Source organism: Streptomyces sp. NPDC001070 (assembly GCF_053598835.1).
In genome coordinates this window covers 1-106,547 of the sequence record NZ_JBSFLB010000032.1, presented here as the reverse complement: position 1 = coordinate 106,547, position 106,547 = coordinate 1, and the positions used below count along the sequence as shown (strand labels likewise).

Below are 106,547 nucleotides of genomic sequence, written 5' to 3'. Positions count from 1 at the left end.
GAACACCGTCGTGCCGGTCTCCAGCGGCACGTTCAGGTTGTCGGTGAGGTTGTCGCTGATCAGGGTGCCGACGACGCTGATCAGCGCCACGGCCGCCCAGTACACGCCCGGCCGGTACGCCCGGGTGCGGAACTGCGCCACGAGCACCCCGGCAAGCAGCACGCTCATCAGCAGCGACACCCCGGTCACGCCCAGGCCCAGCTTCTCGTTCAGCAGGTCCGCCGCCGTCTCGCCGACGGTCGTGCACAGCACCTTGATCACCCAGAAGTACACGGTGACCTCGGGCACCTTGTTCCAGCGGATACGGCGCTCCGAGCCGAAATCGGCATAGCCAGGAGTCTCCGCCGTCTCAGTAGTCCTGGGCCCGAGGCCCGACGCTGCCACGGGGAACCTGAACGCATCCTGATTACCGGCCAGTCGTACGGGCACGGGCGCATTCCATGACAGAGCATCCCAGGCATGCCTGGCCATACCCCGCCTGTGCCGCAGGAGCCCACCGCAACCTGGCTGCGCCGGCGTCTGGGACGCGCCGTCGTCGTCGCCTACGCGGCCGCCGCGGCCGTGCCCGAGCCGGGCCGCTGGCTGCGCCGGGCACACGGTCTTCCCCTCCCGGGCGCCGGGCTGCGTTGGGACGTTCCCGAGGCGCTCCTGTGCCTGATCTTGTTCACGGCCGGCCTTCAGGTGCCCCTGCGCGTACTGGGCAGCCGTCTGCTCCGGCCCACCGCCTTGCTTGCGGGGGTCGTGCTACACCTGGGCGTCCCGCTGCTGGTGATTCCGTTGCTGGCGTATGCCCTGCACCGCACGCCGGACAGCGACGGTGGCAGCGGCATGCTTGCCGCGATGATCCTGATCGCGGCGATGCCGGTCGCGGCGGGTGCCACGGTGTGGACCGCCCGGGGCGCGGGCGACCAGGCGGTGATGGTGGGCATCGTGCTCGCGTCCACCCTGGTCAGCCCCTTCACGATCCCGGTGACCATCAAGGTCCTGTCGCCCCTGCTCCGCGGCGATTATGCGGGCACGCTGTCCCGGGCGGCACACGTCGCGGGAAACGGCTTCGCCGTCACCTCCGTGCTGCTGCCTTGCGGTGTGGGCATCGCGTGCGCGGTTCTGCTGCCTGCCGGTGTGCTGCGACGCCTCATCGACGCGGTGCTCCCCGCCTCGCTGACCGGCTCGGTGCTCCTCACCTACGTCAACGCCAGCGGCGCTCTGGGCTCCTTCTTCGCCCACCCACGGCCGCTGCTGCTCGTCGCGGCCCTGCTCGTGGCGGCGGCAGGCTGCGCCCTGTCGTTCACCGTGGGCCGGACCGCTGCGCGCCTGCTGCGCCTCGACCCGGGTGCCCGGTCCTCGCTCACGTTGGCCTGCGGGATGAACAACAGCAGCGCGAGCGCCGTCCTGATCGCCACCGCGCTACCCGACCGGCCGCACCTGCTGCTGCCGGTCCTCGCCTACGGTCTGCTGCAGAAAGCCGCCGCCGACCGGGTGATGCGCACCCGTCCATCACGCGAAGAAGGGCACAGGCCGCCGAAATCCCGCAGCGGTGTCCCGGCAGGCCGGCCCTGATCGGAGCGTACACACGAGGTGGTTCCGCCGTGCTACGGCCCCGTCGCTGATCGGCCGCGACGTTGCCACTGCAGGCGGGTCTGCTGCTACCGCTGCTGTGGCGGCGGAAGCGGTCAGCGCCCGCGTTCGCGGCGGTCATGGCGGTGTTCGTGGTCCGGTGGGCCCTCGGCGCGGCGCTGCGCACGGACGTCGCCCTGCCCGTCGCCCTGTACAGTCTGCCTCGACCATCGGCGGCTGATGGGCCCACTCGGCGCGGAAGACCTCGCGGATCCGGTCGGCCTTGGCCTCGATGCCACGCTTTCGGCCGGCTCGCTTGAGCGCTGCCTGGATCTGCGTGCGGCTCAGCCACGCGGCTTGCGAGGGTGTGGGGGCGAGTTTGAGCAGATCGCGAGCTTCGGGTCGGCAGAGGCCGTTCTGCCAGGTGGCGAAGGCGTCCAGGGCGGACGGGAAGTACTCGCGCAGCAGGGATCGGAGCTGGTTGGAGTTCTGCTGCCGGTTCCACGTGGCGTTCTGCTGAGCGCGGGCCAGAACCGCGATTGCGCGGGCAAGGTCGCTGTCCTGCGGCAAGGGCCGGTGGGCGTGCATGTCGGAGCGCAGGATGTTCGCCGCGCACCCCGCTGCTGGGCGAACTCGACGCGCTTGAAGACCATGGCCAGGACGGTGGCGCGGGAGCCGGCCCCTCGATCGGATTCGTAGTCCGCGGGCGGCCCTGAGCGCGAGCGGCGGTCCGTACCCGGGGAGGGTACGGACCGCCTGACTCACTGATCTTTGTGCTCCGCGCTCAGGCTCGGAGCATGAGTCCGGCCGTCATCGGCGGAGTGCCCTGAGTGCCTGACGCACCAAGGTCGCACGGTCGGCCGCGGAGGTTACATGCTCGAGGCCGAAGCCCAGCAGCACGGTGTCGTCCGTGACGACCGCGCCCTGCGTCAGCGGGCCGGTGCGCGCCCAGTCCCGCTGGGCGGGCGGGCTGCCCACGGGCGGACCGGAGACGTTCCAGGGGCCGAGGGAGGTCTCGAAGCCCTCGGTCTCGGTGACCGTGCCGCCGATGACCAGGGAAGTCTCGTCGGCCTGGACGCCCTGGCCGCCGGAGCCCGGGTCGGTGACGTAGCTGAGCGAGACCTCGACCTTCTTGCCCGCGTAGGCGCTCAGGTCGAAGTTCACCTGCTGCCAGCCCTGGGAGGAGCCCGTGAAGCTGTTCCACGCGCCCGAGGTGCCGGTCGCCGTGCAGCCGTCCGTGCCCGGGGTCAGGTAGTGCGTCAGCCACGGGTGCTCACCGATGTAGAACCCGGCCTCGCACTCAGTGGGCACGGTGGTGCGGGTGGCGCCGCCCGCCTCGGGGAGCGTGGTCCAGTCGTCGGCGCCGACGGTGTGGATCTCCAGGATCGCGTTGTCGTAGCCGGGCTCGGTGCTCCACAGGAGACGGGAGCGGAGGGTAGGCGAGTCGGCCGCGCTCACACCGCTCAGGTCGATCGTCCGGGTGAGCCGGTTGTAGGCGTCGTCGGTGTGGACCGCGGCCGCCATGTAGGAGCCCGCGTAGGGCGCGTCGGAGGCGACGGACCCCGTGTACCGGCCGGCTCCCTTGCTCGCGAACTGCGGGTACGTGGCGGGCGCGAGCCAGTCGGAGGTCACCCGGTAGGTGCCCGCCGTGTCCAGCGGGTTGCCGGTGGCGGCACCGAGCGGACCGCTGAAGCCGGCCAGCGCGCCGGTGCCGGCGAATCCGGTCGCCCCGGCCGTCGACGTGCGCGAGTACGCGCCCAAGTAGTACTGGCTGAAGTCGTTCGACGGCGTGCCGTCGGCCAGGGCCACGTTGCCGCCCGCCCGCTCGCCCGCCTCGATCAGCTTGCCGCCCTCGTTGAGGTAGGCGCGCAGCTCGAGCTGGGTGGGGTTGCCTGGCAGTGCCGCGCCCGTGTAGTGCACGACGGTGCGGAAGTGCCCGAGGACGCCGAGCGCGTCGGGCGCGCCCTGCGTGGCGACGTCCCAGACGGCCGCGCGGTGGCCGTTGGCCTTCAGGGCGTCGACGTACGCCTTGGTCTGGGTGGCGGCTGCGCCTTCCTCGGCGACGACGAGGGTGTCCGCCGAGGGGCGGTCGGCGACGGTGTAGGTGAAGTGGTCGCTGGAGACCTTCTTGCCGCTCTTGGTCTGGCCGGTGAACCACACCTCGACCTTGTCGCCGGCGTCTCCGTCGCGTACCGTCGCGCGGTACTCGTCGAAGTAGAGGTTGTCCTCGCCGCCGTAGGTCTCGCCGCCCCGCCAGGAGCGCAGTGACTCGTCCTTGGTGCGGCCGCCGTTGACCCGGTAGTTGAGTTCCTTGTCGCGCAGCGACTTGCGGGCGACGACCGACACCTGCTGGTCGTGGCCACGCGCGTAGGAGGTGGTGAAGGACCCCGGGGTGAAGTCGGCGGCGTCCAGGCCCACGGAGGAGACGGGGACGTCGGGGTGGGCAGCCGTCTCGGCCACGGAGAGCGCGAAGGGGATGTTCTTCGCGAACTCATCCTGGATCAGCTTCTCGTCGTCGGGGAAGTTGAACCCGGACTGGCAGTCGGAGGCCACCCACTGGTCGTTCGGGTCGATGTCGGACGCCGTCTGGCACGTCGACATCTCGGGTGTGAACATCGCCAGGCCGTTGACGTTGGACGCGTGGCCGTCCGCCTCGCCGTTGGTGGTGTAGAGCTCCGAGGAGACCTGGGGGTGGTAGCCGGGGATCGCGGAGTTGTCCGGTGTGCCGGCCAGGGCCTTGTAGAGGACGTCGTCGGGGGTGTCCGTGGCCACCTGCCAGCCGACTCCATAGAGCAGCAGTTCGGCGGCTGAGTGGTAGTTGATGCCGTAGGTGAAGCCGATGCGCTTCTCGAAGGCGTCCAGCGCCCGCGTCTCCGGCTCGGAGTTCGGGCCGGCGCCGCGGTAGGTCTCGCTGGCCGGGTTGGGCGAGGAGCCCTCGTTGTCGTAGCCCCACTTGTAGGCGAAGTTGCGGTTGAGGTCGACGCCGTCGCCGGCGGTGATGACGCCGTCGCCGTTGTTGTCCCGCAGGTTCTTCCGCCACAGGCGGGTGTCGTCGCTCTGGAAGGTGTAGTCGTAGCCGTCCGGGTTCGCGGATATCAGGAACCAGAGCTCAGTGGAGTCGACGAGCTTCTTGATCCGCTTGTCGGTGCGGTAGTTGTCGAGGTAGTAGTGCATGAGCCGGCGGGTCATCTCCGGCGTGATCCACTCCCGTGCGTGCTGGTTGGACATGTACAGCACGGCGGGCTTCGAGCCGTCCTTGGACCTCGCCGCGTCCTTGGTGAGTTTGAGGGCGAGGATGTCCTGCCCGCGCGTCGTCTTGCCGATCGAGACGACCTTCGTCAGGCCGGGGTTCGCGCGGCCGGTGGCGAGGATCTCCTCCTTGATGCCGCCCTTGCCGCTGTACGGGCGGAACACCTTCTCGGCCGCGTTCTGCACGCGTGCCTCGGCCTTGGCCCCGAGCGTGTGCTCGGTGAGCCGTACGCCCTTGCTCTCCAGCTCCTCCGCCTGCTTGCCGGTGAGGTACACCTCGACCGCGGCCGTACCCTGCGCCGTCGGGCGCTCGCTCAGCTCGTGCGCGTCCTGGCCGGCCTCGAGCAGCAACGGGATCTGATTTTGCGTCACTTCCGCGCGGTACACCTTGACGGTGTCCGCTTCGGTGGCGGTCGAGCCCGCGCCGCGGGCCTGGGCCATGGGTGCCACCGTCGCACTGCACAGGATGAGGGCGCCGACTGCAGCGATCGTTAAGGATCTGATTCTCACGAGCATCCCTTCACGTCGTTCCAGGACAGAGGGGCCAATCCCATAAGAAGTCGGGGCATCAGTCAAGATGCGGGGAAAGACACGTCTCGGGGGCCGGTGTGTCGCCGGGGGGACATTTCCCGTCCGGTGTTGATGAATTCGGACGCGATTGCCCGAAAGCGGGGTGATGAAGCAGGGGAATTACATGATCGCCGTGAACGCGGTTTGACATAGGCCGCCTGCACTTCTCGGTAGCCTGCTATCCGCAGGAATACGCCGTTCCGCGTTCGCGGTGAGCCGATACCCCCTTCCCGTCGGGCCCGGCGGACTCAACGGCGAGAGCAAGGAGCTCCGTCAGCTCCGGTGGTCTTCAAGGAGGACCCGGGCATCTCCAGCCGCCGATCGCAGCACACAGCGACCTGCTCGTCCAGGTCGCTGCTGTTCGTTCCGGCCAACTGCCCCGTATCGATGGGGTGCTGGCGACGCCACATATAGATCGTCTGGTCGCCGATGCCAAGGAGCCTGGTGACGTCGGCGACCTTCCTTCCGGATGCGACGGGATCGAGGACCTTGCAACGGAATTCGGGCGGATAGGTGCGGGGCATCACGGCCTCCGAAGCTGCTGGATGGTCAATGGTCCAGCACCCGAATCCATCAGTGCCGGGACGGACCAGGTGAGGCCCGCCATGCGTTGATTGAGGAGATGCGAACGGCTCTGCGGCGATCATGACAAGCATGGTCAGGGGGCGGCGGCGTTTGAACCCGCAACCGCTCCGTCCGGAAGGCTGGAGCAGATCCTTCTTTCGTCGCTGGGCTGGCGGGCAGAACTCGACGCTCTCGGCATGCGCGGTAGGGGGTGTGTAGGGCGAACACGGCTCGGCCGTGCATTTGCCGCATGATCCTCTTGGTTCGCGTGTTGACGCCCTCGGTGCGCCCGTTGTGATGGGGCCGGGTGAGGCCGGCGTTGACCGCGGCGCGGTCGAGTTCGAGCCCGTTCGCGAATGCGTGCGGATGAGGAAGGCCGGAGGTGTGGACGGCTGCGAGCCATCTGGTGAGCTTGGCGTCGTTGCCGACAGCGGGAGTGAGGAGCTTCGCGAACTCTCGGATGAGACACACGAGTTCGGTCATTTCGGGGCATGCGGCGGTGACTTCTCCCAGGAGTTGGGTGTCCTTGTCCCGCAGATCGTCGGGGCGGGTGAGGAGAAGGCGGGCGAGCCGGCGCGGGGTGGTAACGGGCCGGTCGCCCTCGGCACGGCCCTGGGTGATGTAGCGGTAGAGGAGGTTGAAACTGCCGGGACAACCCTGTTCCTGGATTTCACGGAAGAGCTGTTTCGCGGGGTCGGCTGCCCGGCGTTCGCGCAGGTGGTTGCGGTAGGGGTCGACCAGGGTGGGCCGGTAGCGGGGCGCCCGCCGCAGGGCCTGGGGTTCGCGGGTGCGTGCGCAGCGTTTGACGGTGTTGAGCGACAAGTTCAGGCGTCGGGCACACTCGAGCAGGCCCACACCTTTGTTCAACAGGTCGTGGATCTGGTGCCAGCCTTCGCGTGTTGTCTGTTCGTGGACGCCGGCCGGGGGGGCGGGTTGGCGATTGCCCAGCATGAGCTGTGGGAGCGGACCTCGCTCAGGGTCTTGTCGCAGAGGTTCTTCCATAGATGCCACCGGTCGCTGACCTGCACTGCGCCGGGCAGGGCCCGGCGGACGGCTTCGCCATAGGCGCCGGAGCCGTCCGGCCCGGCAACGGCAACGCCGCGGCGGGAAGTGGCACGTCGCCGGTGACGCTGTCGGCGAAGGTCGGCGAAGGTCGGCGAAGGTCGGCGCGGTCGGGCGGCTCGCGGCCGCCACGGGTGCCGTGGTGGTCGACGTCGCCGTGCCCGCCGCCGACGGGCCCGCGCTGGCCGCGCAGATGGCCACCGGCCACGTCGCCCTGGTCGTGGTCGCCCGGGTTGGTTCGTGATGGCGGTCATCGCGCTGGGTGGAGGCTTCGGCGCGCCCGGTGTCACGACCACTGCGATGGCTCTGCTGCTGACCTGGCCGCTGGAGAGCGGGCATCGGCTGGTCCTGCCCGGCCTGTACGACCCGGCGCACGCGTCGTCGATGAGTCCGGTGTGGAAGCCGCTGTCGGCGGCGATGTTCGCCGGGATCGAAGCCCACGCCCATGACGTGCTGGTCGACCGCGAGCCCGTCCACGGCGCCGCAGGCGGCGCCCGGGACTGTCAGCTCAGCGCACGCTGCCGTGACCGTATGGGGGCCGTAGGGCTGCGGTGGCTGCGGGGGCGGTTGTTCGATGGGCGTCATCCCCTGCAGGGGCCGGCCGTGGATCGAGCTGCCGCCGTAGCCTGGCGTCGTGAGCACCGACCGGCCTGCCGAGCGTGACGCGGAACCCGCGCCGCCGTGGGACCCGGCCCGCAAGCCCGAGCCGCCCCGTCAGTCTTACGACCGGTTGGAGCGTCCGAGCCTCAGCATCCGTGTGGGCGGGGAATGGCGGCGGGCTGAGGTGATGCAGCGGGAGAACTGGCCGGACGGCCGGGTCCGGCTGCTCTGCTGGGTCTACCTGCCGAACGATTCGGAGGGCATGGCTTGGCGCATCCGCTCGTACTGGTGGGATCGGGCAGCGATGCGGTTCGTCCAGCCCCAGCGGTAGGGAGCTGTCAGACCCCCGATTTACGATCCGGTCATGGCCGACATCACCGTCTGAATCCCTCGCTGATCTGCAGCGTTCCTTTGATGCAGCCCGGAAGGCGGTCCGGGATCATCACTGTGCCACGGGTCCGGTGCTGGAGTGGACGAAGGAGCAGCGGGCCGAGGGTGACGCACTGCAGGCGCGCTGGGGTGAGGTCGCGGCCGAGCTTCGGACAGCCATTGAGGAGTCCGGACTCGAGGCCGAGCACGGCGCGTATGAGTGGGGGCGCGCGTTGCGGCGGGCGGCGTACGGCGAGGACTACAACGGAGAGTAGCCGGAACGAGTGCGGGCCGAGGGCCGGCTGTCGTACAGGTATCAGGCCGGCTGAGCAGACCACGCAGGCGGTGGTCTGGTCGTTGTGGTTGAGCGGCGTCCGTCCGGATCCGGTCCTGGCAGGTCGACGCGCGGCATGAGCGCCGCTGGAGCGCGTGTGGCAGAGCAAGCCCCGCCGGATCATTCAGGCCATGGGGAGTTGCCCCAGGGGGCCCTTCGTCGGCCTGTGCCGCGAGAACGGCTGCGACTTCGGCATCGGTGAAACAGGCGCCCTGCCAGATGTCCGGGCGGGCAACGGGCTGCAGGGTGACGTCGGTGCCGTATCGGCGGGCCGCCTCGAATCCGGCATACGTGCGCGCGGTGCGCGGCCACGCGCAGGCCGGATGTGCACGCTGCGGGCCGTGACCCGATTGGGTGTGGTGAGGCTGCAGGAAGGCCAGATTCGCTGTTCGATGGGCGGCAACGGTCTGGCGCGGCCCCCGACGCACCGGACCCGCGTGCCTCGTGCCGCGCAGGACAGGACGGACAAGAGTGACGATCAGCGCATGAGCGGCTGAGGGCCGGGCAGGTGGTGCACCCGTGGCAGGCGAGACGGGCCCGGCGGACCTGGACGCGGTGGCCGATGAGCTGTACGGACTGCCGCCGGCGGAGTTCACCGCGGCTCGCAATCGCTACGCGCAGGCCGCGAAGAAGGCCGGTGACCGGGCCCTGTCCGACCAGATCGCAGCCCTGCGCAAGCCCACCGTGTCGGCCTGGGCCAGCAACCTGCTGGCCCGGGAGCGGCAGGAAGAGGTCGGGCCGTTGCAGCAGCTGGGGGAGGCGTTGCGGCGGGCGCACCGGGAGCTGGACGGGGAGCAGCTGCGGCGGCTGAACCGGCAGCAGCGGGAGCTGGTGTATGCGCTGTCCCGGCAGGCCAAGCAGCTCGCCGCGGAGGCCGGTCAGCCGCTGAGCGACCAGACGGTGCGGGAGGTGGAGGAGACACTGCACGCCGTGTTGGCGGATCCCGAAGCCGGGGAGGCCTTCGCGGAGGGTCGGCTGACCAAGCAGCTGGCGGCGACCGTAGACCTCACCGGCCAGCCCACCATCGCCACCGGCAAGACTCGCCCGCGGCCCGCCCCGGTCCGCGACCTGCCCCGCCGCCCGGCGAAGAAGAAGATGCCCGCGCGGGGTCGTGCCGCGGAACAGGCCGCCGAGGCTGCCCGCGATGAGGAGCGGGCGCGCAGCGAGGCGGAGCTGCAGCGCCGGCGCGAAGAGGTGGAGCAGGCCGAGCGGCAGGCCCGCGAGGCGGAGCAGGAGGCTCAGGCCAGGGACGAGGACGCCGCGGCGGCGCAGGAGGACCTGGACGCGGCGGACCGGGAACGCGATGCGGCGCAGGCGCGGCTGGATGAGCTGCGAGAGCAGGTCAAAAGCGCCGAGAAGGCCGTCCGGGCGGCCCGTGAGAGCCAGGATCAGGCGCGGCTCCGGCTGCGCGACGCCGCCCGCGCGGCGCAGGGCGCGCGCCGCCATGCCCAGCAGGCAGCCGCGCACGCCGACCAGCTGGCCGACCGGCTCGACCAGGACTTTTGACCGGGCCCGTGGGCAGGGCGACCAGGTGAGAAGGACCGAGGAGGCGAGCGTGACGGCCAGGCCGATCTGGTCGGGCGTGGTGAGCTTCGGGCTGGTGACGGTGCCGGTGTCGCTGTTCACCGCGACCGAGGACCGCACCAGCCACTTCCACCAACTGCAGCGCGGCACCTCCGACCGGGTGCGCAATCAGCGGGTGAACGAACGCACGAGCAAGGAAGTCGGGCGTGCCGGATCTGGTACACGGCCCCGGCTTGTCCGAGGCCGCCGATCCCGGCCTGACCAGGCGCCAGCGCGGCGCTCTGGTGCGCAGACTGGCACAGCAGGAGCACATCGACGCCGACGGTCGGCCCTTCCGGATCAGCCGGTGGGCGTTGGACCGCTCTGAAGATCGCCGGGCGCCCCGACCAGCTGTTCACCGAACGCGCTGACTTTGATCCACACGACCTCGCGCGGCTACCTGCGGGCGGTCAACAACCTGTCCCTGCAGGGCCTGGTCGCCGCGTTCGCCACCGGCAACAACCTCGTCGACGAGGCCGCCGCCAGCGCGTCCGTGAGCGAGGTGGTCGGGGACTGAACCACCCGCTGAGCCTCCCAGGATGGACAACGAGGACAGCAGCTGGCCTGAATTCCTCCTACGGTCGGTCCATGACCACCTCGTCGCAAAACCCAGCCCCGTACCTTCCAGACGAGCACGGCGAGCTGCTGCATGCACTCGCGGAACAGCGGGCGTTACTGCTGATCACCATGCGCGACATCACCGACGCCCAGGCCGCAGAGCATACGACGGTGAGCGAGCTCACCCTGGGCGGCATTCTCAAGCACCTCACCCGGGGTGAGCAGGTCTGGACGCAGATCATGGTCAAGGGAGACGGAGAACTGCCGGAGGGCATGCTCGACTTGGACCAGTACCGCATGGTCGAAGGCGAGACGCTCGCTGCGCTGCTGGAGCAGTACACCGCCGCCGCCCAGAGGACCGAGGAGTCCGTGGCCGCCCTGCCGGACCTCGGCCAGAGCGTTCCCCTTCCCAGGACCCCATGGTCCCCACCAGAGACCATCCACTGGTCTGCACGCCGGATCCTGCTGCACTTGATCAGGGAGACAGCCCAGCATGCCGGACACGCGGACATCATCCGGGAAGCACTCGATGGGGCCAATACCACCGCTCAACGGTGACCGCCTATAGCTGACGATCTCAAGGAGTCCCAACGCAACCGGCACCTTGCCGAAGAAAACGACACCTTGCCGGCAGCCGCCCCGCCGGGATCCCCACCGGCGGGGCTTCGCCGTCGCAGTTCATCGGCATCGTGAACGCCGCCTTCGTCGGCATTTTCAATGTCGGGCAACAGTACGCGCCCCGTCGTGGCAGGTGATGAGGAGGTCGTCCGCGCGGATGGTGAGCTGGTACGGGCCGTTCCCTGGGCGAAGTCGCCGAAGGTGCGGGAGATCCCGGAGCGGGCGCTGCGCTCGCCGAGGTCGTGCAGGGCGACTTCCAGGGCCATGGCGCGGGCGATGCCGGCGACGGCGCCGGGGCAGGTGGCTTCCGGTCCGATCGTGGCCTGCTCGCGGGCGCAGGTGTCCAGGGGCTTCCGCGAACGCGCTCCACGTGGAGTACGGACCGGGGAGGGCGCGTAGATCGTGTCGAAGACGGCCGCCCGGGCGGCGCGGGCCACGGCGTCGCGGCGGTCCTCGGCTTCGGGGGTGTCGGTGGGGCCGGTGTACTGGCTCCTGTCCATGACAGGGGTGCTCCGTTCGGTGGCAGGGAAGTGGGGCGGGGTGGTCAGGGCTGCGGGGGGCGCCGGTATCGCTTCGGGGTCCGGGTCCGGTAGCACGGGAACACCTCGGACGGGAACCGGTCGGCGCCGGCTGCGCGCCGCATCAGGTGCTGGAGGTGGTGCCCGTCCAGCCACTTGGGTCGGGGGCAGGAACGGCCGTAGGCGGCGCTGCGCCATGTGGTGGCCTCAGCCATGCCGCCGCGCTGGATGGCGGGTCGCTGGGCCCGTTCGGGCCACTCGCCGCGCAGCACTTCTGAGACAGCGTACGGGAATCGGCGTCGCATGAGCGGCGTGAGCGAGCGGGCAAGTCGGGTGCGGGTGGCGTGCATCGTGCGGCTTGACGGGCTGGGCGTCAGCGCCAGCGAAGTTCGGGTGGGGGCCCCGCGTGTCGACGAGCGCGGTTCGTTTGTGACACTCGTCCCCATGACCAACAGCAACGCCCTTGACTTCACTCAGATCGCTGACCCGCACGAGATCACTGACGAGTTGAAGCAGACCCTCGTGGAATGCTGGACCGAGGTGAGCAATGCGGGTGGGGCGGCCGGGTTCCCCTTTCCGCCGGTGGACGCCGCCGAGGTCACCGCGGTCCTTGACCGCATCATCGAGAAGCTTGCCCCAACGACCAGCCGCCTTCTGATCGCCCTGGCCGATGGCACCGTCGCGGGCTGGCTGAACATCCGCTGCGACCCCCACCCGCCCGTCGCGCACTGGGGCACGATCCACCACCTGCAAACCCGTCTCGGCGTCCGGGGCCAGGGGATCGGCGCGGCATTGATGAGCCGGGTCCGTGAGGTCGCCCGCGACGAGATGGGCCTGGAGCAGCTGCACCTTGCCGCCCGCGGTGGTGTCGGTCTCGAAGAGTTCTATGGCCGACTCGGCTGGAAGGAGATCGGCAGGTGGCCCGGCGCTCTGCGGCTGGCCTCCGGCGACGATCGCGATGAGGTCCTCATGGTGTTGTCGCCTTTGTGACACCCAGCAACCTGATCTTGGCCCAGGTGGGGCACGACGGCAGGGACAGCAAGGTTGTCATGCCGAGAGGGGCTGCGTGCGCTCGACGAGCTGTCCGCGTTCGAAGCGGGCTCCGGCGCGGACGACGGCCACGAGGTGAGGTGAGCTCACGGCCCGCCAGCGGGCCCGGGCGGACTCGACGAGCTTGAAGACCATGGCCAAGGCGGCGGCAGCGCAGCCGGCACCTCGGGTGACCTTGGTCCGCAAGCGGACAGTGGCGAAGGTCGACTCAATCGGGTTCATCGGGTTCGTTGTGCGCAAGTGGATCCAGTGCTCGGCGGGAAAGTCGTAGAACGCCAGCAGTTCGTCGACGTCGTCGGTGACAGCCTTGGGGAACTTCGCGCCGTAGCTCTTCTCGAACGCGGCGACGGCCTTGAGCGCGTGGTCGCGATTCTCGGCGTTGTAGATCTCCTGCAGGGCCTTCTTCGCGCCGGGCTGAGCGGACTTCGGCAGGGCGTTCGCTCGGCCCAGGAGTCGGCGGACTCGCGGTAGCCACCGTTCACGGCGATCAGCTCTTTCGTGCCGTCCGGGCGGACGCCCATCAGCACCAGCACGCACGACTTCGCCCCCCTCAGACGTAGGCGCAGGTGGATGCCGTCGGCCCAGACGTAGACGTAGTCGCTGGCGGACAGATCGCGCTCACCGAACGCCTTGTGGGGGTGCGGGCCCGGGCTCCCGGCTGGGTGTGGCGGCCTTTCGGCGGCGACGTGGAGGGAGGGAAGGCAGCGGGGGGATCGGCTTGGACGGCGGTGAGGCCGCTGAACAGGCAGGTTTGGACGGCCGCCGGGCGCAGCTGGGCAACCGGGGCCGCCTGCTGCAGGTGGCGGGCGGCGGTCCACCGCGCCCACTCCTGCCGGACGCCCCGCAGCCCCTCGATGAGGAGATGGCCGGCGGCCACGTCGTGCACGGTGCCGCCGAGCCACAGCCACAGCCACACCTCGCTCTTGGGCAGTCCGGGCCGGGTAATCATGGCGAGATGGTGGATGTCGCCCCAGCCGGGGTGCAGTCCGCCGGGCCGGACCCACGTCCAGATGCCCGGGCGGATCTCGCCGGGCCCGGCCGGGGTGTGCCGGTACGGGGGCTGCTGGCGGCGGGCCCGCCGGGGCCTGGCCGGGTAGTAGTGGCTCGGTGGGTAGTGCGGTAGGCGGCCCTTGGCGGCATCGGCTGCGCGGGCGGCGACGGCCTCGGCTGCGGTGTGGCAGCGCGGGCCCGGGTGCCAACGGCGGGGGCCACGCCTCTCCCACCAGGTGGGGCTGCCGCAACCGCACTGGCCGGGCGTCAGGTACGAGGCGACGGTCTCGCACGGCCAAGGCGCCGCGCAGGGGACCCATCGCGATCTGCGCCCCGCCGGCAGGCCGGATCGCCGAGGTCACCACCGGCCGAGGCGTCGTCCCACTCGGCTGACTCGCCTCTCGGGGCATCAGCCGTCCGCTGGGGACTTCCCGCGTCCACCAGCGGGGAGATCAACTGTGCGTGAGCGGGTAGCTACGACTGTCCCTTGACACTCCTGACGCGACGGCGGTTCCCTCCAAGACGTGGCGTCGCCCGATCGAACGAGTTTGAAATCCGCAGGCCGCGTCACACGCGCCCGATCCACCGCGCCCGAACACGCGTACAGGAATTGCTCCTGGAGCAGACCGTAACGGCGCCCGATCCGGCGCGTTTCTAGAGCACCAGTACTACTTCGCCGCCCATCCGGAGGACGCCGTGCATGCCGTGCCCACCCCGCTCCCCAACTTCTCGGATTCGAACATCAAACTCGTCCCCCTGGCCCGTACACATGGCATTGATCTCTTCCCCCGGCCAACGTCCCGATCCGAGGTGGGCAGCATGAGGGGATCCACCGATCCAGCAGCCGACAGCATCCCCGGCCGCGGACTACACCCCTGCCACCTGCCTCAGCGGTCACCCCGTCCCGGACGGACCACCACGCCCATGCCCGCCCAGGAGATGACGCAGCGGCAGACCCTCACGGCGTCCACGTGCACGCCTGGTCGGCCCCGGATCGCGAGTACGGCCGCCATGAGCAAGGCCGCAGCCACCGCCACGCCCACCTGACCCCGGCCCGCACGGCACTTGTCGTGGTCGACATGGTCCTGTGCTTCGACGGACCCTCCTTTCGCGGCACTGAGAGCCGGCCGCGCCGGCGTGGATGCTGTGGCGCTCGCCCATCCGTCACGTGGAGCCGCACTCCGTCACCGCCCCGATCCCGCTTGCGAGCACACCGCCGAAAAAGCACGGGGGTGATGACCACCGGTCTCCACCGACCCCGCCCGTAGAAGTCCGCTTCCTGGTCATGAAAGGTGCTGACATGCCCCCCACCCCCCGCGACATCAGCAACCTGGTACAGGTCTACCTCGCCATCCATCCCGCCGAACACGAGGGCTTGCAGCCGCTGCTGGCGTCGCTCGATGCCGCGCAGGGGGATTCCGCGGGGAGCGCGACGTTACCCGGGCACATCACGTGCGGCGCCGTGGTGATCGACCGCAACCGGCGCGTCCTGCACGTCCGCCGACAATCGGACGGCCTGGCCCAGATCCCAGGAGGCCTCGTCGAGGCCGGCGACCGCACCCTGCTCGAGACGGCGCTGCGCAACGTGCGAGAGGCGGCCGGTCTCGAGCCCGGCGACCTGTGCCTGACCCCGCACCTTCGCAGCACCCCGCTCGACATCGACGTTCACGCTGTGGATCTCGGCCTCACCGCAGACGAGCCGGCGAGCCGGCACGTCGACGTGCGATGGGACCAGGCCCTGGCGCACCCACGGGCCGGCGGCACAGCAACTCTTCACCGACAAGGGAGCCACCTGTGGAATTCACGCGGACCCAATGGTCCCAGCACTTCACCGACGGCCGCGGATTCCGACGGCTGGCAGACCGGGAGAAGCAGCTGATCCTCGAACACGTGCCGGCTCCCACCGGCGGACGGGCGCTCGACGCCGGCTGTGGAACCGGTGAGCTGGCCGCGTTCCTGGCATCGCTCGGCTACGCCGTCGACGGCGTCGACTTCGCCGAGGGCGCCCTTGCACGAGCACGCTCGGAGCACGCCGGGGTGGCGGGGGTGCGCTGGCTGTGCCTGGACATCGAGCACGATGACCTGACTGATCTGGCCCAGGGCGGCTATGACCTGATCACCCTGCGGCTGGCCGTCGCCTTCATCCGCGATCGCACCCGTGTCCTGCGGCACCTGGCCGCGCGACTACGGGAGGGCGGGGCCCTGGTGATCATCACCCCCGTCGCCTCCCGCACTGCGGAGGACCGGCGGCACATCGCCCTGGACGACGACGAGCTCAGCCTGCTCACCGCCGGCTTCCACCAGGCCGAGCGGTTCGACGCCGAAAGCCTGGCGGTGCTGGTACTGCGCGGCCCGGGCGGGTCGTTCACCACGGTGGAGAAGGGCCGGCCCGAGCCGCAGGCGGTGTTCGGCGCTGCGGCAGTCGTCACCGACTCGTCCGGCCGGGTCCTCCTCGGCCGCTCCACTCACGGGATGTGGGAACTTCCCGGCGGCCGGATCGAATCCGGTGAGTGCGCGCCGGCCGCAGCCGTCCGGGAACTGACGGAAGAGACGGGGCTGACGGCGCGGGCCGAAGACGCCCACGTCCTCGCGGTCCTGCACGACGACCGCATGGATGTACGCCGCGTCACCGCCGTGGTCCGCGTCACCGCCTGGGAGGGCGAGCCCGGCCTGCCCGAGCCGCACCGCTTCTCCCGCTGGGAATGGCACGACCTGCACACCCTGGCCACGCTGGGGGGAATCTTCACACCCTCCGCCCAGGCCCTGAACGCCGTGTGGCCAGGGGTCCTCCCCACGGCGCCGCCCGTCCACTCCTACCCGTGCGCCTCCGCCGTCCCGCCCGTCCCCGGAGAGCCGGTCCAGGCCGCCCGCCTGCGCGCGCGGATGGCGCACACCGTGACCGAGGACGGCTGGGCCCCCTCCGCGCACATCCAAGCCGCACTGCGCGTAGTTCCCCGCCACCGGTTCGTGCCCGAGACCCCACTGGAGACGGCCTACGACGACAACCTCGCCGTGGTGACGGTCCGCGACCGCGCACAGACCGCGCTCAGCTCTGTCTCGGCCCCCTGGCTGCAGGCCGACATGGCCGAACAGCTCCACCTCAAACCAGGCATGGTCGTCCTCGAAGTCGGCTCCGGCGGGTACAACGCGGAACTCCTCGCGCACGTCCTCGGGGACCACGGTCGGGTGGTCACCGTCGACATCGACCCGTACGTGGTGCACCGCACGCAGCGGCTGTGCGCGGAGGCCGGCAGCGGCCGAGTCACCGCCGTCCTGGGCGACGGCAATCTCGGCGCGCCCGACCACATCCCGGCGGGCGGATTCGGCGGCGTGATCATCACCCACAACGCCGGAGACATCGCCCCTGCCTGGCGACAGCAACTCGCCGACGGGGGCCGCCTGGTCGTGCCGCTGGAGATGGGCGGCTACACCCGCTCCATCACTTTCGTCCGGCACGGTGAAGTCCTGCACGCCCAGCACTGGACGTACTGCGGGTTCGTGCGAGATCGCGGAGCCGCAGCACGCACCGCCCCGGCCGCATCCCTGGCCGACGGGGTCACCATCCGGTGGGAAGATGGCCGCCCCGGCGACACCCTCGGACTCCAGGACGCACTGCACGGGCCACGGCACGAACGCGCCACAGGCGTCGTTCTCCCCGGCCAGTGCAGCTTCGAGACGCTGCAGCTCTACGCCGCGACCACCTTGCAAGGCTTCTGCCGGCTGACCGCTCCGAAGGGGTCCACGCTGGTCGCGCAGCACGATGCCCCCGCAACCGTGGCCGACGGCTCCGTCGCGTACCTGACCACCATCAAAGTCCACGATGCACCCAACCCCGCCGACCGCCGCCACGAATTCCACGTCCACGCCTACGGCGCGGCAGCCCCAGACCTTGCCGAACGGTTCGCCCAGTGCGTGCGGGAATGGCAGCAGCACGTACGCGAGACCGGACACCCGCCCATGACCGCCCACCCTGCCGGAACCCCAAACGACCAGCTGCCACCCGGGGACGTGCTCGACAAACCCGCCTCCCGGCTCGTCTTCCAATGGCCGGGCCGTACCCCGTCCCGGACAGGGGCCCCGCTCCCCGCAGGCGGCCAGCGTCCCTGACACCAACAAGCCGACCGCCGCAAGCCCCGACCGCATACCAGGACCGCCGAAATCCGGCCGCCGCCACCCGGTCGCGGCGAAGCACGCCGCCGCGCACCCTGACGTCGACGTCACACCGCTGACCACCGGGCGCCGTCTACGGATGGCTGCGCACCGTCTCCGCCCTGTCCGGCCCGGCGGCCGACGTGGCCGTGTGGCTCCGCTTACCCGCCGGCGCTGCCATCGCCCGAGCCATCCGACGCGAGGGCCGCCCCTGCGCTGCAGAGCAGCACGCGTTTTTGCGTCACGTCCACGACGTCTACGGCCCGACGGCAGCAGGCTCAGCATCGCGCCGTCGCCGTAGTGCAGACTGCCACCGAACCCGGAGATCACGACGACGTCGCCGATCCCCCACAGCGTGACGGCAGGGTGACGACGATGGTCGAAATTGGCTCTGCCCGGAGTTCGGTGAATCTCAAGGAAGAGAATGGGATGACGCCACTCGGCTTCCAAAGGCTCCAGCAGCGTGTGAAGGAACTGTCGGGCCAGCAGCGACATGCTGACGCATACTGCCTCATTACCGAGAAGGGGCCGCAGTTCCCCGACCACGAATCGGACGTCTACTACCTGCGGTCCTGTGCGGCCGCACGGATGGGTAGAGCTGACCTCGCGGTGACGCTCATCCGAGAAGCCTTGTCGCAAGGTCACTGGTACGGCGAAGTGTTGCTGCGTCGATCGCCATCCTGGGAGCCCTTGCAAGGCAGGGCCGACTTCGAGGATGTGGCACGTGAAAGCCTTGCCCGGCAGCGAGCGGCCTCGGTGCCGTCACGCTGTTTGGCCGTGGGCGAAGAGGTCGGGTCGGAGCCGTACCGCGCTGTCATGGCTTTGCACGGCAACGGCGGGAGCGCCCGGGAATCTTTGAGCGGTTGGCGGAAGGTCGCGCAGGAAGGCCGGTTGCTGGTGGCAGTCCGGTCGTCGCAGTGGATCGCGCGGGACCGCGCTGTCTGGGACGACGAGGACGAGGCGTTGCGCGATGTCCGAGAGCAGTACGTGACACTGACAGCCGAGCGCGAGTTGGACTTGGATCAGCTGGTCATCGCTGGGTTCTCGATGGGTGCCGAAACCGCTTTGCGCATGGCGCTCGGCGGGACTGTTCCGGCTCGTGGGTTCGTCCTGCTGGGGATGGCCGGCCCGCGTACTGCCGACCCCGAGTCCTGGCTACCGTTCATTGAGACGCGGCGCCGAAGCGGTCTTCCGCTTCGTGGCTACCTCTTGGTCGGCGCGGACGACGACGGTGGTGTGCGATGCGAGAAGCTGAGCCGACTCGCCGCCTTCCTCACATCACACGAGGTCCCCTGCGGACTGGAGGTTCTGCCGGGACTCGGCCACGAATACCCAGGAGACTTTCTTCCCAACATCAGGCGGGCGCTTGCCTTCATCGGCTCGGACGACAAAGGACACCTGACAGCCGCGGCACCATCTTGGCCGCCGGCGCCACCGGCTGATTCGTAGGGCGCAGACCTGGAGCCGGTGGCCCCAGTTGGGGAGCGCGTCGAGACATCCGCCGCCAGGGCCCTGGTTGTCCGGGCCCGCGGGCACTTCCCGAACGAGGCCGCCGCATTGAAGTGCGTCTGCATGACCGCCATGAGCCTGGACCCCCACCGGTGCGACCGCAGACGCTGGACCGTGCGCTGGAAGCCCGCCCTGCAAGCCTTCGACGGCCGCCGCTCCCCCGGCCGCCGACAACCCACACCACCCGAGTCACACGTTCGACGGACAGACCCGTCCGGCGGATCATGGCCGGGGTGTGGCAGGCCACACCCCAAGTGGATGGCGGACCGCAGTGACCGGGTGAGCGCCGGTGCGAAATGGTCGTCCGCATGACAACAACGTCACAACCCACCAGCACGCACGGACAATCCCGATCCGCGGGTATCCCCGGTCGCGCATTCGCTGTGCTCGCCGCTCTTGCCGTGGCCCTCGTCCCGGCTTTCGTCTTCGCCCCCGGCCCATTGGCGGCGGGCATGTCCGGTGGCGGCTTCGGCGACCAGCGTCACCTCATCGACAGCCTCTCCGCGTCGTTCGTCGGCTACTGGAAATCCGGCGACCGGAACTTTTCCTCGGGCTTGCAGAGGGTTGTTGATTACTGGCTCCATTACCACGTGGTCAAGGCCGTGATCGCTGCGACCCTGCTGGCCGTGCTGACAACGCTCGGCGTTCTGCTCTGGAAAGCCTTTCTGCGGGCCGGCGGGCTCGGAGCGGGACGTAGGGCCGCTCTCGCGACGGCCGGGGTCGTCGTCACAGCACTCGCTCTGGTCTCGTTGGCGGCGGTCATGGCCACCGTCCAGGGTGCGATCGCGCCCTTCTCATCACTGCTGTCGATGCTACCGATGCACGCGTCCCACGGAGAACTCGCCGATACGCTCGATCAGGTCAGGCAGCACCTGGCCGACTACCCGAACGCCGGTGACCGAACTCCGCCTGCCATCGAAGTGATGGTCAGCGACTTCTCCCTGTACCACGCGGTGACAGCCGTGACCGCCACGATGGTGGCGGTCGTCCTCATCGGCATGAGCGTGGTGTCGTGGAGGCGGTTTGCCAGGACAGGGGCGTCCGACAGGCGAAACAGGCGCGTGTTCAGGTCGTTCGGTCTTCTCTGGGCCTTGTTGTCGCTGCCCTTCATCGTTCTCGCGGTGGCGAACGTATCCGTCGCTGCCGACCCGGCGCCGGCGCTCCTTGCCTTCTTCAAGGGCGGATGGTGATGGGTGGTCAGGCATTGAGGTAGGCGAGGACCGCGAGCACCCGGCGGTGCTGGGCGTCGTCGGGCGGGAGGCCGAGCTTCGCGAAGACATTGCCGATGTGCTTCTCCACCGCGCTGTTGGAGAGCACCAGCCGCCGGGCAATCGCCGAGTTGGAATGGCCCTCGGCCATCAGCGCCAGCAACTGCCTCTCACGCGCGGTCAGCACGCCCAGCGGGTCGCCCCGGCGCTGTCCGGCCAGCAACTGGGCGACGACCTGCGGGTCGAGCACCGTCGCACCACGGGCGACGCGGTCCAGGGCGTCCAGGAACTCCTCGACCTTGGCGACCCGGTCCTTCAGCAGATAGCCGACAGCGCCGGATCCGTCCGCGAGCAGGTCGGCGGCGTAGGACACCTCCACGTACTGGCTGAGCACCAGCATCGGGGAGCCGGGCAACTGTCCGCGGGCGGTGATCGCCGCCCGCAGACCCTCGTCCGTATGCGTCGGCGGCATCCGCACATCGACGACCGACACGTCCGGGCGGTGCGCGAGCACCGCCTCGACCAGGGCCGGGCCGTCACCCACCGCCGCCACCACCTCGTGACCGTCCTCAGCAAGCAGGCGGACCAGACCCTCGCGCAGCAGCACCGCGTCATCGGCGACGACGATCCGCAGCGGATCCCGGGCCGCGGGAGCCGACTGTGCTCCACGTCGTATTTCAGGGGTTGTTCCGTCCGAGGTCAGCGACATGGCAGCTCCGCGGTGACCGTCGTCGGGCCGTCCTCGGGACTGTCGACTCGCAGGCTGCCGCCGACCGCGTGCACCCGGTCGGCCAGCCCCTGCAGCCCGTGTCCCTTGGCCAAGGCCGCGCCGCCCACCCCGTCGTCCGTCACCCAGACCCGCAGGGCTCCCTCGGCGTGGCGCATTCCGACCGTGCACCGGCGGGCGTGACTGTGCTTGGCCACGTTCGTCAGCGCCTCGGCGACCACGAAATACGCGGCCGTCTCGACGGCGGCGTCCAGCCGACGGCTGAGGGGACCAGCGTCGAGCTCGGCGGGGACGACGCAGCGCGCGGCCAGAGAGGAGAGCGCCTCCCGCAGCCCTCGGTCGGTCAGGATCGGCGGGGCGATGCCTCGTGACAGGGCCCGCAGCTCGTCCAGCGCCTGCTGAGTCTGGACGACCGCGTCGGCGAGTGCGACCCGGACGAGTTCCGGATCGCGGTCGAAGTGATGCTGTGCGCGTCCCAGTTCCATCGCCAGACGGACCAACTGCTGTTGGGGGCCGTCGTGGATGTCGCGTTCGAGCCGACGCAGAGCAGCCGCCTCAGCCGTCACCACTGCGACGACCTGCGCGCGGGCGGTATCGCGCTCCTGCTCAAGTCCACTGATCCTGCGGTGCAACGCGGACATGTTGGACAGCAGCGCCTGCCCGAGACCGGCCTGGGCCGCGACGCATACCCGGGTCACCAGCGGGAGGGTGAACAGAAGCAGCACGGCGAGTGTGATCGCGAAGGCGAGCCGCTCGTCCGGCGACGTCAGCCCCAGGCTCAAGGCGATGTGGGACTGGTCGCTGCCCGCGTACAGGGTCATGGGCCGCAGCGACCCGGGCGTGACCTGGTTGCGCAGGGGGTACGTGGCGGTCGCTGCTCCCGCGAACCACCACAGCGCCGTCACCACCGTCGTGATCAGTACGACGGGGAGCACCGTCACCGCGTGCGCCAAGTCGAGCCACAGCCCAGGGTCGGCCGCGTCGGCTGACTCCTTCGACCTCGGCCGCCAGCCGGTTTCCCGTGCCCCGTCGGCCCGGGAACGCACCTGGCCGATCCGCCACCACTCCAGGTCCCCGGGCCACCGCGCCAGCATCAGAGCCCGGGCCGCGACGGGCGACCCGCTCGGCAACAACGAACCGACCATGCCGACGCACAGGCCGCCGACCACCAGCAGCAGACCGGCACCGGCGCTCAACGGCGCGGTAAGGAGATACAGCGATTCCACGAGCGTGCGACGCCCGACGCGAACGATGAACCCAGCGCTTGGCGGCCACCGACCCGCGACCGCGGAAGGCAATGACTCGACCATTGCCCCAGCATAATGTCGCTGCGGCCCGGGCTTTCCCGATGCCCGCCGGCGTCAACCGCGAGGACCTGCAGGCCGTGCCGGATCGACATCGGTCCTGGGCGCTGCCCACCTTGGCCACCTGCGCGGTGAGCAGGCCGCGCCAGCGGGGGGCCTCGGCGTGAAGCCGATCAGCCCTACCAGGGTCGTTCCCGCGCCCACTCGGACGTAGTCGAATCTGTCCGAACACGATGCGCAGGGGATGGTCTGATCACTCCGAAACTCAGCGAGTCACCACCGGGCCCTGGGGGCCGTCCGCCCTTCGGGCCGGGCGAGCGAGACCCGGGGCGCGGAGCCGGCGACACGGCCCGGAGAAGGAGACAAGCCCCGCCGCTTCGCTGCGGCGGGGGCCTTTGTCATGCGCGGGCGACGGTGGGCGTCGTGGCTGTCAGTGGACAGGGGCGGGCATTGCCGTGGCTGTTGCGTCATCGGGGGTGCTGTTGTGCTGGGGGCGGGGGGCGTTGACCGCCGTCAGGGAGACCAGCGCAGCCAGGAGGAGGAAGGCGACGGCCCACCAGTACGCGGTGCCGAATCCGTGTACGAGGGCGACGTCGGTGACCGTGTGGCTGTGTCCGTGGGTGGCCAGGTAGGCGGTGGTGGAGCCGGCGGCAATGGTGTTGAGCAGGGCCGTGCCGACCGAGCCGCCGACCTGCTGGGAGGTGCCGACCATGGCGGAGGCGACACCTGCGTCCTGGGCGGCGACGCCGTGGGTGCCCAGGCTCATGGCGGGCATGAAGGCGGTGCCGATGCCGAGGCCGGTGACGGTCTCGGCGATGGCCAGCAGGCCGTAGGGGCTGTCCGCCTGCAGCAGGGCAAGCAGCAGGACGCCGACCGCGGTGACGAGGTAACCTCCGGACATCAACAGGCCGGGCCGCACCTTGGCCGACAGGCGGGTGCCGAGGACCATGGAGCCGAAGGCCTGTGCGGCTCCCAGCGGCACGAACGCGAGGCCGGCCGTGACCGGGGAGTAGCCCTTCACCAGCTGCAGGTAGTAGCTGAGGAACAGGAACATGCCGAACATGCTCATCACCGCCAGGCCCACCGAGACGTAGGCTCCGGCCCTGTTGCGCTCGGTCAGCACGTGCAGCGGGAGAAGCGGCGACTTGCTCTTTCCTTCGACGATCAGGAAGGCCAGCAGCAGCACCACCGCCGCGATGAGCATGGTGACGGTCAGGCCAGAGGTCCAGCTGCGGCTTTCGGCCTCGGAGAAGCCGAAGACCAGGGCGACCAGTCCGAGCGTGGCGAGGATCGCACCTGGGACATCGATGCGGCTGGGCTTGCCCTCGACGGGGATGTCGCGCACCACGGTGAGCGCGCCTACGATGCCGACGGCAGCGATCGGGATGTTGACGAGCATCGACCAGCGCCAGTTCAGGTACTCGGTGAGCACTCCGCCGAGAAGCAGTCCCAACACGCCGCCGGCGGTGGCGATGGCGCCGTAGATGCCGAACGCCTTGGCGCGTTCCTTGGCGTCGGTGAAGGTCAGGGAGATCAGGGCGAGGGCCACCGGGGCGAGCAGTGCGCCGAAGACGCCCTGTCCGGCCCGGGCGATCAGGAGGACACCCAGGTTGCCCGCGGCGCCGCCCAGTGCGGAGGCCAGCGCGAAGCCGATCAGGCCGATGGTGAAGGCCCGCTTGCGGCCCAGGAGATCACCCAGGCGGCCACCGAGGATGAGCAGGCCGCCGAAGGCCAGGCCGTAGGCGGTGATGACCCACTGGCGGCCGCCGTCGGAGAAGTGCAGCGCTTCCTGGGCGGAGGGCAGCGCGATATTCATGATCGCGGAATCCAGGAAGACCATCAGCTGGGCGATCGAGATGAACCCCAGCGCCGCCCAGCGGCGAGGGTTCGGACGGGCATGGAGGGGTGTCGCAGACATGGAAAAGCGGTTCCTCATGGATGTGCGGAGCGTCAGGCTCCAGAAGGAGACAACTGTTGCGAGCTTTGGGCAGGGGCTTCAGAACTCGAGTACGAGGCGGCCCCGGACTCCGCCGGCCTCGAGCAGGCGGTGGGCCTCGGCGGCCTGTTCGGCTGCGAAGGTGCGGGCGACGCGCAGGGTGAGCCGGCCGGCTTCGGTCTGGGAGCGAAGGCGGTCGAGCCGGCTGCGGTCGCCCAGGTAATCCGGCACGAACGCCATGTGCAGACGCAATGACCGGCGGTGCCTCTCGCCGGGGCTGAGGGCTCGGGGTCCTTCGCCGAGGAGGGTGACGATGACACCGCCGTCAACGACGACCGGGGCCATCGCAGCGGATCCGAGCACCGCACCGTCCACCAGACCCTGCACGCCCTCCGGTACGGCCCGCAGAATGTGCCGGACGGCATCGGCCCCGCGGGGCACCACGATGTCGGCACCGAGCGACCGCACCAGCTCTTCGTCGGCTGACGAGGCGTCCGCAACGACCTTGAGGCCATCTGCCTTGGCGAGCTGGGTCGTGTAGCCGCCGACCGCCCCGGCGGCACCGGTGACTGCAAGTGTCTGCCCGGGCGACAGCCCGGCCAGGTCGAGCGCGAGTCGCGCTGTCAGGCCGTTCATGGGCAGGGTTGCCGCTTCGGCATGGGTCGTTCCCCGCGGCGCGCGGGCGACCTGGTGCGCGGGAACAACAAGGTATTCGGCGTAGGCGCCGCCCTCGGGACGTGTCGGCACGGCCATCGCCATTACGCGGTCTCCCAGGCGCAGGTCGGTGGCCGTGCCGCTGCCGATCTCGTCCAGCACCCCGGCTGCTTCCATGCCCGGGACGTACGGGGGCGCGGAGGACGTGGCCCCGAGGGAACCGTTTCGCAGATAGCGGTCACCGGGGTTCACCGTGGCGGCGTGCACCCGAAGGCGCACGTGACCGGGGCCGGCGTGCGGTTCGGGCACCTCGAAGACCCGCAGGGCTTCCGGCCCGCCGAATCGCGACACTCCAACAGCCTTCATCATCGACCTCTTGTATCGACCGAACAGTAAAGATTTTGGGGATGGGCAGGCCGTCCCCGGCCTGAGGCCCGGTCAGCCGAAGTTCTGCGCGACCCCTTCGGCCGAGGCGCTTTCGATGACATCCATGAGCCGGTGACGGGTGTGGGCGTAGGCGAAGCCCGGGACGGTGTGGGTGCCTCGGCGGAGGTCCCGCGCCAGGTTGCTGTAGAGCGCGGCAACGTTCCTGGCGGGCCCGGTGAGTTCTGCGGGGATGTCGGTGAGGTATTCGGCGGGTACTTCGAGCGTGGCCACCGCGGTGTCCTCGCCGAAGGCAGCCTGGAGCGTCAGGTCGGTGACCTGGATGTTGCCCCATGGGGCGGTCAGGACGATGTCGCCGTCGGTGCCGTTGATCTCCCAGCGGAAGTTGTCCCCGCGGGAGGTGCCGCCGCGGTAGAAGATCGAGGCTGCCGCGCCGTTCTCGAGGGTCCCTATGAGGGCGATCTGGTCCGGGGAGGTCACGGGGATGACGGCGTTGCCGTTGTCGACGACGGTGACTTCCTTGCGGCCGACGACGAGGTTGGCCGAGAGCCGGCGGAATTCCCCGAGGGTTACATTGAACGCATCGATGGCGTGCAGGGCGGCGCCTGACAAGGGCGTTGCCCCCTGGGTGCGGTCGAACCAATACGCGTGCGCCTGGGTGGTTTCCGGGCCCCAGACCATGCCGGAGCCGACCAGGGTGGTGCCGATGACGCGGCCTATCCGGCCGTCCTCGATCAGCCGGCGGACGTAGCGGAGTTCCGGGTGGTAGCGGCCCTGGAGGCCGATGACGGTGCGCACGCCGGCTGCCTCGGCCCGCCGGACCAGGTCGGCGGCCTCCGCCTCGTTCAGCGCGAGCGGCCATTCGCTGTAGACGGTCTTGCCCGCGTCGACGGCCGCGGTAATGAGCTCCCGGTGGTAGGGGACCTTGACCGCCACCACGACAATGTCGACTCCGGGGTGGGCGATGAGGTCGGCGTGGTTGTCGAAAGCCGCCTCGACACCGAACTCCTTGGCGGCCGCCTCAGCGGACTCACGGCGGCTGGTGCTGATGGCCCGCAACTCGTAGCCGGGCAACGCCTTGAGGGCGGGAACGTGGCTGATGGAGGCCCAGCCTCCCTGGCTTGCGCCGATGATTCCAACACCGATGGTGCTCATACGGTTTACTCCTGGTGGTGATGACCTGCGGGGTTTGCGGGGGCTGAAGTGCCTCTGCGTGGCCGGCACGAACCCGGAGGCGTACCGGGTCCGTGAAGCCGGAAAGGGCGACCGCTACTTCTGCGCGGGGGACTTGAGGGGCAGATTGGGCACGTCGTCCACCCGGAACCGGGACAGAACGGTGCTGGAGATGTACCAGTGCCCCTTCACCCGCTTGTAGGTCTCGTGGTACTCGCCGTAACCGTGGAAGCCGGACTTGTAGGGAGAGCCCGGCGGGAAGCTGACGTAGTCCTCCATCGCCCAGATGCCCGTGGCAGTGTCGCCGTGGACCTCGATCTCCGGCAGGAATCCCTGATGCGCGGTCGGCGCGTTGCCGAGCAGGGCCGCCGTGGTCTCCGCCATCTCCTTGCCGCTGCTGTACTTCGCGCCGACGTCGATCGTGGGGTGGGCTGTGAAGAGTCCGGCCAGCTTTGACCACTGCTTGGTGTCGATGTAGCGGAAGTAGCGCGCCTTCAGCTGGTGGATCTCCTCGATGTCAGCCAGCCGCTGCACCGTGGCCGCGTCTCCCGCGGCACGAGCCTGCGTGGCATGCGCCCCGGTGACCGCACTCGCGGTGGGGGAGGTCAACGCGACCGCGCCCGCGCCTCCGGCCACCAGCAGTGCAGCCGCGGCGGCCGCTCCGGCCACCCGGGAACGCCAGGCGGGACACCTGCGGGGCTCCTGCTCATCCATGATCGTGTTCCTTTCAACGCTGTATCCATCTGCCGGTATGGCGGGTCTCGTGATCGCGCGCCTCAGGTCATTCGCCGCCAAGAGCCACGGGAAGCAGCCGAGGACGCTTCGCGGGCAGTGGCAGGCGCGCTTTCCCCAGTGAACCTCAAGTGGAACGGCAGGTCAAAAAAAATCTGTCCGACGATGGTCACATCGAAGCAAAATATCCGTACCAGTCGTTCCAGATAGCGGGTAAGGACGTGCGCGGATGCGCTGACCAGGCCGAATGAGCGTGCAGAGGGTCGGTCGGAGGCGAGCTTCGAGGTTGGGGCTGGGCCGGGCGCGTGCCGTGGCAGGCATTGATCGAACCCAGCACCGCAGCCTGCCGCCTGAGCAGTGCATCTCGACGCGCCGAGTAGGGTGACACCTCGCGCCAGCGACATGACGCCGCAGGCACAGCAGGTGAACGACTCGTCGGGCAGGCCTGCCATCGCGGCTGCGCATGATCACAACGACCCGCCGCGATAGCCCCGGTCAGCGGCATCCACTTCTGTCCACAGGTCGGCAACGGCCGAAACAGCCGACGCAGACGGCGATCAGGCCGCACTCTGCAGAGTGGACAGTCCCCGACCGGGCTCTCGGCGCCGACGCCAGTGGACGCTACCGGCTTGCCCCAGCTCCCGAGCCTTCGATCACTGGACTCGGCTTCCCGACGCCGCCCGACCGGCCCGCTCCGGACCTCAGACCCAGCACGCCGTGCCGGCACTTCCCTTTACGGCGGACAGGGCGCAACCGCTCAACGCGTGCCACGCCACCTGGCCCTGCCGGACAGTCCCGCCGGCAGGAAGCGGGGTGCGTGTCAGTCGAGAGCGTCAAGGGTGGTCTCGACGACTGCCATCAAGGAATCGCGGTCGGGGTCGATGGCTCCCATGACTCTCAGGCCGTGCATGGTCACAACCAGGTATCGGGCCACGTCTCGGGCATCGCGCTTGCCCGACACCTGTCCGTTGGCCTGAGCCTCCGCAACGACCTGGCCGAGCGCTTCCATCAGTGCCTCGGTCGTTGACTGCACGTGGGTAGCGACCTGCGGATCGCTTGCGATTCGCTCCATGGCGGCGCCTACGATCAGGCAGGCTCGCCTCCTGCCGTCACGGACGATGTCGTCCACCACTGAGACCAAGACCTCACGGAGCAAATCACGACCGGCCGCACCCTCTCGCAGGACGTCGACCAGCGGGAGGGCGTATTGCTTCCGGTAGAGGTCCATGGCCGCCAGGTACAGGCCCTCCTTGTTGCCGAAAGCCGCGTACAAGGAGCCGCGGCCTACGCCGGTGGCGTCAACCAGGTCCTGTACCGATGTACCTTCGTAGCCCTTGCGGCGGAAGGCGTTCATCGCCGCCTCTACAGCGCTTTCGGTGTCGAACTCCCTGACGCGTCCCATGAGCCCAGCCTAACGCACACTGGAACGAACAGTACAGATTCCTGCGCGCCCGACGACCGCCGGCAGCCGGGACACTGAAGGTGGGCCGACATCGCCCCCTCCCGGCTTCGCACCTTCGCGCAGGCAGCGCCAACCGGGACGTCGCCCCCTTCGACACAGCGGCGGCCCGACTCCCTGCCGATTCTGTTCAGCCCCTGCGCCAGTACGCACAAGCTCCACACGAAGGTCACGCGCGGCGCCGGCAGCCCGGCCGCGGCCCTGGCGATGGTGTTCAAGCTGGTGGAGTCCGCCCAGGCCCGCCGGCGCGCGATCACCCGGCGCTCACCTGGTACCCCTGGTCCGTGCCGGCTCCAGGTTCACCAACGGTGTCCTGGTCGAGCGCGATGAGCGGCGGCTTGAATGCGCAGACGGCTGCAGCCCTCCGGCGCTACATCAAGTCGCTGATCACTGGGTGCTCTGATGAGGCAGGGCAGGTGAAAATACGCATGGTCTCGTCTCCGCCCAGTCTCACATCCGTGGGTGATCGACGCCGCAGGCGGCTGTCCACGGGCCCGTCCAGGAATCCGGTCGGGGCCCAACTGGCCGTGCCGCCGTCCCACTCGCTGCTGGCCACGGCCGCGACGAACCGCATCTCGCTGCCGCACGAGTGGCACCGCACCGGACCGAAATAGCCCTGGTAGTTCCAGGGCTCGTGACCGCCGAGCTTCCAGCCCGGAGCTGTGGAGAGCTCCCAGCGGAACCGGGGTTCGTAGTCTTCCGGATCATCGGTGGCGTCACTGAAGGTGGCCATCTCCCACTCCTCGACCCGCTCCTCGAACTCTTCGCCCAGGACGCCGGGGTGCGGATACTCGGTGACCGGCTCCGGGCGAAGCAGACACGGTGACGGCAGATAGCCGGGCTTCCCGACGACCAGGGGCTCCGGTGGCGTCGAGAAGCCGCCCGTGAGGTCGCGGCTGTTGCGGTAGTGGACGTGAACGAACGGACCGGCGATGCCGTTGTAGGGCACCGTCGCGTCGTCGTAGTGGTGCTGGAACGGGCACCACAGGATCTGCAGGACATCCCTGTCGTGCGGGAAGCCGTCGTACCAGGGCACGTTGCGCGCGTACACCTGCATGACCGGAAGCATGGGCCACGCGGTGTCCCCGGGGATCTCGTCCCAGGTGATCTCGCCGAGGCGGACGAACGCCGTCGCTGACCGTTCACCACGGACGTTGCCGGGTCGATGCGGCGGGCGGTGCTTGAAGTGGTGACCGCCGGGGCAGGTCGGCCACGCCTCGTTCGCCGGCCAAGCCAGTGGCCCACCGACCGAACTGTCGTGCGGCCCTGGGCGAGCCGGCTCGGGATGCAATCGGACCGCTGTCCTCGCGTGGCCGGCAAGCTCAGGGAAGACCGAGAGGACGTCCAACGGACGAGGCGGAGTCGCCGGAGCGTTCATCGATGCCGCCTCTGCCGCTGAACAGTGGCCCTGCCGCCCACGGGGGCGTGCGGAGCGATGGATCTCTCGGTCACGCGCCGCATCCTACGATCCCCGCCCCGCTCAAGACAGGCTTGGGTCCGCTCCCGCGCTGCCCTTCCCCCGGGATGACGTCAAGGGCCTGCTTGCCGAAGCGGCCGATGCACGGGCGGTGTACGGCCGGACTTGATCCACACCCTCCCGTGGTGCGGGACAGTGGCGGGAAACCACCGGGCCCGCCGAGGAGGGCGCGGACGAAGGGAAGGAGCACGCAGGCATGCAGGGACTGCCGGGACCGCAGGAGATCGACCTCGCACCGTGGGACGCCCGGCACGCCTTCCCGTCGCCCGGCGACGTCGAGGCCGAGCTCGCCCGCATCGCCGAAGACCGCCCGCGCTGCCGCCTGCGGCACCTCGGCCTCTCTCGCGGCGGCCGGCCGCTGAGCATGCTGACCGTCCCCGGCGGCCCGCGGCAGGTGCTGGTCGTCGGCGGCCCGCACCCCAACGAGCCCACCGGGCACCTGACGATCCTCGCCCTGGCCCGCCTCCTCACCCGCACCAGCACCTGGACCACCACGATCGGCTGCACCTGGCACCTGCTGGGCTGCATCGACCCCGACGGAGCCGCCCTCAACGACCACTGGACCAGCCGGCCGCTGGACCTGGACCGCTACCACCGCCACTTCTACCGGCCGCCCATGGCCGGGCAGCCGGAGTGGACGTTCCCCGCGTCCGGCTGGGACCGGCCGCTGCCGGAGACCACGATCCTGCTTCAGCTGCTGTCCACCGTGCGGCCGCAGGTCTACATCGACTTGCACAACGCGGACTTCGGCGGAGCGTTCTTCGTGATGAACCGCCCGCACCCGGCGCTGTCGACGGCGCTGCGCGACGCTGCCGCCCGGCACCGCATCCCGCTGAGCCACGAAGGGATCGACACCGTCGGCTGGGCCAAGGACGGCCCGGCCGTGCACGTCATGCCGCCCGTCCAGGAGATGGTCATCACCCGGCCCGGCACGGACGGGCCCTCCCACGGCGCGAGCAGCCTGCACCACCTCCCGCCCGGCGCGATCGGCGTCATACCCGAGGTCCCGCTGTGGCCGGCCCGTACCCTGCCCACCCCGTACACCGGCGGCCCGGACGGCACCGGCTACGCCGGGATGATGCGGCGCGCCGCCAACACCCTCCACGAACGCGCCCGACTCCTCGAGGGATACCTGGACCGGGCGCTCCCCCACCTGCCGGGCGACGCGGCGGTGTTCACCGACGCCGCCGCCGACACCCTGCGCGCGGCCACCGGCTGCGCGATGCTGTGGCACTCCATGGCCGACGGTGCGGTCACCCGCGGCCAGTACGCGGCCGCCGACGACGGCGCCGTCTCCTTCCCGCCGCGCGCCGCCGGGATGCTGCTGCGCGCCACCGCCACCGTTCCCGCCGCCGCCCGCCCGGCGCGGCTGGAGGCCGAACACGCCGCGCTCACCGAGAGCTTCGCCGACTGGATCAAGGACCTGCAGGCGACGGCTCCCGCCCCGCACCCGCTCGAAGCTGTGGTCGGCCTGCAGACCACCACCGCCCTCACCGCCGCCGCCATCGGCCCCTGACCTGCGACAGCACCCGGCCTGCGACGGTCTCCCCCGCGGAGACACCAGCCAGCGCCGAGCGTGGTGTGCGTCGGACTTTCGGCCGGAGTTGCCGTTTCCCGCCTCTGCCGCCGCTTGGGGGTGAACCTGCAATCCCTGGAGGAACGCAATGAGTCCATCGCCAAGCCTCACCCGCCTGGTTCTCTACGTCGGTATCACCGACCAGGCCCCACCGCCCGACGAGTGCTCAGAGAACGTTAAGTCCGTTTCTGGCAGCGGCCTCGTCCGGGTTGGGCGAGGAAGCCTTGGCGGGTGAGGCGTCCGAGGCGGCTGCGGAGTCCGCGCTTGCGCCCCGACACTTCTTGTTGGCATCCAGCCCCGTCGTGGCCTTCGGGACACCGGCGGCCGCGCGAACGGACTGGGTGTCGATGAGCACGAAGGACGGGTCTTCTCATCGGCGGGCCTTCTCCCGCACCTGACAGCGCAGGAGTTCGGAGATCCGCTGGTCAAGCCCGTCCTCGCGCCACAACGTGAAGTAGTAGAACACCGCCGACCAGTTCGGCAAGTCTTGAGGCAGGTAGCACCACTGACAGCCTGTCCGGTTCTGGTAGAAGATCGCCGGTCGCCGACCGTGTCACCCGGTCCTGCTTCCAGCCCGTGATCACCGGCTCGATCAACGCCCATTGCGCATCCGACAAGTCGCTGGGGTAGGGCTCTCTGTCCATGCCCGGCATCCCGCCATGGACATGCGCAGCAGATGGCTTGCGTAACGATCAGTACCACGATCGAGCGATCACAAATCGAGAAAGACGGGCTTAACGTCGTCTGATGCCTCGTATGACGCGGCAAGCTCCACCGCCGTCCGTAGCAGGCGGGCGGGCGTGCGAAGATCCAACGGTCGGATACGCGCACTTCGAAGGACGGCTATGTTCGCGATTTCTCTGGGGGACGGGGCCGAGCTGCGGCCTTTGGAGCCGTGGCGGGCCGAGGAGTTCCTGGCGCATATGGACCGGGGCCGGGACTTCGTCGGTCAGCACATGGAGCTGCCCGACCTCGTCTCAGACCTCGACTCCGCCCGCGGCTATCTCCAGCTTTACGCCGACAAGGCAGCCACCGACACCGGCCGACTGTACGGAATCTGGCTCGACGGCACCCTCGTGGGTGGCGTCTCCTTCCCGAAATTCGACGCCGCCGCCGGCATCTGCGAGGCAGGCTGCTGGCTGGAGCCTGCCGCCACAGGCCGGGGCCTGGTCGGACGTGCGGTACGGCACATCATCGACTGGGCATTCAACGAACGCGGCATCCACCGTGTGCAGTGGCTGGCGTCGCCGAAGAACACACCCAGCATCAACGTCGCCAAGCGGCTCGGCATGACCCGTGAGGGCGTCCTGCGCGAAACCTACCTCTACCGGGGCGTCCGCCACGACGCCGAGGTCTGGTCGGTGCTGGCACGGGAATGGCAGGGCTTGGGCAGCTGAGCAGCCCTTCCCCGGGTTCGACGTGATTCGGGGGCTCTGGAGGCCATGGTGGGGTAAAGCGGCACCCGGAGTCCATCACCACGCGGGGCCCCGACCACCCGTGGTCGGGGCCCTGTCGCTGCCGTGCCGCTCGCTACCGCACGTCGACGTAGTCGCCGCCTGCGGAGACGGCCGGGGTAGTGCTCGTTCCAGCGAAGCTGAAGCGCCAGTAGCCGTCAGTGGAGGCGGTGACCGTGGTCTTGAGGGCGCCGGTCGACGACGACTTGATCGTCTTGATCGTCGTGTAGGTGGTGGTGCCCTTCTTGCGGAACTGCAGCCTCACCGGTTGGCTCCCGTAGCCCGCGTAGGCCTTCGTGTCCGACTGCCAGTTCGCCTGGCTCAGGGTCCCGGTGATGGTGAGCGTCCTGCCCTTGGCGATCGGCTCCGGGGAGGCGTTCGCGGTGAGCTTGGAGTGGCGCTGCACAAGGACGCTCTTGGCGGCGTGCAGGTCTGTATGACTGGTGCCGTCCTTCGACCAGGCCCAGGCGGCGGCCTTCCAGGTGCCCGCGAGGGAGTTGAGTCCCAGGGTGGAGCGCGGCCAGATGTACGCCAGGTGCGTCTCGCAGACCGAGGTGGTGGCGGACTGCGCGGTGCAGGTGGCGGGCCAGGTACCGAAGAGGACGCCGTCGGGTGCGTCGTATGAGCCGTGGTACAGGAACAGGTCGCCCTCGGCGATGCCCGCGGGGTCGGTGGCGGTGAAGGTCGCCTTGAACTCCTGGAGCTCGGCCGCGGTGAGGACCACCGGCTTGCCACCGTTGATCACCAGGTTGGAGATCTTCGTCGTGCCGGCCTGCTCGTCCCCCTGGACGGCCGGTCCGCCGAAGGCGCGGATCACGGTGCGGCTGACGCTGCCGCCTTCGTCGTTGGCGGCCGTGGCGCGCAGCGAGACGTATGCCGCGGTGGCCGGGACGGTCAGCGTGGCGGAGGTGCCGGTGTCGGTGGTGGTGAGCGGGAGCGGGGTCCAGGTGGTTCCGTCGTCCGTGGAGTACTCCAGGGCGGTGACTGTCGCCGCTGCCTCGGAGCTGCGGGTCGCCACGGTCACGTCCACGGTCACCGGGGCCGTGCCGGCAGCGTTGCGGGCGTTCAGCTCGGATACGGCGAAGGAGGTGTCGATCAGCGGCAGCACGTGGGAGGTGCTGGTTCCGGTGGAGGTGAAGGTCCATTCGTTGCGCACCAGCGTGGACAGGCGGGAGTAGCCGTTCCTGCGGGTGACGGTGTGTTCCAGCCGGTACACGGCGGTGCTGCTCGGGACGGTCGCGGACAGGCCGGAATACGGCGACAGGCCGTCGGCCGAGGCGAGGGTCTGCCCGCCAGAGGTCAGCTTGTAGGAGGACGTCGAGCGGCCGTCGGTCCCGGGGTTGCCCGCCGCGTCGCTCATGGTCAGTGACTCGCTCAGACTCATCTTCGTGGAACTGCGGCTGGAGCGGTTGCCTGATGTGCCGGGGCCGAAGGGGGCCGTGCCGACGGTGGGGCCGGCTGTGGTGGTGCCTGCGGCCAGCGTGCGGTCGGGCAGGCTGAGGTAGTGGTCGCCGGTGCCGTAGTTGACCAGACGCAAATAGGAGATGCCAGGGGTGACGTACTCGGTGGTGGTCGCCGCGGTCTTCACCCAGTCACCAATGAAAACGCCGGTCCATTCGCCGGTGTCCGGCACGGTTTCCAGAAGCGCCCGCACGGCGACGCCCTGCGCGCGGATCGGGGTGGTGGCCTTGGCCAGGCTCGCCGTGCTCACCGACACGATCGGCGAGGAGGGCACGGTGTTCTTGAAGGAGTGCGTCAGGTCGTACCGGTACGGGCTGGGCGCGGAGGCGGAGGACCCCTTCTTCGTCAGCACCTCATGGATGCGCAACGCCGGCCCGGTGACCGAGAAGGGCGTGGTGTACACCTTGTCCATGCCGCGGCCCGCGAAGCCCGCCAAGTCACCGCCGGGAAGCGACATCCACACCGCGGCCGCAGCGCGGCTGGCGGTGGTGTCGTCGGTCCTGATGGCGGTCTCCTTGGCCAGGCTCTGGTCAAGGCGCACCGTCAGACCGGCTGTCGTCACGGTGAACGCGCGGGCAAGGAGGTAGCTGGGCTGTCCGTAGTCGGCATGCAGGGCAACGGCGAAGTAGTTGCCCGGCGGAAGGCTGGCGGTGGCATCCGGGCCGTAGCCGTCGTCGGTCACCGGAACGTAGGCCCAGTTGGCACGATTCCACAGGCCGAGCGTTTTGGTCGTGACGTTCGCGTTGGTGATGGTGAACTTCACCGGGTAGGTCGTCGTCGCCTGGACCGCCGTCATGGTCGCAAGCGACGGCGCCTCGGCAACGCGCATCCGCGTCTCGGCAGCAGGCCGCTGCCGGCCCACCGGACGAACGCTGAGCGAGCCGCCGCTTGAGGTGATGGCGTACTGTCCCGCGCCTTGGCCATTCCGCTGGGTGATGTCGAGATGCTTGCCATCGACCAGTGCCACACGCTCGCCGGTCGCCAACCGGGCGATATCCCGAGCATCTTTGCTCTGCACGACCGTGCCGACCACGCCACGGCGCTGCGCGGATTCGGATCCCGCGGCCGACTCGGCGCCGACGCCCGAGACGACCAGTGCCGATGCCACGGCCACGACACCCGCCAGGGCTGTCAGCCTCACCACGCGGAGTGTCCGGTGTCTTCCGCGACCCGTTTTCACGGTAGGCAACATCTGCGCCCTCCCCCTGTGATCCCTCGAGCTCGTCCTAACGCGAGCCCGTCGGCGACACCCTAGGACCGCTCAGTCAAGGAACCCACGTCGGGGTCTTGTTGGAATGCGCGGCCCGGCCCACCGGGCGAGTGGCATGGGCCGCTGTGACGAGCGCGCCGTCAAGTGGGCGCTGCTGAGCAGGCAATGGATGGGGCGCCAGGCCGGCGGGGTGCGGTTCGCATGGATTCGCTGGGGTCGAAGGTGGGACCTCGCTCGCCGGTGTGACCCGTGGCGGTCGGGCCGGCACCGTGGCGAACGCCGCCGGAGGCCTTGCGGGAACACCCAGTGCCGCGGGGGAAGCCTGCCTTCGCCCCGCGTTCCGTGGTGCCTTCCCGCGAGAGCCCGACGCCACCCGGCGGGACCCGGCCGCGGCGGCGGCTCACATTGTGTCCGGCGGACGATCGACTTCCGCCGGTTCGCCAGGAGCTGACCGGTTTTGACTGGAAGTCGCCTTCCACGGCTCTCCGAAACCGGACAGCATCGTGGGCTGTGACTCCGGCGTCGGAGATCACATTCATGGGCCGTCAGGGGGACTGAACGGGGAACCCGGCCCACCACCCGAGGGGGAAATTGTCATGCATATGATCAAGCGTGCGTCCGCGATCCTGCTGTCCGCCGTCGCGCTCGGCAGCGTCGTCGTCCTCGCTCCGAACGCGCAGGCCGCCGCGACCTCCTGTTACGGCAGCGCCAAGTCCTACTCCAAGCCGGCCGGTGACCGGTGGTTCCCGAACAACGGGCAGACCCGGCTCACCACGACTAGCAACTGCAACGACATCAACATCAAGCCCAACACGACGACGAGCATCGCGGTCTGCTTCTACCCGTCCTCGGGCGCGGCCTACTGCCAGTCCGCCTTCAAGACCGCCCCGGCGGGCCAGTGGACGGTGGTGGCGACGGACGTCAAGGACGGCACGCGCTTCGTGTTCGACTTCGGAAACACCACGGCGAACTCCGGCGTGTGGGCCGGCTGACCCCAACGCCCCGGACCCGTAGCCGCGGCCGCAGGTCTTCGTACCGGCCCCGGCCCCGCCAGGCGCTCCGTGCCGCCGCTCCGAGCAGCGGCGGCACGGGGCGGCGGCGAGGGCGGGGCCGGGGCCGAAGTTCATGCGTATCTCCCGCTCCGCAGCTCCGCGTCGGCCAGGGCCTTCCGGCACGGAAGCGAAGTTCCACGGCGCCTATGAGCAACTCCGCCACGTCGCCGACCTGGGACAGCCGACCAGCGCTACCACCAGACGGGGAGCGGCGAGTAACCGAGCTCAGGCCGTAGACGGCCGGCCCTCGACAGGAGCGGACCGCTTGCCCAGGTTTCGCCAGCCTATGGCGCCCACAATAGGGAAAACGACCATGATGACCAGCCAGCCCGCCTTGGGCAGCATTCGAATGTGCGCCGCGGGGGTCCTGATGCAGTCGACCAGGGCATAGACGTACAACGCCGCGACTATTACGTAAATCGCATAGACCAGCACTGACGTCATCAGGTCACCTCACGTGCAAGGGCGGCTGCCCGCTTGTGTGCGGCACGGCCTGGCCCCACTGTCCGGTCATATTAACGGGTATCTCAAAGAGCTGAAGAAACCCTCAGACGGCCTACGGCCACGAAGGAAAGCCGAGGCCCGGGGAGCGGAGGCCTTCACTTCGGCACAGCCGGTCGGCGGCGCCGCCGACCGCGGTTTGCAGCAGTTGGCAAGCCGCGCCGTGTGTATGTCCCCAGTGCATGGCGGCGCGCCCGTAGCCGCGGCCGCGGTGCTCGCGCAACACGCCGGAGTACTGGGGCATGAGCCGGCGGGCGCCGACGGCGTCCGGCCGAATGCCCATGGGGCCGATCGCGCCCGCCACGCGCCCCTCGCGGACGGCGACGAGGACCGGACCCACCGTGCCGGCGGGCATCCGGCGGTGCACGAACACGGCCCGTCGGCGACCATGCGCTCAGCGAAGGCCGCGACGTCGGCGCGCACCGGCCCGGGGCAGAAGACAGCGCAACGCCCGTTTCGTGTACGTGGTCACCGCTCGGCTCGCGCCCAACCGGAGGCGGACGGTTCAGGACCGGTGAGCCGAGATCCGGCTGGAGCCCGGCGCCGTCCCGAGCCGGGCGGCCGCGAGGTCGTTCGCGGTCGCGAGCGGCGTCCGGTCGGCACGCTCGGCGTCCGTGAGGATCCGGGCGAGCGCGGTTCCGATACCGTGCACCCGGTTGATCGCCTCGTGGTGCCCGATGCCCTCGATCTCGCGGGCGAGTGCGTAGATCACGCCTCCGGCGTTGGCCACGAAATCGGGGGCCCAGAGGATGTCCCGTCTCCTGAGGTCCTCGGCGACGTCGTCGGTGACGAGTTGATTGTTCGCCGGCCCGACGATCGCAGCGCAGCGCAGCCGGGGAACCACGGCGCCGTGCAGGATGCCGCCGACCGCGGCCGGAACGAGGATCTCGGTGTCGGTGGTGATCGCCTCCCCTGGTTCGACCCATTCCGCGCCGAGTTCCTCGGCCAGCGCCTCTTTGCGATCATCCACATCGGACACCTTGAGCTCCGCGCCCTCCTCCGCGATGCTCCGGGCCAGTCGCTCGCCGACCGCGCCGAGCCCGCTGACGGCGATCCGCCGCCCGGCCAGCGACGCGGTGCCGAACCGGTGTGCCGACACCGCGCGCAGCGCGGCCAGCACCCCGGTCGCGGTCGGCGCCGCGGGAGATCCGGAGCCGCCGTGGGACGTCGGTAGGCACAGGGCGTGCGAGGTGCGTTCCCGCACCACCACCATGTCCTCGGCCGAGGTGCCGACGTCGGGCCCGGTGCTGTACCTGCCGCCGAACTCCGCGACCAGGTCGCCGACGTCGAGCAGCACCGCGCGCCGGTCGACGCGTGCGGGATCGGTGTCCTCGTCCAGTGCGATCACGGTCTTCCCGCCGCCGTGGGCGAGACCGGCCGCGGCGCACTTGTAGCTCATCGCCTCCGACAGCCGCAGCGCGTCGGTCAGTCCGTCCTGCCAGCGGCGGTATGCCCGCATCCGGCACCCGCCCACCGCCGGGCCGAGCGCCGTCGAGTGCACCGCGACGATGAGCGTCGCGCCGGATCGCGGCCCGCGGCGGATGACCAACCACTCGTGCCCGAGCGGGTCCTGCTTCGCTGCGACGTTCTGCATCCGTCTGCCCTTCGTGTCGTGGCGGCCCCGCACCCTCGGCACGGGATCCGCCACAGCATCCGGGCCGCCGCACCGCGCCGCATCGTCGGGCGCGCACAACACCGCGTCGGAACTTGTGCGGAACAGACGATCCACACCCGCGGGTGTGGGTCCACGGCACCCCGGCGGGGCCGGAGGCAACCGCCCCGGACCCGTGCCCGCGGATCCGGCCCCTTGGGCCCCGGCGACGAACACGGGGCGTCCGTCTGGTGGCCGTCGACGAAGACGGCCGGGGCGTGCCGGCTGGATGCTCCTCCGCATCCCTCACCGCCATGGTGGGCTGCTGGAGGCTCCTCATGAGACTGCACGGAACCAAGACAGCGGTGTTGTGCGCGATCGCACTCGCCGCCACGGCCTGCTCCGCAGGGGCCTCCGGCCCCGGTGGCGACGGACGGGGCGCCTATGTCCGCGACGGGACGTTCACGACGACCCTTGCGCAGGACCCGGGCAAAATCGACCCGTATCACACCGTGGTCGCCGCGGCCAACGACCTCCTGTCCTTCGCCTACGACCCGCTGGTGGTCCTGGACGACAAGGGGAACCCGGTCCCGGGCATCGCGACCAAGTGGGACGTCACCCCTTCGTCGGTCACCCTGACCCTCCGGAAGGGCGTCACGTGCTCCGACGGCTCGCCGGTGACCCCCAGCGTCGTCAGCAAGGACCTGGAGTACCTGAAGGACCCCAAGGCCGCCTCGCCGCTGCTGGGCATCGTCCTGCCGAGCACGGACTACACCACCAGGGCCGACGACGCCGCGGGCACCGTCACCATCACCACCGGCAAGCCCGACGGCCTGCTGCTCCAGTCGCTGTCCGCCTTCTACGTGGTGTGCGGCAGCGGCACGGCCGACCCCACCGCACTCGCCAGGAAGACCAGCGGATCGGGCCCGTACAGGCTGACCGAGGCCGTCCCCAACGACCACTACACGCTGGTCCGCCGTGACGAGTACGCCTGGGGGCCGGGCGGCGCCCGGATCAATGTGCCCGGGGCACCGCGGAAGGTCGTCCTGAAGGTCGTCGGCAACGACACCACCGCGGCCAACCTCCTCACCAGCGGCGGCCTCAACGGCGGCGTCGTCAACGGCCCCGACCGGGAGCGGCTGCTGCGCACCATGAAGGAGTACCGCTTCGAGGACGGCGGGATCCTGGCGGTGTTCAACCAGCACCAGGGCCACCCCGGTGCCGACCCCGTGGTGCGCAAGGCGCTCACGCAGGCTCTGGACCGCGGGCAGATCGCCGCCGTGCTCACCGGCCGGCAGGGCAAGATCGGTGACACCACGATGGGCGTGCCGCCGCTGATCTGCGACGACTCCGATGCCGCGGCGGGCATCCCGGCGTTCGACGAGGCAGCCGCGGCCGCCGCGCTGGACGCGGCCGGCTGGTCCAAGGGCGCGGACGGGATCAGGGCGAAGGGCGGCACCCGTCTGAGCCTCACCGCGATGTACGCCTCCGACCGGCCGAACCTTTCGGCGGGCATGGAACTGTTCTCCGCCGCGTGGCGGAAGCTGGGCGTCGAGGTCAAGGTGAAGACCCTGACCTCGGCCGCCTTCCTGCAGGCGATCTTCCAAGGCGACAACTGGGACGTGGCCCCGATGATCGCCCTTGCCACCCAGCTGCCGTCGCAGAGCGTCAGCTTCTTCTCGGGCCCCGGCTCCCCCAAGGGATCGAACTTCGCCGGCATCCGCAACCCCGCGTACGAGCAGCTGGTCGCCCGGGCGGTGCAGACCCCCGGACGGCCCGGCTGCGCGCTGTGGACCGAGGCCGAGAAGGCGCTGTTCGCCGGAGCCGACGTCGTTCCCATCGCCCAGAAGTACGTCAGCTACTTCGGGCGCGGCGCGACCTTCGACATCTCCGGCGAGATGCCGCTCCCGACCAGCATCCGGCTGCACGCCCGGTGAGGAGACAGCACTCCATGGCTCAGCCGTCCCCGGGGCCCGTGACGGGCCCGCCCGACGGCTCGCGGGCGGCTGCCCAAGGCGCCGTGGACCGGGGGGAGGACATCCGGCGCTCCTCCCCCCGGACATGGTTCCTGATCGGACGACTGGTGCGCCTCGCGGTCTCGCTCCTCGTCGTCGTCACCGCCTCGTTCCTGATCGTCCATCTGGTCCCCGGGGATCCGGTGCGCTCCGCTCTGGGCATCACGGCCGATCCCGCCGTGGTGGCGGCCCGGCGGGCCGAACTCGGCCTCGACAAGCCCCTGCTGACGCAGTACCTGCACTACCTGGGGGGCGTCCTCACCGGAGACCTCGGCACCTCGATCATCAGCGGCGATCCGGTGTCGTCGGTCATCGCGACGCGGCTGCCGGCCACCGCGGAGCTGGCCGGCCTGGCCGTCCTGCTCACCGCGCTGACGGCGTTCCCGCTCGGCATGTGGATGGCCGTGGCCACCCACGGCGGGCGCCGGCGCGGCGCGGACCTCGCCTTCACCGGCGTCACCGGCGTCTTCACCACCGTCCCCGACTTCCTGATCGGCGTGGGCCTGGTCTTCGTCTTCGCGGTCACCCTTCCCTGGCTGCCGCCGGCCGGAGCCGACACACCCGCCTCCTACCTGCTGCCGGTGCTCGCCCTGGCGCTCGGCCCCAGCTGCCAGCTGGCGCGCATCATCCGCACCGAGACCACCCGCGTCCTCGGGCAGGACCACCTGCGGGTCGCCCGCAGCAAGCGCCTCCCCGCCCGGCTGCTCTACCTGCGCCACGCGCTGCCCAATGTGCTGACGGCGGGACTCACCGTCGGCGGCCTGCTGTTCGCCGCGCTGGTCGGCGGCAGCGTCCTGGTCGAGAACGTCTTCGCCTGGCCCGGTCTCGGCAGCAGCGTGGTGGGCGCGATCGTGGCCCAGGACTACCCGCTGGTGCAGGCGATCGTCCTGCTCCTGGGCACGGTGGTGCTGGTGGTGAACCTCGTCGTCGATCTGGCCCTCGGTCTGCTCGACCCCCGCTCGACCCTCACGAGGAGCTGAGAAACGTTGACCAAGCAAGGCAGCCGGCCCGTCCCCCGGATCGGTCCCACCGGGATGGCGGGCGCCCTCGGCCTGCTCCTTCTGGTCCTACTGGCCGTGCTCGGCCCGGTCATCTGGGGCGCCGACGCCGCGCACCTGGACGTGGCCGCGGCCCAGCAGGGACCCTCCGCGCAGCATCTGCTCGGCACCGACGCCCTGGGCCGGGACATGCTCGCCCGGGTCCTGTCGGGCAGCCGTCTCTCCCTGGTTCTCGCGGTGCTGGCGACCCTCCTGGGCGCGGTGACCGGGGTGCTGCTCGGTGCGTTCCCCACCGTCCTCGGCCGCCGCGGCCGCCGGGCGTGGGAGTCGGTGATGAACACCGCGATCGCCTTCCCGGCGCTGCTGCTGGCGCTCGCCGTGGCGACCGTGGTCGGCATCGGAGCGAAGGGGGCGGTCCTGGCCCTCGGCGTGGCCACCGCCCCTCCGTACGCCCGCCTGACCTACACCCTCGCCTCGTCCGTGTCCGGCTCGGACTACGTCTGCGCCGCACGGATCCTCGGCGTACGCCGGTCACGCCTGATGCTTCGTCATGTCCTGCCCAACATCGCCGAACCGCTGATCGTCACCACCACCCTGCAGGTCGGCGGCATGCTCGTCGCCCTGTCGGCGCTGAGCTTTCTGGGACTGGGGGTCCAGCCGCCCGACTACGACTGGGGCCGCCTGCTCAGCGAGAACCTCAACCGCATCTACACCGCCCCCGCCGCGGCTCTCGCGCCCGGCGTCGCCATCGTCGTCGCCGGGCTGGTCTTCAACGCCCTCGGCGAGACCGCGGCCGCTCTCGTCCGCGCCGAACCGGCCGCCGGTGACCGGACCACCGGCCGCCGCCGGTCCCGCGGGGCACCGCGCCGCACCACGGCCGGCCCGGCGCGGGCCGCGACGGCCGTACGGGAGACCGGCGGGCCCGTGGCCGACGCCGCCGCCTACGCCCTGCGCGTACACGACCTCGACGTCGTCTTCCCCGGCCCGCCCGGGCCGCTGCACACCGTCCTGGGCGTCACCCTGGACGTCCGCCGCGGCGAAACGGTCGGCATCGTCGGGGAGTCGGGCAGCGGCAAGACGCTGACGGCCATGGCGATCGCGGGGCTCGTCCCGGAACCGGGCCGGGTCACCGCCGGCCGGATGGAGATCGCCGGGCGGGATCCCGGAACTTTGCGCACGTCCGAGCTGCGCAGGCTGCTGGGCTCGACGACCGCGGTGGTCTTCCAGGACCCGCTGAGCTCCTTCAACCCCGCACTGCGGATGGGCCGCCAGCTCACCGAGGCCAGCGAGGTCCACCTCGGCCTGCCGCGCACGGCGGCCGTGCGGCTCGCGCAGGACCGTCTGCACCAGGTACGTGTCCCCAGCCCGGCCATCAGGATGGGCCAGTACCCGCACGAGCTCTCCGGCGGTATGCGGCAGCGCGCCATGATCGCCATGGGCCTGATGGGGGAACCCGAACTGATCATCGCCGACGAGCCGACCACCGCGCTCGACGTGACCGTCCAGGAGCAGATCGTGCGGCTCCTGGGCCGGATCAACGAGGACACCGGAGCGGCGATCCTGATGATCTCCCACGACATCTCGGTCGTCACCTCGCTGTGCCGCCGGGTGGTGGTGATGTACGCCGGCCGGATCGTCGAGGACACCGGCGCCGACGCCCTGCTCGCGGGCCCCGCCCATCCGTACACCGAGGCGCTCCTGGCCGCCGTGCCCCACATGGGCAGCGACCGGGACCGGCCGCTGGCCACCATTGCCGGCCGGCCCCCGCAGCCCGCCGAACGGCCGGCCGGCTGCGCCTTCGCACCGCGCTGCCGGTTCGCCTCGCACAGGTGCCGCGCAGAGCAGCCGCCCCTGGAGTTCCGGGACGGCCGGCGGGTCGCCTGCTGGCACCCGCGGCCGCCGCTCCCGGCCGACCGTACCGAGACCAAGACCACCACGCCGGAGCAGGCATGACCGGATTGCGGATCGAAGGGCTGACCGTGCGGTTCGGGCGGGGACGCCGGGCCATGACAGCGGTCGACCGAGTGAGCCTTGCCGTGCCCCCGGGCAGGATCGTCAGCCTGGTGGGAGAGTCGGGCTCGGGCAAATCGACCCTGGCCCGCGCCGTCGTCGGACTCGCCCCCGTCACCGCGGGCCGGGTCCTGCTGGACGGCCGGGACATCGCCTCGGACGCGACCGCCCGCCGGCGGATCCAGATGGTCTTCCAGGACCCGTACGCCTCGCTCAACCCGCGGATGACCGTCGGCGGGGCCCTGGACGAGGCGCTGCGGACCCGCCCGGGCGCGCGCCTGACACGTGAGCAGCGCGGACGGGAGACCGGCCGGCTGCTGGATCTGGTCGCGCTGTCCCCGGAGCACGCGGGCGCGCTCCCGGGGCGCCTGTCGGGTGGCCAGCGGCAGCGGGTGGCCCTCGCGCGGGCGCTCGCGGTGCGCCCCGACGTCATCGTCGCCGACGAGATCACCAGCGCCCTCGATGTGTCGGTGCAGGGCGCGGTGCTCAACCTGGTCCGCGACATCCAGGCCCGCTCCGGCACCTCGATGCTGTTCATCTCGCACAACCTCGAGGTGGTCCGGTACGTCAGTGATGTCATCGCCGTGATGTACCTGGGCCGCATCGTGGAGGCCGCACCCACCGAGGAGCTGCTGGCACGGCCCCGCCACCCCTACACCAGGGCCCTGCTGGCAGCGGTGCCGCGACTCGGCCGCTCCTGGCGCGAGATCGACGCACCGGCCGGCGACCTGGACGCCCCTGACCCCCACCACCCCCCGGCGGGCTGCCGGTTCCACCCCCGCTGCCCCGTAGGGCCGCGCGCCGACGCCTCCCGTTCGGTGTGCCTGACCCTGGACCCGCAGTCCGGCGCGGCCGAACGGCCCCACCGGGCCGCCTGTCACTTCGCCGACGAACCGGCGGCGACCTGCGGCCCCGTGGCGAACGGTTCGGCCCCGGTCGGCCCCCAAAGGGCTGAACAACCCGACGGCCCGTCGGGCGGCGGGCGCAGCCCGCTCGCCGCGGTGGCCGCCACCGATGACGAGACCGCGACGAAGGAGCACCCTTGACACTGGACCAGGCACAACTGGGGCGACGGCTCGAAGAGCTCGCCCGGGAGTACCGCGTACCCGGGGCCTCGCTGGCCGTGCACGCGGACGGCCGGACCGTTCTGTCGGCGGCGGGTGTGCTCCACCGCGGCACCGGGGTGGAGGCCACCACCGACTCGCTGTTCCAGGTCGGCTCCATCACCAAGACCCTGACCACCACCTTGGTGATGCAACTGGTGGACGAGGGGCTGCTCGACCTGGACGATCCGGTGGTGAAGGTACTGCCGGAGTTCCGGGTGGCCGACCCGGACGTGACCGCCTCGGTGACCATGCGCCACCTGCTCACCCACACCAGCGGCATCCAGGGCGACGTGTTCACCGACACCGGCCGCGGGGACGACGCGCTGGAGCGGTTCACTGCCCGGTGCGCGGAGCTGGGCCAGTCGCACCCCATCGGCGCCACCCAGTCGTACTGCAACACCGGATTCGCCGTCGCAGGCCGGGTCGTGGAGGTGCTCACCGGCAAGGTCTGGGACACCGCCCTGCGCGAGAGGCTCCTCGCCCCGCTGGGACTGGAACGCACCCTCACCCTGCCCGAGGACGTGCTGCGCTTCCGGGCGGCGATGGGGCACCTGCCGGTGCCGGAGGGCGGAGCCGGCGACTGGCCGCGACCCGCGCCGCGCTGGGGCGTCCCGCGCTCGGCCGGACCGGCGGGCGCCGTGGTCGCCACCGCCGGGGACCTGGTCGCCTTCGCCCGCATGCACCTCGCCGACGGCCTCGCCGCGGACGGCACCCGGGTGCTGTCCGCCGCCTCCGCGCAGGCGATGCGCGAGCCCCAGGTGGCGGTGCCGGACCGCTGGACCGTCGCCGACCACTGGGGCCTGGGCTGGTTCCTGCCGACCTGGGAGGGCCGGAGCCTGTACGGACACGACGGCGGCACCGTCGGCCAGAGCGCCTTCCTGCGCGTCCTCCCCGACCAGGAGGTCGTCCTCGTCCTGCTCACCAACGGCGGACGCACCCGGGAGCTCTTCCAGGCGGTCGTGAACGAGATACTCCCCGAGATCGCCGGGCTGCGCATGCCCGAGCCGCCGCAGCCGCCCGCGGAGCCCGTCCCGGCGGATCTCGCCGACTGGTACGGGGTCTACGAGCGCCACGGCGTACACCTGGACCTCGCCCCGCGCGAGGACGGCACGCCGGAACTCACCCTGACCGTCACCGAGGGGCTGGCCGGTCTCGAGGAACGGCCGCACCGGATGCCGCTGACCGCCGTCGACCCGGAGGCCGGCCTCTTCGTCACCCGGGAGCAGGACTTCACCGCGTGGACACCCGTCGTCCTGTACGCCCTGGGCGACGGCTCCCGCTACGTCCACCTCGGTGCCCGCGCCACTCCGAAGACCGGCTGAACGCATGGAGCGCGCCCTGCCGCCGGACCCGGGTCCGGCGGCAGGGCGACCGCGGTCCGCAGCGGGCCGGCTCCCGGGGCCTACCGGGCCGCCCCGCTCCCGGTTCCCAGCAGCCGGCCGATCAACGCCGCCAGGAGCGCCGCCCGTTGCGGCATCGCGGACAGGTCGGCGTACTCGCCCGGCGCGTGCGCATGGTCGCCCACCGCGCCCAGGCCGTCCAGGGTGGGCACCCCGAGCCCGGCGGTGAGGTTGCCGTCCGAGCCGCCGCCGACCGCCGCTCCGCGCAGCGGGGCCAGCCCCAGCGCCCGGGCCTCCCGCACCGCCGAGGCGAACAGGTGCGCCGAGTACGCGGACTCCAGCGCGTACCGGTTGATGCCCCCGTCCAGTTCCAGGCGGGCACCGGCGGCCACGCGCTCCAGCGCGCGCAGGGCCGCGTCCACCCGCTCCAGCTCGGCCGCCGACCATGCCCGCACGTCCACCCGCACCGAGGCGTGCTCGGGAACCGTGTTCATCGAGGACCCGCCCGACAGCACCGTGGGGGTCACGCTGGTGCCCGCCGCGCAGTCGCCCAGCGCGGCGATGCGCAGCACCTGGCGGGCGACCTCCACGGTGGCGTTGACGCCCTTGTGGGGCTCCAGTCCCGCGTGCGCCGCCCGTCCGCCGACGTCCAGCCGGTAGGTGCCGATGCCCTTGCGCGCGGTCTTCAGCGCCCCGTCCGCGCTCGGTTCCGGCACCAGCACCGCCCGGCAGCCGCGGGCGGTGTCCTCGATCAGCGCCCTCGAGGACGGGGCGCCGAGCTCCTCGTCGCTGGTGAGCAGGACCGCGACGCCCTCGGTCGAGGGCAGCAGCCGCAGGGCCGCGAAGAGCTGCACGATGCCGGCCTTCATGTCGAAGACACCGGGCCCGGTCACCCTGTCGCCGTCCACCGCGAACGGCCACCTGGCCAGCGTGCCGGTCGGCCACACCGTGTCGAAGTGGCCGAGCACCAGCACGTCGCCGGTGCCCGAGCCCGGCCATAGCAGGTGGGGCCGGCCCGCCGACTCCAGGCGCCGGGGCGGGCTCCCCAGCGCCCGGGTGCCGAGTTCCGCCACCAGGTCCGCACACGAGTGCAGCGCCGGCAGGTCCGAGGAGTACGACTCCCGCTCCACCAGCGCGGCCAGTTCGGCCCGCATCCGCGGCGCCTGCGCGGCGGCCGCGGCGAGCAGCGAGGCGCGCCTCACCGCGCCACCGCCTTCCCGGCGGCCCGCTCGCCGTGGCCCGCGCGCAGCACGCGGCCTCGCCGCCCGCCGGTGAACTCCCCGGAGTCCACCACGACCTCTCCGGCGAGCACCACGTACGGGATGCCCGTCGGCCTGACGTCGGGCACCGCGTAGGTGCCCTCATGGCCGACCGTCTCCGGGTCGAGGACACACAGGTCGGCGATGGCGCCCGGCCCCACCCAGCCGCGCCCGGCGAGGCCGAACTGGGCGGCGGTCGCCGAGGTCGCCTTGCGGACCGCCTCCGGCCAGTCGACCACCTTCTCCTCCCGTACGTAGCGGCCCAGGAACCGCGGGAAGCAGCCCCAGGTGCGCGGATGATCGAGCCCGGTGGGCATTCCGTTGTCCGAGCCGATGCCGACCAGCGGATCGGCCATGATCGCGCGCAGGTCGGACTCGGCCATCATGGTCGGCACGATCATCGCGTTCACATCGGCCGTGATCAGGGAGCACAGCACCTCCCACGCGTCGTCCGCGCCGCTGATCCCCGCCAGGGTCCGGCCGACGGTGCCGGCGTCCCGGTGACGGTTGATCAGCACGTCGGCGGGCGACACCTGGCGCCACAGCCCCGCCGCCACCGCCCGCGCCGGGTCCTCGGCCCTGGCACGGAGCCGGGCACGCTCGGCCGGGTCGGTCATCCGGGCCAGCAGCGCCTCGGCGCCGCCGGCGAGGGCCTCGGGCGGCAGCAGGGCGTGCAGCATGGTGCCGCCGGCCAGGTAGGGGTACTGGTCGCCGCGGACGTCCACCCCGGCCACCCGCGCCGCGCGCAGCTTCTCCAGCAGCACCGCGGACTTGCCGTGGTTGGGCCGGCCGGCCGCCTTGCAGTGCGAGATCTGCACCGGGATCCGTGCCCGCCGGCCGATCTCTATCGCCTCGTCGAGGGCGTCCTCCAGGGCGTCGCTCTCGTCCCGCATGTGGGTCGCGTACGGGCGCCCCCACCGGTGGGCGACCTTCCCGAGCGCCACCAGTTCCTCGACGTCGGCATAGGCTCCCGGGGTGTAGATCAGCCCGCTGGACAGCCCGGCGGCACCCGCGGTGAACGCCTCGTCGGCCAGCGCGCACATGGCCTGAAGCGCCCCCGGCGCCAGCCGCCGGTGCATTCCGTTGGCCGTCAGCCGGAGTGTGTGGTGCCCGACCAGTACGGCCATGTGGTTGGTGGGACCGGCGGCCTCGATGTCGTCGAGGTACGCGGCGAAGGACCGCGCCCGGTACGCCGTCCCGGCCGCCAGGTCGCCGAAGAGGGCCTGGGCCTCCCGGGCGGCCGCGTCGTCCATCGGGGCCGGGGAGTAGCCGCAGTTGCCGGCGATCTCGGTCGTCACGCCCTGGAACAGCTTGAAAGGCTGCGGCTCGGACATCATCGGGACCAGGTCCGAGTGGCTGTGCGGGTCGATGAATCCCGGCGCGACCACCAGCCCCGCGACGTCGATCTCCCGCCGGGCGGCCCCCAGACCGCGGCCGACCGCCACCACCCGGTCGCCCGTCACCGCGACGTCCGCCCGCACGCCGGGGGATCCCAGGCCGTCGTGGACGGTGCCCCCGCACAACTTCAGGTCGTACACGCCATCTCTCCCCACTGTGGTTGCCTGCGTCGGCAGTCTCGCCGCAGGCAACCGCCCCCACCTCGTCCTCCGCGACCAATCCCGCCCGGCGGCCATGTTGCCCCGCACATACCGGTGCCGGGCCGGGCGTGCGAACGTATGGGCTTTGGAAGGACGCAACGTGACGGACCATGGCACACACCCCTCCCTGGCGCGGATCCTCGGCCTCCTCGGGACCTCCGCCGCCCGCCTGCTCACCGCACCGGCGGGGTGCGACATCCAGGTGACCGAGCACACAGTCCTGGACGTCACCGAGGACGAGGGGCCCGCCCGCGCGGGGGCGATGCTGCTGGCCGTGGGGATGCGTCCCGACGCCGAGGCGCTCCTCGACGCCCTGCCGGCCCTGGGCCGGGCACGCGTCGCGGCGATCGCCCTCAAGACCCGTGGGGCCGACACCGGCCCGCTGGTCCAGGCCGCCACCGCCGCGGGCGTCGCCGTGCTCGCCGTCGCCGACGTCATCCCCTGGCGGCACGTCGACGCGCTGCTCGCCGCCGCCGCTGGCAGCGCCGGACAGGACGGGCCGGGGTTCCCCTCGGCCGGCGCGGTCGGCGACCTGTTCGGTCTGGCCAACGCCGTGGCGGCGATGGTGGGCGGGGCCATCACCGTGGAGGACCCCCAGCAGCGGGTTCTCGCCTACTCCAACCTTCCCGGCCAGCCGATCGACGACCCGCGGCGCGACACCATCCTCGGGCGGCAGGTGCCCCGGGACGGCAACTACCAGCGGATCTACCGGCGGTTGTGGCGCGCCCCCGGCGTCATCCGGATCGGTGACGCCGCGCCGCTGCCCCGCATCGCCGTGGCGGTCCGCGCCGGTACCGAGCTCCTCGGCTCCATCTGGGCGGTGGAGTCCGGCATCCCGCTGGGACCCGAGGCGGAGCAGGCACTGGCCGACGCCGCCGGGGTCGCGGCGCTCCACCTGCTCAGGCTGCGCCGGGCCACGGAGCTGGAGCGCCGGGCCCGCGGCGAGCTGCTCCGCTCCCTGCTCGCCGGCCGGCCCCCCTCCGCGGCCAGACTCGGCATCGAATGCGGCCTGATGACCGTGCTCGCCTTCGAACTGCCCTCCGCGTCCGGCACTCCGGTCGGCGTCCTCGGGCTGCAGGTCGCGGACCTGGTGACGGCCTGCGCGGAGACGCTGGCCTCCGCCGCCTCCTGTGTCGTCGACGGCCCGGTCGTGTACGCCTTGCTCCCGCTTCCGGAGGACATGCCCCGGACCCGGGTGGCGGCACTGGCCGAGACCGTCGTCAGCCGCTGCGAGGAGTCGCTGCACAGCCGGCTGCGAGCCGGCATCGGATCCACGGTGGCCGACTTCGCGGACGTGCCGCGCTCACGCCAGGAGGCGGACCGGGTGCTGGCCGTGCTCGCCACCGGGCCACGCGGTACCCGTGTCGCCTCCATCGAGGACGTGCGCTGCCAGGCGATCCTGCAGGAGCTCCAGGAGACCGTCGCCGGCAACCCGCGGATCCAGCTCGCCTCGGTCACCGCCATGCTGCGGCACGACGCCGAGAAGGGCACCCGGTACGCCGAGACCCTCCTGGCCTACCTCGACGCCTTCGGTGACACCACTGTCGCGGCGGACCGCCTGCACATCCACCAGAACACCTTCCGGTATCGCGTCCGCCGGGTCGGGGAGCTGTTCGGCGTGGACCTGGGGGACGCGGACCAACGCCTGGTGCTCTGGCTGCAGCTGCGGCTGACGGTCGGGGAGGGCCGAGCGGCGACGGCCGCCGACGCGGGCCGCCACGTGGTCGGCGCCCACCAAGTCCCCGGCCAGGATTGATCTGCCGCGACGAAGCACTCGCCGGCGGATGCAAACAGATTGAGGGGGTGGCTACTTCACCCTCAGCCGCCCTCACGGGCGCCGCAAGCGACGCGCGGTACCGGGCGGCGGCCGCCGCGGCGGCCGCCCAGGCCCGTGCCGGAGTCGACGTGCGAGAACTCACCGGCCTGGCCGCGCTGAGAAGCGCGGCCCGCCTGTTCGCGGACGTCTGGAACACCGTCCCGGACCGCCCCCCGCTCAACTCCGACCTCATGCGGGCACTCGCTCACGCGGGCAACTACGTGGTGGGTGCCTTCGAGGGCGAGGAACTGCTCGGCGCGTCCGTCGGCTTCCTCGGTCTGCGCGACCGGCCGACGCTGCACTCCCACATCAGCGGCGTCCGGGCCGGCGCCCAGGGGCGCAGCATCGGCTTCGCGCTCAAACTCCACCAGCGCGACTGGGCTGTCCGCCGCGGGATCGAGAACATCACCTGGACCTTCGACCCGCTGGTGCGGCGCAACGCCCACTTCAACCTGGTCAAGCTCGGTGCCCGGGCGACCGAGTACCTGACCGACTTCTACGGCGACATGACCGACGGCATCAACGCGGGCCAGCACAGCGACCGGCTCCACCTCACCTGGCCGCTGCTCGCCCCCCACGTCGTCGAACGCCTCGACGGCGTGCCGAGCCGCCGCCCCGTGGAGGCCGATGCCGCCGCTCGTGCCGAGCCGCGGCTGGCGCAGGGCGCGGACGGCGGCCCCGAGCCGCACCAGACCGGCGCGGAGGCCCAGCTGGTCTGGATACCCCCGGACATCGAGGCCGTGCGCCGCGAGGACCCGGCCCGCGCCACCGCGTGGCGGCTCGCCCTGCGCACCGCCCTGACCGGCGCCCTCTCCGAGGGCTACGCGATCCGGACCTGCACCCGGTCCGGGCACTACCTACTCACCCGGAGGAACCCCTCGTGAAGATCAGCGGATGCGAACTGCGGCGCATACGGCTGCCGCTCGTCGAGCCGTTCCGCACGTCGTTCGGCACGCAGCACGCCCGCGAGCTGCTGCTCCTGCGCATCGTCACCCCCGAGGCGGAGGGCTGGGGCGAGTGCGTGGCCATGAGCGACCCGCTGTACTCGGCGGAGTACCTCGACGGTGCCGAGCACGTCGTCAAGCGCTTCCTGCTGCCCCGGCTCGCCGCGGCTCCCGAGGTGACGGCCGCACACGTCGCCCCGCTGCTCGCGCCGGTCAAGGAGCACCGCATGGCGAAGGCGGCCCTGGAGATGGCGGTGCTCGACGCCGAACTGCGGGCCGCCCGGGTGCCCTTCGCCCGCTACCTCGGTGCGGTGCACGACAGGGTCCCGGCCGGTGTCTCCGTCGGGATCATGGACTCGGTCGACCTGTTGCTCGACGCGGTGGCCGGGTACCTGCACGAGGGCTATCTGCGCGTCAAACTGAAGATCCAGCCCGGCTGGGACGTGGAACCCGTCCGGGCGGTACGCGAACGCTTCGGCGACGATCTGCTGCTCCAGGTCGACGCCAACACCGCGTACACCCTCGCCGATGCGCCCCAGCTCGCCCTCCTGGACCCGTTCGGTCTGCTGCTGGTCGAGCAGCCGCTGGCCGAGGACGACGTGCGCGGCCACGCCGAACTGGCCAAGCGGATCCGTACGCCCGTCTGCCTGGACGAGTCGATCACCTCGGCGCGTGCCGCGGCCGACGCGCTGACCTCCGGGGCCTGCTCGATCGTCAACATCAAGCCCGGCCGGGTCGGCGGCTACCTGGAGGCCCGGCGCATCCACGACGTCTGTACCGCCATGGGAGCCCCGGTGTGGTGCGGGGGCATGCTCGAGACCGGGATCGGCAGGGCCGCCAACGTGGCGCTGGCCGCGCTTCCCGGCTTCGTCCTGCCCGGGGACACCTCGGCGTCCGCGCGCTTCTACGCCCAGGACGTCACCGCCCCCTTCGTCCTGTCCGACGGACACCTGCAGGTGCCCGACGCACCGGGGTTCGGCGTCGAGATCCAGCCGGACGTCCTGGAGGAGGTCACGGTCTCAAGCCACTGGGCGACCCTGGACTCCCTGCGGTAGGTCTCACGGGCCCGGTGTCTCGCCCCGGGCCCCCACCGCCGGCAGCCGGACCCCCGGGGGGCCGGCTGCCGCGCGACGCGTCGGGATGTCAGCCGGTCGACTGCGACCCGCGGAGGTGGTCGACGGCGATGCGGGCCACGGTGCCGATCACGGCGTCGGCCGGCGGGTTCGCGTACGCCGACGAACGGGGGCAGGTGAACACGGCGACCGCGTACCGGCCGCCGTCCCGGTACTCCACCACGCCGACCTCGTTGCGGACGAACGGCAGGGTGCCGGTCTTGCCCGCGACGGTCACCGAGTCGTCCGGGAAGCCGCTGCGCAGCCGGTGCGGCCAGACCTGCAGCCCGAGGATGCGGCGCATCGCCGCGCAGGACTCGGCCGACGCCGCCTGGTCCTGCCAGATCATCGAGAGCAGAGCGGTCAGAGAGCGGGCCGTCCCGCGGGTGCCGGACGGGATGTGCAGCGCGCGGGAGCCCCGCAGCCGCTCGATCTGCGCAGCACTGAGCTCGGTGACGTCGGCGCCGCCCAGTACTTCGTCGAACGCGTCGTAGATGTCCTTGCAGGTCCCCTCCACACGCACCTCCTTCAGGCCCAGCCCTGCCATCCGGGCGTTGACGGCGTCGATGCCGAGCAGCTCGCACAGGACGTCGGTCGCGGCGTTGTCACTCACGCTGATCATCCAGTAGGCCAGGTCGCGCAGCGAGACCTCGACCGGGTCGACCATGACCGACAACCCTGTCGGACCGGGCGACCGGCCTGCCTGCGGCAGGAGCATCCGGCTGCTCAGGTCGATCGTGCCCTCGTCGGCCCGGGCGTGGAGCTCCACGAGGACGGGGATCTTGCAGACACTGGCCAGGAGCACCGGGTCGTCCGCCCCGTACTCGAACTGCACACCACTGTCGATGTCGACGGCGTGGACGAACCCCGCGGATCCGGCCGCCGTGAACGCCTCGGCAATGGCGCGCCGCACCTCCTCGGGGCCGGTCTGGGCCCCGTGGTGACCGCCGGGCGGACTGCCGACCGTCGTCGTGGTCTCCTTCATGGCGCTGACCCCTTCCAGGATGTCGTGTCACTCGGGGGCGCCCCGCCCATGTCATCTGCGCGGGGAGCACGGGGAACGAGGCGCGGGAGCAGCATGCACACGAGGGCAGGACCGCGTCTTCGTCGGCGGCGACAAGGACGGCAGCCGCGTTGCAGTGGGCGGGCCATGGCGCCCGAACACGCGCCGGGGCGGGTCTCACTGCGCTGCGTGGGGCGTGGGGCGGACGGCCCCGTACCCGGCTTCGGCGCCGGCCTGTGCCCGCGCCGAAGACGGGTACGTCAACCGTCCGCACCGCATCGGCGACGCCGAGTTCAAGTCCTCCGGGCTCGCCGCCGCCGTGGCTGCGGGCTTCCTGTTCCCGCCCACGCTCATCACGTCCGAGCCGGACGCCGCGCGGACCTTCGTCAAGCGGCACGGCCCGGACAGGGGCCGGGGCCGGTCTTTGACGGCGGACGGGGCGGAACGGAACCGGGCCCCGCACCAGCCCGACCCGTCTCGTCAAGGCCCCTTGCCGAGACGATGGGGGCCCTTCCCCTGCGTGCGCGCCCGAAGGGTACGTCAAGGCCCCCTTGACACGGCCGTCGGCGTTCCGTGCGGCTCTGATCAGCCACTCCCCCACCAGTCCGCGGCCGCAGCCCACCAGCCAACGCGGACCGTCCACCACCCGCGCACGCGGCCCTGCGCGAACAGGCCCACGGGCGGATTACCGTCGCCGTGCCCACTTTGAGCCTGATGGAAGTCAGCGGACTGACCCGGTGAGGACTCCCCCGCGCTGTCTTCGAAGCCCGCGACGGCGCAGCCCGCAGCGCGGCGGCCCCGAGCCCCGGGGCCGCCACGAGCCGGGCCGCAGGCCCTGGCGGTGCGCCTGGGCGCCCGCTGACGTCAGGAGTACGGGCCGCGGCCACCGCCCCGGCCCACGACCGCCTGCCTCAGTCGCAGTGCGGCGCGGTCACCGCTGCGCGAGGCGTGCGGCGACGAAGTCGCGGGCGTGTCCGGCCTCGTCCCCGGCGTCGTTGCGGAACAGGGCGGCCGCTCCGGTGTCGCCGACGGCCTGCGCCTTCCGCGCGAAGTCCGGGTACATCGTCCGCGATTCGTACTGCTCACCGGTGACGGCCGTGGTGAGGTTGTCGCGCGTGGAGCGCACCAGCCCCGCCAGTGCCGCCTCACCGGTGAAGTGCTCGCGCAATTCGACGTTGCCGGCGCCGGTGAACAGCCGCGCCAAGGGCTTGTTGCCCCACGCTTCGGCGTGCTTGGCGAACAGGGCGTACTTGGCGTGTGCCAGCGCCTCGCCGTGCATGGCCGTGTCCAGGTTCGCCTTGGTGCGGGCCCCACGGACCTCGGGCATTCCCGCGCGCACGCGCACCGGGCTGACGTCCGGCGGTTTGGGAATGCTGCCCTTGCCCGTCGTCAGCACGCGCAGCGCCGCCAGGAACCGCTGGTGGTGGACCGCCTCGTCCTTGGCGATCTCCGCGAACAGCTCCGCGGCCTTGGTATCGCCGTCCTCCTTGGCCTGCCGGGCGAAGCCCGGATACATCACCCGCGACTCGTACGACTCGCCCTCGGCGGCAGCGCGGAGATTGGCGGCGTCGCTGCCCACCAGGCCGGTCAGGGCGGCCCCTTCTGTGAAGTGCTCCCCCAGCTCGACAGAGGCCACCCGCTGGAACAGCGTGGCCACGGCGGACAGCTTCTGGGCTCGCGCCTGCTCGGCGAAGAGCGAGTACGAGGCGTTCGCGAACGCCTCGCCCCGCAGGGACTTCTCCAGGTCCGCCGAAGTTCCGGCGTGCAGGCCGTGCGGCATGCCGCCCGCGGGCGGGCGGACGGCGACGGCGGGCGGGCGGACGGCGACGGCGGGGGTGCTGAGGCCGACGGCGAGCGCCACTGCTGCCAGGGCGCATATGCGGTGCGGGATCACACTGACCTCCTCATGGTCCAGGAATCTTGCTGCGGGCACCCACGCCATGGCACCAAGGACACCCGTGACCGGCCAGGCCGGACCGTCATTCGGGTGAATGGCTGTTACTCGTTGTCACGCTTCGCCCGCTGCTCCATACGCGCGCAGTTCTCCGGGCTGAGGACGCATCCACCGGACAATGCCCGCAGCAGCAGCCATGTCGGCATCCGGCCGGCGCTGCGCGTCGAAGGAGATCCCGTGAGCGTCGGCTTGTTCAATGGCCTCCCCAGCCATCCCCTTTTCGTCCACGGCGTCGTGGTGCTGATCCCGCTGACGGCGCTGGCGCTCGTCGCCTGCACGCTGTGGCCGGCAGTGGCGCGCCGGTTCAGCTGGCTGCTGCCCGTGCTCGGCCTGGTCGCTCTGGCGCTGGTCGTGCTGACCACCGAGTCCGGTGAGTGGCTGGAGGAGCGGGTGAAGGAGACCGCGCTGGTGGAAAGACATACCGAAATGGGTGAAGGACTGACCCCGTGGGCGATCGCCCTGTTCGTCCTCACCACCGCCGTCTGGTGGCTGGGCCGCGTCACCGCCCCGCGGAACCCCGCCGCGGGCGATGCACTCCCTCGCCCCATCTCTCATCGGGCATCCACCGCGGTTCGGCTCGCCTCCTCGGTGCCCGTACGCATCGCAGCCGTGGCACTCGCTCTGGCCGTGACCGCCGGCGCGGTCATCGAGGTCTACCGGATCGGCGACTCCGGCGCGAAGGCCGTCTGGCAGGGCGAGATCTCCACCAGTGAGCCAGGAGCGGGCGAATGACGCGCCGGCAGCCGCGCTCGCGGAACCAACGCAGTACCAGCCCGGCCTGACGGAACGGGCATACAGGCGCCCGCGCCTGAACTGTTCCTGGCATGGAAGTCGGTGTGGCACACCTGCACGACCGGATCATCGAAGCCGAGCGCGAAGGATGGTTCGGTGAAGTCGAAGAGCTCCGCGTCAGTCTCGCGGCTGCGGAAGACAAGATCGCGGAACTCGAGGCCGGACGAAAAGACGCAGCGGGTTCTCCGTCGTGTTCTGGTCGGTGTCGGTGCCGTTCGCGTCGGCGGGGGACGGTCGGCCCCTACCGCCGGCGCGCGGCACTGGCGCAGCCTGGGAGAGTCGGCGCCAGTAGATCCCCTCACCCGAGAGGCGGGCAGCGCGTATGAACGCCCAGACCAGGGGCAATGCCGAGGAGACGCGGGTGCTGGTCGTGGAGGACGACCGCGGCATCGCGGAGTCATTGGTGCGCGGCCTGCGGCAGGCCGGATACGGAGCCGAAGGCGTCCGGACCGGGCGGGCCGCACTGTCGGCGCCCACCCCCGACGTCGTCCTGCTGGATCTGGGGCTGCCGGACATCGACGGCGTCGAGGTGTGCCGGCGGCTGCGTGCTCGGTCGGACGCCGCGATCATCGCGGTGACCGCGCGGGGTGAGGAGGCGGATCGGGTGCTGGCCCTGGACGAGGGCGCCGACGACTACCTGGTCAAACCGTTCGGGCTGGCCGAGCTGCTGGCGCGGATCCGGGCCGTGCTGCGCCGCCGGCGCCCGGCCGGGCCGGAGATCCTGCAGCACGGGCCGCTGGCGCTGGACCTGCGCACCCGACAGGTCTCGGTGGGTGAACATGCGGTCGCTTTGACGCCGAAGGAGTTCGGCATTCTGGAGTGCCTGGCCGCGGACCCGGGCCGGGTGGTGACCAGGCAGCAGATCCTGGACCGGGCCTGGGACGCCCACTGGTACGGGCCGACGAAGGTGCTGGACGTGCATGTGGCGGCCCTGCGCCGCAAGCTCGGCGTGCCGGGGCTGATCGAGACGGTCTACGGGCAGGGGTTCCGGCTCGGGGCGGTCGGGGAGTCGCGGGAGCGGTCGTGACGCGTCGGATCACCTGGACGCTGCTGGTCCTGACGTCTGTACTGCTGGTGCTGGCGGTTGTGCCGCTGGCGGTGTCGATGACGGCGCGCGAGCGCGTTGCCTACCGCGACAGCCAGCGGGCGGCCACCCGGGTGATCGCCGCGGCGGCCGAGGAGCACCTCTCCGACAACAAGCCGCCGAACGTCATGCGCCAGGAGCTGGATGCCTCAGCCCGGGCGGGGGACTGCGCCGCGGTGTATGACGCTGCCGGGCGCTTGGTGGCCGGTACGCCCTGTAGGGCGGCCCAGGGCGAGGATGCGAAGGAGCTGGTGGAGCAGGTGCTGGCCGGGCATGAGCCGGAGCCGCCGGAGAACGAGGGATGGCTGCTGGCCGCGGAACCGGCTGGTGAGGTGCACAGGCCCGCCGGAGTGGTCGTTCTGGCCCGTTCGGCCGGCCCGCTGGGCGCCCGGATCGCGGCGATCTGGGGCTGGTCCGCCGTGATCGGTGTCGCCGGGCTGGCCGCGTCCGCGCTGCTGTCCGTGCGCCTGGCCCGCTGGGTCAGCCGTCCGTTGTCGACGCTGGATGCCAGCGCCCGGCGCCTGGGTGAGGGCGTCCTCGAGGAGCGGGCCGACGTTGGGGCGGGTCCGCCGGAGGTGCGCCGGCTGGCCGCCACCTTCAACACCATGGCGGCCCGCACGGAGGCGCTGGTGCACGGCCACCGGGCGGTGATCGCGGATGTGTCCCATCAGTTGCGCACCCCGCTGGCAGCGCTGCGGTTGCGGCTCGATGTCCTGGCCGCCGGTGCCGAGGGTGACACGGCTGTGGAGCTGGCCGCCACGCAGGAGGAGATCGCACGGCTGTCCCGGATGGTCGACGGGCTCTTGGCGGTGGCGCGTGCCGAGCAGGCGACGCCGCGTCCGGCTGCGGTGCAGGTCGGCGAGGTGGTGGCCGAGCGGGTGGCCGCATGGTCGCCCGTCGCCGAGGAGCGCGGTGTGCGGCTCACCGCCGTCTGCGAGGGGCCGGCGCCGGTCGCCGCGCTGGGCGCGGGTCATCTGGAGCAGATCCTGGACAACCTGATCGCCAACGGCGTGGAAGCCGTGCCGGCCGGCGGGAGCATCATCGTCGACCGGCGCACGATGGGGGACACGGCCCGGGTGTCCGTGCGGGACGACGGTCCCGGGATGACGGACGAGGCGAAGGCGGTCGCCTTCCGCCGGTTCGGTAACCCCCAGGCTCGGGGCGCGGGCCTGGGGCTGGCCATCGTGCACCGGCTGGTCACCGTCAACGGCGGTACGGCACGGCTGGAGGACACGCCCGGTGGCGGGCTGACCGCCGTACTGGATCTGCCCCTGTGGCCGGAGGGCGGGCGCAAGGGGGACGGGGCGTCGAGATCTTTACTGGTTCTGAAGGAGACGTGAGCGAGTTCCTGGGCGTCGGGAGCACAGCCTGGAGGTGCACGCAGCCGATCCGGGCCGCCGATTCACCAGGAGGCTGCCATGGCGCCTTCGCCCGACGACTTCCCGCCGACACCCGCCCCCGCTTTCTCCCCGCACGCGCGCGACCGCGGTCTGCGCCGCAGCCGCCGCACCACGTTGTGGATCGCGGTCACGGCCTCGGCCGGCGCGGCGGCTCTGGGCGGCTTCTACACGCATCTGCTGCCGGGCGGTTCGGCCGCCCCCGCGCCGGCGAACGCACCGGTGCACACGCCCGCGGCGTCGACTTCCGCCGCTGTGGGGAAGGATGACGAGGGGCGCGAGGAGCCGAACGGTCACGAGGACGACGACGAGGCCGCGGCTCCCGTTGCTCAACCGGCTCCGCGGCCCCCGGCCCAGCCGCCGGCCGCGACACAGCAGCAGCCGCAGACCACGACGGGGGCGTCATGAGCACGCACATCCCGGCCCCCTCTGCCGCTCAGGTCGTCTTCCCGGCCCTCGGCACGACGGCCACGCTGCTGGTCACTGACGCGGTCGCCCTGACCGCAGCGGAAGCGGTGCTGCGCGCCGAGTTGGCCGTCGTCGACCGCACTTGCAGCCGCTTCCGGCCCGACTCCGAGCTCACGCGTGTGAATGTGAGCGCGGGTGTCACGACGACGGTCAGCGAATACTTCGCCGAGGCGCTGCAGGCCGCCCTGCGTGCCGCCCGTATCACCGACGGCGCCGTGGACCCGACCGTGGGCAGCGCTGTGATCGCGCTCGGCTACGACCGCACTTTCGCCTCCCTCTCGCCCGAAGACGCCCGCCCCGTGCCCGTGGCCCGACCAGCGCCCGGCTGGCGGCGGATCGCTTTCGACCCCCGTACCCGTCGGCTGTGCCTGCCCCCGGGCACCCGCCTCGACCTGGGCGCCACCGCCAAAGCCCTGGCCTCCGACCGCGCCACCCGGCAGGCCGCCGCGGTGACCGGCCGCGGGGTCCTGGTCAGTCTCGGCGGCGACCTGGCGACAGCCGGACCGGCACCCGAGGGCGGCTGGCGGATCGCCCTCGCCGATGACCACGCCCGGCCTGCCCCGGAAGGCGGTGCCGCTGTGGCGGTGACCGGCGGGGCGCTGGCGACCTCGGGCATCCGGGTGCGCACCTGGCGGCGCGGCGGACGGGTCCTGCACCACATCGTCGACCCGGTCACCGGCGAACCCGCCGCCCCCGTGTGGCGCACGGTCACCGTCGCGGCCGCCACCTGCGTGGACGCCAATGCCGTCAGCACGGCGGCGATCGTGCTCGGCGACCGGGCCGCGGACTGGCTGCGAGCCACCGCCCTGCCTGCCCGGCTGACCGGCCTCGACGGCTCCGTCGTACGCCTCGGCGGCTGGCCGCCCGACTCCCACGCTCCCGCCCCAGCCGATTCCCGGAGTTCGCCCCCCGGAGGCCCGCGATGACGATGCTGGCCCTGACCGGCAGCCCCCTGTGGTACGCCAGCCGGGCGGGCGGCACCCTCGCCCAGATCCTGCTCACCGCCACCGTGGTGCTCGGCATCGCCTCCGGCGGACGGTCTGCGCCCCGCCGGCTCGGCCGCTTCGAGGTCGGGCTGCTGCACCGCAACCTGTCCCTGCTCACCCTGGTGTTCCTCGCCGTGCACGTGTTGACAGCGGTGCTCGATCCGTTCGTGCACCTGAGCTGGGCGGTGTCCGTGGTGCCGTTCTCAGCGTCCTACAGGCCGCTCTGGCTCGGGCTGGGCACGGCCGCGCTCGACCTGCTGCTCGCGGTGCTGGTCACCAGCGCGCTACGGCGCCGGCTCGGGGTGCACCGCTGGAAGGCCGTGCACTGGCTGGCCTACTCCGCCTGGCCGCTCGCCCTCTTCCACGGCGCCGGAACCGGCACCGACACCCGGCTGCCCCTCCAGCTGTGGCTGTATGCCGCCTGCCTGGTGGCGGTGGTCGGTGCCCTGTCGTGGCGACTGGCGAAGGCCGGTCCCGGACGGGGCATCGGACGCCTGGTGGCCGCCGTGGCAGCGACCGCCGTGCCCGTGGTGCTGACCGTGTTCCTCGCTGCCGGGCCGCTCCAGCCGGGCTGGGCCCAGCGTGCCGCCGCAACAACGATTCTGCTCGGAGGCGGACGATGAACTCCTCGGCCGCGGCGCCCCTCACGTCCCAGCCGGACGCCCCCGCCGCAGCCCGGCTGCTCTCCGGCTGGTACGCCACCGGTGCTCCGGCCACCCTCTCCGATCACCTCCGACACCACGGACCGGCGCCCATCGCACCCGCTCCCGGCAGCCGCACCTCGATGCCCCTGCTGGAGGCCGTCGAGGCGGCCGGGCTCACCGGGCGCGGCGGCGCCGGGTTCCCCACCGCGCGCAAGATGCGCGCCGTGGCGGAACGGGGTGGCCGGACCGTGGTCGTCATCAATGCCATGGAGAGCGAACCCGCCAGCCGCAAGGACCAGTTCCTGCTGGCCGTCGCACCCCACCTCGTCCTCGACGGCGCCGTCCTGGCCGCGACTGCGGTCGGCGCCGACACCGTTCACATCTGCCTGCCGCACAGCCGTACCGCCCAGTACCGGCAGCTGCGCGCGGCCCTGGACGAACGACGGCGCGCCCGCCTCGACCCATTGCGGCTGCGCCTGCACGCCCTTCCGCACGCCTACGTCTCCAGCGAGTCGACCTCGCTGGTGCGCTGGCTCAACGGGGGACCGGCCCGCCCGCAGGGCAGCCCGCCACACGCCCACGAACGCGGCGTCGCGCGCCGCCCCACCCTCGTGAACAACGCCGAGACTCTCGCCCACCTCGCCCTCATCGCCCGCCACGGCCCCGACTGGTTCCGCCGCACGGGAACCCCGCACGAGCCCGGCACCCTGCTGGTCACCGTCTCCGGCGCCGTCGCCACCCCGGGCGTCCGGGAGGTCCCGCTCGGTACACCCCTCGCCACGATCCTCGACCGCGCCGACGGTCCCACGCAGCCCCTGCGGGCGGTCCTGCTCGGTGGTTTCGCCGGCACCTGGCTCCCGGCGGAACACGTGTACACCCCCCTCAGCCGGCGCGACCTGGCCCCGCTGGGCGCCGCACCCGGTGCGGGCGTGCTCGTCGCACTCCCCTGCTCGGCCTGCGGGCTCAGCGAGACGGCCCGGATCCTTGCCTACCTGGCCGCCCACAGCGCCCACCAGTGCGGTCCCTGCCGCTTCGGGCTGCCCGCCGTCGCCGAGGACTTCGCCGCGCTGGCCGCCGGACGCGCCGACGTGGACCTGTTGGCCCGGCTGCGCCGCCGTACCGCCCTGCTGCCGGGCCGTGGCGCCTGCCGCCAACCCGACGGCGCCGCCCGCCTCGCCGCCTCCGCCCTGTGCGCCTTCACCGACGACGTCGATCAGCACGTCACCCACGGTGCCTGCGCCGCCGCCCACCGACCAGCCCGGATCCCCGTACCGCCCGCCGTACCCCCGGAGACCTGGCGATGACCCCCTCAAAGACCCTGCGCGTCGACCGCATCGCCTGCACCGGGCGGGGCTTGTGCGGCGAACTGCTCCCCGAACTGATCGACCTCGACGAATGGGGCTACCCCATCATCAAGGACCGAGCCGTCCCCGACCACCTGCGCACCCACGCCCGTCGGGCCGCCGCAGCCTGCCCCGTCCTGGCCCTCCACCTCGAGGCCGAGCGGCCATGACGGGCACGCGCCACCACCAGCCGTCCAGACCCGGTGCAGAGCCGGACGGCCCCTGCCTCCAAGGCCTGATGCCACGATGGGATGGAGAGGAACAGCCCCAACGGTCGCCGCGCCACACAGACCGAGGTGCGCCATGAACCACACCACAGCACGACTACGCCACCTGACCACTGCAGTCATCTCCCCACGGCTCGAACCCGTCCTCCTGACCGTCACCGCGGCAGCCCTGACGGGTGGCGGCATCGCCTGGATCGCCGATGCCCGCGGTCTCGCCGACCTGCTCTGGGCTCTGGGCACCATTGCTGCCGTCGTCCCCGCGATCGGGTGGGTGCTGGCCGCGCTACGGCGTGGACAAGCCGGTGTCGACCTGATCGCGGTACTCGCACTGGGCGGCACCCTGGCTGTGGGCGAATACCTGGCCGGCGCCCTGATCGCGCTCATGCTCGCCACCGGCCGCACTCTGGAAGCCGCCGCCCAACGGCGTGCTTCCCACGACCTACGCGCCCTGCTCGAACACGCGCCGCGCTCGGCACACCGCCGCACCGACACCGGAGTGGCCACGGTGCCCCTGGGAGAAGTCACCGTCAGCGACCTGCTTGTCGTCCGTCCCGGGGAGGTCGTGCCCGTCGACGGCCGTGTGGAAAGCGCCGCCGCCGTCCTCGACGAGTCAGTGCTCACCGGTGAACCCCTCCAGGTCGAGCGGGTCCAGGGCGAAGGAGTACGCAGCGGCGTGGTCAACGCGGGCGGCGCCTTCGAACTGCGCGCCACCACCACCGAACAGGACAGCACCTACGCCGGAATCGTCCGCCTGGCCCAGCAGGCCGGGGCGGAGTCCGCACCGGTCGTACGGCTGGCCGACCGCTACGCGGCCTGGTTCCTCCCCGTGTCCCTCATCGTGGCGGGACTGGCCTGGCTGATCAGCGGCTCCGCGGTACGCGCGGTCGCCGTCCTGGTCGTCGCCACCCCCTGCCCCCTGCTGCTGGCCGCCCCGGTCGCCATCGTCTCCGGCCTCTCCCGCGCCTCCCGCCTCGGGGTCGTCATCCGCGACGGCGGCGCACTGGAGAACCTCGGCCACGCCCGCACCCTCCTGCTCGACAAGACCGGCACGCTCACCCGCGGCCGCCCCCGCGTCCTTGACGTCACCGCCGCCCCCGGCCTCAAACCTGCCGAGATACTGCGTCTGGCGGCCTCGGTGGACCAGTACTCGCCCCACGTCCTGGCCCAGGCCATCGTCGACACCGCCCGGGAACGCAAGCTGAAGCTGTCGGCCCCGACGGACGTCACCGAAGAACCCGGTCGGGGCGCCACCGGCACCGTGGACGGCCACCAGGTCTCCATCGGCCGCCTCGGCCCTGCAGCCACACGCCCCACCTGGGCCAGGGCGGTCGACAACCGCGCCCTCCTCGACGGCGCGGCCGTCGCCTGGCTGACCTTGGACGGACAGCCGGCCGGTGCCGTCCTGCTGCGCGACCCCCTGCGCCACGACGCCCCACGCACCCTGCGCCACCTGCGCACGGCAGGCATCGAACGGCTGCTGATGCTCACCGGCGACCGCGCCGCACCCGCCCGTGAAGTAGCCGCCGTCCTCGGCCTCGACGACGTACGCGCCGAACTCAGCCCGGCCGAGAAGGTCGCCGCCGTGCGCGAGGAGCGCGAGCGCGCGGTCACCGTCATGGTCGGCGACGGCGTCAACGATGCCCCCGCCCTCGCCGCGGCCGACGTCGGCGTGGCCATGGGCGCCCGCGGCTCCACCGCCTCCTCCGAAGCCGCCGACATCGTCCTGACCACCGACCGCGTCGACCGTCTCGCCGACGCCGTCACCATCGCCCAGCGTGCCCGCCGTATCGCCGTCCAGAGCGCCCTGGGCGGCATGCTGATGTCCCTGGTCGCGATGGCCGCGGCTGCCGTCGGCCTGCTCCCGCCCGCCGCCGGCGCGCTGCTGCAGGAGGGCATCGACGTCGCCGTCATCCTCAACGCCCTGCGCGCCCTGCGCGTCGACCAGGCCGCACGCCCGGCCCTCACCCCCGCCGCCGAAGCCCTCATCCACCGTTTCGCCGCCGAACATGACGACCTGCAGGACGTCCTCGACGCTGTACGCGATGCCGCCGACCGCCTCTCCGACGCCCCCGGCCCCAAGGCCCTCTCGGCCGTGGAGGAGACCCACCGGTTGCTCACCGAACGACTCCTGCCCCACGAATACGCCGAAGAACACCAGCTCTACCCCGCCCTCGCTCCCAGCCTCGGCGGCCCCGAGGCCACCGCCACCATGAGCCGCGCCCACACCGAGATCGAACGCCTCTCCCGCCGCATCGCCACCCACCTGCAACTGGCCAGGTCCGACGGCAGCCTGGCCCCCGAACAACTCGACGATCTGCGCTCCTGCCTCTACGGCCTCAACACCGTCCTGCGCCTGCACTTCACGCAGGAGGAAGAGAACTACTTCTCCCTCGCGCCCTAGGTGTACTCGGTGACACGTCCCACCGCGCTCGGCGGCCAGTCACCCATCACCCGACTGACACCAACCTGACCGCCGTCGACCAATACCTTGACCGGCTGTTCATCGGGGACCGCCGCTAGGCTCGCCCGTACGAGTGAGAGGACGGGAGCCGGACCATGCCAGACGAGATCACGCTTCGCCCCGTGACCGCCGACGACCTCGACCTGTTCGAGCGCGAGTTCAGCGGGCAGCACGGGGCCGGGCCGTACCAGTGGTTCGGCTTCCGCTCGCAGGCGGACCTGCGTCACCGCTTCGCTGAGACCGGTCTGCTCGGCCCCGATGGCGGCGTGCTCTCCGTCGCGGAGGCGAACCGGACGGTAGGCCGGGTCGAGTGGTTCGCCGCCAGCTGGGGACGGCCCGATACCTCCTCCTGCTGGAGCCTGGCGATCGGCATCGTGCCCGCCGCACGCGGCCGGGGCATCGGCACGCATGCCCAACGGCTGCTGGCCGGCTACCTCTTCGATCACACCAGGGCCGAACGACTCCAGGCGTGGACCGACCACGGCAACCAGGCCGAGCAGCGCGCGTTGGAAAAGGCGGGCTTCACACAAGAGGGGGTGCTGCGCTCCGCGCAGTGGCGCGGCGGCTGCTGGCACGACCAGGTCCTCTACTCGATGCTCCGCGCCGACCGGCCGGGGGGCGATCCACGCCGAGAGCTCCCCGACGGGTGACGGCTCGTCCGGACGACCCCTGACAGTCCTGGTTCAGCCGTCGCCCGGCTGCCAGGTCGTCGCCGGCTGCCTCAGCGACGGGACAGGGGTTATGCAACGAAGCGGCCCCCGGTTGTCTTCTTCGCGGTCCTGCAATGGGGCCGCCGGCCTCCGGGCCCGGCATGGTCGTCGGGACGCTCTGGCCACCGCCGAACGCACCCGCGGCAGCCTCGCCGGAGCGGTCATGCACACCGACCACGGTGCCCGGTACACCAGCCGCATGACCCGTGTCCAGGATTCGGGGTCAAGGCCCCGCGGAGCGTCGTCTCGCGTGCCCTGATGCAGGTCGTCGCCGGGAATGACTTTTGGCGTACTCGGTCTCAGGTCGGGAACGGCGCAGGCCTTCGGTCAGGCGAGAGCGAGGAACAGCTTCTCCAGTTCCTGTTCACTCATGGGAGGCGTCTGGTCGTCTGCGGATGCGAGGCACTGGCGCATGCCGCTGGCCACGATCTTGAACCCCGCCCGGTCCAGGGCGCGGGACACCGCTGCGAGCTGGGTGACGACGTCCTTGCAGTCGCGCCCGGCCTCGATCATTGCGATCACTCCGGCCAGTTGCCCCTGGGCCCGCCGCAGACGGTTGAGCACCGCACTTGTCGCTTCTTCGTCCACCTGCACCCGGATTCCTCCTTCACGACCAACGGCACATGATACCCGGTGGGGTATGCCACCCTTGGCACACATACCCCGCCCGGTATGAACGACGGGGCACTCGAGCCCATTCCGCGCCGACGCGACGGAGCGACCTTCCCGCGGACACGCATGGCGGTCACCGCAGGCCCGGATGGATTCCGAAGGCCGTCCGTGTGCTGCCGTCCGGCGGGAAACCGCCTGGCCAGCATACCCCATGGGGTATTTTCCCCTCTCTCCGCCCGCCCGAGCCAGGGCCGACCGGCGGCGGACCGCAAGCGGCCCGGGAGCGGTCAGAGAAATACGGGTGGGGGTATATGGTGTTCCTTGGATATACCCCCCCAGGTATCTCGGAGAGGAGACGGACATGTACTTCGTGGAGACACTCGCCGTCGAAGGGCTCGGCAACCGCAGCTATCTCGCGGGAGGAACGACACGCGCCGTGGCGGTCGATCCTCCGCGTGACATCGAGCGGGTCATCGCAGCCGCGGCGCGAAGGGGCGTGCGGATCACGCACGTCGTGGAGAGCCACATCCACAACGACTACGTCACCGGCGGCCTGGAGCTGGCCCGGATCACCGGAGCGGCCTACCTGGTGCCCGCCGGGGCGCACGTCTCCTTCGACCGGGTGCCGGTGACCGACGGCGACACTTCCGTCATCGACGAGGACCTGGTGCTGCGCGCGGTCGCCACCCCCGGTCACACCCCGCACCACACCTCCTACGTCCTGGAGGACGCCGGCACCCCGGTGGCCGCGTTCACCGGCGGGTCGCTGCTGATCGGCACGGTGGGGCGGCCGGACCTGGTCGAGCCCCGGCTCACCGAGCAGCTCGCCCGCGCCCAGCACGCCTCGGCGCATCGGCTGGCGGAGCTGCCCGACGAGGTGAGGGTGCTGCCCACCCACGGGTTCGGTTCCTTCTGTTCGTCCTCACAGGCCGAGGGCGAGGCCACCACCATCGGCGCAGAGAGGGTCCGTAACGACGCCCTGGTCAAGGATGTGGACTCCTTCGTCGCCGATCTGCTGGCCGGGCTGGATGCGATCCCGGCCTACTACACCCACATGGGTCCGGCCAATGCCGCCGGTCCCGCCCCGGTCGACCTGACCGCGCCGAAGCGCGCGGACGCGTCGGAGATCGCCGCGCGGCTGGCCGCCGGCGAGTGGGTGGTGGACCTGCGCAACCGTGTCGCCTTCGCCGAAGGGCATGTCGCCGGTTCCCTCAACTTCGAGTTGGAGGGGCAGCTGGCCACCTACCTGGCCTGGCTGATCCCCTGGGGCAAGCCCGTCACCCTGCTCGCCGAGAGCCCCGAGCACATCGCCGCGGCCCAGCGCGAGCTGGTCCAGGTCGGCATCGACCGCCCCGCCGCGGCCGCCACCGGGGGCCCCGACCAGTGGGTGAAGGACCCCACCGACCTGCGCTCCTTCCGCCGCGCCGACTTCCCCACCCTGGCCAAGGCACGCGAGGAGGCCGAGACCGGGGACGAGGCCGAGCGGGTCGTGGTCCTGGATGTCCGCCGCGACACCGAGCGGGCCGACGCCCGCATCGACGGCTCGGTGCACATCCCCCTCCACCAACTGCGCCAGCGCCTGGACGACGTCCCGGCCGGCACGGTGTGGGTGCACTGCGCGGGCGGCATGCGCGCCGCGATCGCCGCCTCCCTGCTGGATGCGCTCGGTCGCGACGTCGTGGCCGTCGACGACTCCTTCGACACCGCCCGCGAGATCGGCCTGGCCACCGGCTGACCGCCGGGACCGGGCCGCCCCATCGACACCGAACGCAGGACGACCATGCCGCTCTTCTCCCGCAACCCCGCTCCCGAGGAGCTCACCGTCACCGAAGCGCACGAGCGCGTGCGCACCGGACGGGCGGTGCTGCTCGACGTCCGCGAGGCCGACGAATACGGCGCCGGACACGCTCCCGGCGCCGTGTGGCAGACCCTGGCCGCCGTCGCCGCCGGAGCCCCCCTCCCCGACAGTGTCGGGAACCTTCCCGTGCTGGCGGTGTGCCGCTCCGGGAACCGGTCCCGAAAGGCCGCCGAGCTTCTGTCGCAACGAGGCGTCCACGCCCTCAACGTCACCGGCGGCATGCGGGCCTGGGCCGCAGCCGGCCTGCCGGTCCGCACCGGCACCGGTCACGACGGGCAGGTCATATGACCATGCTCGTCCTCGCCCTCATCGCCGGAGCCGTGGTCGGCTTGGCGCTGGGCGGACTCGGCGGCGGCGGCAGCATGCTCGCCGTGCCGGCCCTGATCTACCTGCTCGGCTTCACCGCCGCGCAGGCCACCACCGCAAGCCTGCTCATCGTCGCGGTCACCTCGCTCACCGCGCTGATCGCCCACGCCCGGGCCGGACGGGTCCGCTGGCGCACCGGAGCCCTGTTCGCGACGGCCGGACTGCCCGCTGCCGCAGCCACCGGCGCCCTGTCCTCGGCCATTCCCGGCGCCGTGCTCACCGCCGCGTTCGCACTTCTCGCCGCCATCGCCGCCTGGCGCATGCTCACCCCACGGCGCAGCACAGGCCCCGTGCGGCGAGCGGGTCCCGGCCGGTCGGCGGCCACCGGTGCCGGACTCGGCGCCGTGACCGGGCTGCTGGGCGTCGGCGGCGGATTCCTCGCCGTCCCCGCGCTGGTGTCCGTGCTCGCGCTACCGATGGCCGAGGCCGTCGGCACCAGCCTGCTGGTCATCACCGCCAACGCCGCCGCCGCCCTCGCCCCCCGCCTGGGCACCGCCGGAAGCGTGGACTGGGCCGTTGTCGGCCCGTTCACGGCCGCCGCGATCCTCGGCGCATGGGACGGCAAACGCCCCGCCGACAAACTCTCCGGCGCCGCCCTCCAGAAGATCTTCGCCATCGCCCTGCTCGCAGTGGCCGCCCTGATGCTCCTCGACGCCCTCACCTGAACCCCCGCAACGAACAGCAGCACGCGAAAGGAACCCCTCCCATGACCCCCACCCCCCTGACCGCCGCACAGCTCCAACCCCGCCTGGAACAGCTCACCGTCATCGACGTCCGCTCCCCCGGCGAGTACGCCTCCGGTCACATCCCCGGTGCCCACAACATCCCCCTCGACCAACTCCAGCGCGCCCTGCCCGCACTGCGCGCCGCCGCCGACCGCAGCGAACTCGCCCTTGTGTGCGCCTCCGGCGCCCGCTCGGCCACCGCCTGCGACCAACTCGCCGCCGCCGGCATCCCCGCCGCCACCCTCCTCGGCGGCACCACCGCCTGGACCCAGGACGGCAATCCCCTCGAACGACCCGCCACAGGCCGCGCCACCTGGGCCATGGACCGCCAGGTCCGCATGGCCGCCGGCTCCCTCGTCCTCATCGGCATGCTCGCCGACCCCGTCCTCCCCGGCGCCCGCTGGCTCTCCGCCGCCGTCGGCGCCGGCCTCGTCTTCTCCGCCCTCACCAACACCTGCGCCATGGGCAACCTCCTCGGCAAACTCCCCTACAACCGCCCCCGCACCGCAACCGCCGACCTCGACAACACCCTCGCGGCCCTGCACCACTAACCGGACCGCCCCAATCGGCCCCCTCGTCTGAGTCGGCGGGACCACATCGCACAAGTCAACTGTGCGGTCGTCATCGATCGGCCGCTGCCGCAGCGGCCGATCGCCTGGGCCGACAGATCGGCGCTGTGCGGGTCGCGGACCTGCGACGTCCCAACCCGGGCCGTCTGGCGCCGCGTGATCCCGACCGGCTCCGCGCGCGGCTGGATTCGGCGCGGACCGAACCCGTCGTGCGGCCGCTGAACAACTGGGTGGCGGGGAAACTGTGCCTGGTCCACGACGCCGCCCGCCTGCTCAGTGCACAAGGCCGACGCACCGCCCGCCTGGCCGGCGGCGCGACGAGCCTGGATGACATCGCGGGACAGGCGGGCGTCACCAGGGCGATCCTCTACCAGCATTTCGGCCGCAAGACCGACCTCGCCCGATGGCGGACTCCTGCGGCCCGCGCTGGACTCCTCGTACCCCTAGCCCGCTGCGTGGGTGGGCGGGCCCGGGCTTCGGGACGATCAGTGGGCGGTGTGGTGCTCGGTGATCCAGTGGGCGGCGAGCAGGCCGGAACCTGCGGTGAGGACGGCGGCTGCGATGACGGTGGCGTTCAGTCCGAAGGCGTCGGCGAGGACGCCGGCGACCAGGGCGCCGGCGGCGTAGCCGATGTCCCGCCAGAAGCGGTAGGTGCCCAGTGCGTTGGCCCGCCAGCTGGGGTGGGCGTGGTCGGAAACCGCTGCGATGAGGGCCGGGTAGACCATGGCGGTGCCCAGGCCGAGGGCGACAGCGGACAGGACGCCGGCCAGCAGGGGGCGCTGCAGCAGGACGAGGGCCAGGACGAAGCCACCGGACTGGACGAGCATGCCGGTGACGATGAGGGGTTTGCGGCCGATGCGGTCGGCGAGGTGGCCGGTGGGGATCTGCCCGATGCCCCACAGGATGGGGTAGAGGCCCTTGATCAGGCCGACGGCTGCGAGTCCCAAGCCGTGGTCGGTGAACAGCAAGGGGAAGACGCCCCAGGTGAGTCCGTCATTGAGATTGTTGACCAGCCCGGCCTGGCTCGCGCCGCGCAGGGACCGGTTGTGCCATGAAGTCCGGGCGAACGTGGCGGCCAGCCCGGTGCTCTCGCCCCTGGGCAGCGGCTTGGGGTGCTGGGCGAGTTCGAGGGCGACGTGGGCGGCGGTGTCCCGCACGACCAGGGACAGGGCGAGTCCGGCGACGACGAAGACGACACCGATGAGCTCGGGAGCGGGACGCAGGCCGTAGGCGGTGGCCAGATAGCCGGTGATCAGGGCGGTGGCACCGACGGCGGTGTATCCGGCGGCCTCGTTCAGGCCGGTGGCCAGTCCCCGGCGGGCGGGGCCGACGAGGTCGATCTTCATGTTGACGGTCATCGACCAGGCCAGACCCTGGTTGATGCCCAGCAGCACATTGGCGGCGACGATCCAGCCCCACGACGGCGCCCAGGCGAGCGCGAAGGGGACGGGGATACCGACGAGCCAGCCGGCGACGAGCAGTTGCTTGCGGCGGAAGCGCGCTGTCAGTGCCCCGGCGGCCAGGTTGGTCAGCGCCTTGGTGAGGCCGAAGGCGATGATGAAGGAGAAGACGGCCAGATCGCTGGTGAGGCCGAAGACTTCCGTGCCGATCAGCGGGACAGTGGTGCGTTCCAGTCCGACCAGGCCGCCGACGCAGACGTTGACGATGACGAGCAGGGTGAACTGCAGCCAGTTCTCCCGCAGCCCGAGTCGCACCGGACTGGCGGCGGCGGTGGTCGGGCTCACCGGGCGCCGCCTTCGACCAGTTGCTGGGCGTGGGCGGCGGCATAGTCGGCGGGGCCGCCGTTGAGAACGGTCAGACCGGTGCGGCCGGCGCGTTCCAGGACGCTGGCGGCGGTCATCGCGCGCTCGCCGTGCCCGCACGCGATGACGGCCCCGTCGGGCGCTTCCGCGGCACGTGCGGCCAGGCTGCCGAGTTCGAGGTGCAGGGCGTCGGGGACGTGCCCGGCCGTGTACTCGGCTTCCTGCCGGACGTCCAGGTACGGGCCGGTCGGGGCCTGGTCGGCGGTGACGAACGCGGTGGCCGCCGTGGGATGACCGGCTTCCTGCCAGGCGGTGATGCCGCCGGTGAGGCGTCCGGCGAGCCGCTCGTACCCGATCTTGTATGCCTGCCAGACGATCTCGCTCAGGTCCTGGTCTTCGCGGGTCACGAAAGCGATGGGCGCCGTGTCGGGCAGGAGCCAGCCCAGCCAGGTGGCGAACTGGTCACGCAGCGGGATGGACAGGGATCCGGGGACGTGGCCGGCGGCGTAAGCAGCTGCGGGGCGGACGTCGACGACGGAGCCGCCCTCGGCGAGCAGCGCACTGACCTGTCCGGCCTCGAGCTCGGCAAGCTGCGGAGTGCCGGTCAGGACGGCTGGGCCGTGCCGGTTGATCTCGGCGAGCCGGTCGAAGTAGGCGGGGTGGCTCCCCAGGCTCCCGATCAGTTGGCGCACGAAGGAGTCCTCGTTCGGTACGGAGAGCAGCGGGTTGGTCTGTTTCTGGGCGCCGATGGTGGTGGTGCGTTCGGTGCCCGGCGGGGCCGAGCAGAACGAACCGGCCCCGTGGGTGGGCCACACAGCCGTCTCGTCCGGCAGTGCGGCCAGCCGCTGCAGCGAGCGGTACTGGGCGCGGGCCAGTTCGTCGGTGCGGTCCGCGCCGAGCAGGTCGGTGCGGGCCGCGGAGTTCACGATCAGCGAGCCGCCAGTGAACACGCCAAGCCGACGGTTCCCGTCCAGGAGCAGGAAAGACAGGTGCTCGTCGGTGTGCCCGGGGGTGGTCAGGGCCCGCAGCGTCAGACCGCCCAAGTCCACCTCGTCGCCGTCGGCCAGGCCGCGGTGCTCGAACGTACGGTGGCCGGCAGCCGAAGCCAGAACGATGGCGCCGTCGTCGTGGCCGAGCTGGACGGCGCCGGAGAGGAAGTCGGCGTGCAGGTGGGTGTCGGCCGCGAACCCGACGCGCAAACCGCGCCGCTTCGCAGCGGCCCTCACGGTGCGCAGGTCGCGGCCGGCGTCGACAGCCAGGGCACGACCGTCGCCCAGGTCGACGAGGTAGGCGCTGTTGCCCAGCCCTTCGTCGACCAGTGGAATCAGATGGTCGTCGGCGAAGCCCACGGCAGTCCTCCGAAGATCCAAAGGGGTGTGGTGACGGAAGAAGTGGTCACAGCACCTCCCCCCATCTACAATATTCCATGGATTTATGGAGGATGTCATGACGGAGACCACGGCCGGCTCGAAGGCACAGCTCTACGACGCCTTCGCGGCCAGCGGAAAGGCGCTGGCCAGCGGAAAGCGCCTGGAGCTGATCGACCTGCTCGCCCAGGGCGAGCGAACCGTCGACGCTCTGGCGAAGGCGGCCGGGCTGAATCTGACGACCGCCTCGGCGCACCTGCAGGCCCTCAAGCAGGCCGGGTTCGTCAAGATCCGCCGGGAGGGGGTCCGCATCCACTACCGGCTGGCCGGCGACGACGTCGCCCAGCTCTTCGCACTGCTGCGGAAGGTCGCCGAGAACCACCAGGCCGCCGTGCCCGCCGCCCGCGACGCCTACCTCGGCGACGACGGCGGGACGGAAGTCACCCGCGAGGAGTTGCGGGCCCGCGCCGAAGCCGGGGACGTGGTGGTGCTGGATGTCCGGCCGGTGGAGGAGTACCTGGCCGGACACATCCCCGGCGCCGTCTCCATTCCGGTCGGCGAACTTGCCGATCGCGTCAGCGAACTGCCCGAGGACACCGAGATCGTCGTGTACTGCCGCGGCGAATACTGCGTGCTGTCCTACGACGCGGTGCGCCTGCTGACCGACCGCGGCAGGCGGGCGATCCGGCTGAACGACGGCATGCTCGAGTGGCGGCTGGCCGCCCTGCCGGTCGACGCCGGACAGCCGGGCTGACCGGCAGCCCTCCCCCCGCGCATCCCGGACCGGCCGGCAGGGCGGTCCAGGCATCGAGGCGGCGGCAGCCACGCTGATCGGGGCGGCTTCCGCGCACGAGCGGACCTGCCGGTCCGCTCCCGCAAGCAGCGACGAAGAGCAGGAGAGGCATGACCGACACTCACGAGCAGGGCCTGTCCACTCGCAGCGTGCACGCCGGCGAGCGCCGCGATCCCGAAGGGGCGATCCACACCCCGCTGTACACGCACTCCACGCCTCGACGCCTCCTGACCCTCACCCGCCCGGGCCTGGCCATCGCCCGCCCCACGGCGATGGCCAGGTCCACCAGTCAGCCGCCCGGACGGAAGAACCCCCTGTGACGAGCACCGCCCCCGCCACAACCGGCATATCCCCAGACCCCCAGGCACAGCGCCGCATCCTGACCGTCCTGGTCACCTCTCAGGTCCTCAGCGGCGCAGGCCTGGCCGCCGGCATCACCGTCGGCGCACTGCTCGCCCAGGACATGCTGCACTCCACCGGCCTCGCCGGCCTGCCCAGCGCCCTGTTCACCGCCGGATCCGCCCTCGCCGCCATCGTCGTCGGCCGCATCTCCCAAGCCCGCGGCCGCCGCCCCGGCCTCGCCACTGGCTACCTCACCGGCGCCCTCGGCGCCGCCGGTGTCATCGCCGCCGCCATCGCCGACAGCCCGGCCCTGCTGTTCCTCGCCCTGTTCGTCTACGGCGCGGGCACCGCCACCAACCTTCAGGCCCGCTACGCCGGCGCCGACCTCGCAGCCCCCGCCCACCGGGCACGTGCCGTCTCCACCGTCCTGGTCGCCACCACCCTCGGCGGTGTCGTGGGCCCCAACCTCGCAGCCCCCACTGGCGACCTCGCCGAAACGCTCGGGATCCCCAACCTGGCGGGGCCGTTCCTTCTCGCTGGCGTCGCCTACGCGCTCGCCGCCCTCGTCCTGGCCATCTGGCTGCGCCCCGACCCGCTCCTGCTCGCCCGCAGCCTCGACCTCCAACAGCAGGCGGCAGCCGCAGCAGGCTCCATCACAGGCGATGCCGCCCCGGCCCCAGCACGTGGCTCCGGGCTGATGCTGGGCGCCCTGACCATGATCCTTACCCAGCTCGTCATGGTCGCCATCATGACGATGACCCCGATCCACATGCACGACCACGGCCACGGCACCGCCGCCTCCGGCCTCGTCATCGCCATCCACGTCGGCGCCATGTACCTGCCCTCCCCCCTGACCGGATGGCTCGTCGACCGCTACGGCCGCACCGCCATAGCCGCAGCCTCAGGACTCACCCTCCTGATGGCCGGGATCACCGCCGCCACCGCGCCCGGCGACTCGATCGCCCTGCTGGCCCTCGCGCTCGCCCTGCTGGGACTGGGATGGAACTTCGGCCTCGTCTCCGGCACCGCCATGATCACCGACGCCGTGCCCCTGGCCACACGAGCCAAGACCCAGGGCATGGTCGACGTCTCCATCGCCATAGCCGGCGCCACCGGCGGTCTGGCCTCCGGCATCGTCGTCGCAGCAGCCAGCTACCCCGCCCTCGCCCTGACCGGCGGGATCATCGCCCTCGCCATCCTCCCCGCCGTCGCCGCCAGCGCGAACAGCCGATGAACCAGCCCGCCTCACCCCCCGAAGCCGACCTCACCGTCGACGGCACCGGCCTGCTCTGCGTCACCCTCCTACTGCGCCTGCGCACAGACGTCGACGGCCTGGAGCCTGGCACCGTCGTTCATGTCATCGCAACCGACCCCGCCGCCCCGCTCGACCTGCCCGCCTGGTGCCACATGACCGGCCACGACTACCTCGGCCCCGTCCGCGGTGACCCGCCCGTATACGCCCTACGCCTCACCGCCGACGCCCGCCGTACCCGGCCTGACGCGCCGTGGCATAGAGATGATCACTGAAGGCCGCTGGCGGGCAGCGGTCAGGATGCTCGCGACTAACCCCCGGTGCAGTCCTCGCCGTACGCCGCCTTCCGCAACGCCCGCCCCAGCTCGTCAGCGCCGTGCTCAGCCTCGAGCCCGGACTCCTCGATCGCGGCCCAAACAGGCCGTCCGCGCCTTGCCGACGGATCTCTTTGCGCGCGCACCCGGACGCCGGCGGAGCCCGACGCCAGCGCCTTCAACGACAGTCCCGTTTGAAGGCCGGCTTGCGCAATCCGGGCCACGTCTACGGTGCTGATTGTCACGGTTCGGTCGTCCGGCGGCCTGAGCTGGGCGTGCGGTGGTCGGCGCGTGTCGCCGGCCTGAGAGGGAAGTCCGGATGGGCGAAGACGATGACGTTGCCGCGGTATCCGCCGGCCTTGGTGTACCGGCCTCCGCACGTGATCAGCCGCAGTGCCGGAGCTTGGGTGGGTCCGTAGACCGCGCGGGTGGGGAAGTGGGTCTTTGCCACGAGGACGGCGGCGTCGACGGTGAACCGGACGACGACGCCGTCCTCGCGGGTCACCGTGACGCGGTCTCCCCGCCGGGCGCCGCCGAGGGAGTAGAACGCGGCTTTGCCGCCGGGCAACCGGGCGGAGTCGACGTGGCCGAGAATGACGGTGGGTCCGGCCTGGCCCGGTGCGGCACTGCCGGCATACCATCCGGCCTCTGCCGCACGGCTCGGGCTGGGGACTTGTACCGTACCGTCACGGTGGACGCCCACCGGCCGGACGGCCGCGCGGATACCCAGGCGCGGCAGCTCGATCCTCACCGGACGGGAGAACCCCAGAAGCCGCCGCTGCTGAGGCGAGGACGCCTGTGGAACGGCGGTGACGGCGGACAGCGCGGTGGCGCGGGGCTGGGGTGGCGGATGCGGACCGCCGACCAGCGCATGCACCACCATGGTCAGCCCTGCGGCCAGGCCGGTGGCCGCCGGCACGAGCGGTCGGTTGCCGCTCATCGTGCGGCCCCGGTCGGCCTCAGGTGCGGCGGTCACCGAACCGGCGGCGCAGCGAGACCAAGCCCACACACGCGCTCGCGGCTGCCAGTAGGGCTCCACCCGCCGCCAGTGGAACGGTGGTGGCGTGGCTTGCGCCGTCACCGGTGGCGGCCGCGCCCTTGGGCGCGGTCATCATGGACTCCCGCTTCCCCTCCTGGTCCGACAGCCACCGGCGGAGTTCGGCGATCTGCTTCATCTGGCCGGCAGTCCCTGCTGCCGCCGCCTCCCGGAGCGGGGCGTGGGCGGCGTGACTCTGCGGTTCCAGGGACTCGATGATGGAGCAGGCGTGGTAGGCGATCATCCGCTGGACGAAGGCGATGTCGAACGCCTTGCCCTTGGACATCGTGCCGAGCTGCTCCATCCTGTGCCGCATCTCGCTGTCCATGGGGGCCATGTACCCGTGAGCCATCGCCGGGGCCTGTTGCATGGCCTGCTCGGGAGTGAGCCCGTACCACTGCCGCAGCCAGCGGGTGAATTGCTCGATGTGGTGCTCGTGCTCGGCAATGATGTCCCGTGCGTGGGACCGGATGGCCGGGCTGACACCGCGTTCGAGTTCCATGTGAGCCATTTCCATCGCCATCTTGTGGTGACGGATGATCTCCCCGAGGAAGGTCGTCTCCATGGCCCGGCCCTTCAGTTTCGCCAGTGCCGCCCCGAACTGGTACGCCATCGGTGGAGTGGCAAGCGGCTGAAGGTCGGTGGACATGGACTGGTCACCGCCGGAAGGCCCTCCGGCCGGCGCAGCCCATGCGGCGGTGGGCGGGCATACGAAAGCCGCGGCCGCGGCGACGGCAACCATGCTGCGGCGGACGACAGATGGCGACACGTGCGTTCCTCTCGACGCGCGGGCGCCACGAGGTCCTCGGCAGCCGGATGTAAACGGTCGCGGAGCCGGGACTGGTGGCGCCTGCTGTGACAAGCCGCCACTGGCGGCATCACCACGTGGCAGGTTTTCCGTCCTCACCGTAAGCAGAGAGCCGCGGATGACGGCTCGCTGAAGCAGTCCATCAGGGGGCACCGGCCATGCGCGTAAGGTCCTGGGGCGTTCATTTTCGCGAGCGCACCGAGGGCGTTGGTCGTCGAGAGCGAGGACACGGCCTTGGCTTCGCGCGGTCACGTGCCGGGCTGCGACCTCATGCCTGTTTCGTGGAGTGCGGGAAGACGCTCAGCGCCGCCAGGCGGCGCCGGTACTCCTCCTCGTCGATCTCGCCGCGGGCGAACCGGTCGGCCAGCACCTGCTCGGGCGAGGAAGCGGGGGGTGTGTGGGTGTGCTCGTGAGGGCGGGCGAGGGCGCGGTAGAGCAACACGCCGACACCGATGATCACCGCCCAGAACACGACCATGCCGACCGACATCGCGAACCAGCCCCAGCCGCCGACACCGTTGCCGTACCAGAACATCATCGCCCTCACCCCCGCGGTGGACGGGCAGGGTGCCCGGATGTGCCGGGCGACCTGTTGCCTCGCTTCCCACCCTCTCCCCGTGCCGCGCGGCGCGCTGGGGCCGGTTGGTCCCCGGTGGCCGGGCCGGGCAGCCCCTACCCGGTAGGGGTAGCCGGAGGCAGGCTGGAGGGGAGAGCTTGCAGGAGGGATGCGTGTCATGGGTGCCCTCGATATCGCCGTCGCGCTGTCTGCCGCCGTGCTCATCGCTGCCCTGGGCTGGTACTTCTTCGGGCCGCGCCGCGCGCACTCCGCGCGGATCGAGGGCGGGGTACAGCGGGTGGAGGTGACCGTGCGGGGCGGCTACCGTCCCGACGTCATCCGGGTCCGCCAGGGAACCCCCGTAGAGGTGGTCTTCGATCGCCAGGAGTCGGGCGAATGCACGTCCCGGGTGGTCTTTCCCGAGCTGAAGGTGGGCGCCGGGCTGCCCGCCCACACCCGCACCACCGTGCGGCTCACCCCCGAGCGAGCCGGTTCGTACGACTTCACCTGCGTAATGAACATGATCCACGGCACGCTCCTGGTCGAACCGGGCGACAGCGCCGCACCGGCGCAGACCGGCCCCGACGGCGGGCACGCTGCCGCGGGGCCGCCGGGCCCCGTCGAGCCGGGCAGGGCGGCCGAGGCGGAGGCCGCGGACGCCGCCGAGCGGCAGGCGGAGATCACGGACCTGACCCGCCGGGTCGCCGTCGGCGCGGTGCTCACCGTGCCGGTGCTGTTCGCCGTGATGGCGCACGAGTTGTTCGGCGCCGACTGGGTTCCCGGGTGGCTGCTGAACCACTGGCTGCAACTGGCGCTGATCACCCCGGTGATGTTCTACACCGGCCGGCCGATCCACGTGACCGGCTGGCTGACACTGCGTCACCGCAGCGCGGACATGAACAGCCTCATCACCCTGGGCACCACCGCCGCCTACGGCTACAGCCTCCTGGTCACCCTGGCTCCCGGCCTGCTGCCCAGCGAGCTGCGCGAGGTGTACTTCGAGGCGGTCGGCGTCATCCTCACCCTGATCCTGCTCGGCAGGCTCCTGGAGGCTCGCGCCAAGGCCGGCACCGGCGAGGCCATCCGCGCCCTGCTGGGCCTGCGGGCCCGCACCGCGCGGGTGATCCGCGACGGCACCGAGACCGAGATCCCGGTCGATGACGTGGCGGTCGGTGACGAGGTGGTCGTCCGGCCCGGGGAGAAGGTGCCGGTCGACTCCGTCGTGCTGTCCGGGTCCTCCCCCGTCGACGAGTCGATGGTCACCGGCGAGCCGATGCCCGTGACCAAGCGGGCCGGGGACACCGTGATCGGCGCGACCGTCAACGGCACCGGCTCCTTGCGCGTACGGGCGGAGAAGGTGGGGGCCGACACGATGCTCGCCCAGATCATCCGGCTCGTCCAGCAAGCGCAGGCGTCCAAGGCACCCATCCAGCGCCTCGCCGACGCCGTGTCCGCGTACTTCGTGCCCGTGGTCATCGCCATCGCCATCGCCACGTTCGCGGTGTGGTTCACTGTCGGGCCCGCACCGGCATTGACCCTCGCCCTCGTCTCGGCGGTGGCGGTGCTGATCATCGCCTGCCCCTGTGCCCTCGGCCTGGCCACCCCCCTGTCGGTCATGGTCGGCACCGGCAAGGGCGCCCAGGCAGGCATCCTCATCCGCTCCGCCGAAGCCCTGGAGACCGCCCACAAGCTGGACACCATCGTGCTGGACAAGACCGGCACCATCACTGCCGGCACTCCTGTACTGACCGACATCCGTCCGGTGGACGGCTTCGACGAGCATTCGCTGCTGGAGCTGGTGGGCGCCGCCGAGGCCGACAGCGAGCACCCGCTCGCAGGCGCGATCGTCACCGGGGCCCGCGACCGAGGCCTCACACCGCCGCCGGCAGCCGGGTTCGACTCGGTCACCGGCAAGGGCGTGCAGGCCACCGTGAACGGCCGCGCCGTCCTGGTCGGCACCGCCCGGCTGCTCGGCGACGTCGGTATCGACACCGGCGATCTGTCCCCTGTTGCGGCCGACCTCTCGGCAGAGGGCAAGACCCCGGTCCTCGCCGCCGTCGACGGCCGTCCCGCGGGCGTGCTGGCGGTCGCCGACACCGTCAGGGACGACTCCGCCGCCGCGATCGCCGCGTTCCGCCGCCTCGGCATCAAGGTGGTCATGATCACCGGCGACAACGCCCGCACCGCCGCCGCGATCGCCGCCCAGGTCGGCGTGGCCCGGGTGCTGGCCGAGGTCCTGCCCGAGCACAAGGCCGACGAGATCCGCCGTCTGCAAGGCGAGGGCCGCACCGTGGGCATGGTCGGCGACGGCATCAACGACGCCCCGGCACTGGCCGCCGCCGATGTCGGCCTGGCCATCGGCACCGGCACCGACGTCGCCATCGAGGCCGCCGACATCACCCTCGTCTCCGGCTCCCTGACCGGCGTCGTCACCGCGATCCGGCTCTCGCGCGCCACCATGCGCAACATCCGGCAGAACCTCTTCTTCGCGCTGGTCTACAACGCCGTCGGCATCCCCGTCGCCGCGGGCGCGCTCTACCCGCTCTGGGGTATCCGCCTCAGCCCGATCATCGCCGCCGCCGCCATGGCCCTCAGCTCGCTGTCGGTCGTCACCAACTCCTCGCGCCTGCGCCGCTGGCACCCCACCCCCCTGCCACCCGCGTCCACGGGGGCCGTGCAGCCCCGGATCGAAGCCGCAGCGGACCGAACCCCGTACCACCAGGCGCGGGCCACCGGGGAAAGCGATCAAGGGACAACCGTCGACCCGGTGTGCGGCATGCACCTCGACCCCGCGAGCGCCCCCGAGCACCGCGGCCACGGACCGGGCGCCTTCTCCTTCTGCTCGGGGCACTGCGCCGCTGCCTTCGACGCCGAACCGGACCGCTACCGCACGCCGAGCACCCATGGCACGCACGAAGAAGGCGAAACCCCATGACCATGGCCTCCGACCAGGACAACAGCGCCCCGCCGCCCGGATACACCGACCACAAGCCCAACCACCTGGCCCGGCTGCACAAGGTCGAAGGGCAAGTACGCGGCATCACCCGCATGGTCGGAGACGACCGCTACTGCATCGATGTCCTCACCCAGATCAGCGCCGCCACCCACGCCCTGCAAGAGGTCGCCCTCGCTCTCCTCGATGACCACATGAGGAACTGTGTCACCAACGCCGCCCGGTCCGACCCGCCCGCAGGCGAGGAGAAACTCGACGAACTCGCCGTGGCACTACGCCGAACGCTGCGGCTGTGACGCTGATTGCCACGCTTGCGACGTGCCTCCTGCCGGCGGCCTCCAATGGCGGTCTGTTGTCTCTGCCCCAGCAACGGCATCGCCGGCCACCACCCCGGTGGCGGGCGGTCAGGCGATCGGCTGGGTGTGGGTACGGTCCGCACTGGTCGTGGTCGGTTCGCCGATCAATGGGTACGCCACAGTGAACCTGGCGCGTCGTGGCCGGAAGTCTTCCCGGACGGGGGCCGGGTCGGCGGCCGGGCGGATCCTCGACGAGCGCTACGCACGCGGGGAGATCGACGAGCAGGATGACCGGCAGCGCAGGAGCATGTTGCCATGAGCGGAGAGCCGATCAGCCGCCGCCGGGCGCTGGGTCTGCTCGGATTGGGTGCGGCTGGCGCGGCGGTCTGGGCCACCGGCCTGGGCGCCCCGCCCAGCGGCCGGCTCAGGCGGGCCGCCCGGGACCAGGGGCTGGCCGAGCCGCAGGTGCTGGCCAGCCGCGACGGGCTGCTGGACGTGCGGCTTGTCGCCGCCCCAGGGGTGCGGCTGGCAGGGCGCGACACCACGGCGTGGGGGTTCAACGGCACCTCACCGGGTCCGACGTTGCGGGTGCGGCCCGGGGACCTGCTGCGCGTGCGGCTGGTCAACCACATCGACCAGCCCACCAACCTGCACACCCACGGCCTGCACGTATCCCCGTCGGGCAACAGCGACAACCCGTTCGTCACCATCGAGCCCGGTGGCAGCCACGACTACGCCATAAGGATTCCGGACGGGCATCCGCCGGGCACGTTCTGGTACCACCCGCACCACCACGGCACCGTCGCCGATCAGATCTTCGCCGGCCTGGTCGGGGCGCTGCTGGTCGAGGGTGCCGAGGGCGAGGCGGACCTGCCGGTCAACGGTGACCGGCTGCTCATGGTCACCGACACCACCTTGGACGGGGCCGGCCGGGTCGCCTCGCCGACCATGATGGCCAGGATGACGGGCCGCGAGGGCGAGCTGGTGCTGGTCAACGGCCGGCACCGGCCCGTCATCACCGCCGCACCCGGGTCGCTGCAGCGGTGGCGGGTCATCAACGGCTGCGTCTCCCGGGTCCTGGCGCTGCGACTGGACGGGCACCGGCTCACCCAGGTCGCCCTGGACGGCGTGTTCCTGCGCGCACCGGTCGATCGGGACCGGGTGGTTCTGGCCCCCGGCAACCGCACCGACCTGCTTGTGCGCCCTACCGGCAGCGGCCGGTACGCGTTGGTCAGCGACCCTTATGACCGCGGCGGTGTCGGCATGATGGACGGTCGCCCCTCCACCAGCGGTCCGGTCACCCTGGCCACCCTGACCACTGCCGGCCCGGCCACAACGACACCCACGGTGCCCGCGACCCTGCCGGCGCCGGCCGTCCCGCAAGGCCCGGTGACCGGGAAACGTCAGCTCACCTTCGCCATGGGCCCCATGGGTATGGGCGGAATGCGTTTCACCATCGACGGACGTACCTACGACCCGAACCGTGACGACCAGAGCGTCGCCCTCGGCGCCGTCGAGGAGTGGACCGTGGTCAACACCAGCCCCATGGATCACCCGTTCCACCTGCACGTTTGGCCCTTCCACGTGCTGGCGGGCAGCGCCGGGATGCCGCCGGCCGGCGTGCTCCAGGACGTCGTCCTCGTCCCCGCACGGGGATGGGTACGCCTGCGGATCCCGTTCAGCGACTTCGCCGGGCGCAGCGTATTTCACTGTCACATCCTCGACCATGAGGATCTGGGCATGATGGCCACCGTGAACGTGCGCGGCCGGTAGTACCCATGCGGCCCGCCGATGACATGGTGCGATGTGTTCTGATGCCGCTTGCTCCCGGATTGTGACGGCCGCCCACAGGAGGCAGGCTGGTCTCGGGAGAGGCGCACGGCGTGTCGCGGATGCGGCTGGGGTTTGTCAATCGTGGAGCAAGTTGTGTGAGCCCGGAACCGACGAAGTCGGTCGCCGCCGACCGAGTGGGTCAGTAAACCGGTCCGGAAAGCGATGACGGACGCGAGATCGCCCATTCCGGGCGGGCTTTCGGAGGTGTCGTACATGTCAGAGAAGAACCCAGTGCACGCGACCCCTGCAGAGGGGCAAGAGGTCTCGCTGCCGCCCGAAGTGAAGTTGCTGCAGGAAGTCACTCCGCCCTTCTTCCCCGAAGGTGGTTCGGAGATGACCATCCTCGTCGACTGGCCTCCCGGGCACCCCGGGCTCCCTCCGCACCGCCACTCGGGGCCGGCATTCGGCTACGTGATGGAGGGCGCGATCCGGTTCGAACTCGAGGGCGAGCCGGAGCGTGTGATCAAGGCCGGTGGGACGTTCTGGGAGCCAGGCGGTGACGTGATCCACTACCAGGACGGTAACGCCCTGCCGGACGCACCGACCAAGTTCGTGGTGATCATGGTGTGCGCGCCGGGTCAGCCGATGCTCAAGTTGGTCGACGAGGAGGAGCTGAAGGAACGGGCGCACCTGCGCGCCCCGCGTCCCTCCGCAGGCTGACCCGCGGGTCGACGGTCCTCCACGTGGCCGCGAAGTGGCGATTGCGGCGCCTCTTCGGCCACGCAACAGACTTCGGGCGGGTGACCGGGCCCGGCGGGACAGCGTGACAGCGGGAAGCGGAGTGCCGCCACGTCACTCAGCGGTGCCTCGTTCCGCCGGCATCGGTCACTCACGGTCATGACGTCGGCGCCTCGACGGGTGGACGGTCAGCGGCCGGACGCACGCGCAAGGTCCGCTTCGGCCCGGACGACCTTCCTTCATGGATGCCGCGACCACGGGCTTCGGCCAGCCCGTCGCCGTGCAGGGCGAGAAGGCTCCCCTCGGGCGCCTCCACCTCCACGGCCGTACCCGACAAGATGCTCGGCGGCCTGCGTCAGCGACGCGGCATTGACCGGGCGATCTGGGGCGGGGCAGCCAGCCGCCCCGCCCCAGGCCCCTGTCTGACGACGTGGTGCCGGGCCTGGCTAACGCTGGAGGTCGAGGCGGACCACGGCGCCGATCTCGATGAGCTGTTCGGGCAGTGCGAGGTCGGATACGCCCACGACGGTGCTGGTGGGGCGGTTGTCGCCGACGTACGCGGCGTGCAGGCGGGCGACGGTGTCGAAGTGGTCCCGCAGGTTCCTGACGAGGACGGTGGTCTCGACGATCTGCCCGCGGGTGGCGCCGAAGTGCTCCAGCACGCGGTCGAGGTTGTCGAGGGTCGTCTTCATCTGGAGTTCGAAGTCTTCGGCTCCGAGGAAGGTCCCGGCGTTGTCGTGGGACAACTGTCCGGAGATGTAGAGCGTGTCGCCGGCCTGTACGGCCTGGCTGTAGCCGTAGAGCGACTCCCACGGCATGTCGAAGGCGAGTTCCTTGGGCTGGACGGTCATGGTTTCTCCCTGTGGTCGACCTGAACATCCCCTGTGAGGGACGGGACGACAACTGAGACCAGCATCGCCGCCAAGCCGTGACAGAAGCCACTGGTGCGGGCGTGGACGACAGCCGCCGGGACGACGGCGGACACCGGTTCCGGAGCGTCCCCTCGCACACGGGGACACTCCAGGACGCCACCGCACTGGGGCTTTGGGGAACACCCTTTCAGCGACGGCCCAGCGCCGCGGTCACCGGCCTCGGCGCGGTCCAGGCCGGCGTCGTCGGCCTCTCGACCCGCCCCAACTGCCCGTGGCACCCCTGCTGCGGCCATCGCCGTGCTGCCGGACGCCCGCGCCCGGGGGCCTGTGGAACGACGGGCCTGTGGAACGAGGCGGAACGGAATGGAACGCCGGAGGAGGAGACGAATTCGACCTTTCCTGGGAGACACGGCGTGGGTATCTCGCGAAGAAGGCTACTGACGACGACCGGAGTGGGTGTGGTGGCGGCGGCCATCGACGCCGGCGGCTTCCGTGCCGCCGCCGAAGCCGCCACCTCGGTACGCGGCGGCAAGGCGGCGGCCGCCTCCGCATCGGACGCGCGGGTGGTCACCACATGGGACCAGACGGTGCAGCGGGCGAGTTACGCGCCGGGCGCGGGATACCAGGGGCTGGTCGCCGGACCGGGCGAGCCGCACACCATCCGCACGGACCTCTGGTCCCGCTTCGGCCCCCCGACGATGGCACTGGCCGCGTTCGCGCAGATGACCGACCTGCACATCGTGGACGACCAGTCGCCGGCCCGCCTGGAGTTCATGGACCGCTACGCCGACGCCGGCGCCCCGCACTACGCCTCGTATCCCACCGACTCCGCCTACCGGGGCCACGAGTTCCTGTCGACACAGGTCGTCGACGCGATGTGCCAGGCCGTCGCCGGCGTCGGCAAGGGCCCGCGGAGCAAGAAGCCGCTGCAGTTCACCATCGTCACCGGCGACGCGATCGACAACTGCCAGCACAACGAGAACCGCTGGTACATCGACCTGCTCGACGGCGGTCAGACCATCGTGCCGGACTCCGGCCGCATCGGCCTGGACCAGGGTTTCTCCAGCGGTGCCCTGACCAACGGCGGCGCCGGGGACAACCACTACTACTACCCGTCCGTACCTCCGCAGCAGGTGCCGGGCAACCAGTACACCGGTACCTCCGGCCTCGGATTCCCCTACGTCCCCGGACTGCTCGACGCGAGCGGCGTGGTCGGAGCGGCCCGCCGGCCGTTCGTCTCCCACGGCCTCGGCATGCCCTGGTACGCGGCGTACGGCAACCATGACGGCCTGTGGCAGGGCAACGAACCCATCGACAACAACCTCGTCGACGTGCAGGGCATGACGGTCGGCTCGTCCAAGACCACCGGCACCTCCGCGGACCTGCCGGACGACTACAGCGACCTCGGCACCTTCGGCAAGCTGATGGTCGCCTGGGAGCTGGAGGGAACCCGGGTCGTCGCGGACCCCAACCGGCGGCTGCTGTCCCGCAAGGCCTTCATCCAGGACCACTTCAACACCGCCGGCCTGCCGGTCGGTCACGGATTCCAGGGCGTCGGGATCGACAAGGCCTACTACGCGATCCCGTCCGGCTCCGGCGACCTGATCCGCTACATCACCCTCGACTCCACCAACACCAACACCGACGGCTTCGGCTCGGGCGCCGCGGGCGGCTCGATCGACACCGACCAGCTCAACTGGCTGGAACAGCAGCTCAGGGCCAACAGCTCACGCTACATCGGCACGAACAACCGCATCGTCACGCAGAGCGGTGTGCAGGACAAGATGTACGTCCTGTTCTGCCACCACACGCTGGGCACCATGGACAACCTCGACGACGGCATCCTCGGCGGCATCTTCGGGGACCGGCACACCGGCGACGAACTGAAGGCGCTGCTGCTGCGCTACCCGAACGTCATCGCCATGGTCAACGGCCACACCCACGCCAACAAGATCGTCCCCCATCCGACGCCTGCCTCCAGTCCGATCTCCGGCGGCTTCTGGGAGATCTCCACGGCCTCCCACATCGACTGGCCGATCCAGAGCCGCATCATCGAGATCATGGCCAGCCCCGACGCGCAGAACGCGGGGGAATTCGGCTCCGCCGCCGGGCCCGCCACCATCTCGATCTTCACCACCATGATCGACCCCGCCGCACCCCTCTCCTTCGGGGGCGACACCAGCACACCCGCCCAACTGGCCTCCCTGGCACGGGAGCTGGCCACCAACGACCCGCAGGAGGTGAGCCGCGGCATCACCAGGCGCATGGGCGTCAGCCAGGACCGCAACACGCAACTGCTCCTGCCGGCCCCCTTCCCGCTGCACGCCCCGCACCCGCTCGGCTCCCCCATCGCCACGGCCCGCAACAAGGACGGGCGCCTGGAACTGTTCGGCACGGATGCACAAGGCAACCTCTGGAACACCAGCCAGGAGACCGCCGCCGGCGACCTGCAACCGTGGACGAAGCTCGCCAGTGGACCGGGGTGGCAGTCCGTCACCGCCGGCATCCACCAGGACGGCCGGGTCGAGGTGTTCGCCATCGACCAGAACGGCTCCGTCAACCGCCGCACGCAGACCAGCGCGGGCAGCAGCACCTACACCGCCCCCCAGCAGTTCGACGCCGCTTTCACCTCCGTGACCGCGGCCCAGGACCAGTGGGGCGGCATGCAGGTCTACGCGACCCGCACCGACAACACCATCCGCCACCGCTGGCAGGACTTCCTGAACGACGACACCGCCTCGAACGGCTGGTTCACTCCCTGGACCCAGCTCGGCGGCACCGCGATCCAGCTCGCCGTCGAGACCGGCTCCGACGGACGCGCCGTACTGGTCGCCATCAAGGAGGACGGCCTCCTCATCCAGCGCAAGATGAACGTCGCCAACGCCCAGACGGAGAGCGAGTGGGGCGGGGTGCTGCCGCTCGACGGCATCCTCGACTCCGTCGACATGGCCCGCAACCTCGACGGACGCCTGGTGATCCTCGGCACCAACCCCGACGGGCAGCTCTTCCACCGATTCGAGACCGCGCCCGGCAGCGGGACCTGGCAGCCCTGGGCCCTGGTCCCGACACAGGTCGGCACCACCACGCTGCGGATGCGCCACGTCTGCGCCGAACGCGGCGGCCCCGGGCGGATCGAGATGTTCGCCATCGACGACACGGGCACGCTGTACCACTGCAAGCAGAGTGACCCCAACAGCACGACCTGGTCGCCCTGGGAGTCCTGTCAGTTCCAGCTGCGTTCCACCCACACCGTCACCGGGCTGTGACAGGCCCGGCGGCACCCGACCCGTCCCGCTCCTCCTCCTGAAGCGCCCAGCCCGGCCCGGCGTCCGAGCGGCCGCCGGTGCCGTGGTCCCGACGCCCGTCGAATTGCCGTGGTCCCAGGCTGTGCCCGTGCCCGTGCCGCGGCCGGGTGCCGGGCGAGCGATGGCTGTCCGGACCGTCCCGGAGCACGGTGGGGCGGTCGTCAGTCGGGCCAGTACGAGCACCGGACCCCGGTGTGCACAGCATGCCGCAGGTGTTCACCGATCACGGGGTCGGCCGCCGCGATCCGGTCCAGTGCCCGGCGGACGGCCTTGCTCACCGCGACCCGGGAGCGTTCCTCGCCCTCGGGGAAGCGGCGGGCGCGTCCGCTCAGGCCCGCCGCGCCCGCCAGCTGGCTCATCAGCCAGTCGTGCTCGGCCTGGGCGACGGCGGCCCGCTCTTGGTCGTCGGCCGCCTTGAGCTCGTCCAGCTCCGTGCGAAGCCGGGCCAGGCGGTTGCGGTACTCCTGCGTCGCCACCCGGTCCAGTACCGGCTGTCCGGACAGGGCCGGGTGCTCGGTGGCCTCGTTGAGCGCGGTCAGCCCCGCCACGAGGTCGACGGCCCGGATCTCCTGGCGCGGATTGGCGATCAGCACCACCAGGTGGAGCATCCCCACACTGTGCTCCACCAGCACGCTGCGCTCGCCGAACCCGATCCGCCATTTGCGGCCCAGCCGGGTGCAGAACGCCGTGGGCGGCCGATGTCCGTCCTCACCGTGCGGACCCGCGCCTTCGTGTCCGTCGTTCTCCGCCGGTGCCGCCGCGGCCTCTTCCGCGACCACGGCCATCTCCTGCCGGACGGCGTCGGCCTCCGTCTGCCGGCCGGCCCGCACGAGCGCCGTCGCGAGCCGGTCCCGGGACGCCGTGACCGCCGGCCAGTGCGCGAGGGCGAGGTTCTGGCGTACCGCGTCCCGCAGATGGGTCACGGCCCGGTCGACGTCTCCCGTGGTGAGTGCGGCGACCCCCAGGGCGTGCTGGGCCGAGCCGAAGCAGGCGACGGCGAGACTGCCCACCATGGGCAGGTGTCCGTACGGGCTCAGCAGTTCGTAGACCCGCGCCGCCGTGGCGGTGTCGTCGAGGAGATAGGCGGCCTCCGCGACACCGTGCATCGTCACCATCCAACTGCTCGACCGGGGCAGGTCGCCGAGGTCGCGACCGCACAGGGTGGCCAGCGCGCTGACCGCCTTGCGCCGGTCCCCGGCCGTCACCGCGGCGACCGCGAGCGCGGCCAGGGCGTGATCGTCCACGGCGCTCAGCGTCGGGGAGTTGACCACTTCGCTGAGCAGTGGCACCAGTTCCACCACCCGGCCCTGGTACCAGCGGATGGTCACGAGCTGAGCGGCCTGCCACACCGTGGCGTTGACGTCTCCTGCGGCGGTCCCGCTCTGGGTGCAGACCCGGGCCAGTTCCTCGGCCTCGTCGAGGCGGCCCGCGCGGACGGCGAGCATGACGTTCATCGCGTTCACGACGAAGCCCACCGCGAGGTGGTCCTGTTCGGCCAGCAGCCCGCGCAGTTCGGCCAGGCAGCGCTCCGCGTGCGGGTCGCCGTCCAGGAACATGTCGACCGTCTGCCACAGCAGGCCCATCAGCAGATCGCTGCGGCGGGAGGTACGGAAGCTCTCCGCGACCAGTTCGGCGGCCAGTTCCCGGCGCAGTGCGCCGTGCTCCGGGCCGATCAGGCAGTGATGGGTCAGGCTCAGGGCCTCCGCACGCGCCATCGGACTGCGCCGCGACGTCGCCTGTTCGAGCAGCGCCAGCACGGCCGTGTGGTCGCTGCGCCGGTAGTCGCCCTCCCCGGCCAGCCGGATCCCCAGCCGCAGGGCCAGCGAGGAGTCGGGGTCCAGCAATTCCAGAGCCCGGCGTAACCGCGATTCCAGGAGCACCGAGCCCGCCACCGTGCGGTGCTCGTGCACCCACAGGCCGCCGAAGCCGAGGGCGGCCACCGCCATCGCCCGTACGTCGCCGGCCGACTCGGCGATCCGGTAGGCCCGTTCGAACCGGTCCCGGCCGGCGCGCAGATCGCCGTCGTCGACGACGGCACGGGTGCCCTCGTCGAGCAGCGTCTGAAGTTCGGCAGACCGCCTCGCGCCCGGCCCGGCCGGACCCGTCGCGTCCCGCACGGGCGCATCGACATTGTTCACGGCTGTATTACTCCCCTGGGTGCACTCGACAACGCCAGGGGAAAGCCCGCCGGACCGCCGTGTCGGTCGTGATCGGTGGCCTTGCCACAGGCGGAGGACGGCGAGTAAGGCTATCGCAGAGGCCGTGACGGGGGAACAGCCCCAGGTTGTATGGCAGGTTGACGCCGCATGAGGTCCACGTCCCGGCCGGAGGTCGGGGCCGGCTGCGGAACGCGATGGCACGGGCCGGCACGCGATGGCACGGACTGGAACGCCCACCGGGCAGTGGCACATCCATTCGTCCACTCCTTCGAAGGGGAATTGAGTCGTGGGCTTTTTCGGGCATCGGCGCTCCGCCCTGGGCGGCGTCGTGGCGCTCGCGTTCGGGCTTCTGCTCGGTGGAGGTCCGGCGGCGTCCGCCGCCCCCGCCGCGGCGCCGGCCTTCTCCATCACCTCCGACAGCCAACAGGACCTGTTCGTGCAGGCGATCGGCACACCGGACGCGGTGGTACGGATCGCCGGGAACGTGGACCTGGACCTGACCGGGCGGGAGTCCCTGCCGGTCGCCCCAGGCGTGCAGATCCTGGGTGACCGGTCACAACGCCCGCGGGGGCCGCGGCTGTTCACGACGTCCTTCCCGCACATCCTGTTGATGGTCGGGAACGACGGGGACGGCACACACAGCGACAACGTGCGGATCAGCGGCATCCGGCTGCAGGGTGGGGAGAGCGACGACCCCTACTCGGCGGTCGACACCAGTGACTCCGACGGAATCCGCGTGAATTCGAGCCTGAGCGTGGAGATCGACCACAGCGAAGTGGACCACTGGCGCGGAGCGGCCGTGAGCGTCCAGGACGGCCAGAACCGGATCAGCCTGCAGAACGCCCAGACCGTATGGGTGCACGACAACTACATCCACCACAACCAGCACCCCACAGGCAGCATCTGCTGCGGTCACGGCGCGGGCTACGGCGTGGTGATGAGCCATGGCGCCTACTCCCTGGTCGAGCGGAACGTGTTCGACTACAACCGGCACGCGATCACCGGCGACGGTTCGGCCGGCGACGGCTACCTGGCGTACCGGAACCTGATCTGGGGCGGCGGCGGGGACAACTCCCACGTCTGGCACACCCATGAGATCGACATGCACGGCAACGACTCGTCCTGCAGCTACGAGTGCGGCTCAGCGGGCGAGTACATGGACGTGGAGTACAACACCGTCTGGTACACCAACGGCACCGGGGTCAAACTGCGCGGTACCCCCAGCATCGGCATGACGGTGTCGCACAACGTCTTCCAGCATTCGAGTCTGTGGGTGGGTTCGATCCTGCCGATCCACGCGGCGCTGGACCAGACGGAGACCGGGCTGCACCAGTCCGCCAACACCCTGGACTCCTACACCGGCGGCCAGCGCAAGTACTGCGACTTCGACGGGGACGGTGTCAACGACGCCTTCATCGCCACCGGCATCACCTGGTGGTACCAGTCCAGCTCGCTCGGCGGGCGCTGGAGTTACCTCAACCAGTCGACGATTCGGCTCGCCGACGTGTCGCTCGGCGACGTCGACAACGACGGTCTGTGCGACGTCGGCTATCCCGGCGGGGTGTTCGTCAACCCGGGTCAGGGCGTCTCTTCGACCACCGCGACCGCGACCGTCTCCAGCGGGGACTTCAACGGCGACGGCCGCACCGACATGGCGCTCAGCGCCTCCGACGCGTGGCAGGGCCTGCCTGCGGCATCCTCCCAGGGTGACGGCCGCTTCTCCCAGGACATCTCCGCGGCCGGCGACTTCCCCCGTCTTGCGGCCACCCCCGGGGCCCGGACCTACAGTGGAGACTTCGACGGCGACGGCCGCGCCGACCTCGCCGCGTTGGGCGCGGAAGGATGGAACACCCTGCCGGTGGCGTTCTCCAACGGCGACGGGACCTTCCGGGCCACGAAGTCCGGCGTCGGCGACTTCGCCGCGTGGGCGTCCCTGCCTGGGGTGAAGGCACAGGTGGGCGACTTCGACGGGGACGGCCGGTCGGACATCGCGCTGGTCGGCGGGAGGGGCTGGGGTTCGGTGCCGGTGGCGTTCTCAGGCGGCGACGGCACGTTCCGCATCACCAACGCCTCCGTGGACGGCTTCGCCGGATGGGCGCAGATGCCCGGGGCGCAGGTCGTCGACGGTGACTTCAACCACGACGGCAGGACGGACGTCGCGCTGGTCGGCGGGAGCGGCTGGGGTTCGCTGCCGGTGGCGTTCTCAGGCGGCGACGGGACGTTCCGCGTCACGAACGCTTCCTCGGTCGACTTCGCCGGCTGGGCTTCCGTACCCGGGGCGAAGATCAAGGTGGGCGACCTCGACGGGGACGGCCGGACCGACATCGCCCTCGTACCGGGCCCCGGCACCCCGTGGTGGTACACGCTGCCCGTGGCGTTCTCAGGCGGCGACGGGACCTTCCGCGTCACCAACGCGGCCTCGGCCGACTTCGCCGCGTGGGCGCAGGTGTCGGGGGTGCAGGTGGTCGGCGGTGACTTCAACCACGACGGCAGGACGGACATCGCGCTGGTCGGCGGGAGCGGCTGGGGTTCGGTGCCGGTGGCGTTCTCAGGCGGCGACGGCACGTTCCGCGTCACCAACGGTTCCTCGGTCGACTTCGCCGGCTGGGCTTCCGTAGCCGGAGTGAGGGCACAGGCGGGTGACTTCGACGGGGACGGCCGCACGGACATCGCCCTCGTCCGGGGCCCCCACACCCCGTGGTGGTACACGCTGCCGGTGGCCTTCTCAGGCGGCGACGGCGCGTTCCGCGTCACCAACACCCCCGCCGACCGCTTCGACCGCTGGGCATCGGCTCCGGCGCACACACCGGACCCGTCGAGCCCGGACGCGCAGACCGTGGCCGGGACCCAGTACTCCAGTGCCCCGTTGCGTTTGGCCCGGCGGTGACGTGTCAAGGGGGTTGTACGTCACAACGCTACCCCGATAGATCAACTTTCGACCAAGAGGGTTGATCAAGGAGTTCCGTTGCAGGAGCAGTCTGTCGTCGCCAGCGAGATCGCAGTAGTCAAGGGTGTGTGTTCGCACCGGGCATCTCGGGGAGTCGACCCAAGTCGTGGACCTCGAACTGGTCGATGCGGTGCTGGAGGAGACCGGGACGTCCAGAAGCGGGTCAGGCTGCTGCTCTCGCGGGTGGTGGTGTACTTCAGAGACCGACCCCTCAGGCGCCGGCCTTGTACTCGCCGCACAGCCGATAGCCGACGGGACGCCGGATGTGCAGGCAGCGCTGGAGCAGCCGGTGCACGCCGGCACCGAGCGCTGCACCCAGCAGGGGCGCGAGCAGATAGACCCACAGCAATCGGGTCTCCCCGGCGAGCAGGGCCGGGCCGAACTGGCGCGAGGGGTTCGCCGAGGCGCCGCTGTGCCGACTGAGCACGGTGACGATGGCTGCCGTCAGGGCTCCGACGGTGTAAGGCAGCCAGCGGCTGAGCGCCGTATGCGCCAGGAAGAACCCCACCGTCAGCACCACGATCAGCAGGCAGCCGCACTCCGTGCCCGCGAGCACCAGGGTGCTCCATGAGGCGCTCGGGTGCACCGCCGCATAGTGCACCGGCGGCCGGGAGAGCACGGACCCCCACACCAGCCGCCCAAGTACTGTTCCCGCCACCGACCCGGCGAGCTGGGCACATACATACGGTGTCACCATGCGTCCGGGAAATGCTCCCATCAACCAGATCCCCACGCTGATCGCCGGGTTGAGATGGGCGCCGGAGCGACGCCCGGGCGGGGAGGTGATGAGCACCACCAGCACCAGCCCCACCAGCAGGCCGTTGGCAGCGGCGGCCGCCGTTGCGTCGCCGACTGCCACCGGTGAGTCGGGCGCCACCAGCCACCGGACCCCCGTGACCACGCAGAAGATCAGAACGGTCGTCAGTGCGAACTCGCGGGCCGCGTCCGGCAGCCAGGGGCACCAGCCGCCCTCCGGTGCCCGAGCGGAGGCGTCCGCCATACCCATGACCTCTCCCTGTGCAGCACAATGTCCGACACTACGTGCGCGGCGCGGCGGGCATCGGATGGCGCGCGGACAGGGGTCGCCCACTCCCAGGTGGCCAACAGCTTGGTGAAGCGTTCCGTCCGGGGACCAGGTCGGCCTCTGCCTCCCCCGCGGGACGGGGGATGTCCCCCCGAACGGCGGAGCAGTGGTCACCCTCCGCCGTCGAGGCTGGACCCAGGTCTGACCCGTCGCCTTTGCGCCGCTTCCACTGCCTTTGAGAGGCCGCGTTCATGCGTCCTTCCGTCTTCGCCGCTACCGCAGCCGCCTGCGCCGCCCACACCACACCGTTCGCGGCCCGGCCTTCGCCACCCCCATGTCCTGTACGCGTCGCCACTCTCCACCTCGGGACTGCACACGACGCCAAGCCGCGGCAGGCACTGGACGACCTGGTGGTATCCGCAGTAGCCGCAACGTCTTCGCGCAGCCATGTGCCCGGCTGGGCGGCTGTTCGCGACCACCCGGCCGGGCACCCGCACTGTCTGGTCCCCGACCAGCCGCTCCCGGACCGAGGCCCACCGTCCCGGCCCGGGCTCGCCCGACCGGCGGAGCCGTACGCTGCCCTCCCCCCTGGGGAGGAGCGGAAAGCTGGTCCGAGTGGACGACCTCCCGGAGACGGACACCACGGAGGCTGGTGGCACAGCGATCAGCCGCAACCGGCGGAGATCCCTTCCGCTTTCCGGGAGAACCCCCTTGACCAGTCCCACCAGCACCCTGGCGCGCCCGAAGCACACCCGTGCCGGGTGGATCGCCGCCACCCTCGGCGCAGCCACCGTCGCCGCAACCGTACTGGCCCCCGGAGCCTCGGCCGTCGCCGCCGCACCCGACGGCCACGATGCGGCCGCGGCTGCCGCAGCGGACCACCGCACGGCGGCGCCCTCCTCCTCAGCCGCTGACCGCGCCGTCAAGCAGGCCGTGCGCCGGCTGACCGGGGCGGGCCTGCCCGGAGCGATCGCCCTGGTCCGGGACCACGGCCGGGTCGCCACTGCCGCGGCCGGGTACGCGGACCTCGCCACCAAGCGGCGGATGACCACTGGGGACCACCTGCGGATCGGCAGCAACACCAAGGCGTTCACCGCCACCGTGGTCCTTCAGCTCGTCGCCGAGCACCGGCTGCGCCTGGACGACACCGTGGCACGGTTCCTTCCCGGCATCGTCCACAACGCCGACGGCATCACCGTGCGCCAGCTGCTCAACCACACCAGCGGCCTCTTCCCCTTCGAGCAGGACCCGGCCTTCGCCGCCCCCTACCTGCGCGGCGACGCCGGATACTACCGATCGCCGCAGCAGCTGGTGGCACTGGCCGACGCCCACGCGCCGCTGTTTCCGCCCGGCACCAAGTTCTCCTATTCCAACACCAACTACATGCTGCTCGGGCTGATCATCGAGAAGGTCACGCACCACTCCTATGGGGCGGAGTTGAACCGCCGCATCATCAAGCCGCTCGGGCTGCGCGACACCCGGCTGCCGGTCCGCTCGCTGTCGATCCAGAAGCCGGCCGTGCACGGATACATGATCAACCAGCCGGGCGGCGCCACCAAGGACATCACCAGCGCCATCAGCCCGTCGACCACCTGGGCAGCGGGCGCGCTCACCTCCACCTTCAACGATCTGGCCCGCTTCGATCGCGCCCTGCTCACCGGCAGGCTGCTGCCCAAGGCGCAGCTGGCCCAGATGAAGCAGGCAGGCCCCTTCAAGGTCGACCCCGCGGACCCCAGCAAGGGCTACGGCCTGGGTCTCGAGAAGCTCAAGCTCTGCGGCATCACCATGTGGGGCCACACCGGCACCGTCCTGGGCACCCAGACCAACGCCTTCACCAGTGCCGACGGCACCCGGCAGCTCGTCCTGAGCACCAACGCCGATCCCGACACCTGGAACGCGGGGCAGGTCTCCGCGTGGCTCACCGCCGCCCGGAACACGCTCTGCGTCAAGTAAACGAACGGCAACCGGATGGCCGGAAGCGAGGGAACCCCGTCCTCGCCCTCCAGTGATCACCGGCCAGGAGGCCGGCAGCCATGAGCACGTGGAACGGCCCGACCCCTCACCCCGGCACACCCCGCGCCGTACCGTGCTGATGGTCCTCTTCGACGGAGTCCGGGCGCTGGAGGTGTACGCCGCGGCCAACGGCCACGGCGGCTGCCACCGGGTGCTCACCGCATCCCCGGAGGGTGCAGCGATCCGCACCGCGGCCGGGCTCCGCCTGACGCCCTGCCTAGCCCTCAGGGACGTGCACGGCCGGCCGGACTGGCACGCCGCCGTCGAGGACGCGGACCTGCCCGTATCGCCCGGCTCACCGTCCGGGGCCGCCGGGTGGCCTCCGGGTGCGCCGGGGCCTTCCCACTGGCGGCCACCGGTCTGCCGGACGGGCGGCGGGTCGCCGAGGAGCCGGCCTCCGAGTTCCGGGCGGTCGAGGTCGAGGCCGACTCGATCTTCGTCCGGGACGGGAACCTGGTCCCCTCGGCCGGGGTCACCGCGGGCATCGACCCGCCCCTCTCCCCCGGCCGGCGGACCTACCGCTGCGGCCTGCCGAAGCGGGCGCTGCCGATCACGGGCTGCGCGGCCACGCTGCCGCGGGTCTGCGGGCTCATCGCGGCGCCGGTGGGGGCCGGCGGCACCTCGGCCGGGCCCACCCTGACGGCGCCGGCGCCGGCGGTCTTCCTCACCGCGGGGCGGGTCTCCCGGCAGGGCTCCTACGGCTGCTCGCCGGAAATCTCACGGCGGCCACCGGCCGCCGGGGCAACGCCCTGCGTCCGTGGCCGGGTCCCGGCCGCGTCCTACTGGGCATCTTGGTCGCGGCAGCCCGGACGCCGGGCGAACTCGTCCGGGCGCGCCGGACCGCCGCCGCCGGGACTGCCGAACACGCGGCCGCCGTGGAACGGGAGAAGCCGCCCAAGGCCCGGACCGCGGTGGTGGAGGAACGAGCCCGGATCAACCGAGAGCTGCACGACATCGTCGCCCACTACGTCAGCCTGACGATGGTGCAGGCGATCACCGCCGACCGGGTCCAGGACCACACCCGACCGCACCGCTTGCTCAAGGATCGGGCAGAGGGAGAGCTCTGGGCGCAGGCCAGACGAAGGGCATGAGCGCCCCGCTCCCCGGGAGGCGGGAGGGCCGGGTAGGTCCGCCGCACGCGGTGGGACGACCAGTGGCCCTGTGTACCGGCGTGAATGTGTCCCCGCCGGCGGCTGCCGCCGGAGGGCAGCCGACAGGAGCGGCGTCACCGGGCGTTCCGACCATTGGTCGGCCGCCCTGGCTGCACCACACACGGCCCCGAGCCGGCGCCGCCGGTGCGGGGCCGCGTGCCTGGTAGCCAGGGAGGAGAGAGTCAGGCGACTCATCCCTGGGGCGGAGGCCGAAGAACATTCCTGGGGCAGAGAAGAGTGCCCGGGGCCGGATCGAGGCTTGAAGCACACCGACCGGTCGAAGTGGCCGGTCCGTACGCAGCCGAAAGGGCTCAGAATGCCTGACAAGTCCGTGACCAGTGACCGTGACCGCCGTATGTCCGGCCGACGCATGGCCGGGGCGATCGGTGCCGCTGTGACCGCCGGAGCGCTCCTCGCGGCCGGTCCCGCCGCGCACGCCTTTGCCGACACGGCGCATGCGGCCGGGGCAGGGCAGACCAAGCACGCCACGTCGCATTCCGTTGGCTCCGAGGCCCGGAAGCTGACACCGGCGGTGCGCGCCAAGCTCGACCGCGCCATCCTCCGGGTCATGCACCAGGCCAAGGTGCCCGGTGCCGTGGTGAGCCTGTCAGTCCCCGGCAAGGGCGACTACGTGCGTGCCTTCGGAGTCGCCGACACCAAGACCCGAGCCCCGATGTCCACCAACGTCAACATGCGGGTCGGCAGCGTCACCAAGACCTTCACCGCCACCGCCGTCCTACAGCTGGTGGACCAGAAGAAGGTGCACCTGGACGACCCGATCTCCAAGTACGTGCGGGGGGTTCCGCAGGGCGACCACATCACGCTGCGGCACCTCATGGAGATGCGCAGCGGCCTGACCGAATACATGGACGACGAGGACTTCGTACGGGCCTGGGTGGCTGATCCGCACCGGCAGTGGAGGTCGAAGGAGTTCCTGCCCTACGCCTTCAAGCACGGCGTCGAGTTCGCCCCGGGCACGAAGTACCACTACTCCAACACCAACTACGTGCTGCTCGGGATGGTCGTGGAGAAGGTGAGCGGCCAGCCGCTCGGACGCTACCTGCAGAAGCACATCCTGGGGCCCGCGCATCTGAAGCACACCTTCTACCCCAAGGGTGCCGAATTCCCGGCGCCGCACGCTCACGGCTACGCCGACGCGAGGGGCCCGGTCGAGGACGCCACCAACTGGAACCCCCATTCCATCGGTGCGCCCGCCGGCGCGATGATCTCGACCCTGGCCGACCTCCAGCGTTGGGCGCCCATACTCGCCAAGGGCACCCTGCTCAAGCACGCCACCCAGGCGGAGCGTCTCAAGACACTGCCCGTCGGCATCGACGGCCTGGGCTACGGCCTGGGCATCTTCAACGACAACGGCTGGATCGGGCACAACGGTTCGCTGCCCGGCTACCAGTCGCTGACGGTGTACCTGCCGGAGGCCAAGGCCACCCTCGTGGTGCACGCCACCACCGACATCCGCAAGCAGCCCGAGGCGCCGACCACGCTGCTGGGCAGGGCGGTCACCCGGATCGCGACGCCGAACCACGTCTTTGACATCAAGCCGGCCGCACCGCAGCACTGACCCGCAGCGGTCACGGGCCGGAACGCCCGGAGCCCCGTGCCGGCGCAGGCCGGCACGGGGCCGTGTCGTGGTGGCGCGGTCCGTGACCGTGCCACCAGTGGGGATCAGCGCTGGGTGCCTCCCACCTCGTCAGGCGTGGATCACGGTCCGGCCGACGAAGGCGCCCGCCGCGTCACGGACCTGGACCCGCATAGCCTTCAGCTCGTCGGTGCCGCCCGGGGTGAAGGACCACTCGGTGTGCGTGCGGGTGGACAGCCCGGTCCAGCCGACCGCCTGCACCCCCCGTGGTCACCACCTCCCGCCCACCGCAGGAAGCGGTCAGAACCGGTGGCAGGCTCCCCGGGCCCGTCGAAGCGCCGTGCTCCCCATTTCCCCAAAAGTCCATCGCGCGGCGCGCCTTCACGGCTGGGCTAATGCGGAAGGCCACCCTCCCGGAATCCCACATAGAGTCGCATGCGGTGACACTATGTGAGCATGCGGGGAAGGTGGGATCGTGCGGCGGGAACCCGGCAGCAAGCGGAACAACCGCTTTCGGCCAGGGCCCGCCAGGCTACTGGCCCTGACGACTGCCAGAGGTCTGGCGGCGGGTGGCCTGGTCTTGTCGATGGGCGATCCGGCCGTCGCCCATATCGACAAACCAACGCCGGCCAAGAATTACACGACCGCCCCCGCGACGCCGTCCGAGACCGCGACGCTCACGAAGACGCCGACCGGGAGCAACCGCGGTCCGGCCCCATCTCCGCCGGCGGTCGCTCGGCACCCGACCCGAACCGGCCACAGCACCGCGCCGACCACCTTTCCATCCCTGGTTCCGCAACTGGTTGGGCCGCGGTCCAGAGCGCGGGCGCGGCCCGCCGCGCCGACCGCCCTCGCCGAGATCTGCCCGGTGACCCACACCGTCGTCGACACGGACTGGCTGTCGCGGCTCGCCGTCACATACCTGGGCAACGCGAACAGGTGGCCTGAGATTTACGAAGCCAACCGGTCGGTGATCGAGGAAGCCGCCCGGAAGCATCCCGGCCCTCCCGTGTTGGGGAGAAGCGACCACGGCCACTGGATTTTCCCCGGCACCGTCCTCACGCTCCCGAAGAAGTTCTCAAGGGACAACGGGAGCGCTGTGATTCCCTCCGGCTACCGGGTCACCCCGGCCGGCTGCCAGACCGAGCTCGGCGACCTGCCCCTCAACGCGGTGATGTCCCCCGACAAGAGCATGCTCCTGGTGAGCAACGCCGGTCGGGGCACCCAGTCCCTCCAGGTGGTCGACCCGCAAAACTCGCAGGTCGTGCAGACGATCTCGTATCCGAGCCCCCAAGCCGTCTTCACCGGGCTCGCATTCAGCCCCGATGGAGAACGGGCCTACGCGAGCGGAGGCGGGACCGAGATCATTCACACGTATGACGTGAGCGATGGACGGCTGAGGGAAACCGCCCCGATCAAGCTGCCCCGGAAAAACCCTGATGGCCATTCAGCGAACATGTATCCGGCAGGCATCGCGGTTACCCCGAACGGGCGACGGCTCGTCGTGGCGGACCGGCTCGCCGACGCCGTCACCGTCGTCGATCTCGCGAACGGGTCCATGGCGACCGTCGCCGTGGGGCACGCGCCATACGCCATCGCCCTCGCCGAATACGGGAAGACCGCCTTCGTGACCAACCAGGGCGGCGACACCGTCAGCGTGCTCGACATCAGTGGTGTGGCGCCCCTGGTGAAGACAGCCGTTCCCGTCGGGACGCATCCCAACGCCATCATCGCCGATCCACAGCAGCGGACCCTGTACGTCGCCAACGGCGACAGCGACCAGGTCAGTGTCGTCGACGTCGGCACCCGGATGGTGACGCGGACGATCCCGCTCGCGCCGTACCGGAACGCGCCCGTAGGCAGCAACCCGGACGCGCTCGCGCTGTCAGAAGACGGGCACCGGCTCTACGTGGCCAACGCCGGGAACAACGACATCGCCGTCCTCGACCTCAGGACCGGACGGACCGACGGGCTCGTTCCCACCGCCTGGTACCCGACCGCCGTCATCGCCCACCGCGGGAAGCTGTACGTGGCCAACGCCAAGGGGCTTGGCGCCGGACCCAACAACGGCCCTGGCTACCCGAACCCAGCGTCCTTGGCGCCGCAGTCCCCGGACGAGTACGTCGGCTCGATGATGGAGGGCACTCTGTCCACCATCTCGCTCGACGGGGGCGAACGGCAGCTGCGGAAGTGGACGCAGACCGTCCAAGCCGACAACGGGTTCAAGGATGCGGGTGGCCTCAAGGGCACCGGAGCCGTCGTACCCCGGCGGGTGGGCGAGACGTCCCCGATCGAGCACGTCATCTACGTGGTCAAGGAGAACCGGACCTACGACCAGGAGTTCGGTTCGCTGGACAAGGGCAACGGAGACGCGTCCCTGAACCTCTTCGGGGATGACTCCGCGCCCAATGCCCGCGGGCTGCAGCGCGAATTCGTGACCCTGGACAACTTCTACGCCGACGCCGAAGTCAGCGCTCAGGGCTGGAACTGGATCGTCGCGGCCAACTCGAACCCATACTCCGAACAGGGCTGGCCCGCCAACTACTCCGGGCGCAACCACTCCTACCCGTCCGAGAGCGACGACCCGGCGATCGCGCCCAACAAAGATCGTGAGCATGCCTACATCTGGCAGCGGCTCGCGGACGAAGACATCAGCTTCAGGAACTACGGCTTTTACACGCACCCGGATGCTCGCGGCAAGGCCGTAGCCGCGGATCCGGTGCTGAACGCCCACACCGACCCGGACTTCCAGCCCTTCGACTTGCGGTGCCCGGACTCGGGGAACAGCTTCCCGGCCCATGCCAAGACCTGCCGGCTTCCGCGTATCGAGGCGTGGAAGCACGAGTTCGCACGGTACGAGAAGAACGGCGCTCTGCCCGCCTTCGAGATGGTACGGCTGCCCAACGACCACACCTCCGGCACCAAGGCCGGCATGCCGACACCGCAGGCATACGTCGCCGACAACGACTGGGCACTGGGGCAGCTCGTCGACACGGTTTCGCACTCCTCGTACTGGAAGTCGACCGCGATCTTCGTGACCGAGGACGATGCGCAGAACGGTCCCGACCACGTGGACGCGCACCGGACGCTCTCACAGGTCATCAGCCCGTATACACGCACCGGGCGGGTCGACTCGACGTTCTACTCCACCGTCTCGATGCTGCGGACGATCGAGCTGCTGCTGGGGCTGAGCCCGATGACGCAATTCGACGCCTATGCCATCCCGATGGTGAACGCGTTCACGACTCGGCTGGACACCACTCCGTACAAGGCGGTCAAGCCGGTGTACGACATGACCGCCATGAACGGGGCCGGTTCACCGCTCGCGGGGGCTTCGGCCGAGCAGAACCTCACCAAGGAAGACCAGATCGACGAGCAGACCTTCAACGAGGCGATCTGGAAGAGCGTGAAGGGCACGTGGTCGGTGATGCCGACGCCGAGGCACGTTCTTCTGAGGCCGGAAGAGACCGACAGGGAAGAGTGAAGCCCGCGCCGCTGCGCCGCCCCCGCCTGCCACCGGGCCCCGGCAGGAGGCTCGTCGCGTTGCGCCGGACCGTGTCAGGCGACTGCGGAGAGCCCGAGTTCCTGCAGCTGCTCGAGCTGCCCGGGCTTGATGGGGGCGCCAGGGTTGTTATTCCGACATGGTGGGAGGGCTCAGCAGTGTCTTCAGTGCGCTGTCCGTGGCCGCCTTCAGCTTCTGCGAGTCGATCAGGGTGTTGAGGGACAGGGTGACCTGGCGGCTGTTGTCGGCCGTGGTGAAGCTGTAGGTGCTGTATCCGGGGGCGCTGCCGGTGTGGCCGTAGGCGGTGCCGTAGGAGGGGTCGGTCAGGCGGCTGAGGCCGAGCCCGTAGTCGGTCGCGCCGCGTTGCAGTGGCTGGGTGTCCTGCATGGCGTGAAGCAGGCGCGGCGGCAGCAGCTTTCCGCCGATCAGTGCGCCGAAGAAGCGGTTGAGGTCGTGGGTGGTGGAGATGAGTGAACCGGCCGTCGATGCCGAGGACATGCTTTGTTCGGTGATGTCGGTGAGCGGGGAACCCGGGCCGTTGAGGCGGAGGTAGCCGTGTGCGTGCGGGCCGTGGATGCGGACCGAGCTGCCGGGGAAGTGCGTGTGGTTGAGCCCGAGGGGCCGGATGATCCGGTCGGTGATCTCCTGCTCAGGCGTGTTGCCGGTGACCTTCTGGATCAGCATGCCGAGCACGATGTAGTTGGTGTTGGAATAGTGGCCGGCGCTGCCGGGGGCGAAGTAGGGGGCGTGCCGGAAGGCTTCCGCGAGCAGCTGCTGGGTCGACCAGTGGCGAAAGCGTGTCTGGTAGAGCTGCGAAAGGCTCCCGTGCCACAGGGAGTCGGTGTAGTCGTACAGTCCGCTGCGGTGGCTGAGCAGCTGCCGGACGGTGATGCGCTGCCCGCCTGGCACCAGGTGGGGGAGGTAGTGCCCGATGGGTGCGTCCAGGCGCACCTTCTTGTCTGCCACGAGTTGCAGCACGGTGGTGGCGACTAGCGATTTGGTCGTGCTTCCGGCGCGGAACCGACCGTCGACAGGCGGTAGTTGGCGGTGGTGCAGGTCGGCCCTGCCGCTGGTGCCGGTCCATGTGCCGCGGGCGTCGTGGACCTCGGCGATGACACCGGGCACGCCCGCCGCGACGAGGTCGTCCAGGGCCTTTTCCCGTGCGGCGTGGTCTGCCGCGCCGGGCCGGTGAGGTGATGTGGTGGCCGCGGCCGCGGGAGGGGCAGAGGCGGCGAAGGCGGGAGCAGCCGCGGGTACGGCCAGGGCACCGGACAGCACGGTGGCGGCGGCGAACAGGGGAAGACGCATGAAGAATCCTCTCAATCACAGGGGTCATCTCTGGTTCGGGTTCAAACGCGCCGCCGTGCCCGCTCCGAGAAGGGGCGGGGACATCGGCTGATCACCCGGTGTCCCGCCCGGACGGCGGGCGACGCCCTCGGAAAGACGGCGCGGAGTCCAGCCTGACCCGCGGGACACCGTCATCGCCTCAGCCGCGTAGCGGAGGTTTCGTCTCCCCCCGACAGGTGAGCGCTCATCTGCGGTGGTTCTGAAGGCGGACCGGGCAAGAGGCTGTCCGGCTGCGGCGACTGCAGGCAGCGGCCGGAGGGCAAGGGGGCCGGCGGAAGGCCGGTCACGCGGAGGCGGGACGCGCCGGCCGGCCCGGCCAGGTGTGTCTGCTCGGCAGGGACAGGGACCACAAGGCACCGGTCCCGATACGTGGTAATTGTGACCGCTTCCGGCGGCGACCGTGCTGTGTCCGCGGGTTAGATTCGGCGGTACACCCTCCCGGGGCGGTACAGCGCCATGGGCCGGATCGGAGACGTCGCAGGCGTCGGACGCACTCGACATCAGCCCGGCATCGGCCACACCCCCTGGAGAGCGGCCTGCCTGCCCATGTTTCCCAGGCAGAGACACGAAAAGTGCCCCCGGCGGATCGTCGTCGCCGTGGGGTGTCGTCCGCACCGTATCTGCGAAGGACCCGCTATGCCCGCCGTGACCGTCGAGGATCTCCTGGTCCTCCCCCGCCTCCCCCGCCCTGACGCTGCCGCCACCGACCGCCCCGTCCGCCGTGTGGTCACCGCGCACCAGCAGCGGGAGGGAGCCGGCTTTGTGGTGCGCCGTCCGTTCCCGAGTACCGCGTTGCCCGACGTGGACCCGTTCTTGCTGCTCGACCACGTCGGTGAGACCGTCTACCAGCCGCATGAGGCCAAGGGCGCGCCCTGGCACCCTCACCGCGGGTTCGAAACGGTCACCTACGTCATCGACGGCACGGTGGTGCACCAAGATTCCAACGGTGGCGGAGGCGTGATAGCAGACGGGGACACCCAGTGGATGACCGCAGGGTCGGGCATCCTGCACGACGAGGTCCCCAGCGAGGAGGTCCTCGCCAAGGGCGGCCTCAGCCACGGCATCCAGCTCTGGGTGAACCTGCCCCGCACCCACAAGTGGGCGCCACCGCGCTACCAGGACGTCCGGGCGGACCGGCTGCGGCTGCTGACCTCCGACGACGGCGGGGCGCTGGTACGCCTGATCGCCGGTGGTCTCGGCGGCCACCACGGTCCGGGCGTGACCTACACGCCGATCGTGTATGCGCACGCGAGTCTCCTTCCGCAGGCACAATTGCGGACGGCATGGGATCCGCAGTTCAGCGCGATGGTCTACGTGCTGCAGGGATCGGGGAGCGTGGGCGCGGACAAGCGGCCCCTGGAGGAGGGGCAACTCGCGGTGTTCGGCACGGGAGATGCCATCACCGTTCAGGCGGCGCCGTCCCAGCGCGGCCGGACCGGGCGTCTTGAGGTGCTGCTGCTGGGCGGCGTGCCGCTGCGTGAGCCGATCGCCCGCTACGGCCCGTTCGTGATGAACACCCAGGCGGAGATCCGGCAGGCCATCGAGGACTTCCAGCAGGGCAGGATGGGGCACATTCCCGCAGCCCACCTGGACGGCACGCCGTGAGGGACGCTCCGGGCAGGACCGCCGACGGCCGTCGGACGGGGCGGCTGCACGTTCACGCGGGCTGACCGCGCTGAACCGCTCGGAACGCGGCTGGGGCGCCGCGGGCCCACCGCGCTGGTGCGCGGTGGATCCCGGCGCGCCTGACAGTGATCGACACCGCCGGTCAGGGTGATCCGTGCGGTGCAGGGGCGGTCGTACCGGTGCCGGGAGGCTCCGTGGGAGCGTGTCGCGGCGTTTCACCGTGCCTTACCAGACCGCCGGCAAGTGCACGGCATAGGCGCACGCAGCACGCTCTGGCCGAATCCGTGGGACATACGGCCTGGGAGCGGCGACGACAAACGCCGATGAAACGGTTGTCGGAATGGACCGCCTAGAAGACTGCTGAAAATCTCGGGTTCTGGCCCCGGCTCTGTGGAGTCGGGGCCAGTCTTGTAGGCATGCAGGGGGAATGGGCCGGGGAGTCGGTCGGGCCGGATGT

Annotated in this window: 84 protein-coding genes and 10 pseudogenes; 58 read left to right on the top strand and 36 right to left on the bottom strand. The window is 71.2% G+C overall.

Going from position 1 to position 106,547, the window contains the following annotated elements; translation table 11 throughout:
- Nucleotides 1-303 (bottom strand): annotated as a pseudogene (locus ACWDAS_RS32680) (hypothetical protein); the annotation flags it as partial.
- 156 nt (nucleotides 304-459) lie between these two features.
- Here ACWDAS_RS32680 and ACWDAS_RS32675 point away from each other — a divergent pair.
- Both ACWDAS_RS32675 and ACWDAS_RS32670 read left to right on the top strand, forming a co-directional pair.
- Entirely contained in the window at nucleotides 460-1,560 is a 1,101-nt protein-coding gene (locus ACWDAS_RS32675; RefSeq protein ID WP_450398167.1) for a sodium-dependent transporter, read from the top strand.
- A 62-nt stretch (nucleotides 1,561-1,622) separates the two neighbouring features.
- Complete coding sequence (locus ACWDAS_RS32670; RefSeq protein ID WP_450398165.1) at nucleotides 1,623-1,877, top strand: DUF7134 domain-containing protein; 255 nt, start codon at nucleotides 1,623-1,625, stop codon at nucleotides 1,875-1,877.
- Here ACWDAS_RS32670 and ACWDAS_RS32665 read toward each other — a convergent pair.
- From ACWDAS_RS32665 to ACWDAS_RS32650, 4 genes and pseudogenes are all read right to left on the bottom strand, one after another.
- A pseudogene (locus ACWDAS_RS32665) lies at nucleotides 1,759-2,172 on the bottom strand (IS110 family transposase); the annotation flags it as partial. The gene ACWDAS_RS32670 and the pseudogene ACWDAS_RS32665 overlap by 119 nt on opposite strands.
- A 195-nt stretch (nucleotides 2,173-2,367) precedes the next feature.
- Nucleotides 2,368-5,322, bottom strand: coding sequence for a M14 family zinc carboxypeptidase (locus tag ACWDAS_RS32660; RefSeq protein ID WP_450398164.1), 2,955 nt, complete (start codon nucleotides 5,320-5,322; stop codon nucleotides 2,368-2,370).
- 302 nt (nucleotides 5,323-5,624) lie between these two features.
- Nucleotides 5,625-5,900, bottom strand: a complete 276-nt coding sequence (locus ACWDAS_RS32655; protein ID WP_450398162.1) for a transposase — start codon at nucleotides 5,898-5,900, stop codon at nucleotides 5,625-5,627.
- A gap of 256 nt (nucleotides 5,901-6,156) precedes the next feature.
- Nucleotides 6,157-7,022, bottom strand: a pseudogene (locus tag ACWDAS_RS32650) (transposase); the annotation flags it as partial.
- Nucleotides 7,023-7,245: 223 nt separating this feature from the next.
- On the opposite strand from ACWDAS_RS32650, the gene ACWDAS_RS32645 reads away from it, so the two are divergent.
- From ACWDAS_RS32645 to ACWDAS_RS32615, 7 genes and pseudogenes are all read left to right on the top strand, one after another.
- Nucleotides 7,246-7,665, top strand: coding sequence for a hypothetical protein (locus tag ACWDAS_RS32645; protein ID WP_450398160.1), 420 nt, complete (start codon nucleotides 7,246-7,248; stop codon nucleotides 7,663-7,665).
- Entirely contained in the window at nucleotides 7,637-7,933 is a 297-nt protein-coding gene (locus tag ACWDAS_RS32640; RefSeq protein ID WP_450398159.1) for a hypothetical protein, read from the top strand. The genes ACWDAS_RS32645 and ACWDAS_RS32640 overlap by 29 nt, the downstream gene beginning before the upstream one ends.
- Before the next feature lie 467 nt (nucleotides 7,934-8,400).
- Nucleotides 8,401-8,802, top strand: coding sequence for a hypothetical protein (locus ACWDAS_RS32635; protein ID WP_450398158.1), 402 nt, complete (start codon nucleotides 8,401-8,403; stop codon nucleotides 8,800-8,802).
- Nucleotides 8,803-8,824: 22 nt separating this feature from the next.
- Entirely contained in the window at nucleotides 8,825-9,811 is a 987-nt protein-coding gene (locus ACWDAS_RS32630) for a hypothetical protein (RefSeq protein WP_450398157.1), read from the top strand.
- Nucleotides 9,812-9,860: 49 nt separating this feature from the next.
- Nucleotides 9,861-10,031: pseudogene (locus ACWDAS_RS32625) on the top strand (Ku protein); the annotation flags it as partial.
- 210 nt (nucleotides 10,032-10,241) lie between these two features.
- Nucleotides 10,242-10,385 carry a hypothetical protein gene (locus ACWDAS_RS32620; protein ID WP_450398156.1) on the top strand — a complete coding sequence of 48 codons (144 nt, stop codon included), beginning with the start codon at nucleotides 10,242-10,244 and terminating at the stop codon, nucleotides 10,383-10,385.
- Between the two features lie 71 nt (nucleotides 10,386-10,456).
- Complete coding sequence (locus tag ACWDAS_RS32615) at nucleotides 10,457-10,984, top strand: DinB family protein (protein ID WP_450398154.1); 528 nt, start codon at nucleotides 10,457-10,459, stop codon at nucleotides 10,982-10,984.
- Here the strand turns inward: ACWDAS_RS32615 and ACWDAS_RS32610 are convergent.
- Nucleotides 10,975-11,544 carry a hypothetical protein gene (locus ACWDAS_RS32610; RefSeq protein WP_450398153.1) on the bottom strand — a complete coding sequence of 190 codons (570 nt, stop codon included), beginning with the start codon at nucleotides 11,542-11,544 and terminating at the stop codon, nucleotides 10,975-10,977. The genes ACWDAS_RS32615 and ACWDAS_RS32610 overlap by 10 nt on opposite strands.
- A gap of 462 nt (nucleotides 11,545-12,006) precedes the next feature.
- Here ACWDAS_RS32610 and ACWDAS_RS32605 point away from each other — a divergent pair, with 462 nt between their 5' ends.
- Nucleotides 12,007-12,552 carry an N-acetyltransferase family protein gene (locus ACWDAS_RS32605; RefSeq protein WP_450398152.1) on the top strand — a complete coding sequence of 182 codons (546 nt, stop codon included), beginning with the start codon at nucleotides 12,007-12,009 and terminating at the stop codon, nucleotides 12,550-12,552.
- 57 nt (nucleotides 12,553-12,609) lie between these two features.
- Here the strand turns inward: ACWDAS_RS32605 and ACWDAS_RS32600 are convergent.
- Nucleotides 12,610-13,244: pseudogene (locus ACWDAS_RS32600) on the bottom strand (transposase); the annotation flags it as partial.
- The gene (locus ACWDAS_RS32595) at nucleotides 13,163-13,561 is read right to left on the bottom strand and encodes a hypothetical protein (protein ID WP_450398173.1); all 399 of its coding nucleotides are present in this window, start codon (nucleotides 13,559-13,561) and stop codon (nucleotides 13,163-13,165) included. The gene ACWDAS_RS32595 and the pseudogene ACWDAS_RS32600, both read right to left, overlap by 82 nt.
- 1,341 nt (nucleotides 13,562-14,902) lie before the next feature.
- Between ACWDAS_RS32595 and ACWDAS_RS32590 the strand changes: the two genes are divergently transcribed.
- The 5 genes and pseudogenes from ACWDAS_RS32590 (at nucleotide 14,903) to ACWDAS_RS32570 (ending at nucleotide 20,450) form a co-directional block, all read left to right on the top strand.
- A complete protein-coding gene (locus tag ACWDAS_RS32590; protein ID WP_450398150.1) occupies nucleotides 14,903-15,481 on the top strand; it encodes an NUDIX domain-containing protein in 579 nt (192 codons plus the stop codon).
- Nucleotides 15,397-17,709 (top strand): methyltransferase, FxLD system, encoded by a 2,313-nt coding sequence (gene fxlM, locus ACWDAS_RS32585; protein ID WP_450398148.1) that lies wholly within the window; start codon nucleotides 15,397-15,399, stop codon nucleotides 17,707-17,709. Before ACWDAS_RS32590 ends, fxlM begins: the two co-directional genes overlap by 85 nt.
- A gap of 342 nt (nucleotides 17,710-18,051) precedes the next feature.
- Nucleotides 18,052-19,200, top strand: a complete 1,149-nt coding sequence (locus ACWDAS_RS32580) for an alpha/beta hydrolase (RefSeq protein ID WP_450398146.1) — start codon at nucleotides 18,052-18,054, stop codon at nucleotides 19,198-19,200.
- A 69-nt stretch (nucleotides 19,201-19,269) separates the two neighbouring features.
- Nucleotides 19,270-19,404 (top strand): annotated as a pseudogene (locus ACWDAS_RS32575) (IS256 family transposase); the annotation flags it as partial.
- A gap of 257 nt (nucleotides 19,405-19,661) precedes the next feature.
- On the top strand, nucleotides 19,662-20,450 hold the full coding sequence (locus tag ACWDAS_RS32570) for a hypothetical protein (RefSeq protein ID WP_450398144.1): 789 nt from the start codon (nucleotides 19,662-19,664) through the stop codon (nucleotides 20,448-20,450).
- Between the two features lie 7 nt (nucleotides 20,451-20,457).
- Here ACWDAS_RS32570 and ACWDAS_RS32565 read toward each other — a convergent pair whose 3' ends face one another.
- From ACWDAS_RS32565 to ACWDAS_RS32535, 7 genes are all read right to left on the bottom strand, one after another.
- Nucleotides 20,458-21,102 carry a LuxR C-terminal-related transcriptional regulator gene (locus ACWDAS_RS32565; protein WP_450398171.1) on the bottom strand — a complete coding sequence of 215 codons (645 nt, stop codon included), beginning with the start codon at nucleotides 21,100-21,102 and terminating at the stop codon, nucleotides 20,458-20,460.
- Between the two features lie 65 nt (nucleotides 21,103-21,167).
- Nucleotides 21,168-22,391: a sensor histidine kinase gene (locus ACWDAS_RS32560; protein ID WP_450398142.1), complete on the bottom strand. Its 1,224-nt coding sequence runs from the start codon at nucleotides 22,389-22,391 to the stop codon at nucleotides 21,168-21,170.
- 538 nt (nucleotides 22,392-22,929) lie between these two features.
- Nucleotides 22,930-24,417, bottom strand: a complete 1,488-nt coding sequence (locus ACWDAS_RS32555; RefSeq protein WP_450398141.1) for a DHA2 family efflux MFS transporter permease subunit — start codon at nucleotides 24,415-24,417, stop codon at nucleotides 22,930-22,932.
- A gap of 78 nt (nucleotides 24,418-24,495) precedes the next feature.
- Nucleotides 24,496-25,455 carry an NADP-dependent oxidoreductase gene (locus ACWDAS_RS32550; RefSeq protein WP_450398169.1) on the bottom strand — a complete coding sequence of 320 codons (960 nt, stop codon included), beginning with the start codon at nucleotides 25,453-25,455 and terminating at the stop codon, nucleotides 24,496-24,498.
- 72 nt (nucleotides 25,456-25,527) lie between these two features.
- Nucleotides 25,528-26,628, bottom strand: a complete 1,101-nt coding sequence (locus tag ACWDAS_RS32545; RefSeq protein WP_450398139.1) for a Gfo/Idh/MocA family protein — start codon at nucleotides 26,626-26,628, stop codon at nucleotides 25,528-25,530.
- A 114-nt stretch (nucleotides 26,629-26,742) separates the two neighbouring features.
- Nucleotides 26,743-27,360 (bottom strand): nuclear transport factor 2 family protein, encoded by a 618-nt coding sequence (locus tag ACWDAS_RS32540; RefSeq protein WP_450398137.1) that lies wholly within the window; start codon nucleotides 27,358-27,360, stop codon nucleotides 26,743-26,745.
- An 838-nt stretch (nucleotides 27,361-28,198) separates the two neighbouring features.
- Nucleotides 28,199-28,780: a TetR/AcrR family transcriptional regulator gene (locus tag ACWDAS_RS32535; RefSeq protein ID WP_450398136.1), complete on the bottom strand. Its 582-nt coding sequence runs from the start codon at nucleotides 28,778-28,780 to the stop codon at nucleotides 28,199-28,201.
- A 201-nt stretch (nucleotides 28,781-28,981) separates the two neighbouring features.
- Between ACWDAS_RS32535 and ACWDAS_RS32530 the strand changes: the two are divergent.
- Nucleotides 28,982-29,240 (top strand): annotated as a pseudogene (locus tag ACWDAS_RS32530) (hypothetical protein); the annotation flags it as partial.
- On the opposite strand, the gene ACWDAS_RS32525 reads toward ACWDAS_RS32530, so the two are convergent.
- Nucleotides 29,208-29,894, bottom strand: coding sequence for a hypothetical protein (locus ACWDAS_RS32525; protein ID WP_450398134.1), 687 nt, complete (start codon nucleotides 29,892-29,894; stop codon nucleotides 29,208-29,210). The pseudogene ACWDAS_RS32530 and the gene ACWDAS_RS32525 sit on opposite strands and share 33 nt — an antisense overlap.
- Nucleotides 29,895-30,510: 616 nt before the next feature.
- On the opposite strand from ACWDAS_RS32525, the gene ACWDAS_RS32520 reads away from it, so the two are divergent.
- On the top strand, nucleotides 30,511-31,830 hold the full coding sequence (locus ACWDAS_RS32520; RefSeq protein WP_450398132.1) for a M14 family zinc carboxypeptidase: 1,320 nt from the start codon (nucleotides 30,511-30,513) through the stop codon (nucleotides 31,828-31,830).
- Nucleotides 31,831-32,144: 314 nt separating this feature from the next.
- Here the strand turns inward: ACWDAS_RS32520 and ACWDAS_RS32515 are convergent.
- Nucleotides 32,145-32,534: pseudogene (locus ACWDAS_RS32515) on the bottom strand (transposase); the annotation flags it as partial.
- A 201-nt stretch (nucleotides 32,535-32,735) separates the two neighbouring features.
- Here ACWDAS_RS32515 and ACWDAS_RS32510 point away from each other — a divergent pair.
- Entirely contained in the window at nucleotides 32,736-33,287 is a 552-nt protein-coding gene (locus ACWDAS_RS32510; RefSeq protein ID WP_450398130.1) for a GNAT family N-acetyltransferase, read from the top strand.
- A gap of 133 nt (nucleotides 33,288-33,420) precedes the next feature.
- On the opposite strand, the gene ACWDAS_RS32505 is transcribed toward ACWDAS_RS32510, so the two are convergent.
- Nucleotides 33,421-35,946 (bottom strand): hypothetical protein, encoded by a 2,526-nt coding sequence (locus tag ACWDAS_RS32505; protein WP_450398128.1) that lies wholly within the window; start codon nucleotides 35,944-35,946, stop codon nucleotides 33,421-33,423.
- Between the two features lie 665 nt (nucleotides 35,947-36,611).
- On the opposite strand from ACWDAS_RS32505, the gene ACWDAS_RS32500 reads away from it, so the two are divergent.
- Nucleotides 36,612-37,007, top strand: coding sequence for a hypothetical protein (locus ACWDAS_RS32500; RefSeq protein ID WP_450398126.1), 396 nt, complete (start codon nucleotides 36,612-36,614; stop codon nucleotides 37,005-37,007).
- 285 nt (nucleotides 37,008-37,292) lie between these two features.
- Here the strand turns inward: ACWDAS_RS32500 and ACWDAS_RS32495 are convergent, their stop codons facing one another.
- Nucleotides 37,293-37,511: a PLDc N-terminal domain-containing protein gene (locus tag ACWDAS_RS32495; RefSeq protein WP_450398124.1), complete on the bottom strand. Its 219-nt coding sequence runs from the start codon at nucleotides 37,509-37,511 to the stop codon at nucleotides 37,293-37,295.
- A gap of 562 nt (nucleotides 37,512-38,073) precedes the next feature.
- On the bottom strand, nucleotides 38,074-39,162 hold the full coding sequence (locus tag ACWDAS_RS32490) for a Glu/Leu/Phe/Val dehydrogenase dimerization domain-containing protein (RefSeq protein ID WP_450398123.1): 1,089 nt from the start codon (nucleotides 39,160-39,162) through the stop codon (nucleotides 38,074-38,076).
- 335 nt (nucleotides 39,163-39,497) lie between these two features.
- Here ACWDAS_RS32490 and ACWDAS_RS32485 point away from each other — a divergent pair, with 335 nt between their 5' ends.
- The 5 genes from ACWDAS_RS32485 to ACWDAS_RS32465 are packed head-to-tail and all read left to right on the top strand — an operon-like array spanning nucleotide 39,498 to nucleotide 46,610.
- Entirely contained in the window at nucleotides 39,498-41,096 is a 1,599-nt protein-coding gene (locus ACWDAS_RS32485; protein WP_450398121.1) for an ABC transporter substrate-binding protein, read from the top strand.
- Between the two features lie 14 nt (nucleotides 41,097-41,110).
- Nucleotides 41,111-42,154, top strand: coding sequence for an ABC transporter permease (locus ACWDAS_RS32480; RefSeq protein WP_450398119.1), 1,044 nt, complete (start codon nucleotides 41,111-41,113; stop codon nucleotides 42,152-42,154).
- A 6-nt stretch (nucleotides 42,155-42,160) separates the two neighbouring features.
- On the top strand, nucleotides 42,161-44,125 hold the full coding sequence (locus ACWDAS_RS32475; RefSeq protein WP_450398117.1) for a dipeptide/oligopeptide/nickel ABC transporter permease/ATP-binding protein: 1,965 nt from the start codon (nucleotides 42,161-42,163) through the stop codon (nucleotides 44,123-44,125).
- A 53-nt stretch (nucleotides 44,126-44,178) separates the two neighbouring features.
- Nucleotides 44,179-45,228 carry an ABC transporter ATP-binding protein gene (locus tag ACWDAS_RS32470; RefSeq protein ID WP_450398115.1) on the top strand — a complete coding sequence of 350 codons (1,050 nt, stop codon included), beginning with the start codon at nucleotides 44,179-44,181 and terminating at the stop codon, nucleotides 45,226-45,228.
- The gene (locus ACWDAS_RS32465; protein ID WP_450398113.1) at nucleotides 45,225-46,610 is read left to right on the top strand and encodes a serine hydrolase domain-containing protein; all 1,386 of its coding nucleotides are present in this window, start codon (nucleotides 45,225-45,227) and stop codon (nucleotides 46,608-46,610) included. Before ACWDAS_RS32470 ends, ACWDAS_RS32465 begins: the two co-directional genes overlap by 4 nt.
- Nucleotides 46,611-46,690: 80 nt before the next feature.
- Here ACWDAS_RS32465 and ACWDAS_RS32460 read toward each other — a convergent pair whose 3' ends face one another.
- Nucleotides 46,691-47,830: a M20 family metallopeptidase gene (locus ACWDAS_RS32460; RefSeq protein WP_450398111.1), complete on the bottom strand. Its 1,140-nt coding sequence runs from the start codon at nucleotides 47,828-47,830 to the stop codon at nucleotides 46,691-46,693.
- On the bottom strand, nucleotides 47,827-49,425 hold the full coding sequence (locus ACWDAS_RS32455) for an N-acyl-D-amino-acid deacylase family protein (protein ID WP_450398109.1): 1,599 nt from the start codon (nucleotides 49,423-49,425) through the stop codon (nucleotides 47,827-47,829). The genes ACWDAS_RS32460 and ACWDAS_RS32455 overlap by 4 nt, the downstream gene beginning before the upstream one ends.
- Before the next feature lie 160 nt (nucleotides 49,426-49,585).
- Here ACWDAS_RS32455 and ACWDAS_RS32450 point away from each other — a divergent pair, with 160 nt between their 5' ends.
- Genes ACWDAS_RS32450 through menC form a run of 3 tightly spaced genes read left to right on the top strand, consistent with a single transcriptional unit; the run spans nucleotide 49,586 to nucleotide 53,300 of the window.
- Complete coding sequence (locus tag ACWDAS_RS32450; protein WP_450398107.1) at nucleotides 49,586-51,241, top strand: PucR family transcriptional regulator; 1,656 nt, start codon at nucleotides 49,586-49,588, stop codon at nucleotides 51,239-51,241.
- A 47-nt stretch (nucleotides 51,242-51,288) separates the two neighbouring features.
- Entirely contained in the window at nucleotides 51,289-52,185 is an 897-nt protein-coding gene (locus ACWDAS_RS32445; protein WP_450398105.1) for a GNAT family N-acetyltransferase, read from the top strand.
- On the top strand, nucleotides 52,182-53,300 hold the full coding sequence (gene menC / locus ACWDAS_RS32440; protein WP_450398103.1) for an o-succinylbenzoate synthase: 1,119 nt from the start codon (nucleotides 52,182-52,184) through the stop codon (nucleotides 53,298-53,300). Before ACWDAS_RS32445 ends, menC begins: the two co-directional genes overlap by 4 nt.
- A gap of 88 nt (nucleotides 53,301-53,388) precedes the next feature.
- Here the strand turns inward: menC and ACWDAS_RS32435 are convergent, their stop codons facing one another.
- A complete protein-coding gene (locus tag ACWDAS_RS32435) occupies nucleotides 53,389-54,342 on the bottom strand; it encodes a serine hydrolase (protein WP_450398101.1) in 954 nt (317 codons plus the stop codon).
- A 202-nt stretch (nucleotides 54,343-54,544) separates the two neighbouring features.
- Here ACWDAS_RS32435 and ACWDAS_RS32430 point away from each other — a divergent pair.
- Nucleotides 54,545-54,763, top strand: a pseudogene (locus ACWDAS_RS32430) (hypothetical protein); the annotation flags it as partial.
- A 528-nt stretch (nucleotides 54,764-55,291) separates the two neighbouring features.
- On the opposite strand, the gene ACWDAS_RS32425 reads toward ACWDAS_RS32430, so the two are convergent.
- The gene (locus ACWDAS_RS32425; RefSeq protein WP_450398099.1) at nucleotides 55,292-56,293 is read right to left on the bottom strand and encodes a ferritin family protein; all 1,002 of its coding nucleotides are present in this window, start codon (nucleotides 56,291-56,293) and stop codon (nucleotides 55,292-55,294) included.
- A gap of 198 nt (nucleotides 56,294-56,491) precedes the next feature.
- Between ACWDAS_RS32425 and ACWDAS_RS32420 the strand changes: the two genes are divergently transcribed.
- From ACWDAS_RS32420 to ACWDAS_RS32375, 10 genes are all read left to right on the top strand, one after another.
- The gene (locus ACWDAS_RS32420; protein ID WP_450398098.1) at nucleotides 56,492-57,046 is read left to right on the top strand and encodes a DUF2231 domain-containing protein; all 555 of its coding nucleotides are present in this window, start codon (nucleotides 56,492-56,494) and stop codon (nucleotides 57,044-57,046) included.
- A 382-nt stretch (nucleotides 57,047-57,428) separates the two neighbouring features.
- The gene (locus ACWDAS_RS32415; RefSeq protein ID WP_450398096.1) at nucleotides 57,429-58,133 is read left to right on the top strand and encodes a response regulator transcription factor; all 705 of its coding nucleotides are present in this window, start codon (nucleotides 57,429-57,431) and stop codon (nucleotides 58,131-58,133) included.
- Nucleotides 58,130-59,530 carry a sensor histidine kinase gene (locus ACWDAS_RS32410; RefSeq protein ID WP_450398094.1) on the top strand — a complete coding sequence of 467 codons (1,401 nt, stop codon included), beginning with the start codon at nucleotides 58,130-58,132 and terminating at the stop codon, nucleotides 59,528-59,530. The genes ACWDAS_RS32415 and ACWDAS_RS32410 overlap by 4 nt, the downstream gene beginning before the upstream one ends.
- 78 nt (nucleotides 59,531-59,608) lie before the next feature.
- Nucleotides 59,609-59,995: a hypothetical protein gene (locus tag ACWDAS_RS32405; RefSeq protein ID WP_450398092.1), complete on the top strand. Its 387-nt coding sequence runs from the start codon at nucleotides 59,609-59,611 to the stop codon at nucleotides 59,993-59,995.
- Nucleotides 59,992-60,981, top strand: coding sequence for an FAD:protein FMN transferase (locus ACWDAS_RS32400; protein ID WP_450398090.1), 990 nt, complete (start codon nucleotides 59,992-59,994; stop codon nucleotides 60,979-60,981). Before ACWDAS_RS32405 ends, ACWDAS_RS32400 begins: the two co-directional genes overlap by 4 nt.
- Nucleotides 60,978-61,664, top strand: a complete 687-nt coding sequence (locus tag ACWDAS_RS32395; RefSeq protein ID WP_450398089.1) for a ferric reductase-like transmembrane domain-containing protein — start codon at nucleotides 60,978-60,980, stop codon at nucleotides 61,662-61,664. Before ACWDAS_RS32400 ends, ACWDAS_RS32395 begins: the two co-directional genes overlap by 4 nt.
- Nucleotides 61,661-62,989, top strand: a complete 1,329-nt coding sequence (locus tag ACWDAS_RS32390) for an NADH-ubiquinone oxidoreductase-F iron-sulfur binding region domain-containing protein (RefSeq protein WP_450398087.1) — start codon at nucleotides 61,661-61,663, stop codon at nucleotides 62,987-62,989. Before ACWDAS_RS32395 ends, ACWDAS_RS32390 begins: the two co-directional genes overlap by 4 nt.
- Nucleotides 62,986-63,198 (top strand): ferredoxin, encoded by a 213-nt coding sequence (locus ACWDAS_RS32385; RefSeq protein ID WP_450398086.1) that lies wholly within the window; start codon nucleotides 62,986-62,988, stop codon nucleotides 63,196-63,198. The genes ACWDAS_RS32390 and ACWDAS_RS32385 overlap by 4 nt, the downstream gene beginning before the upstream one ends.
- 133 nt (nucleotides 63,199-63,331) lie before the next feature.
- Nucleotides 63,332-65,656, top strand: coding sequence for a heavy metal translocating P-type ATPase (locus ACWDAS_RS32380; protein ID WP_450398084.1), 2,325 nt, complete (start codon nucleotides 63,332-63,334; stop codon nucleotides 65,654-65,656).
- A 155-nt stretch (nucleotides 65,657-65,811) separates the two neighbouring features.
- Nucleotides 65,812-66,366 (top strand): GNAT family N-acetyltransferase, encoded by a 555-nt coding sequence (locus ACWDAS_RS32375; RefSeq protein WP_450398082.1) that lies wholly within the window; start codon nucleotides 65,812-65,814, stop codon nucleotides 66,364-66,366.
- 387 nt (nucleotides 66,367-66,753) lie between these two features.
- On the opposite strand, the gene ACWDAS_RS32370 is transcribed toward ACWDAS_RS32375, so the two are convergent.
- Entirely contained in the window at nucleotides 66,754-67,020 is a 267-nt protein-coding gene (locus ACWDAS_RS32370) for a metal-sensitive transcriptional regulator (RefSeq protein ID WP_450398080.1), read from the bottom strand.
- 379 nt (nucleotides 67,021-67,399) lie between these two features.
- On the opposite strand from ACWDAS_RS32370, the gene ACWDAS_RS32365 reads away from it, so the two are divergent.
- The 5 genes and pseudogenes from ACWDAS_RS32365 to ACWDAS_RS32345 form a co-directional block, all read left to right on the top strand.
- Complete coding sequence (locus ACWDAS_RS32365; protein ID WP_450398079.1) at nucleotides 67,400-68,773, top strand: MBL fold metallo-hydrolase; 1,374 nt, start codon at nucleotides 67,400-67,402, stop codon at nucleotides 68,771-68,773.
- 45 nt (nucleotides 68,774-68,818) lie between these two features.
- The gene (locus ACWDAS_RS32360) at nucleotides 68,819-69,184 is read left to right on the top strand and encodes a rhodanese-like domain-containing protein (RefSeq protein ID WP_450398077.1); all 366 of its coding nucleotides are present in this window, start codon (nucleotides 68,819-68,821) and stop codon (nucleotides 69,182-69,184) included.
- Nucleotides 69,181-69,927: a sulfite exporter TauE/SafE family protein gene (locus ACWDAS_RS32355; RefSeq protein ID WP_450398075.1), complete on the top strand. Its 747-nt coding sequence runs from the start codon at nucleotides 69,181-69,183 to the stop codon at nucleotides 69,925-69,927. Before ACWDAS_RS32360 ends, ACWDAS_RS32355 begins: the two co-directional genes overlap by 4 nt.
- A 41-nt stretch (nucleotides 69,928-69,968) precedes the next feature.
- The gene (locus ACWDAS_RS32350; RefSeq protein ID WP_450398073.1) at nucleotides 69,969-70,538 is read left to right on the top strand and encodes a rhodanese-like domain-containing protein; all 570 of its coding nucleotides are present in this window, start codon (nucleotides 69,969-69,971) and stop codon (nucleotides 70,536-70,538) included.
- A 125-nt stretch (nucleotides 70,539-70,663) separates the two neighbouring features.
- Nucleotides 70,664-70,945: pseudogene (locus ACWDAS_RS32345) on the top strand (TetR family transcriptional regulator); the annotation flags it as partial.
- Between the two features lie 96 nt (nucleotides 70,946-71,041).
- Here the strand turns inward: ACWDAS_RS32345 and ACWDAS_RS32340 are convergent.
- Both ACWDAS_RS32340 and ACWDAS_RS32335 read right to left on the bottom strand, forming a co-directional pair.
- Nucleotides 71,042-72,301, bottom strand: coding sequence for an MFS transporter (locus tag ACWDAS_RS32340; RefSeq protein WP_450398072.1), 1,260 nt, complete (start codon nucleotides 72,299-72,301; stop codon nucleotides 71,042-71,044).
- Nucleotides 72,298-73,668, bottom strand: coding sequence for an MBL fold metallo-hydrolase (locus ACWDAS_RS32335; RefSeq protein WP_450398070.1), 1,371 nt, complete (start codon nucleotides 73,666-73,668; stop codon nucleotides 72,298-72,300). The genes ACWDAS_RS32340 and ACWDAS_RS32335 overlap by 4 nt, the downstream gene beginning before the upstream one ends.
- Nucleotides 73,669-73,765: 97 nt before the next feature.
- Here ACWDAS_RS32335 and ACWDAS_RS32330 point away from each other — a divergent pair, with 97 nt between their 5' ends.
- The 4 genes from ACWDAS_RS32330 to ACWDAS_RS32315 all read left to right on the top strand — a co-directional run bounded on the left by ACWDAS_RS32330 (nucleotide 73,766) and on the right by ACWDAS_RS32315 (nucleotide 76,348).
- Nucleotides 73,766-74,440: an ArsR/SmtB family transcription factor gene (locus ACWDAS_RS32330; RefSeq protein WP_450398068.1), complete on the top strand. Its 675-nt coding sequence runs from the start codon at nucleotides 73,766-73,768 to the stop codon at nucleotides 74,438-74,440.
- Between the two features lie 149 nt (nucleotides 74,441-74,589).
- Nucleotides 74,590-74,799, top strand: coding sequence for a hypothetical protein (locus ACWDAS_RS32325; protein ID WP_450398067.1), 210 nt, complete (start codon nucleotides 74,590-74,592; stop codon nucleotides 74,797-74,799).
- The gene (locus tag ACWDAS_RS32320; RefSeq protein WP_450398065.1) at nucleotides 74,796-76,055 is read left to right on the top strand and encodes an MFS transporter; all 1,260 of its coding nucleotides are present in this window, start codon (nucleotides 74,796-74,798) and stop codon (nucleotides 76,053-76,055) included. Before ACWDAS_RS32325 ends, ACWDAS_RS32320 begins: the two co-directional genes overlap by 4 nt.
- Nucleotides 76,052-76,348, top strand: coding sequence for a sulfurtransferase TusA family protein (locus ACWDAS_RS32315; protein WP_450398063.1), 297 nt, complete (start codon nucleotides 76,052-76,054; stop codon nucleotides 76,346-76,348). The genes ACWDAS_RS32320 and ACWDAS_RS32315 overlap by 4 nt, the downstream gene beginning before the upstream one ends.
- A 280-nt stretch (nucleotides 76,349-76,628) precedes the next feature.
- On the opposite strand, the gene ACWDAS_RS32310 is transcribed toward ACWDAS_RS32315, so the two are convergent.
- The 3 genes from ACWDAS_RS32310 to ACWDAS_RS32300 form a co-directional block, all read right to left on the bottom strand.
- Nucleotides 76,629-77,327, bottom strand: coding sequence for a class F sortase (locus ACWDAS_RS32310; RefSeq protein ID WP_450398061.1), 699 nt, complete (start codon nucleotides 77,325-77,327; stop codon nucleotides 76,629-76,631).
- Between the two features lie 19 nt (nucleotides 77,328-77,346).
- Complete coding sequence (locus tag ACWDAS_RS32305) at nucleotides 77,347-78,072, bottom strand: DUF305 domain-containing protein (protein WP_450398059.1); 726 nt, start codon at nucleotides 78,070-78,072, stop codon at nucleotides 77,347-77,349.
- Between the two features lie 427 nt (nucleotides 78,073-78,499).
- Nucleotides 78,500-78,769: an SHOCT domain-containing protein gene (locus tag ACWDAS_RS32300; protein ID WP_450398057.1), complete on the bottom strand. Its 270-nt coding sequence runs from the start codon at nucleotides 78,767-78,769 to the stop codon at nucleotides 78,500-78,502.
- A 196-nt stretch (nucleotides 78,770-78,965) separates the two neighbouring features.
- Between ACWDAS_RS32300 and ACWDAS_RS32295 the strand changes: the two genes are divergently transcribed.
- The 4 genes from ACWDAS_RS32295 to ACWDAS_RS32280 all read left to right on the top strand — a co-directional run bounded on the left by ACWDAS_RS32295 (nucleotide 78,966) and on the right by ACWDAS_RS32280 (nucleotide 84,529).
- Nucleotides 78,966-81,722: a heavy metal translocating P-type ATPase gene (locus ACWDAS_RS32295; RefSeq protein ID WP_450398055.1), complete on the top strand. Its 2,757-nt coding sequence runs from the start codon at nucleotides 78,966-78,968 to the stop codon at nucleotides 81,720-81,722.
- The gene (locus tag ACWDAS_RS32290; RefSeq protein WP_450398053.1) at nucleotides 81,719-82,036 is read left to right on the top strand and encodes a metal-sensitive transcriptional regulator; all 318 of its coding nucleotides are present in this window, start codon (nucleotides 81,719-81,721) and stop codon (nucleotides 82,034-82,036) included. The genes ACWDAS_RS32295 and ACWDAS_RS32290 overlap by 4 nt, the downstream gene beginning before the upstream one ends.
- 315 nt (nucleotides 82,037-82,351) lie before the next feature.
- Complete coding sequence (locus tag ACWDAS_RS32285) at nucleotides 82,352-83,809, top strand: multicopper oxidase family protein (protein WP_450398051.1); 1,458 nt, start codon at nucleotides 82,352-82,354, stop codon at nucleotides 83,807-83,809.
- Nucleotides 83,810-84,082: 273 nt separating this feature from the next.
- A complete protein-coding gene (locus ACWDAS_RS32280; protein ID WP_450398049.1) occupies nucleotides 84,083-84,529 on the top strand; it encodes a cupin domain-containing protein in 447 nt (148 codons plus the stop codon).
- Nucleotides 84,530-84,993: 464 nt separating this feature from the next.
- On the opposite strand, the gene ACWDAS_RS32275 is transcribed toward ACWDAS_RS32280, so the two are convergent.
- The gene (locus tag ACWDAS_RS32275) at nucleotides 84,994-85,398 is read right to left on the bottom strand and encodes a RidA family protein (RefSeq protein ID WP_450398047.1); all 405 of its coding nucleotides are present in this window, start codon (nucleotides 85,396-85,398) and stop codon (nucleotides 84,994-84,996) included.
- Between the two features lie 434 nt (nucleotides 85,399-85,832).
- Between ACWDAS_RS32275 and ACWDAS_RS32270 the strand changes: the two genes are divergently transcribed.
- On the top strand, nucleotides 85,833-88,685 hold the full coding sequence (locus tag ACWDAS_RS32270) for a TIGR03767 family metallophosphoesterase (protein WP_450398046.1): 2,853 nt from the start codon (nucleotides 85,833-85,835) through the stop codon (nucleotides 88,683-88,685).
- A 200-nt stretch (nucleotides 88,686-88,885) separates the two neighbouring features.
- Here the strand turns inward: ACWDAS_RS32270 and ACWDAS_RS32265 are convergent, their stop codons facing one another.
- Nucleotides 88,886-90,862, bottom strand: a complete 1,977-nt coding sequence (locus ACWDAS_RS32265; protein WP_450398045.1) for a hypothetical protein — start codon at nucleotides 90,860-90,862, stop codon at nucleotides 88,886-88,888.
- A 307-nt stretch (nucleotides 90,863-91,169) separates the two neighbouring features.
- Between ACWDAS_RS32265 and ACWDAS_RS32260 the strand changes: the two genes are divergently transcribed.
- On the top strand, nucleotides 91,170-93,770 hold the full coding sequence (locus ACWDAS_RS32260) for an FG-GAP repeat domain-containing protein (protein ID WP_450398043.1): 2,601 nt from the start codon (nucleotides 91,170-91,172) through the stop codon (nucleotides 93,768-93,770).
- A 271-nt stretch (nucleotides 93,771-94,041) separates the two neighbouring features.
- Here the strand turns inward: ACWDAS_RS32260 and ACWDAS_RS32255 are convergent, their stop codons facing one another.
- Complete coding sequence (locus ACWDAS_RS32255) at nucleotides 94,042-94,836, bottom strand: aquaporin (protein WP_450398041.1); 795 nt, start codon at nucleotides 94,834-94,836, stop codon at nucleotides 94,042-94,044.
- Nucleotides 94,837-95,565: 729 nt separating this feature from the next.
- Between ACWDAS_RS32255 and ACWDAS_RS32250 the strand changes: the two genes are divergently transcribed.
- Nucleotides 95,566-96,807, top strand: a complete 1,242-nt coding sequence (locus ACWDAS_RS32250) for a serine hydrolase domain-containing protein (RefSeq protein ID WP_450398040.1) — start codon at nucleotides 95,566-95,568, stop codon at nucleotides 96,805-96,807.
- 575 nt (nucleotides 96,808-97,382) lie between these two features.
- Here ACWDAS_RS32250 and ACWDAS_RS32245 read toward each other — a convergent pair.
- Nucleotides 97,383-97,535, bottom strand: a complete 153-nt coding sequence (locus ACWDAS_RS32245) for a hypothetical protein (RefSeq protein WP_450398038.1) — start codon at nucleotides 97,533-97,535, stop codon at nucleotides 97,383-97,385.
- Between the two features lie 123 nt (nucleotides 97,536-97,658).
- Between ACWDAS_RS32245 and ACWDAS_RS32240 the strand changes: the two genes are divergently transcribed.
- Nucleotides 97,659-97,958 (top strand): histidine kinase, encoded by a 300-nt coding sequence (locus ACWDAS_RS32240; RefSeq protein ID WP_450398036.1) that lies wholly within the window; start codon nucleotides 97,659-97,661, stop codon nucleotides 97,956-97,958.
- A 376-nt stretch (nucleotides 97,959-98,334) separates the two neighbouring features.
- Nucleotides 98,335-99,597: a serine hydrolase domain-containing protein gene (locus tag ACWDAS_RS32235; RefSeq protein ID WP_450398035.1), complete on the top strand. Its 1,263-nt coding sequence runs from the start codon at nucleotides 98,335-98,337 to the stop codon at nucleotides 99,595-99,597.
- Between the two features lie 129 nt (nucleotides 99,598-99,726).
- Here the strand turns inward: ACWDAS_RS32235 and ACWDAS_RS32230 are convergent, their stop codons facing one another.
- Nucleotides 99,727-99,876 (bottom strand): hypothetical protein, encoded by a 150-nt coding sequence (locus tag ACWDAS_RS32230; protein WP_450398034.1) that lies wholly within the window; start codon nucleotides 99,874-99,876, stop codon nucleotides 99,727-99,729.
- 214 nt (nucleotides 99,877-100,090) lie between these two features.
- On the opposite strand from ACWDAS_RS32230, the gene ACWDAS_RS32225 reads away from it, so the two are divergent.
- Entirely contained in the window at nucleotides 100,091-103,099 is a 3,009-nt protein-coding gene (locus tag ACWDAS_RS32225; protein ID WP_450398032.1) for a beta-propeller fold lactonase family protein, read from the top strand.
- Between the two features lie 147 nt (nucleotides 103,100-103,246).
- Here the strand turns inward: ACWDAS_RS32225 and ACWDAS_RS32220 are convergent, their stop codons facing one another.
- A complete protein-coding gene (locus ACWDAS_RS32220) occupies nucleotides 103,247-104,425 on the bottom strand; it encodes a serine hydrolase domain-containing protein (RefSeq protein WP_450398030.1) in 1,179 nt (392 codons plus the stop codon).
- Between the two features lie 675 nt (nucleotides 104,426-105,100).
- Between ACWDAS_RS32220 and ACWDAS_RS32215 the strand changes: the two genes are divergently transcribed.
- Nucleotides 105,101-106,069 carry a pirin family protein gene (locus ACWDAS_RS32215; RefSeq protein ID WP_450398028.1) on the top strand — a complete coding sequence of 323 codons (969 nt, stop codon included), beginning with the start codon at nucleotides 105,101-105,103 and terminating at the stop codon, nucleotides 106,067-106,069.
- Nucleotides 106,070-106,547: the final 478 nt, after the last annotated feature.

Bases quoted from the DNA above. Each gene is read 5' to 3' on its own strand.
- ACWDAS_RS32540 (WP_450398137.1), bottom strand. From the start codon at position 27,360: ATGGATGAGCAGGAGCCCCGCAGGTGTCCCGCCTGGCGTTCCCGGGTG.
- ACWDAS_RS32325 (WP_450398067.1), top strand. From the start codon at position 74,590: ATGACCGACACTCACGAGCAGGGCCTGTCCACTCGCAGCGTGCACGCC.
- ACWDAS_RS32290 (WP_450398053.1), top strand. From the start codon at position 81,719: ATGACCATGGCCTCCGACCAGGACAACAGCGCCCCGCCGCCCGGATAC.
- ACWDAS_RS32395 (WP_450398089.1), top strand. From the start codon at position 60,978: ATGACGATGCTGGCCCTGACCGGCAGCCCCCTGTGGTACGCCAGCCGG.
- ACWDAS_RS32500 (WP_450398126.1), top strand. From the start codon at position 36,612: ATGCATATGATCAAGCGTGCGTCCGCGATCCTGCTGTCCGCCGTCGCG.
- ACWDAS_RS32315 (WP_450398063.1), top strand. From the start codon at position 76,052: ATGAACCAGCCCGCCTCACCCCCCGAAGCCGACCTCACCGTCGACGGC.
- ACWDAS_RS32215 (WP_450398028.1), top strand. From the start codon at position 105,101: ATGCCCGCCGTGACCGTCGAGGATCTCCTGGTCCTCCCCCGCCTCCCC.
- ACWDAS_RS32390 (WP_450398087.1), top strand. From the start codon at position 61,661: ATGAACTCCTCGGCCGCGGCGCCCCTCACGTCCCAGCCGGACGCCCCC.
- ACWDAS_RS32485 (WP_450398121.1), top strand. From the start codon at position 39,498: ATGAGACTGCACGGAACCAAGACAGCGGTGTTGTGCGCGATCGCACTC.
- ACWDAS_RS32375 (WP_450398082.1), top strand. From the start codon at position 65,812: ATGCCAGACGAGATCACGCTTCGCCCCGTGACCGCCGACGACCTCGAC.
- ACWDAS_RS32495 (WP_450398124.1), bottom strand. From the start codon at position 37,511: ATGACGTCAGTGCTGGTCTATGCGATTTACGTAATAGTCGCGGCGTTG.
- ACWDAS_RS32385 (WP_450398086.1), top strand. From the start codon at position 62,986: ATGACCCCCTCAAAGACCCTGCGCGTCGACCGCATCGCCTGCACCGGG.
- ACWDAS_RS32405 (WP_450398092.1), top strand. From the start codon at position 59,609: ATGGCGCCTTCGCCCGACGACTTCCCGCCGACACCCGCCCCCGCTTTC.
- ACWDAS_RS32330 (WP_450398068.1), top strand. From the start codon at position 73,766: ATGACGGAGACCACGGCCGGCTCGAAGGCACAGCTCTACGACGCCTTC.
- ACWDAS_RS32535 (WP_450398136.1), bottom strand. From the start codon at position 28,780: ATGGGACGCGTCAGGGAGTTCGACACCGAAAGCGCTGTAGAGGCGGCG.
- ACWDAS_RS32590 (WP_450398150.1), top strand. From the start codon at position 14,903: ATGCCCCCCACCCCCCGCGACATCAGCAACCTGGTACAGGTCTACCTC.
- ACWDAS_RS32435 (WP_450398101.1), bottom strand. From the start codon at position 54,342: ATGAAGGAGACCACGACGACGGTCGGCAGTCCGCCCGGCGGTCACCAC.
- ACWDAS_RS32550 (WP_450398169.1), bottom strand. From the start codon at position 25,455: ATGAAGGCTGTTGGAGTGTCGCGATTCGGCGGGCCGGAAGCCCTGCGG.
- ACWDAS_RS32235 (WP_450398035.1), top strand. From the start codon at position 98,335: ATGCCTGACAAGTCCGTGACCAGTGACCGTGACCGCCGTATGTCCGGC.
- ACWDAS_RS32285 (WP_450398051.1), top strand. From the start codon at position 82,352: ATGAGCGGAGAGCCGATCAGCCGCCGCCGGGCGCTGGGTCTGCTCGGA.
- ACWDAS_RS32610 (WP_450398153.1), bottom strand. From the start codon at position 11,544: ATGGACAGGAGCCAGTACACCGGCCCCACCGACACCCCCGAAGCCGAG.
- ACWDAS_RS32380 (WP_450398084.1), top strand. From the start codon at position 63,332: ATGAACCACACCACAGCACGACTACGCCACCTGACCACTGCAGTCATC.
- ACWDAS_RS32415 (WP_450398096.1), top strand. From the start codon at position 57,429: ATGAACGCCCAGACCAGGGGCAATGCCGAGGAGACGCGGGTGCTGGTC.
- ACWDAS_RS32305 (WP_450398059.1), bottom strand. From the start codon at position 78,072: ATGTCCACCGACCTTCAGCCGCTTGCCACTCCACCGATGGCGTACCAG.
- ACWDAS_RS32255 (WP_450398041.1), bottom strand. From the start codon at position 94,836: ATGGGTATGGCGGACGCCTCCGCTCGGGCACCGGAGGGCGGCTGGTGC.
- ACWDAS_RS32300 (WP_450398057.1), bottom strand. From the start codon at position 78,769: ATGATGTTCTGGTACGGCAACGGTGTCGGCGGCTGGGGCTGGTTCGCG.
- ACWDAS_RS32360 (WP_450398077.1), top strand. From the start codon at position 68,819: ATGCCGCTCTTCTCCCGCAACCCCGCTCCCGAGGAGCTCACCGTCACC.
- ACWDAS_RS32400 (WP_450398090.1), top strand. From the start codon at position 59,992: ATGAGCACGCACATCCCGGCCCCCTCTGCCGCTCAGGTCGTCTTCCCG.
- ACWDAS_RS32310 (WP_450398061.1), bottom strand. From the start codon at position 77,327: ATGAGCGGCAACCGACCGCTCGTGCCGGCGGCCACCGGCCTGGCCGCA.
- ACWDAS_RS32280 (WP_450398049.1), top strand. From the start codon at position 84,083: ATGTCAGAGAAGAACCCAGTGCACGCGACCCCTGCAGAGGGGCAAGAG.
- ACWDAS_RS32275 (WP_450398047.1), bottom strand. From the start codon at position 85,398: ATGACCGTCCAGCCCAAGGAACTCGCCTTCGACATGCCGTGGGAGTCG.
- ACWDAS_RS32355 (WP_450398075.1), top strand. From the start codon at position 69,181: ATGACCATGCTCGTCCTCGCCCTCATCGCCGGAGCCGTGGTCGGCTTG.
- ACWDAS_RS32510 (WP_450398130.1), top strand. From the start codon at position 32,736: ATGTTCGCGATTTCTCTGGGGGACGGGGCCGAGCTGCGGCCTTTGGAG.
- ACWDAS_RS32350 (WP_450398073.1), top strand. From the start codon at position 69,969: ATGACCCCCACCCCCCTGACCGCCGCACAGCTCCAACCCCGCCTGGAA.
- ACWDAS_RS32605 (WP_450398152.1), top strand. From the start codon at position 12,007: ATGACCAACAGCAACGCCCTTGACTTCACTCAGATCGCTGACCCGCAC.
- ACWDAS_RS32660 (WP_450398164.1), bottom strand. From the start codon at position 5,322: ATGCTCGTGAGAATCAGATCCTTAACGATCGCTGCAGTCGGCGCCCTC.
- ACWDAS_RS32555 (WP_450398141.1), bottom strand. From the start codon at position 24,417: ATGTCTGCGACACCCCTCCATGCCCGTCCGAACCCTCGCCGCTGGGCG.
- ACWDAS_RS32675 (WP_450398167.1), top strand. From the start codon at position 460: ATGCCTGGCCATACCCCGCCTGTGCCGCAGGAGCCCACCGCAACCTGG.
- ACWDAS_RS32545 (WP_450398139.1), bottom strand. From the start codon at position 26,628: ATGAGCACCATCGGTGTTGGAATCATCGGCGCAAGCCAGGGAGGCTGG.
- ACWDAS_RS32615 (WP_450398154.1), top strand. From the start codon at position 10,457: ATGACCACCTCGTCGCAAAACCCAGCCCCGTACCTTCCAGACGAGCAC.
- ACWDAS_RS32365 (WP_450398079.1), top strand. From the start codon at position 67,400: ATGTACTTCGTGGAGACACTCGCCGTCGAAGGGCTCGGCAACCGCAGC.
- ACWDAS_RS32655 (WP_450398162.1), bottom strand. From the start codon at position 5,900: ATGCCCCGCACCTATCCGCCCGAATTCCGTTGCAAGGTCCTCGATCCC.
- ACWDAS_RS32525 (WP_450398134.1), bottom strand. From the start codon at position 29,894: ATGCAGGTGTACGCGCGCAACGTGCCCTGGTACGACGGCTTCCCGCAC.
- ACWDAS_RS32490 (WP_450398123.1), bottom strand. From the start codon at position 39,162: ATGCAGAACGTCGCAGCGAAGCAGGACCCGCTCGGGCACGAGTGGTTG.
- ACWDAS_RS32645 (WP_450398160.1), top strand. From the start codon at position 7,246: ATGGCGGTCATCGCGCTGGGTGGAGGCTTCGGCGCGCCCGGTGTCACG.
- ACWDAS_RS32595 (WP_450398173.1), bottom strand. From the start codon at position 13,561: ATGATTACCCGGCCCGGACTGCCCAAGAGCGAGGTGTGGCTGTGGCTG.
- ACWDAS_RS32220 (WP_450398030.1), bottom strand. From the start codon at position 104,425: ATGCGTCTTCCCCTGTTCGCCGCCGCCACCGTGCTGTCCGGTGCCCTG.
- ACWDAS_RS32520 (WP_450398132.1), top strand. From the start codon at position 30,511: ATGCAGGGACTGCCGGGACCGCAGGAGATCGACCTCGCACCGTGGGAC.
- ACWDAS_RS32470 (WP_450398115.1), top strand. From the start codon at position 44,179: ATGACAGCGGTCGACCGAGTGAGCCTTGCCGTGCCCCCGGGCAGGATC.
- ACWDAS_RS32480 (WP_450398119.1), top strand. From the start codon at position 41,111: ATGGCTCAGCCGTCCCCGGGGCCCGTGACGGGCCCGCCCGACGGCTCG.
- ACWDAS_RS32295 (WP_450398055.1), top strand. From the start codon at position 78,966: ATGGGTGCCCTCGATATCGCCGTCGCGCTGTCTGCCGCCGTGCTCATC.